Here is a 108,858-nt window from a genome sequence, read left to right as displayed (position 1 = left end):
CTGGCGCGCGGCGTCACGCAGATCTTGTTCATCGGCACGATGCCGAGCACCAGGGTGCAGGCCGAGTTGCAGATGCCGTCGATGATGACGCGCTCGCCCTTCTCGCGGACGCGCTTGTACTTCGCCTTGTACTCCTCGACATAGCCGCCGTGGTCGCGGGTGATGTGCAGCTCGGCCCGCGCCGGCGTGGCGGCGACGACCGAGAGCAACAGCAGGCTCAGAAGCGTGATGCGCATGGCGAGGTGACGGCGAAAGCCTTCAGGAATGGACCGGCCTATGGACCCCAAGAAGCCGGCAACAGGAGTCTTGAGCTAATTCTGTTTGGTCACACTTGTGTGGGGAATTCGTTAAGCATCTCGAAAAGGCCAAAAATGGGCAACTCTGGACCACAGAACCGGCAATTCTGTCACACCCACCCGGGAATCTGCGGGATTGGCCCCGATTTCCGGGCTGCAGACGGGTGTTCCGGCGGGCCGAACTGGCTATAAACGGCTGACCTATTCGTGCGGGTTCCGGAGATTCGAGATGAGCAAGTTGAAGCTTGTAGCCGCGATTGCTGCCCTGTCGGCCGCCATCCTTGCCCCTGGCCTCGCAGAGGCGCGGGGACATCACCGGTACCACCGCCACTACACGAGCCCATTGCCCTACCCGATCAGCTATCTGCACAATTACGGGCCCGGCATCACGCCCGGAACGTTCGCCTTTTACGACGGCCCGTCGACCAACCATTGCTACCAGAGCGCAGCCGCCTATGTCGGCCAGGACCGCCGCCGGCACCCCTGCTTCTGAGTGGCGCAGGCGCGTCCTCTGCGGGGGCCGCTATTTGGCGGCGCCCGACAGCAGCAATTGCTTCTCGATCTCGTAGACCGGCAGTTTGACGAGGTCCTTGCCGACCTCGCCCTGGAGTGCCTTGCGCACCACATCCGAATAGTCGGCGCGGATCATCCCAAGCGCACGCGGCGAGGCCACCATGGTCAAGGCCGAGGTCTCGCCTGAGCTGACGGCGGCATCGAGCCGTCCGGCCAGGCTGCGCAGGAAGGCGCGCTCGGCCTCGTCGTGCCAATCAGTCTGCTCCACCGAGCTGCGCGCGCTGCCGGCCGCGCCATGGAGCCTGCCCGGCGCGTCGGTCCCTTGCGCAGCAGTCGCGGGATTGGGCTGTTCGTGCACCTCCCTGGTGTGGAGGTTCGGAAACATCTCGTCGCCGAGGTTTTCCAGAATGAGCGCCTTGCGCCCGTCGCACACGACCAGCCAGTCACCCTTGTCGATTCTCATTTTGTCCATTTGCACAGCTCCATAGCGACCTCGCGAGCCAGCGCTTCGAAATGCTCGAAAGGCTGGCCACGACGCCAAGCTTAGGGACGAAGCCGCACCGATGAATTGCGCGGGATCAAGGATGGCGGCAATGTCCTGCGGGGACGCAAACGCAAGCGCAGCATTGGTCAAGAGCCGAACCTGGGATAGTTTCCCGGAGCCAAAGGTCAGGCCTGCGGCGGGCTGGCTGAAGACCTGTTCATCAGCATTACATTTCGGTCCCGCCACAATTTGATCAGAACAAACTTCGATATCCCTGTATTGCGTAAGCGGAGAAAGACATCATGAAGCTTAGAATTGGCCTCCTCGCCGCGTCCCTGTTGGGTGCGTTGGTTGCATTATCGGCGGCGTCCGCCATGCCCATCGCGCCTGCTCCTGCGACGCCGCAGGTCTCGGACGTCGAGCAGGTCCGCATGGTCTGTGACGCCTGGGGACGCTGTTTCTGGCGCCCGAACTACTATGGATACTACGCGCCGCGGCCCTACTACGGTCCCCGATATGCACCGCGCTTCTATGGTGGGCCTCGCTACTACGGACCACGCTACCGCCGCTGGTGATTTTAAAGGGGCCCTCCGGGGCCCCTTCGCCTTTGCGAGATCAAGGATGGTGGTCTGGAGTCATTCCAAAACTGATCTAGATCAAAGACGAAATCCGCCACGCCGTCATTCTCCGAAGATGGTCGATTTGATCGTTTTTCGATGTCCCCAGACGGGCATGAATGTGCAGACCCATCTCGAGAAGCAACAGAAACAGGAGGCGCAGAGCTTTGCCTCCTTCGCCTGTCCCGCCTGCACGCGGCTGCATTTCATCGACCTCGCCACCGGCCAGCCGATGACTCGAGACCGTTGATGACATCGATCCGCCGGGCTTCATGCCATGATGTCCGCAATACTACGGCCCGGAATCCGGTTTACTGAAGCGCGATGTTTCGCCATTGATGGCGATGTACTGACGTTCATTTGATTGTCACATTGCGGCAGCCGGCCACACCCATGTTGTTCGACGCCCTCGCCCCATCCTCGGCGCTTCAATTGATCGGCTTTGCCGACGTCGATGCGTTTCGGCCGATCGAGTCGATGGAGGATGCCAGAAGCATTCCGCTCGACGTCCAGAATTTCGCGGCGGCTCGTGCCGTCGTCTCCCTGCCCGGCTGCCGCATCGTCATGATGCGCTCGTTCGCGCGCATCCTCGACGCGGCCTATCGGATGCCCGGCGGGATGGTGATCCTGCCCATGACAGACGACCTTCAGGTCAATTCCAAGGGCATTGATCTGGACGCGCGTTTCTTCATCGCGCTCCGCGGCAGCGATGAATGCCATTTCGTCGAGCGCCGGACCAATCATCATGCGATGATCATCTTCTCACCTGGCCTGAGTGACCGGGGCTGGTTCGATCAGGCGGACGATTTGCGGGCCTTTGGCGCGAACCGCCCCGCTTTGCTCCACATACGCCAGCTCCTGCTCGACATTCTGCGAACCGCGTCGGTGCAGCCGGCCCTGTTCGAAACGACCGAGGTCGCCGCCCATCTCCAGGAAGGCCTGCTGCTCGCGCTCGACGATCTGTTTCGCATCGATCCGCTCTCGGACCGGAGTGCCTCCGTCCAGGGCGAGCGGTCGATCAAACTCGTGCAGCGGATCGACGATTACGTCGCGGCACATCCGACTGCGCCGATCTATACAGCCGATCTCGCCGGCGAGTTCGGCGTCTCGATCCGGACGCTCGGCGGCGCCGTCAGCAAGGTGCGCGGCATGAGCTTGCACCAGTACATTCGCCTGAAAAAATTGTGGGCGACCCGGTCTCGCCTTCTCAAGGGCGGCGGCGCCACCGTCACCACATGCGCGCGCGCACAAGGCTTTCACCATTTGGGGGAGTTTGCCGCAGCTTACCGCGCGACCTTCCACGAAGCGCCGTCCGACACGCTGGCGCGGGGTCGGCAAGCCGGTCCGACGGCAGGCTGACCAGGCAGCCCCCTGCGGCGGTCATTGTTGTCAGCGCCCTCTTCGGAACATATCCGGAATTGGCGCGCTCGGAGAGATTCGAACTCCCGACCCTCGGAATCGAAATCCGATGCTCTATCCAGCTGAGCTACGAGCGCCCTGGCCCAGAGATTGGGCCGCAACCGAGACGCCTCAGATCGCTGCTGGCGAGCCAGCAGGCCGGACGACGTTCGGATGGGTTCGAATTAGCAGAGAGGCCGGCCAATAAAAAGCCCTTCCCGCCCCGATTCGGGTCAGACCCGCTCTTACCAGGTGCTGTTGAAGAAGCCGAAATGCGGCTGCTGGGCCATCACCATCATCGGCCGCCCTTGCTGCGGCACCGGATGCGTTCTGGCGACCTTGCGCTTGGGCTGCTGCGCTGGGGTCTGAAGTGGCTGGGCCTGAGGAAGCTGCGCCTGCGCCTGAATTTGCGGCTGAATCTGCGTCTTGGCTTCGGACTTCTTGGCCGTAGCGGTACCGGCCTTCGCGGCCGGCGTGAATTGGGCGAAAGTCTCGCGGACCCGCGCCTTGGCTGTAATTTCGGCGAAGGCCGGTGACATGCCCTCCACGGGCGGCTGGGGAGCCGCGACGGCGGCGATCTTCACCGCAGGGGCGGCAAGAGTCGGCTGACTGGTGTCGAGTACGACACGCTCCGGCAGGTGGCGATCGGACCGGATCCGGATCAACGGCTGTTCGTTGCTTGCTGTTGCGATGGCCTGCGTCACAGCCGAAGTTGGCAGAGCGTAGTTCGCCGCGAACAGCAGTGCGAGCAAGGCTCCCCCGACAAAGAAGAAATACCGAAAGATGGGCATTGGCCACGCTCCGCCCGCCGCATCCCCGCGTGGGCTCTCCGCCTTAACAGGCGATCACTTAATTGGTTCCTGGCCCCAGCCGTTCGGTTCAAATGGCGACGCCAAGTTTTTCGGCCAAGCCCCCAAGACAGTAACTTTTCCGCTACCCGGCAATGCCGGCCTTATGTCCGACGTGCTGCCACAAGCGAGCACTTCGCCTGATCGGCATTCACGTTGACGAAACCGACAGGAATGCGCGCAAAAGTCTTGCGGCTCTTCATGCCGACAGGGTCCGTTAGAACGCGGCTGCGGTCGGTGAGATGACTCCCGTCGCGCCGCGCAAAAGCGCAGACGATCTCGACATCCTTTACGGCATAGTCGTTGTCGTTGCGCAGCGTGAGCGTCACCAACGCCTTCGAGCCAAGGCCGCCGCGGCGCCACGTCTGAGATGAAATCCTGATCCGACCGAGTTCGGCCATGGTCGGAATCTGAGCTTCGGAAGGCGACGACGCGGCGGCTGCATCGCCCGAAGACGCAGTCTCGACCGCCGCCACCTCAGACCTCACCGGTTCGGCGCTGTTGCCTTTGGCAAGAGGGAGCAGCATCCAGATGCCGCAACCGACGATGATGGCCGCCAACAGCCACAGCAGGCCTCGCGCAAATGAAACGCTCGCGATCGTCACCGCCCGCGCCAGTCGCTCGCCGGTTCCGGCGAGACGCCCTATCCCGATGCGGTCAAACCCAGCGTTCATGGTTGCCTCACCGATCGCGGCGGAAGCACGTTCGACAACGGATTCGGCCACTGCTTACCTTAATCCGGAAGACGAACTAAGGTTCCCGCGCAGCTGTCGAGTCGGCAAGGGCGGTGGCGGTCACCGGCCGAGGCCGCTAACATGCGCTGCAACATCAAGACCCGTCGGGAGAACATGAAATGCCAATCGTCAGTTGGGATCACGTCCATCTGCGCAGCCCTGATCCGGAGGCCACGGCGGCCTGGCTGCGGGACATCCTTGGTGGCGAGATCATGCAAGCGCCCGGACGGATTGACGTGAACCTCGGCGGCGCAAGGATCTTCATTGCGCCACTCGAGGGCGACAACGCGGTCAACCCGCCGCCGCCGCACCCGCATCAGGGCCTCGACCATTTCGGTCTCACGGTGAAGGACATCGACGCCGTCGCCGCCGAGATCAAGGCCAAGGGCGTCACCTTCACGCGCGAACCGACCACGATCCGCCCCGGCGTGCGCATCTGCTTCATCCGCGGCCCCGAAGGCATCTCCATCGAGCTGCTCGAGCGCGACAAGAAATACACCTGACACGGCGCGCGCCGCATCGGCTCACCGGGCGACGTTGCCGGCCCGCGTGCCTAAGTCATGCTGCCGGGCATGAAGCAGCGGACCGCGACGCCCATGTAGCCGTAGATCGGCCAGACCATGGTGCGCCCCACCCGGTTCGGCTCCGAGATCACGGCCTCCTCGGGTACGTCGACCCAGACGAGCTCCTGCGGTCGGCCGTCAATCACGTAGCCATAACGCGGGACGCGGACCCGATAGTGCCCGTCCTTGCTGTCCCAGTCGGTGTCCGAGAGCGCCGAGCCGTCGGCATCGGAGCAACAAGGCCCCTTGCCGCTTCGCAGTCCGTCGAACCAGGCTTTCAATTCGGCATTGGTGTTGACGAACTGGCCGCGGTCGCGCGCGTGCCCGAAGGGGGCTGCGAGTGCGATCAGCGCCAGGGCGCAAGCGAGGCTCGCCACGCTTCGCCAGCGTGCCGCGCCGCCAATCCGCCGTTGTCGTGTTTCGCAAATCGTGGGACGCACACTGTACAGACGCGGCTTCTCGCCGCCGGAATCGATCCAGTTGCACACGTTTGTCTTGCTCCAGCACCCCGCGGCCAGTGCAACAATGGTTATGCATTTCGCGGGCCAACTTGATTCGCAACGACTGGCCTCGCTTCTTGATCAGACCGTCATGGCGGTGTCATAGACAAGCCAGGACAACTACGGCTCACGGGCAGGCTCGCAACGCCGGCGGCCAAACTCCCGCGTTGCGTGGCCGCATCCCCTTTGGCATAAATGCCCTACCGGTTACGCCATTGGGCGATGGCGGCCGGCCTCGGGACGTTATGAAGAACGGCCTCTATTCGATTCACGTGAACCTGCTCGATGGTCGGGTCGGCAAGGGCAGCGGCGTGATTCTTTTTCGCGACGGCAAGATTCTTGGCGGCGATGCCTACCTCTATTACACCGGCAGCTACACGGTGAAGGACAACACCTTCAAGGGCGAGGTGCTGGTCCAGCGTCACACCTCGCCGCGGGGTGACGACAATCCGCTGTTCGGCGGCCCTGCCGCGGTCGGCATCGGCGTCAGCGGCACCTTCACGGAGACGCGCGGGGACATGATGGGCACCGCGCTGGTCGGCAAGGCCAGCCAGATTTTCGGCGCGACGCTGCACAAGCTTGCGGAGGCCGACTAGAGCTTCGGTTCTGATCGAATCAACCAAAGCTCTCAATTGTTGTTTCGACGCGTTTTCTTCACACGGACCGGCATCCAATCCGCTCGAGAACGCTCGAGCTATTCCGCGGCCTGCTCGAGGGGCGCCACGCGCGGCAGGATGATCTGGATACGCGTGCCGCTGCCCGGTTCGGAATCCAGATCGAGCCGTCCGCCGAGCCTGTTTGTGACGATGCTGTAGACGATGTGCAGCCCGAGGCCGGTGCCGCCTTGGTCGCGGCGCGTCGTGAAGAACGGATCGAAGGCACGACGGCGGACGTCGAGCGACATGCCGCAGCCATTGTCGGAGAAGATGATCTCGACATTGTCCTTGCCGGACTCGCGCACCTGGATGTCGATGGTCCCCGGCCGGCCGTCCGGGAAGGCGTGCGCCACCGCATTGAGAAACAGATTTGTCAGCACCTGGCCGTACGGTCCCGGATAGCTGTTCATGGTCAGATCAGGCTGGCACTCGACATTGAGCGTCAGATTGTGCTTGCGAAGGCCCGGCCGCAGACTCATCACCACCTGCTCGGTGAGGTCACCGAGATCGAAGCTGCGCTGGTCCGAATAGTTGCGGTCGGCGGCGACCTGCTTGAACGACTGGATCAGCTCGGCGGCGCGATTGAGATTGGAGACGAGCTGCGAGGACGCGTCGCGGCTGGTGTGGAGAAAGTCGTTGAGCGTGGAGCGGCGCAGCTCGCCCCGCTCGACCTCGGCGGTGAACATCGCGGTCTTGCGCTCCAGCGCGGAAGCGACCGTGAGGCTGATGCCGACGGGATTGTTGACTTCGTGTGCGACGCCGGCGACGAGGCGCCCGAGCGCCGCCAGTTTCTCCGCCTCGATCAGCGAGGCCTGGGTCTCGCGCAGATTGCGCAGCGCGGTCTCGGCGGATTCCTTGGCTTTCCGCATCTCCTGCTCGCCGCGCTTGCGCTCGCCGATGTCGAGCGCCACGGTGACGATCCGCTCGATCTCGCCTTCTGCATCGAGCAGCGGCAGCTTGTTGACGAGCCATTGCCGCATGTGGCCGGAAGAATCAATGTACTCCTCTTCGTAGAAGCCGAGACCTTTTCGCAGCGTCAGCACGCGCTTGTCGCTCTCGTCCGACTTGGCCGCGCCGTAGCGAGACATCAGGTCGGCCGTTGTGCGGCCGAGCGCATCGCCGGGCTCGATGCCGAAGATGCCGGCCATGTAACGGTTCATCAGCACGTAGCGCAGGTCGCGGTCCTTGACGTTGATGACCGCGGGCACGGTGTCGATGACCTGCTGGAGCAGGCGCCGTCCTTCGGCGATGGCGTCTTCCGCGCGCTTCTGGTCGGTGATGTCGCGCAGCGTGCCCTCGTAACGGACGATGTTGCCGGCCTCGTCGCGGACGCCGGTGGCACTGTCGGACAGCCACAGGATGTCGCCGCCGCGCTGGCGCACCTGGTATTCGAACTCGCGCACCATGCCGTCGCGTGCCATCAGCCGCTGATATTCGACGCGCGCCTCGGGATTGACGTAGATGGTATGGGCGATGTCGTTGATGCTGTCGATCAGCTGCTGCGGGCTATCGTAGCCCATCATCCGCGCCAGCGCCGGATTGGCGTTGAGGAGGTCGCCGGCCGGCGTCGTGACGTAGATGCCGTCGACCGAGCCCTCGAACAGTTTCCGGTAGCTCTCTTCCGCGAGGCGCTGCTCGGTCAGTGCGCGCACCGCCGCCTCGCGCGCCGTGTCGGCCTCTTCCAGCGCGCGGCGGAACACTTCGGCCGCGCGTGCGATGTCGCCGATCTCATTGTCGAGATCGGCGGACGGGATCGAGGTGTTCTTCTCGCCGGCTGCGAGCGCGCGGATCGAGCGCGCGATCTGGGCGAGCGGACGGACTGTCCGCCGCACCACGAAGCCGGCCGCGAGAATGCCGATCAGCACGCCGATGGTACCGAGCACGATGCTCTGCCAGCGCGCCTCCGTCAGCGTGCGGGCAAAGTCGCGCGACAGCACGTGACCGCGCCGGGCGCTGACCTCGCGCAGCAATTCGGTGACGCGGCCGATCAGCCGGCCCTCCGTTCCCAGCACCTCGCGATCGATGTCGGCGATCTGCCGTTCACGGACAGCGACCGCAATGATGGCCTCGGCGTAGTCGTTGACGGCCGATCTGAGCTTGGGATCAGTGACGCCCATCGCCCGCATGCTTTGGGCCGCCTGCTCGGCCGCGGACGGGTTGCGCGCAAGCAACCCGAGCGCAATCCGGCTCTGCGCTTCCGACAGGCGGGACGCCAGCTCTCGGTCCGCGGTGCCGGAGACAGCCGCGTCGAACTGGTCCCGGAGCGGCGGCAGGCCGGCAAGCAGCTGGGCGCGGCGATCGATCAAGGTCGAGATCCGCTCCAGGCCGCTGCGATAGGTCGCAAGCCGCTCGCTGACCCCGTCGATCATATCCTGCTGCTCGGGCACGAGCTCGATGCGGGTCTTCTTCAGGATGTCGCTGAGCGTCGAGGCCGCCTCGCCTACCTGCTTGAACTGGATGCCGGCGCCGGGGTCGGTGACGAAGTCGCGCGCGGCGAGCCGCAGCTCGTTCATGCGGCGGTCGATGTCCTCGGCGAGATCGCCGACGCTCTGCAGCCGCTGCAGCTCGGCGAAGGTCGTGTCGATGTGCCGGATTGCGATCACGCTCGCGGTCGAGGTGACGATGATCACCGCCAGCACCAGAAGGAAGCTGCCGAAGGTGAGCTGGCCGATGGAGAGCGAGAATGTTCGCTTTTTCTCAGGGGTCGGCGTCAATTCAGCGGACATTGGTGATGTGAGGACCCGGCTATTTGAGCTCCAATATACGACGTATTGCGGTCCCGGGGGAACATGCCTCTCGCCGCCGAATATCCTTAATATTGAAGCCCTGCCGCCCTCCTTGGCCCCGGTTCTATGACGTTTTGACGCCGGCCGGCCGCCGGGCCGGGATGGTCATGGCGGCGACGCCGAGGACGACGCAGGCAAGGCCGATCCAGGCGGTCCGGCTTAGGGTCTCGCCGAGGAAGGCGACGCTGATGGCGACCCCGATCGGCACGCGGAGATAGGCCTGCGCGGTGGTGCCGACCGAGCCCAGGGTCTGGATCAGGCGGAAATAGATCACGAAGGCCGCGGCGGTCGAGAAGGTTGCCAGCGCGAGCAGTGCCAGCACGGAACTCAGCGAAGGCGACAGTGTCCAGGGCTGCTCGACGATAACCGAGGCCGGGATCAGCGCCGCTGCCCCCGCCAGCAAGGAGCCGGCCGCGGGCGCCATGGGATCGAGGCCCTTGAAGCTGCGACCGAAGATCGCGGCGCAGGCGTAGCAGATGGTGGCGGCAACGATGGCGGCCTCCGCGACGAGGCCGCTTCCGACATCATGGATGGCATCGACGCCGACGATCAGCAGGATGCCGGCCATGCCGGCGACCACGCCGACCAGCTTGCGCGGTGTCGTCGCCTCGTGACGCGTCACGAGGGCCGTGAGCAGGAAGGTGAAGATCGGGCCGGCCGAGTTGAGGATGGTCGCGAGCGCGGCATCGACGTGGCGCTCGCCCCAGGCGATCAACGTCCAGGGGATCACGCTGTTGAGCACGGCCTGGAAGGCGAAGCGTTGCCAGGTCGCGGCATCCGTCGGCATCCTGATGCCCCGCGCCCACATGATCGCGAGCAGCGGCAGGCCCGCAATCGTGGTGCGCGCCGCGATCAGCGTGATCGGCGGAATGGTGGCGACGCCGAGCTTGATGAAGGTGTAGGAGCCGCCCCAGAGCGTCGCGAGCGCGAGCAGCAGCGCCAGCTCGACGGCGATGTTGTTGTCCTGCCGATTGTCCTGCCGGTTGGCCATATCGCGCGCCCCGTCCCGTTGTCAGGGACGGAACCTAGCGCGTCTGCCCTCGCCAATACTTCGTTTTGTATCGAAGTGTCCTAGCCGATCGCACCGACCTCGAACACCTCGCCGTCATAGCCGGCCTCGCGGGGAATGCGGAGCTGACGGCCGGTTTCGGTCTTGGTCATGACAGGCATCACCGTCACGACGGACATCCCGCGGGCGTGGTCGAGCGCGGCGCTCACGCTACCCTGCTTGGCAAGCCGGATCAGATTGCGCGTGGTCGGGAACGGCAGCTTGAAGCGGCCGCTCTCGCCGCCCTCCACCGCCTCGCGCGGCGAGACCCAGATCGAGTCGGTGGACTCCCTGCCGTCATGGGCGCCGAGCTGGTCAGGCGGTGCCGCCGCAAGGAAGAACCAGGTGTCGAAACGTTTTGGCATGCCCTCGGGCGTAATCCAGTGCGCGTAAGGCACGAGCGTATCGAGCGCGAGCTGAAGTCCGTTGTCGGCCAGAATGCTCAGGAAGCTGATCTTGTGCTCGTTGAGCGCGACGCGATGCGCGTCCGCAATCTCGCCGGCGCGCCTGGCATCGACCGGCGTGCCCGAATCCTTCGACCGCGCCAGCAGGATGCCGCTTTCCTCAAAGGTCTCGCGGATCGCGGCGATCCGAAACCCGCGGTCCGCTTCGCTCAGGCCCTCGCCGCCCGAATACAAGTCGGAGCGCTTGACGATCTCCTGATCACCGGCATCGACGCTGCCGCCGGGAAACACCAGCGCGCCCGAATTGAACTCGATCTGATGATGGCGGACCATCATGAATACTTCAATTTCCTTCGCTGCCGCGCCGTCGCGCAGCAGGAGGATCGTCGACGCAGGGCGTGATGCTGATGCCTCGGCCATTCGATTAACCTGCGGCGCTGGATTGCGGGCTGAGATTGGCGCGCTTGTCGACGCGGGCGACGCGCGACAGCAGGTACTCGACCTCTGCCTTCGCCGCCGGCGTGATGGTGGCGCCGGGCCTGCGCTGGGCGCTGGAGGCGATGATGCCGCGCTTCTGCAGCACGTATTTGCGCACGGCAAGACCAGCGCCGGGCTGCTGCTCGTAGCGGATCAGCGGCAGATGTGCATCGAACAGATCATGGGCGGCGTCGCGCTTGCCTTCCTTCGAAAGGCGCACGACGTCGATCAGAAGCTCGGGGAAGGCATAGCCGGTCATGGCGCCGTCGGCGCCGCGCTCCATCTCGAAGTCGAGAAAGAGCCCGCCATTGCCGCAGAGGATTGAGAGCGGCCGCAGCGAGCCGTCCTTCTGGAAATTGCGCAGCGCCGAGATCTTCTCCAGCCCCGGCCAGTCCTCGTGCTTGAGCATCACGCAGTTCGGATTGTCGGTGACGATCTTGCGGATCACGGCAGGGGTGAACACCACCGACAAGGTCAGCGGATAATCCTGGAGCACCCAGGGCACGTCGGGGCCGATCGCCTCGGCCGCCTGCTTGTAATAACCGATGATCTGGTCGTCGGTCCTCAACGACGGCGGCGGCGCGATCATCACACCGGCTGCACCGGCCTCCATCGAGGCCTTCGCCAGCGAGCGCATGGTGGCAAAACCCGGCGCGGAGACGCCGACGATCACCTGCATCTTCTTGGCGCGCTTGATGAAGCGTACCGCCACCTGCTCGGCCTCGGCGGCATCGAGCTTCGGCGCCTCACCGAGGATCCCCAGCACCGTGACGCCGTCGCAGCCGACCTCCTCGTAGAAATCGGTTAGGCGGTCGATCGAGCGCTCGTCGATCCGGCCGTCATCGTGGAACGGCGTCGGCGCGATTGCGAAGGTGCCCTTGGCGTCGGCGGTGAGTTTCATTGGGTCTCTCTTCCTCGGTCATTCCGGGGCGTGCGAAGCATGAGCCCGGAATCCATTTATCTGCTGCGCGTGCTTTACCATGGATCCCGGGCTCACGCTTCGCGTGCCCCGGGATGACGGCCTGTCAAAACCGCCGCGCTCCCATCTTGATCTGCTCTTCGGAGAAGAAGATCTCCTCGGCATGATCGGCGATGTCGCGGGCGTTCCAGCCCGTGTGCGGCGGCTTCCAGCCATCCATTTCCATCATCCGCATTTCGCGCACGCCGCGGGGCCCGGACACGCCCAGCACCTTGCCGGTCTGGTCGCCGGACAAGTCGCTCACCATGTATAGCACGGCCGGCGCGATGCCGTCCGGCCCCAGCGCCGCACCGGGGTTCTCCTTATAGCGGGGCAGGTCTGCGGTCATGCGGGTCAGCGCACCCGGCGCCAGCGTCCAGATCCGGATGTTGTATTTGCGGCCCTCGATCGCCAGCACGTTGGACAGGCCCCAGATGCCGCCCTTGGCCGCGCCGTAATTGCTCTGGCCGAAATTGCCGATCAGGCCGGAGGTCGAGGAGGTGTTGACGATGACGCCGCCGCCGTTTTCCCGCATCCAGCGAAACACCGGCATGGTGCAACAAAAGGTGCCCTTCAGATGCACCTTGATGACCTTGTCCCAGTCGGACTCAGAGGCCTTGGCGAAGGTCTGGTCGCGCAGAATGCCGGCATTGTTGACGAGGATGTCGGCACGGCCGAAATGCTTGATGGCGTCGTCGAACACCGACTGGCCGCCTTCTATTGTGGAGATGTCGGCCCCGTTGGCGACCGCCTTGCCGCCCTCGGCCTTGATCGCATCCACCACGAGCTGCGCCATCGATGTGTCGGCCCCGGAGCCGTCACGGGGACCGCCGAGGTCGTTGACGACGACGGAGGCCCCTTCCCGAGCGAACAGCTTTGCGTAGGCCTCACCGAGCCCCCCACCCGCGCCGGTGATCAGCGCAACCTTGCCGTCGAGTAGTCCCATGGTGGCGTCTCCCTGGTTTCTATTGTCATTCCGGGGCAGCGCGCAGCGCTGAACCCGGAATCCGGAGGTTGTAGCGCGAGATTCCGGGTTCGCGCTTCGCGCGCCCCGGAATGACAGCGGAGGCTACCCCAACACCGTCTTGCCGTTCTTGATCACGGTGACGCCGCGCGACTTCACCTTGGCTTCGAACGAGATCACGCTGCCGTCCTTCCAGAGGTCCATGGTCACGGTCTCACCGGGATACACCGGCGAGGAGAACCGCGCGACGTGCTGACGGAAGGCGGAGGCGTCGTAGTCGGCATAGGTCTGGAGCACGCCGCGGCAGGTGATGCCGTAGGTGCACATGCCGTGCAGGATCGGGCGCGGGAAGCCGGCCTTCTTCGCGAATTCAGGATCGGAGTGCAGCGGGTTGCGGTCGCCGCAGAGGCGATAGACCAGCGCCTGGTCAGGACGCGTGACGATGTCGATGGTCCTATCGGGGCTGCGCGAGGGGATCTTGTGCGGATCGGGCTGGGTCAGGTTCGGCCCACCAAAGCCGCCATCGCCGCGGGCGAAGCGTGAGGCGACCAGAGTTGCCAGCTTCTCGCCCTTCTCGTTCTTGAGCACGGTCTGGTGGCTGATGACGACGCCCTTGTCCTTGCCCTTGTCGTAGACTTCGACAACGGAGGAATCGGCGGTGATGTGCGCGGCGACCGGCAGCGGCTGGTGGAAGGTGATGTCGCGCTCACCGTCGACCACCATCACGCGGTTGAGGTTCATCTCGCCGGGACCCGCACCCCACGCCGCGACGGATGCAAAGGTCGGCACCACCTTGAGCGGCCGCGGCGTCAACGTGCCCTCGTTGACGAAGGCGAGCTCGTTCTCGTCCATCGGATCGGCGCCGAGCCCGATGCCGTAGGCATAGAGCATCACTTCGCGGTCGGTGTAGGCATATTTCTGGCCGAGGTTCTTGAGGCCTTTGAGTTCGTCGTATCTGGCGGACATTTTTGTTGCTTCCTCCCCGTGGTGCTCATCATCATGGTGAGGAGGCGCTCTTGCGCCGTCTCGAACCATGAGGATGCCCGAAACGCTTTCCTTGTCGTGGCCATCCTTCGAGACGCTTGCTTCGCAAGCCCTCAGGATGAGGACCGCCCTACGCCGGCGTAAAGAACGGCAGCGGCGCGCCGTCGGTCGGCTTGAACACCACCTTCACCTTCTGGCCGATCTTCAACGTCGTCAGATCGCAATCGACGAAATTGGTCTGGAGCGACGGCCCCTCCTTCAGCGTAACGTAGCCGATCGCGTAAGGACCGGTCGGCGACTTCCGCATCAAGCTGTAAGTGTAGATCGTGCCTTCGCCCGAAGACTCTTCCCACACCGTCTTGTCGGAGTAGCAGAACGGGCAGATCGCGCGTGGGAAGTAGTGCGCCTCGCCGCAGGCGGTGCAGCGCTTGATCATGAACTTGCCCTGCTTGGCGGCGTCCCAGAACGCGGCAGTTTCGGGGTTCGTCACCGGCGCCGGATATTTCTTGGCTTCGCTCATCACACGCGCTCCAGAATGGCAGTCGAGGCGGCGTGGCGGACGCCGAGCAGGCCGCCGGTGCCGTGGGCGATGGCGAGATCGCAATTCTTGACCTGCACCTTCGGATGGGCCTCGCCGCGCAGTTGCCGCACGGCCTCGAGAATCTTGGTCATGCCGCCGCGGTTGACAGGATGGTTGCTGCAGAGGCCACCGCCATCGGTGTTGAACGGCAGCTTGCCCACCCCCGAGATCAAATTGCCGTCGGCGACGAACTTGCCGCCCTCGCCTTTCTTGCAGAAGCCGAGATCCTCGAGCTGCATCAGCACCGTGATGGTGAAGCTGTCGTAGATCGAGGCGTATTTGATGTCCTTCGGCGTGATGCCGGCTTCCTCGAAGGCGCGCGGGCCGGACCAGATGCCGGCGGAGTAAGTGAGGTCGAGATCCTTGCCGCCGCGCGGGCCCTTCATCGCCTCGCCGTGGCCGATCAGTCTGACGAGCGGCTTCTTCAGGCTCTTGGCGATCTCGGGCGTCGTCACGATCAGCGCGCCGCCGCCGTCGGAGACGACGCAGCAATCCATGCGGTGCAAGGGATCGGAGATCATCGGGGAGTTCAGGACGTCCTCGACGGTGACGACGTCCTTCAGCATCGCATGCGGATTGTATTGCGCGTGGTGCGAGGCCGCGACCTTGATCCAGGCGAGCTGCTCGCTGGTGGTGCCATAGTCGTGCATGTGGCGCATGGCACACATGCCGTAGGCATTGTGCGTGGTCGCACCGTAAGCCGTCTCGAAATCGGCCTCGGCGCCGGCCGCGCGCGGCGGCATCGCCCCGGTGCGCGGCTTGCCGGCCAGCGTGATCAGCGCGATCGAGCACTTGCCCGCGGCGATCGCTTCAGCGGCGTGGCCGAGATGGATGATGTAAGAACAGCCGCCGGTCTCGGTGGAATCGACATGGCGGAGTTTCTTGGTGTTCAGGCCGAGATAATCGACCATCGGCCAGGCGCCGCCCGGGGCGTCGCCCGCGCAGAAATAGCCGTCGACATCGTCCTTGCTGAGCCCGGCATCCTCAATCGCGCCTTTGGCGACCTCGGCATGGAGCTGCGCGGTGGATTTGTCCGGTGCATGCCGGGTCGGGTGTTCAAAAATCCCGGCAATGTAGGCCTTGCCCTTGATGGTCAAATAAGGTCTCCGCTGGCGTGTCTCACTTCCGGTTTTTTCTGAACCGCTGCTGCCCTGTTGGCAAGCGCGGAAATATTCCGCCGGGCGAGAGGGCAGCGGGTCCGCGCAAGTGGACGGTAGGTCGGAGCGCCTCTGCTTCCGGAGCAGTCATTGCGAGCGCAGCGAAGCAATCCAGGAATCTTTCCGCGGACGCATTCCTGGATTGCTTCGCTGCGCTCGCAATGACGGGAACGACGGGCAGAACCTTAAAGGTGTTTTGCCCGACGGCACAAGTAATTTCGTTTTATCGAAAAACCCTTTTTCGCGAAAACAACCCCATGCACAGTAGAAGGGTGGTTGATTTCCAACAGGAATTTGGTGGGTGGATTAGCGACCCCCACCCCACAAATTCTACTCCGCCGCGATCTGCCTCGGCGCGGGCGGCGGGTTGGCCAAATCGGCGGCGAGCTGAGCGTAGCGGGCCTTGGCGTCCGCGACGGCCTTCTCCTTCACTGGGCCGTAGCCGCGGATGCGGTCGGGCAACGACAGCAGCTCCACCGCGGTGTCGATCGTGAGCGGCGACAGCAGGCCGAGCACGGTGGCGACGTCCTTCTCGTAACCTACGATCAGGTCGCGTTCGAGCTTGCGGTCGGCGCTACGACCGAAGATGTCGAGCGGCGTACCGCGCAGGAACTTGAATTTTGCCAGCACGCGGAACACCGGAAGCATCCACGGGCCGAACGCGCGCTTCTTCGGGCGGCCGAGCGCATCGACGCCCCTGCTGAGAATCGGCGGCGCCAGATTGAAGTTGAACTTGAAGTCGCCTTCGAACTGATCGCGGAGCTGCTTTTCGAACGCACCGTCGGAGTAAAGGCGCGCGACTTCGTATTCGTCCTTGTAGGCCAGCAGTTTTGCGTAGTTGACCGCAACGGCGCGCGTCAACGCCTCGTCATAGCCGCCCTGCCTGGCGGCGTCGCTGACCTGGTCCACCAGCTTGCGGTAGCGCTTGGCCAGCCGGCCGTTCTGATAGGCGGTGAGATGCCTGGCGCGATGCTCGACGAGCTCGTCGAGCATCATGGCGTCCAGGGTCCTGGGCGCAACGGCCTCATCAGTTCCCTTCAGCATGTCGGCAAGTCGTGCGGGATCGGCGACGGCGAGCCGGCCGAGCCTGAACGCTTCCTTGTTCATCTTGATCGAGACGCCGTTGACCTCGATCGCCTGCTCGATCGCCTCCGCCGATAACGGCAAGAGGCCCTTCTGATAGGCATACCCCATCATCATCATGTTGGTGGCGATGCTGTCGCCGAGGAGCTGCTCTGCCGGCTTGGTGAAGTCGAAGAACACCGAGTCCTTGTGCAGCGCGGTTTCCAGCAACCCATTCAGCTTGCGGGTCTGGAAGTTGAAATCGCGATTGAGGACGAAGTCGGCGGTCGGGATGACGTGGCTGTTGATGATGCCGCGGGTGCGGCTGCTGTCGCAAAGCGAGATGGTGTCCTTGGCAACCGCGACCACCTCATCGGCGGCGAGCACGACATCGGCCGTGCCGGTGACGATGCGCGAGCAGGTCACCTCGGCCGGATGATCGGACAGACGGACGTGGCTCAGCACCGCCCCACCCTTTTGCGCCAGGCCCGACATGTCGAGGATCATCGAGGCCTTGCCCTCGATATGGGCGGCCATGCCGAGCAGCGCGCCGATAGTCAGCACGCCGGTCCCGCCGACACCGCCGACCGCGATGTTATAGGGCTTATCCAGGTTCGGGCGCGATGCCGGCTCGGGCAGCGCGCCGATATCGCCGACGCCCGCAGGCGCGCGCTTGCGCATCTTGCCGCCGTCGACGGTGACGAAGGACGGGCAAAAGCCTTTGACGCAGGAGTAATCCTTGTTGCAGGTCGACTGGTTGATGGCGCGCTTGCGGCCGAACTCGGTCTCCAGCGGCTCGACCGAAATGCAGTTCGATTGCACCGAGCAATCGCCGCAGCCTTCACACACCGCGGGATTGATCAGCACACGGCGCGCCGGATCCTCCATCGTGCCGCGCTTGCGGCGGCGGCGCTTCTCGGCGGCGCAAGTCTGCACGAACACGATCGCGGACGCGCCCTTGACCTTGCGCAGCGTTTTCTGGACCGCGTCGAGCTCGTCACGATGCGCTGTCTTGACGCCGGGCGCGATCTCGTTCGCCGGATAGGCGTCGGGATTTTCGGAGACCAGATAGATCTCGCGGATGCCTTCGCTGTGGAGTTGGAAGGTGATCTGCTGCGGCGACAATTCGCCGTCGACATGCTGGCCGCCGGTCATCGCGGTCGCGTCGTTATAGAGGATCTTGTAGGTGATGTTGGCGCCGGAGGCGATCGCCTGGCGGATCGCGAGGCTGCCGGAGTGGAAATACGTGCCGTCGCCGAGATTGGCGAACACGTGCTCTTCCTTGGTGAAGGGGGCAACGCCGACCCACGGCACACCCTCGCCCCCCATGTGTGTGAAGGTCTCGGTGGAGCGATCCATCCACAGCGCCATGAAGTGGCAACCGATGCCGGCAAAGGCGCGACTGCCTTCGGGCACCTTGGTCGATGTGTTGTGCGGGCAGCCGGAGCAGAAATACGGGGTGCGGGCGACAGGCGCGGTCGCCTGCATTTGCGACGCCTGGCGGCCGTTGAACCAATCGGCCTTGGCGCGCAGCATCGTTGCAATTTCGGGATTGAGATCAAGTCGAAGCAGACGCTCTGTGAGCGAACTCGCCAGCGAGGCGACGCTGAGTTCTTCGGCGAAAGGGAGGAAGCGCTTGTCGTGGTCGTCCATCTTGCCGATGATCCGAGGACGGACGTCGTCGCGCCAGTTGAACAGCTCCTGCTTCACTTGGTTCTCGACGATCTCGCGGCGCTCTTCGATGATGAAGATTTCCTCGAGACCCACGGCGAACTGCCTGACGCCTTCCGGCTCCAGAGGCCAGGGCATGCCGATCTTGTACAATCGAAGCCCGATCTTGGCGGCGACCTCGGGCGTGATGCCGAGCTCGCGCAGTGCTTGCCGGATATCCTCGTAGCTCTTGCCGGACGCCATGATGCCGTAGCGGGCGTTCGGCGAGTCCATGGTGATGCGATTGACCTTGTTGGCGCGCGCAAAGGCGATCGCGGCAAAGCCCTTGTAGTCCTGCAGGCGGCGGTCCTGGGCGAAGCGGTCGTCGGGCCAGCGCAGATTGAGGCCGCCTTCGGGCATCTCGAAATCGGTCGGGATCACGAACGGCGTCATCTCGTCGGTAAGGTCGATCTCGGCGGTGGTCTCCACCGTCTCGGTGATCACCTTCATGCCGACCCAGCAGCCCGAATAGCGCGACATCGCGATACCCAGAAGGCCCATCTCGATCATTTCGTGGACGCTCGACGGGTAGAGATAGGGCATGAGCGCCGACATGAAGGCGTGGTCGGATTGATGCGGGACCGTTGAGGATTTTGCGCCGTGGTCGTCGCCGGCCAGACACAGGACGCCGCCGTTCTTGGCGGAGCCCGCGGCATTGCCGTGGCGGAAGACGTCGCCGCAGCGATCGACGCCGGGGCCCTTGCCGTACCAGATGCCGACCACACCGTCATACTGCGCGCCGGGCGAGAGGTTGAGCTGCTGCGAGCCCCAGACCGCGGTCGCGGCCAGGTCCTCGTTCACGCCGGGCTGGAACTTGATGTTGTACTGCTCGAGATGCTTGCGCGCAGCGAACAGCTGCTGGTCATAGCCGCCGAGCGGCGAGCCGCGATAGCCGGAGATGAAGCCCGCGGTGTTCAGCCCCGCGGCACGGTCGCGCCGGATCTGGGCCATCGGCAGGCGGACCAGGGCCTGAATGCCGGTCGTGAAAATATGTCCGGTGTCCTGGGTGTATTTCTGATCGAGACTGATCGGACCCTGGTTGATGCCCATTATGTCCTCTTCCGCCCTTTTGAGCGCTTGGCTGCTTAAGCCGTTGCCTGCCCGTTGTTTTTAGCTAGGGCGCGCCGACCATTTCCGCCACTCTATGTCGGATATTTCACGCTCCGCATCACAATTCTGGACCAAAGGCAGCGCCGGGTAAAAATCGCAATTTCGTGGCTGCATTGGCATCCGCGATTTTCATTTTGTGTCACCATACCCCCGCCGTCGCGCAACGAATTGACGCCCAGTCATCCCGGACGGCGTCGATGGGTCGCAGGAGAGGCTTTCGATGCGGACGATTCTGGCTGGCTTGGCTGTCGTGGGTCTGGCGTTGTGCAGTGCGGTTGCGAGCGCGGCCGTCGCTGCCGAGCCGTCACCGGAGCTGATCGCCACCGGCAAGGCGCTGGTGGAGGCCGGCGGCTGTGCGGGCTGCCACACCGCCGATCCCGCCAAACCGTTCGCGGGCGGAAAGCGCATCGCCACTCCCTTCGGCGCGATCTACGCGCCGAACCTGACGCCGGATCGCGACACCGGGATCGGCACCTGGACCGACGCCGACTTCACCCGCGCCGTGCGCACCGGCGTCGCGCCCGACGGCTCCGACTATTACCCGGCGTTCCCCTACCCCTATTTCACGCGGATGACGAAGGACGACACACTGGCGATCCGGGCGTATCTCGGAACGCTCGCGGCCGTCACGAGCCGCAACAAGCCGCCGGAGCTGCGCTGGCCGTTTGGCTATCGCGGCCTGATGCGGATCTGGAACATGATGTATTTCAAACCCGGCCTGTTCGAGCCGGACCAAAGCCAGAGCGCGGCCTGGAATCGAGGCGGCTATCTCGTCATCGGGCTCGGTCATTGCGGCGCCTGCCATACGCCGAAGAACTATTTCGGCGCGGACAAGCAGGCGCAGGCCCTCGCGGGCAACGAGGTCGGCGGCTGGTACGCACCACGGCTCGATGGCGCGGCCCGTAGCGGGCTGAAATCGTGGAGTGTCGAGGACGTCACGGAATATCTTCAGAGCGGGCGCAACGCCAGGAGCCATGCCAGCGGGCTGATGGCAGAGGTGGTCGCCAACTCGACCTCAAAGATGAGCGATGCCGACGTGCGCGCGATCGCGGTTTACCTGAAGAGCCTGCCGCCGGCGCGGCGCGAGGCGATCGTGACGCCGCCCGACGATGCCGAGATGAAAGCCGGCCAGGCCGTCTACGCCAAGCTCTGCATCGCCTGCCATGAGGCCGACGGCACAGGCGCACCGCGCATCTATCCGCCGCTGCCTGCCAACGCGCTGCTGCAATCGGTCAATCCGTCCTCGACCTTGCGCATCATCCTCGACGGCGCCCACACCGTGACCACGCCGCGCGCGCCCAACGCCGGCGAGATGCCGGCCTATTCCAGCCAGCTCTCCGACGAAGAAGTCGCGGCGGTGACGAACTACATCCGCAATTCCTGGGGCAACGCCGCGCCGCTGGTGACGCCGGCGCAGGTGGCGAGGGCGCGGAAGCAGGAGCCCTAGCTCAAGGCTCCCGCTCCTCCTCTTCCGTGAACACGAATTTCGGCATCTCCCATTTGTAGCGCACCGCGAGGAGACGGAAGCTGATGCCGAGGGCGAACGTCAAAATGGTCCAGAGCTCGGCGTTCAGCTTGAGACCGAACGCGGTGGCATAGAACAGCCCCGTCACCACCGAGACGCTGGCATAGAGCTCGGAGCGGAACAGCAGCGGCACGTCGTTGCAGAGCACGTCGCGCAACACCCCGCCGGCGCAACCGGTCACCATGCCGGAGACGATGACGATCGGCAGCGTGGCATCCATCTGCCAGGCGATGTCGCAGCCGGTCATGGTGAAGACGACGAGGCCGATGGCATCGAGCACGATGAAGGCCAGTTTGAGCCGGTGGACCAGCCGCGCCATCAGGATCGTGAGGAAGGCGGCGCCTCCGGCCATTGCGAGGTAGATGGGGTTTTGCACCCAAGCCAGGGGATAATGACCGAGAAAGAGATCGCGCAAGGTGCCGCCGCCGAGCGCCGTGATGCAGCCGAGGAAGCAGACGCCGAGCCAATCCATGCTGCGGCGGCCGGCAGCGAGCGCGGCAGTCATGCCTTGCGCCGCCACCGCGACCAGCGACAACAGATGCAGCACGCTATCGCTCGGCGGCAAGCTCCACATCGTTTGGTTCCTTCCCGCCAGCGGAACTTACGCTTCAGGTACCCAGCGAACAGGTTCCCGATTCCCGCCGCGGGCGCAACATACGACGAAAGCACTAAGGAGGGCGGAACAGAAGCTCGCATCTAAGGGTTGTCCAGCCGCAATAATCGAGGAGAACCAATCGATGGCTGACGACCGTTTTACCAACGATCCGTACCGCCCGAATCTCGCCGATGATGAGTATCCCAATGCGGCGCGACGGGATGCCCAGCTTCAGGTCGACCCCGAGCTTGGCGAAGGCCCCGCCTCCAGCGGCAAGATAGCCCTGTTCGCAGTGGCCATCGCCTTGGTGCTGGGCGCCGTGTTCTATGGCCTGAACAACACCGGCACCAGCAACCAGGCGAGCACCACGCCGGCAACGCAGACAGCCCAGCAGGCGCCGGCTACCAATCCGGCTGCACCGCCCGGCATGCGTGACGTGACGCCCCGCACCAACACCGCGCCGGGCGTGACCACGGGCGCCGCGCCGAGCAAGCCGGCCCCGGATACGCCGGCACCGGCTGGCGCCGCGAAGTAACGATTTGCAACAATATGCGAAAGCGGCGGGACTCACATCCCGCCGCTTTCGTCTGTCTCTAGCTGAATATCTTGTTGAGCTCGCCGCCGGGATATCCGCTCGCGAGTTCCGCGAAGGTGCCCTTCTCTGCCATTTCTTTCGCGGCCCGCATGAAGCCGCCCCAGGCGGCACGAGCGAGTGAACCGCCGACGCTGATCCGGCGCACGCCAAGATCGGCAGCTTCCTGCAATGACAGCCCAGAGCCGCCGATCAGCAGGTTGAATGGTTTGGGTGCGACAGCCTTCACCACCGCGGCGATGTCCTCGCGGCTCTTCAGGCCCGGCGCGTAAAGGCAATCGGCGCCGGCATCGGCGTAAGCGGTGAGCCGGTCGATGACGAGCTTGAGGTCGGTCACGCCCCACAGGTACGCCTCGCAGCGCCCGACCAGCAGCACGCCGCTATCGCCGATCGCCTTGCGCGACGCCTGGATGCGCTCGACTGCGAGCGTGCGCTCGTAGATCGGCTTGTCCTTGTCGCCGGTGGAATCCTCGATCGACAGGCCGGCAACGCCGGTGCGCGCACAGCGCTCGACATTGTCCGCGACCTGGTGCGGCTCGACCGCAAAGCCGCCCTCGAAATCCGCGTTCACGGGGATGTCGACCGACGTGCTCAGCGCTGCCAGATGCTGACAGACCTCCTCGACGCTGACATGGTTGTCGGCCTTGCCGATGGTCCAGGCAAAGCCGGCACTCGACGACGCGAGCGCCTTGAAACCGAGATGCTGCAACGCTTTCGCGCTGCCGACATCGACCGGATTGGGCAGGATGAAGCAGCCGCTCTCGTGCATCTTCCTGAAGATCGCGCGCTTGTCAGCAGTTGTCACATGCATGTTTCTCTCCCTTGGTGGCCGCGCAGAGATGGGGACGTGCCGCCGCGAGCGCTAGTGCGCGTCGTGCACCGCGCGGCTGTCCTTCGGCGCCTGCTCGCGATCATTCATGCTGTAGTCACGGATGACGCTGGCGATACGCAGATGATAATCGGCGAAGATTTTCGCGCGGCCCTTGGCCTGGGTGCGGCGATGCTCCATCGTGTTGCGCCAGGCTTGCACGGCCGCCTCGTCCCGCCAGAACGACACCGACAAGATCTTGCCCTTGTCGGTCAGGCTCTCGAAACGCTCGACCGAGATGAAGCCGTCGATGGTTTGCAGGATCGGCTTGAGGTCGGCCGCGAGGTCGAAATAATCCTGGCGGTGTTCCGGCTTCGGCCAGACCTCGAAGATCACGGCGATCATGGGCGTCTCTCCTTGAGTTGATGGCCTACGATACCACTTACAAAACCACTTGGCGCAGAAACGTGCGCTCTTCCGCGAGGATGAATTTGTGCTCCTCGGCGAAGTGGAAGTTCGCCATGCCTTCCGTATCCTGACGCAGCCGGGCGCGATAGGCCTCATACGCAGCGAGACTCTCGAAGGTGATCAGCGCAAACGCGATGTTGTTGGTGCCCTCGTGCGGCATGAAATAGCCGATCAGATCGCCGCCGCATTTCGGGATGATGGTGAGCCAGCGTTTTGAGTATTCCTCGAACTGCGCGCGCTTGAAGGGATCGAGCTGGTAGCGGATGAAGACGGTGATAGACATCTAAGTTTCCTCTTCCTTGTTTGCGCGAGCGAAGCGCCAGCTCCTCATCCTGAGGAGCTTGGCGCGAGCCAAGCGTCTCGAAGGATGAAGGCCCCGCCGGTGACCTCGCCCTTCGAGACGCGCGCAAGAGCGCGCTCCTCAGGGTGAGGATCGAGATTTCAGTCGTGCTACGCCGTTCGCTCGCAATGACGAGCAACACAACGCTACGCGCTTGCCCGACCGCAATGCTTCGGCTACCATCGAAGCATGAAATCAGGTCCCGACATCGCCATGATCGCCTCGCTCGTCGGCGATCCCGCACGCGCCAACATGCTCACGGCGCTGATGAACGGCCGCGCGCTCACCGCGAGCGAGCTGGCGCAGGAGGCCGGCATCACACCGCAGACCGCAAGCTCGCATCTTTCCAAGCTCGAGGCCGGTGGCCTGATCGAACCGGAGAAGCAGGGCCGCCACCGCTACTACCGCCTCACCGACGACGATGTCGCCGGTGTGCTGGAGGGCCTTGCGGGCCTTGCCGCGCGGACAGGCCATATGCGCGTGCGCACCGGGCCGAAGGATCCGGCGCTGCGGCGTGCGCGGATCTGTTACGACCATCTCGCCGGCGATCTCGGCGTGCAGATGCTCGACACCCTGCGTGCGAAAAACCTGGTCAGGCAGAAGAAGCAGGAGATCGAGCTGACGGCGGAGGGCGAGCGCTTCCTGGCGAAGCATTTGCAGATCTCGCCCGACATGCTCACCCATCCGCGCCGGCCGGTCTGCAAGGCCTGCCTCGACTGGAGCGAGCGGCGCCACCATCTCGCCGGCACGCTGGGCGCCGCCATGATGCAGCGTTTCGCCGAACTGAAATGGGCCGCCCGCGACGCCACGCCCGGCAGCCGCGTGGTGAATTTCACCCGCACCGGCGAGAAGCAGTTTGCCGCGTTGTTCGGTGATGGGAAGGACTGAACACAAGTCCGTGTGAACGACGTCTCTCGTCATGGCCGGGCTTGACCCACGGCCGTCCGCGTCTTTATGCGAACGATCGTTCCGTGGCCCTCAGAGACCCCATGATCCGCTTCGCTTCGGCCGCGCTCGTCGCCGCCCTGATCGCCTGTCCGCTCACCTCCACTCGCGCCGCCGACACCGCCCCGCGCGAGCCCTACGGCATCGCGCTCGAAGGCTTTGCCTATCCCTATCCCGTGCACCTGCTGCCTGTTGTCAATGACGGCGAGCAGCTCAGCATGGCCTATATGGACGTGTCGCCTGCGCAGCCCAACGGCCGCGCCGTCGTGCTGCTGCACGGGCGCAACTTCCCGTCGAGCTACTGGGCGCCTGTTATCAAGATGCTGAGCGAGGCCGGCTTCCGCGTCGTGGTGCCGGACCAGATCGGCTTCGGCAAATCCTCCAAGCCGACGGGCGAGCTGCATTTCGACAATCTGGCGCGCAACACCATCGCGCTGCTCGATCATCTGAAGATCGACAAGGCCGAGATCATCGCCCATTCGCTCGGCGGCATGCTGGGCGTCCGCATCGCCCGCGCCTTTCCCGACCGCGTCGCGCACCTTGTTCTGACGGCCCCGATCGGGCTGGAAGATTACCGCCTGTATGTGCCGCCGACGCCGACCGAAAAGATCATCGATACCGAGGACAAGCTCACGGCCGATGGCTATCGCAAGCAGCTCCAGACCAATTACGCGATCAAGCTGCCGGCTGAGGCGATCACGCCGTTCATCGACGCCCGCTTCAACATCAAGGGCAGCCCGGATTATCCGCGCTGGCTGCGCGCCTTCGTCAGTTCGGGCCAGATGATCTATCGTGAGCCGGTGGCGCACGAGATCGCACTGATCACCGAGCCGACGCTGTTCATCATGGGCGCCGACGACCACAACGCACCGGGCCGACTGAGCGCGCCGGAGGCGCTGCGCGCGAAAATGGGCGAGAACGCCGAGCTGGCGAAGGCACTCGCCGCGAAGATGCCGAATGCGCGCGCCGAGGTGATCCCGGACACCGGCCATCTCGTCTTCCTGGAGGCGCCTGAGAAGTACAACGAGCTGGTCCTGAACTTTCTCGGCCGCTAGCGACATTGCTGTCGTCCGGAGCCGCGTGCGGGGAATGTTCATGCCGCATTCAGGTCATGATTGGCAGATTTGGCTCGCGTCGTGTCGGCATGTTGCGATTTTAACGTGTCGAATCGTGTCTTTTGATTCATGGTGCGCCGAAAGCGCCAAGCCCTATAGAACCTGCCCCAAGCACGAGAAGGAAGATCAAATGAAATACCTGTTTGCCGCCGTGATGCTCGCCAGCGCTATCGTTGGTTTCAGCGAGGCGGCCAGCGCCGCCGGCGGTTGCGGCCCCGGCTGGTATCGCGGCGCCTATGGCGGCTGCCGCCCGATGCGCGGTCCGGTCGTTGTCCGCCCGGGTCCGATCGTGGTTGCGCCGGCCCCTGTCGTGGTCGTGCCGCGCGCGCGCGTGTGCCCCTACGGCTTCCGCTGGTACGCCGGCCGCTGCCGTCCGTTCTGATCTCGTTTTTTGCATAGCTAAATGGCCGCGCGGCGAAGGCCTGCGCGGCCATTTATTTTGGACGTTTGACGTCGCACCGGGATGTTTCGAATCAAAACGGGGACCGCGATCGCGGTCCCCGTTCAAGCCTGGCTTACCGCGAAGCTTACCAATGGCGGCGGTGCCATCGCCAGCGATGCCAGCCCCAGTGACGGCGGCGCCAACCCCAATGACGGTGACGCCAGCCCCAATGGTGGTGGTGGCCGTGCCAGTGCACCTGCTCCGGCTTCAACTGCGCGGCTTCATCGCTGCTGGTGACCGCGGGATGAGCGTCGGGATTGCCTTGCAGCGTGCTGGGGTCACCGAGCGGCTGCGGCGCCAGCGGCGCAGCCTTTGCGGCGGCCGTGAACGCGGCAGCTCCGGCCGCGACACCGATTGCAAATTTCAAAAAATTCCGGCGCTCCATGACTTCTTTCCTCTTGGATGGTCGTGCCAGTGATGCAGAGGAAGTGTCGCGGTGATGACATGAACCGAAGCTGAATCGCGCGTTCAGCTTCGTTGCGCAGGTGACAGGAGGATTCGCAGCGCCGTAGCCCGGTGCTCTATTTGCCGAACTCCTGCGCCAGCACCAGCAACTCGCGCGTGCGCGTCACGTCGGGCCAATCGCGGTTGAAATCGGCCACCAACTGCGTCAGCGCATCGCCCTTCAGCATGGCCTGCAGCGCAGCCTCGCTCTCGAACTGATACATCGCCTGATGCAGTGACGGATCGTCGAGGCTCCAGAACCGCCAGGCCTTAGCTACACCGAATACCTTCACCGCGTCGGGCAGATGTTCCGTCTCGTACCATCTATCGAAGGCGGCGCGCTTGCCCGCATCGGTGACGACGGCGCGGACGACGAAAAAGGCTGACGGCACCGGATTTCCTCCTGTTGTTTGGGATAAGACTAGCCGGTTACGTCGGCGACGACAAAAAGAGTTGGCAACGGTGTCGGACCGCGCGCCCCTCGTCCGTCCTATGCGCAAGACAGCACGGAGACGACCTATGGCCGACCTCACCCTGACCACCTTCAACTGGGTTCCCGAACTCCCGCGCGGCTTTGTGCGCGACCTTCGCGTACGCTGGGCCCTTGAGGAGGCGGCGCTCCCCTACCGCGTCGCAAGCGTGCCGTTCGACGGCCGCGGCGCCGCGCATCTCGCGCACCAGCCGTTCGGCCAAGTGCCGTGGCTGACTGACGGCGACATCTCCATTTTCGAGAGCGGTGCGATTCTGCAGCATCTTGGCGAACTCAGCGCGAAGCTGATGCCGATCGATCCGCACGGCCGCGTTGAGGCAAAGGAATGGATATTCGCCGCGCTCAATTCCGTGGAGATGGCGAGCCTGCCCTGGGCGCTTTTCAGGTTCACCGGGAATGCCGACGGCTCACCGGCCGTGAAGTTTTTCGACGACTTCCTCAAGCTCCGCCTCAAGCACATGGAGCCGGTGCTGGCCGGCCGTGAATGGCTCGCGGGCTCCTTCTCCGCCGCCGACATCCTGATGGCCGACGTGCTGCGCCTCGTCGATCATTTTGACGGGCTCACGGAGCATCCGGCCTGCCGCAACTACGTCGCGCGCGCCACCGCTCGCCCGGCCTTCGCCAAGGCCCACGCCGACCAGATGGCGCATTTCGCCGCGGCGGACGCGGCGCGCTGACGCGGCGTGGGGTATGATGTGCCTCACACAATGAATCCGGCGATGGCCGTAGGCTCACGGCCATCAAATCATTCCCTGCGGAAGGTGACACATGGCCCGCATCGCATATCTCAGAGACCAGCTTGCCCGCGCCGAACGGCTGGCAAAGGCGATCCTCGACCGGCAAACCGCGGAGCAGCTTCAGGCGTTCGCAGCCGAATGCCGCGAGGAGCTGCAGGTGCTGTCGCGCAGGGCTGCGGCGTAAGGCTGCTCGGTTACACGAGCTTCATCGGCGTATCGGCGACCACGCGAAGGTCGATTCGGCTGATCAGTTGAGACCGAAGCGCCTCCGCATCACCGATCGCGCTCTCCGTCTGCCGCAACGTGCTGACGTTCGAGCCGAGCGAGACGATCCCGCCGAGCACCAGAGCGATCGATCCGAGCGCGGCGGTCTGACCTGTCCCCAACAAGCCGAGGATCGTACTCAACAGCAGCGCGCCTCCGCCGCCAAGGGCGATCTTGGACGCCAGGATGTACTTCCGGCATCGCTCCGCAATCTCGGCGAGCCGCTCGATCCGCGCTTCGATGTCTGAAATCTCGTCGGTCGGATCGCTGTCGGTCATTGGATTTGGGATCGAGGATGCCAACTCAGAAACAGAATCGGTAGCCCGCATGAGCGAAGCGACATGCGGGACTTGGAAGGAAAACCCGGATGTCGCTACGCTCATCCGGGCTACAAGTCCGCTCTACAACGGCAAATTGTCGTGCTTCTTCGCCGGCGTTTCCACCTTCTTGTCCTTCAGCATCGACAGCGCCCGCGCGATCCGCTTGCGGGTCGAGTGCGGCATGATGACGTCGTCGATGTAGCCGCGCTCGGCGGCGATGAAGGGGGAGAGGAAGCGGTCTTCGTATTCCTTGGTGCGCGCGGCAATCTTGTCGGGGTCGCCGATGTCGGCGCGGAAGATGATCTCGACCGCGCCCTTGGCGCCCATCACGGCGATCTGGGCGGTCGGCCAGGCGTAGTTCATGTCGGCGCCGATCTCCTTGGAGGCCATGACGTCGAAGGCGCCGCCATAGGCCTTGCGGGTGATGATGGTGACCAGCGGCACGGTGCACTGCGAATACGCAAACAGCAGCTTGGCGCCGTGCTTGATCAGACCGCCATATTCCTGCGCGGTGCCGGGCAGGAAGCCCGGTACGTCGACGAAGGTCACGATCGGGATGTTGAAGGCATCACAGAAACGAACGAAGCGCGCGGCCTTGCGTGAGGCGTCAGAGTCGAGCACGCCCGCCAGCACCATCGGCTGGTTGGCGACGAAGCCCACGGTGCGGCCGGCGATGCGACCGAATCCGGTGACGATGTTCTTGGCAAAAGCGTCCGCGATCTCGAAGAAATCGCCCTCGTCCACGACCTTCAGGATCAGCTCCTTCATGTCGTAGGGCTTGTTCGGATTGTCGGGGATCAGCGTGTCGAGCGACATGTCGACGCGGCCGATGTCGTCGAAGCTCGGCCATTCCGGCACGCCGTCGCTGTTGTTGGACGGCAGGAAGTCGATCAGGCGCCGCATTTGCAAGAGCGTCTCGACGTCGTTCTCGAACGCGCCGTCGGCAATCGAGGAGCGCGTGGCATGCACCGAGGCGCCGCCGAGTTCTTCCGCCGTCACGACCTCGTTGGTGACAGTCTTCACCACGTCGGGGCCGGTGACGAACATGTAGCTGGTGTTCTTCACCATGAAGATGAAGTCGGTCATCGCAGGCGAATAGACGTCGCCGCCGGCGCAGGGGCCCATGATGACGGAGATCTGCGGGATCACGCCGGAGGCGAGCACGTTGCGGCGGAACACGTAGGAATAGCCGGCCAAGGCAGCTACGCCCTCCTGGATGCGGGCGCCGCCCGCGTCATAGAGGCCGATGATGGGCGCCCTCGCCTTCATCGCCATGTCCTGGAGCTTTGTAATTTTCAGCGCGTGCGTTTCCGAGAGCGAGCCGCCGAACACGGTGAAGTCCTTGGCGAAGACAAAGGTCTTGCGGCCGTTGACCGTGCCCCAGCCGGTGACGACGCCGTCGCCGGGCACCTTGTTCTTCTCCATGCCGAACTCGGTGGAGCGGTGCTCGACGAACATGTCGAATTCCTCGAACGATCCCTTGTCGAGCAAGAGCTCGATGCGCTCACGTGCGGTCAGCTTGCCGCGGGCGTGCTGCGCCTCGATGCGCTTCTCCCCGCCGCCGAGCTTTGCGCCGGCGCGACGGTCTTCAAGGGCGTCCAGGATATTCTTCATTTGCTCCCGCCAGTTCTTAGCCTAAATGCGATTGCCGGGGGTTCTAACACGGCATTTTGCAGGCCGGGAAGCGGCTTTCGGCCCCGCAGGGCTGCCTTGCCGCAGCGGGAAAGCGCAAGGAATTTCAAAGTTTTGCCTGGGAGACGACCATGACCGAAGGAACGGCCGAGACCGGCGCGGCGACGGGCGGCGTCAACATCCTGCTGCGGCTGGAGGGCCTGACCCTGTTCGTGGGCATGGTGATGCTCTACTGGGCCTGGGACGGCTCATGGCTCGTGTTCGCCCTGCTGTTCTTCGTCCCCGATCTGAGCTTCCTGGCATATCTGTCGGACGCCAAATTCGGCGCGCTGGTCTACAACGCCGCGCACAGCTACATGGCACCGGTCGCGCTGCTGACCGTCGGTTTCGGCCTTGCCTCGCCGCTCACCCTGTCCATCGCCTTGATCTGGCTCGCCCATATCGGCCTCGACCGGGCGCTCGGCTATGGCCTGAAATATTCGGCCGGGTTCGGCTTCACCCATCTCGGCCGGATCGGCCGGCAGAAGGATACCTGATGGCCGCGCGCTGCCCCTAAATTTGGCGGCCCGGCCCGGTTGACCGGGCCTGCCGATTCAGGCTTGCTCAAGGCTTACGATCAGGCGCCGAATGTTGCGTGAGCTCAGTCGGTACGGCGGCGGTCATCATTTCCGGCTGCAAGCATCACCCCATGTCCGCGACGGTCGTTCCCCTGCCGCCGAACTCGTCGTCCGAAACCACCGACTTCCTGCGGCGCATGGCCAGCATGGTGTCGGGGCGGAACGGCGAAATGTTGCTGCGCGCGGCCGCGCTGATCGAGTCGCTGACGCAGCGGGCGATGTCGGCGGAACGCCTCTATCATCGGGAGCACGAAGAGAACACGCGCAACAGCGAGCTGCGCGAGGCCGGTGAGATGGCGTCGGACGCCATGGTCAAGCAAATCGACGGGCTGCGTAGCCAGCTTGCCGAAATCACCGCGGCCGCGGCGGCCGAGCGCGCGGCATTCGATGCCGAGCGCGGCAAGCTGCTCGGCCTGATGCAGCACGCGGAGAGCCATATCGGCCAGCTCACAAGCGAGCTGGAGACGCTGCACGCCTCGATCGACAGATTCAACGAGACCGCCATCTCCGTGCCGATCGAGGTGCTGCGGCTGGCGCGCACCCAGTTCGATGTCCTCTCCGCGGGCTTTGCCCGCAAGGGCGACGTCATCTCGCAGGCGATGAGCGAGATTGGCGGCTTTGCGATCGACCAGGCGCTGACGGTGAAGAAGGCCGATCCCGCCTGAGGCGAACCGCCGGCCTGCGTCAAATTGACAGCGCACGGGCGTGTTGTTCTACTCACTGAAAATCGCGAGGGAGGATCACGATGCTGACGGCATTCCGCGTCGCCATGGCGCTCTGCATTTCAACGCTGTTCGTCGGCATGGGCGCCAACGCGCAATCGCTTCCCAGGGAAGTCGCTACCCGCGCCGAGATCTACCCGATCCCCTCGCTCACCCTCTCCGATCAGCAATTCCTCAGCGGTGACGCCGCGGCCGCCAAGCCGGTGACGGTCGCCGGCGAACTGCGCGTGGCGCAAGGCAGCGGAAAACTCCCCGTCGTGGTGCTGATGCACGGCTCGAGCGGTGTCGGCGCCACGACCGAAGCCTGGGTGCACGCGTTCAACGCCATGGGCATCTCGACCTTCGTGATCGACGGCTTTACCGGCCGCGGGCTGACGGTGGTCGGGCCGAACCAGGCCCTGCTCGGCCGGCTCAACTTCGTCATCGACATCTATCGCTCGCTGGAAATCCTCGCAAAACATCCCCGCGTCGATCCTGATCGCATCGTGCTGATGGGCTTTTCACGCGGGGGACAGGCGACGCTCTATGCGAGCCTCGACCGCTTCCACAAGCTCTGGAACAAGTCCGGCATCCAGTTTGCCGCCTATATTCCGTTCTACCCCGACTGCTCGACGACCTATCAGAACGACACGGACATCGCCGCGCGCCCGATCCGCATCTTCCACGGCACGCCCGACGACTACAATCCCGTCAAGAGCTGCAAGGCTTTCGTCGAGCGGCTCAAGACGGCCGGCCGCGACGTGGTGCTGACCGAGTACCCCGACAGCGCGCACGGCTTCGACAGTGGGCTGCTCGGCGTCAATAGGGTTGCCGTGTCCTCAGGCGCGCAGACCGTGCGCAACTGCCAGATCCGCGAAGGCGATGGCGGCGTGCTGATGAACGCCAATACGAAGGCGCCGTTCACGTACCAGGATTCCTGTGTCGAGCTCAATCCGCATGTCGGCGGCAATCCGGCCACTGCCGCCGAGTCGCGCAAGGCTGTGGAGGAGTTTTTGCAGGCGCTGTTCAAGCTGGGGTAGCGCTAGGAGGCAGCTCGGTCTTGGGAGCCGGCGTCGGCGCCACATACTCCGTCATTGCGAGCGAAGCGAAGCAATCCAGAATCTCGTCGCGGAGGCAGTCTGGATTGCTTCGTCGCTTCGCTCCTCGCAATGACGGAGGCTACGGCTCGTCAGGCCTGAACGGCTCCTGCTTGTCCGGCGGCACGGTCTCCTCCGCCATTGCCAGCAACATCGCGACCATCACGTAATCGCCGGACACCGCCGTGAGGTCCACGATCTGCTGATCGTTAAACACCTTCTTCGCGCGCGCATAGGTTTCGTCGCCGACCTTCCTGGTCGCGGTGAGCTCGGTGACGAAGTCGTACACGGCGCCAGCGCGGCAGCGCTAAACGGCGCCGATCTCGGCAAGGCAGGCTTGCGTCAGCGGCATGCGCTCGCCGACCAGACGCGGCTCCTTGCAGTCCATATTGAGCGCGAACACGGTGTGCGCTTCGCCCTTCTCGGCCCAGCCCACCATCCAGCCCAGCGACGGCTCGCCGCGCTCGGCGCCGAGCAGCCCGGACTTGGCGCGAATGACGCTATCGCCGACCTTGGTCACCGGCAGGATGTCAGCGACGAGATCCTGACTGCGCTTCGAAATCGGCAGCACACGGCGGCGCAGCCTGTCGATGAAATCGACCTGCTCGACCGGATCGATGCGCAAGGCGCCGGTGAGCCAGAACTGGTCGATGCCGCCGCCGATGTCGCGATTGCCGTAGTCGAACATATCGACGTACTTTTGCATCCGCTCTTGCCCGATGCGGCGCGCGATCTCCTGATAGACCGGCACCGCGCTCACGAGAATCGCGCTACGCAGCGTGTGATCCTTGTTCCAGGCCTCGATCGGACACTTCACGCCATCCCAGGGAAATACGTCCTTGTCGGGGTCAGTGACGACGCCAATTTCGAGCGCGATCAGCGAGTTCGGAATCTTGAAGGTCGAAGCCGGCAGCTTCGCCTCGCCCGAACGTTGCTTGTCGCTCGCAACGATCAGGTAGTCCTCGACCTTGTAGCCGACGAACGTCCCTGATGTGCCGAGGTCGGTGAAGCGCTTTGCAAGGCTGTCACGGATCTCGTTGCGCGGCGGCGCGACATGGGCGAATGCACGCGATGGCAAAGCGGCAGCTGCGGCGAGAAGGCCGACGGTGGAACGGCGGGTGAGCACTGGCGGTGTCCGTTGCGGGAAGAAGATGGCCGCGACCATGCAGCCGCTATCGTGGTGAAACGATGACACGTTATTTGCTTCAGCATGATCTCTTCGGAAAACCGCTGCACACTTTGCGCTAACGCGGCCCTTCGGGTCCGGATCATGCTCTACCGCCTGCCCGACAGCCGCAGCACGAACACGAGCACTTCGGCGACGGCCTTGTAGAGGTCGGGCGGGATCTCCTCGCCGAGTTCGACCTTGGACAGCGCACCGGCCAAAATCTCGTTCTCCTCGATCGGAATGTCGTTGGCCTTGGCGATCTCGACGATCTTTTCGCCGATCGTGCCCTTGCCCTTGGCGACGACGACAGGCGCGTTGCTGCCCTTCTCGTAATGGAGCGCAATCGCAAGCTTCGACGGGTCGCTCATGTGGCCCGATCCAGGAAGTGGCCGGCGCGGGCCGTTGCGGGCTGTGGCGGGATGCCATCGCGGACCAGGATGTCGCCGGGCTTGAGCTCGGCCCTGATCAGGGCCTGGTTGAGCTCACCGATTCCGGCGCGAAGCTGCTGTGCGGTCGCCGGCCGCTCCGCCCACATCCGCACGAAGGTCTTCTCGCCGTTGAGTGTAATCAACGCGTGCACGGGGCCGGCCGGCTCGACGTTGAGTGTGAACCGCGCGCGCCAGGCGCGTTTGGTGGGATCGGCGGATTCATTGCCGCCGTCGCGTGATATCTCGAACTGCGCCATTGCCGTGCCCTGCGGCGTTGCGAACGGAATCTCGAAATTCCACTGCGGCACGGTCGGATCGATCCTGTGACCGCTGGCGTCGGTGCGATCAGGGAGCGAAGCAACCTGGAGCAAAGTCTGGCGCGCGATCGCGGCATCGGTGTCGTCGAGCAGGCGATGCACGGTCGCAGCGAGCGGTGTATCCGGTACGAGTGACGGCGAGGCAATGAATTGCGCCGACGGCAATGCGCCGCGAACCGGTGGTGGCGTTGCGCGCGCGGCAGCTTCGAAAACATGTCCGTCAGGCACGGCCTTGTTCGAGCCCGGCACATTCCCCGTCATGCGCGGCAGGTTTTGCGTGATCTCTTGCAGGAGGCTCGCGGCAAGGCCTGCTGTCATGGTCCGCGGCATCGCGGCCTGCGGCGCACCGCTAGCGATGTCCGCCAGCACAGAGGCCGCGAGATTGGCGCTGCGCGGCATTTGCGGCGGTTGTGCAATTTCGGGGTCGGTTGCCGGCAATGCGGCCTGTGCAGCCTGCGTCTGCACGGCAGCGACCTGCGGTGTCGTCACGGTACCAGCTGTAAGGGCGGCACCTTGCGCCTGTGGCGCGATCGGCTCGAGCGTCGTCAGCGCTTGGCGCAGCACCAGCAATGCCGCCTTCAGGTCCGGCATCGTGCCGGAGGACGGCGGCGCGCCCGCGGCGAGCGAGGCCTCGAGGAATAGGCCGGATTTCTGGAAGGCGGACTCGATGTGGCCGCCTTCGAGTCCGGTGTTGAGCGGCGTCTGCTGCGCCAGCACGCCCAGCATCGCCTGCTTCAGCCCCGCCGGAAGATCGCTGCCGGTGACGACCGCGGCCAGATTGGCGAACAGCGGCGCCTGGCTGCCCTGCTTTGTGACCGCCTCGGCCGAAGCTGCGGTAACGGCGACCTGCTCCGATGGCGTCAGCACGTTGCGTCCCGCGCTCGCCGACGGAGCAAGCGAGGGGCTGTCAACCAGCGAGGCGGCAGCCGGCGTCAGCGTGACCTGATCGGCGGCCGCCTCGCCTGCCCCGGCCATAACGGCGAGCCGGATGGTGCCGCCGTTCTGCGACACCGCAAGCTGGAGATTTTGTCCTGGTGTCAGCGCCACCTCGGACATCACATCCATCGAGAGGTTGGCGATCGCGATCCGCACCAAATTATCGGCGAGCACGCTGACGACTCTTGCGTCGACCACGCTGCCGGCCTGCAGCACAAGATCCGGCGTCGCTGCGTCAGCAACGGGGCTGGCAGCACTGACGGGAAGGATCGAGTTTATCGGCGTCGGCATCGCGAGGGGCCCAGGGAACGCTGGCCCCACCCTAAGGCCGCCCTCGTAAACCTCTCGTTAAGGACCTTCAGTCACGGACGGCTTCACCGCAGTCAAAACCGCCACGGCAGCCTCGAAATCCCGCAGGCGGGCGGCGCGGCGGCCGGCCGCCTCCTCGTCCACGCCCCACTTCTCGGCGTTCCAGTCCTCGTCGACATAAGCCGCTGCCCAGACCTGATTGGCATCGCGGACGCCATGGGCCAGCGCCAGCGCCAGCAGGGCCGAGCCGGTCAGGGTGGTGATCACGTGGAGGGCGGCGATCGACCAGGCATCCCCCGGCAGCGCCGCACGCGCGGCCTGGACGGCCTCCTCCGGCTGCGTCACATGCATGACGCCTTCGGACAGGATGAAATGCGCGCCCAGCGTCTCCGCGGCCCAGAACAGCACGGGGTCCCAATGCGCGGCCTCGCGGGCGACCAGCCCCTCTGGATGACCGGCGCGATAGAACAGCAGATCGGACTGGAGGTATTTTGCGAGGTCATCCGTGACGAGGTCGACGCGGTCGACGACGCCCTCGACCACGCTATTGGCGATCCGCGTCAACGGCATGGTCATGGGCTTGATCGTCTCGTTCTGATCCGCCCACTCGGCAGCCACTGCGTCGGCTAGCGCGCGCGATGGGATCACCACCTGGCGGCCGGACGGCGTGCGGATCGCCTTGCCGTCAAGCGTGATGGCAAAGCCGTCCTCAGCCTCGGTTACCCCCACCCCCTTGTAGAAGCGCTTGCGCAAAGGCACGCGCGCGGCCTGGCGGACTAACTCCTGCGGATCAAGCGGGGATCGCCCCGCAGCTTCATCGAACAATTCGCGCATCTTGTTTTCGGCCCTGATCACTCAATGCTAGGCTTGTAAGGTAAGAGCGGCGACCGATAAAGCGAGCGGCAGGTATGAGGGAACTTGCGGGCATTGTGGCTCTTCTCGCCGGGGTTTGGCCGGCCGCGGCGCAGGCCGGCTTTCGGAGTCCGGAATCGGTGGTCCGCAACGTCTATGCTCATTACGGCCAGGGCGCGCCGGAGCTCTCAAAAGGCCTGCCGCGGGATGCCGCCACCGCCCGGCAATTCTTCGACCCCTCCTTGCGCAAGGTGTGGTCCGCGCCGCGGGTCGCGCCCTACGATTTCCTGGTGCAGAGCCCGAGCTGGAAGCTCGGCCCCGTCGCGATCGCGGTCATTCGCAGGCAATACGACAAGACCTATGTCGCGGCGAATTTCGACAACCGCAGCCGGCCGGTGACCTTAAATTTCATCCTGGTCAGCGGGCCCGAGGGCTGGTTGATCACGGATGTCGAGAGCCCGCACGATAGCCTGCGTATGTTTCTGGAGCAGTTTCGGAATTGAGGGTGTGGCTGGGGGCTACGGCCCCACCCACCGCTGTCATGCCCCGGCTTGACCGGGGCATCCAGTACGCTGCGGCTTCTCCGTATCCATTACCGCCTCTGGAATACTGGATCGCCCGATCAAGTCGGGCGATGACAGCGGAGAATGTGGCTAGCCGCGCGCCTTACTGGTTCGCGCCTCTACTTACTCCTCCGGCGCGTTCTCGATCGGATCAAACCGGCTCGCATCGAGCCCGAGCAGGTTCCATGACTGCTGCATGTGCTGCGGCAATGGCGCGGTGGCGTCGATCACGCCGCCGCGGGGATGCGGGATGACGATGCGGCGCGCGAGCAGATGCAGCCGGTTTTGCAGGCCGCCCGGCAGTTGCCAGTTCTCGATGTTGAAATATTTGGGATCGCCGACGATGGGGTGGCCGATATGTTCCATGTGGGCGCGCAGCTGGTGGGTGCGCCCGGTCACCGGCTTCAGCGACACCCAGGTCAGCTTGTTGCCGGCGGTTTCGACCACCGCATAGTACGTGACCGCGTGGCTTGCGCCCTCGTCGCCATGCTGGGCGATGCGCATGATGGTGTCGTCCTCGCTCTCCTCCTTGGCAAGGAAGGTCGAGATGCGGCCCTGCTTCGGCTTCGGTAGCCCCGGCACCAGCGCCCAATATGTCTTTCGCGCCGACCGCGAACGGAACGCGCCGGTCAGATGCGAGGCGGCAAAGCGGGTCTTGGCGACCACGAGACACCCCGACGTCTCCCTGTCGATGCGGTGCACGAGGCGCGGCTTCTGGCCCTTGGAATCGCGCATCACCTCCAGCATCTGGTCGATGTGTCGCGTCATGCCCGAGCCGCCCTGCACGGCAAGTCCGGCCGGCTTGTTCAGCACGAGAACGTCGTCGTCCTCGTAAATCGTCATCTCCTTCAGCGCGGCAAGCGTCTTTTGCGCCGCCTCCGACTGCGGGTTGGGTGCCTTCGGCGTGTCGAGCTTCAGCGGCGGAATGCGGACGCTCTGGCCCTCCTCCAGGCGGTCCTTGCTGTCGACGCGCTTGCCGTCGACGCGCAGCTCGCCTTTACGAACGACGCGCTGGATATGGGAGAACGACAGGCCGGGAAAGTGCGCTTCGAGGAAGCGGTCGACGCGCATGTTGTTCTCGTCGGCCGTTACCTTGACGGTCTGCACCTTGGTCGGCAGCAATGCCTCGACCGGCTTTGCCGGTGCAGCCTTTTCCGGTTCGGCTTTGGGCGCGCGCCGCTCGACGCGCTCGCTCGCAAAGCGCGGCGGCTTCGCGCCCGGCTTGCCGCCCGGCCGCAGCCCAGCAGGCTTCGCGCTACGCGCCTTGAACGGGCGCGCCTCCTTGCGTTCATCGCGCTCGCGAGGTTTTGGGTTCATTCTCTTGATGCGGCGGCTCATGCGGTTTTTCCAAGCTTTCGTGTCGACTGCACCGTCGCGCGGCGCGGCAGCGACGCAACCTGCGCCCCCACCTCTTCTTCCGCGAGGCGCAGCTCATATTGCTGTTGCAGGTTCATCCAGAACTGGGGGCTGGTGTCGAACCAGTGACCAAGACGCAACGCCGTATCGGCCGTGATGCCCCGCTGCCCATTGATGATGCCGGTGATCCGGTTCACGGGTACATCGATCTGGCGCGCGAGTTCTGCGGCGGGGATGCCGAGCTGTCGCAGTTCTCCGGCAAGGTGTTCGCCGGGATGTATGGGCGTGCGGGGCATGGCGATTTCTTGGCCGGATTAGCGTGAGTTACGCGTTACGTAAACCGTAAATCGAACCCTACAGCAAGCCCGAAAGGGTTAGGCCCCACCCCGCTCCTTCCGCAACTTGGCCCAATAATCCAGCCGCTTCCTGATCTCCCGCTCGAACCCGCGGTCGGGCGGGTCGTAGAAGGTCTGGCGGCCCAGGGCTTCCGGGAAGTAATCCTGGCCGGAGAAGGCGTCGGGGGCGTCGTGGTCGTATTCGTAAGATGCGCCGTAGCCTTCCGACTTCATCAGCTTGGTCGGCGAGTTGAGGATGTGTTTCGGCGGCAGCAGCGAGCCGGCCTGCTTTGCGGCCTGCATCGCCTTGCCGAAGGCAGTGTAGACGGCGTTCGATTTCGGCGCGGTAGCGAGATAGACCACAGCCTGCGCGATCGCGAGCTCGCCCTCGGGATGGCCGAGAAAGTCGAAGGCGTCCTTGGCCGCGTTGGCAATGACCAGCGCCTGCGGATCGGCAAGCCCGATATCCTCGACCGCCATGCGCACGACGCGGCGGGCCAGAAACAGCGGGTCCTCGCCGGCATCGAGCATGCGCGCGAGATAATACAGCGCGGCGTCGGGATCGGAGCCCCGCACCGACTTATGCAGCGCCGAGATCAAATTGTAATGGCCGTCGGCCGACTTGTCGTATATGGGCGCGCGGCGCTGCAAAATCTCCTGCAACTGCGCGGCGTCGAAAATCTCGTCCTTGCGCGCGGCGCGCCAGACTTCCTCGACGAGCGTCAGCGACGCGCGGCCGTCGCCATCGGCCATGCGCACCAGCACGGCGCGCGCTTCCTCGTCGAGCGGTAGCTTGCGGCCCTCGACCTCCTCGGCATGCGCAAACAGCTTTTCGATCGCGGCCGCGTCGAGCGAGCGAAACACCAGCACGCGCGCCCGGGACAGAAGCGCCGCGTTGAGCTCGAAGGACGGGTTTTCGGTGGTAGCGCCGACCATCACCACCGTGCCGTCTTCCATGACGGGCAGAAACGAATCTTGCTGGGCGCGGTTGAAGCGATGCACCTCGTCGACGAATAGCAGCGTGCCCTTGCCCATCTCGCGGCGTGCACGCGCGGCCTCAAAGGCCTTCTTCAAATCGGCGACCCCTGAGAACACCGCGGAGATCTGCTCGAAATGCAGATCGGTGGCGTCCGCAAGCAGCCGCGCGACCGTGGTCTTGCCCGTGCCGGGCGGGCCCCAGAACACCAGCGAGCCTAGCGTGCGCGTCTCCAGCATGCGCGTCAGCGCGCCGTCGGGACCCAGGATGTGATCCTGGCCGACGACCTCCGAGAGCGCCCGCGGTCGCAGCCGATCCGGCAGCGGATGCGGAGCCTCGTGATCGAGCCCCGCCGCGGCGAAGAGGGTTGGCATCTCCTGTGGTCGCTTCGGACTCATCCGCCCAGCGTGACGTTGATCTGCTGGCCGCCGCGCACCAGCGTGATGCGCCAGATGCGCTGGCGCTCGGCCGCCGCCTTTTCGAGATCGCTGGTCTTGCTGATCTTTTGGTTGTTGACCGCCAGGATGACGTCGCCCTTCTGGAAGCCGACATTCGCGGCCGCACTGTCGCCGCCGAGATCGGTGACCACGACGCCTTCCGTATCGGCGTCCAGATGCAGCTCGTCGGCGAGCGCCGGGGTGATGGTCGAGACCTTCGCGCCTTGGAGCGGCGAGCGCGCGGTGATGACGAGCTCGTTGCGGCCGGCATCGGGCGCGGCGTCCAGTGCCACCGTCAGCTTGACCGGCTTGCCGCCGCGCTGCACGTCGATCTGCGCCGTGCCGCCGAGCGGCCGCGTGGCGAAACGATAGTCGAAGGCGTTGGGATCATCCACGGTCTGGCCGTCGATCGAGACGATCAGGTCGGAGGATTTCAGCCCGGCCTTGGCCGCCGGCCCGTTCGGAACGACGCTTGCGACCAGCGCACCGGTCGGCGAACGCAGGCCGAGACTCTCGGCGATCTCCGGCGTCACCGCCTGCAACTTCGCACCGAGCCAGGGCCGCTTCACCGCCTTGCCGCCGCCCTTGGCGGAGGCGACGACGACGCGCACCATGTTGGCGGGGATCGCGAAGCCGATGCCCTGCGAGCCGCCGGAGCGCGAATAGATCGCGGTGTTGATGCCCGCGAGCCTGCCGTTCATGTCGACCAACGCGCCGCCGGAATTGCCGGGATTGATCGCCGCGTCGGTCTGGATGAAAAACTGGTAGTCGGTGATACCGACCTGCGTACGCGCCAAGGCCGAGATGATGCCGTGGGTCACGGTCTGGCCGACGCCGAAGGGATTGCCGATCGCCATCACGACGTCGCCGACCATCAGCTCGTCCGAATTGGTGAATTCGAGAGCCGGAAACTTCTCCTTGGTGTCCTTCAGACGCAGCACCGCGAGATCGCTGCGAGAGTCCTTCAGCACGATCTCGGCCTCGAACTCACGCTTGTCCGACAGCGACACCTTGACCTGGTCGGCGCCTTCGATGACATGGACGTTGGTGACGACGAGCCCGGACGCATCGACGATCACGCCCGAACCAAGCGAGCGCTGCACCTGCTCCTGCTGCTGGCCGGGCACGCCGAAGAAGCGGCGGAAGATCGGGTCGTCGAGCAGCGGGTTGCGGTTCTGCACCACCTTGGCGGCATAGACGTTGACAACCGCCGGCTGCACCCGCTGCACGATCGGCGCATAGGACAACCGCAGTTCGGCGGGCGAGGACGGCACACGGCGGTCCTGCGCGGCGGCCGGATTGAAGTTGGCCGAAAAGGCCATGCACAGTGCCGTGACAACGGCGGTCCAGGTCGATCGAAACATTCCTACCTCTTGGAAAAGACGCCGGAATATAGGCGCGTTCGCCCCCCAATAGAAGGGCGCCCGGCGGCATATTCGCCCCCCTTTTTGGTGTGTCCGGCCTGCAAGCTCTGCGTGCGAAATAGCAATTTGCCGGGGCTGTGGATTGGCATGATGTGCGTCATCTTGCATGGTGGTGCAAGGCGGATTCGGTTGCGGCGAATTTACACCAGTGGGAACCGCGCAACCGGGCCGCGCCGTCGCGGGGCAGTCATCGATCGATCCTAGGCTCTCCGCCAGTGACTTGGGGAAGTTCGTCAAACGAAGGAGTCATGACGTGAGAAGGACAGGGATTGCAGCCACCGCGATTGGTCTCGCCGGCGCACTGGCAGCCTCGCAGGCCCAGGCCCAATCGGCCAGCAGCAGCGACCAGGAGATCGCGCTCCTGAAGCAGCAGTTGAAGATGCTGGAGCAGAAACTCGACAAGCTCCAGAGCCAGACCGCCGCGAATACCGCGGCCACGGCGAAGGCCAGGCTTGAGGCGAAGGCGGAGGCGAAAGCCGAAGCGCGTTCCGAGGCGAAGGCCGTGGTCGCCAACGCCAACGCGGCGATCCCGCTCAAGGGACCGGCGCCCGCCTCCGGCGTCGTCGTGACGATGCCGAATAACCGGCCGACCATCTGCACCGCCGATGGGGCAAACTGCGTCGGGATCACAGGCCGCGTGCATTGGGATGTCGGCGGCTATGACTATCGGCCCAACACGGCGGCGACCGCGCCGCAAAAGCTCGACAGCGGCGAGAACGTCCGCCGCGCGCGCATCGGTCTCGCCGGCAAGTTCTTCAACGACTGGAATTTCGCGCTGATCTACGACTTCGGCGGCTCCTCCGACGGGTTTGGCGGCGCAGCTCCGGGTTCGCTGCCCGGCGGCGGCGTCTCCGGCATCGAGAACGCCTATCTCAGCTATACCGGCCTGAAACCGTTCGGCGGCAAGATGGCCATCGAAGGCGGCATCATGGACCTGCCCTACACTCTCGATGAGGCCACGAGCTCCAACGACATCATGTTCATGGAGCGCGCTTCGGCCGGCGTCGTCGCCACCAGCATCGCCGCGGGCGACTTCCGTTCGGCGATCGGCACGCGCTGGTACAACGACCAGCTCTGGATCGGCGGCTATGTCACGGGACCCTCGACCGGCGCGATCCATTCGGCGTCGAGCGCAGCACCGAACGGTGCCTCCGAGCAGTATGGCGCCGTCGCCCGCGTTGCCGGCCAGGTCGTCAGCGGCAAGGATTACTCGCTGCATCTTGGCGGAAACGCCGAATGGCTGATCCAGCCGTCGCGCAACATGGTGACGGGTGCGCAGGCGGTCACGCTCAGCGAGCGTCCGGAACTGCGCATCGATCCCACGGCGCTGGCTACGACCGGCGCAATCGCCAATGCCTCCGGCGCGCAGGTCTACAGCGTCGAAGCGGCCGCCACCTATGGGCCGTTGATCCTGCAAGGCGAGTATTTCTGGTACAACATCGATCGCAGCGCCAATACCGGCCTGCCGCCGCTGGGTGCGCCGAGCCGCAAGTTCCAGGGCGGCTACGCGCAGGCCGGCTACGTGCTGACGGGCGAGGGTCGGAGCTACAATGCGGCGAATGCGGCCTATGGCGGCGTCAAGCCAGCGCACCCGTTCTCGCTCGAGGGCGGCGGCTGGGGCGCATGGGAAATCGCAGGACGCTTCTCCACGATCGACCTCAACGATCAGCTCGGGACCGCCACCGGCATCGCGGGCGGCCGGCAGACCGTCTACACGGCAGCGCTGAACTGGTACGTCAACGGCAACGTCCGTTTCATGCTGGACTATTTGCATGGCACGGTGTCGAGGCAGGCCTCGCCGATTTCGACCGCCGATGTCGGCTCGAAGTTCGATGCGGTCGCGATGCGGACGCAGTTCGCGTTCTAATTCTCGCTTGTCGTCCCGGGGGCGCGAAAACGCGAACCCGGGACCCAGCATCTGCAATGCTATCCGAGGAGACAAGCCATGAAGGCCGTCGGCTACAAGAAGTCGCTTCCGATCGAGGATCAGGACGCGCTGTTCGATTTCGAGACAGCCAAGCCCGAACCAAAGGGCCGCGACATCCGCGTCGCCGTGAAGGCGATCTCGGCCAATCCGGTCGATTACAAGGTGCGCAAGCGAGCCGCTCCGCCCGAGGGCGAGACGAAGATTTTGGGCTATGACGCGGCCGGCGTCGTCGACGCCGTTGGGCCCGACGTCACGCTGTTCAAGCCAGGCGACGAGGTGTTCTATGCCGGTTCGATCCTGCGCCAGGGTACCAATTCCGAATTCCATCTGGTCGACGAGCGCATCGTCGGCAACAAGCCGAAGAGCCTGTCGTTCGCGCAAGCCGCCGCCCTTCCCCTCACCTCCATCACCGCCTGGGAGCTGTTGTTCGACCGGCTTGGTGCAGTGCCCGGCAAGAGTGTCGATCCGCGTACCCTCTTGATCACCGGCGGCGCCGGCGGCGTTGGCTCGATCCTGATCCAGCTCGCCCGCCGTCTCACCGGGCTGACGGTGCTCGCGACCGCGACGCGGCCGGAGTCGCAAAAATGGTGCCTCGATCTCGGCGCGCATGCGGTGATCGACCACGGCCAACCGATGAAGGAGCAGATCGAGAAGCTCAAGCTGCCGCCCGTCGCGCTGGTGGCGAGCCTCACCTTCACCGACCAGCACTACAAGAGCATCGCCGATTTGATGGCGCCGCAGGGAAAGTTCGGCCTGATCGACGATCCCCCGGAGTTCACCATGAGCACGTTCAAGGGCAAGGCGATCTCGGTGCACTGGGAATCGATGTTCACGCGCTCTTCGTTCCAGACCGCCGACATGATCGCGCAGCATCATCTGCTCAACGATGTCGCCGACCTCATCGACAAGGGCGTGCTGCGCACCACGCTCGACCAGACCTTTGGCACGATCAACGCGGCCAATCTCAAGCGCGCGCACGCGCTGCTCGAGAGCGGCAAGTCGCGCGGCAAGATCGTGCTGGAGGGGTGGTAGGTCTTAGCTCGAAGCGGGCGCCGCATTCGTCTCAGGCGGGCGCGTGGCCCGCTTGATAAAGCCCTTGGCGAGCGCGTGGTAGATCCCTTCCTCGCAGATCAGCCGTGAGGTGGCGTGTGCAATCAGGGCGGCGGCCATCAACGGCACCACCATGGCGTGGTTGTCGGTCATCTCGGTCACGATGACGAAAGCGGTGATCGGCGCCTGCACCACACCGGCAAAATAGGAGACCATGCCGAGCAACATGATCGCACCGAGCGGAGCGTCGTGGAAGAAGGACGCGATATTGCTGCCGAGGCCGGCTCCAACGGCGAGTGACGGCGAAAAAATTCCGCCGGGTATGCCGCTGATTGCCGCGAAGGTGGTGGCGAGAAGCTTGAGGATGCCGAAGTCCTGCGGCAGCGGTGCGCCCTGCTCCAGGGCCGTCTTTACCTGCTGGTAGCCCGTGCCATAGATCGTATCGCCGGAGACGAGGCCGCAGATCGCGACCGCCAATCCGCACGCGAGCGCAAACCACAACGGGTGGCGCTTGACCGTACGCCCGAGCGGATGGGCGAAGCCGCGCGCCATCACGATGACGATACGGCTGAAGATGCCGCCAGCCAAACCGCCGACCACGCCGCACACCGGCACCGCCAGCCAGTCGGTGCCGCGGGCAAGAGACGTCGCACTGCTGCCGAAATAGGCGTAATTGCCCATCAGCGCGAGCGAGGTCAGGCCGGCCGCGATCACCGCCGCAATGATGAGGCTGCTGGTACGCGTCTCGAAAGCCCGGCTCATCTCCTCGATACCGAAGACGATCCCCGCCAGGGGCGTGTTGAAGGCGGCCGCGACGCCGGCGGCCGCGCCGGCCAGGATCAATCCGGGCTGGCGGCGTGGCGAGACGCGTCCAAGCGCAAACATGATGGAAGCGCCGACTTGAACGCTCGGTCCTTCCCGGCCGACGGAGCCACCGCACAGCAGACCGAACAAGGTGAGGATCACCTTCCCGATCGCGATTCGGATCGAGACCAGGCTCTCGCGCGCCGTCTGGTCGGTCAGATGCCGTGCGGCGATCGCCTGAGGAATGCCGCTGCCCTGTGCGTTCGGGAACAGCCGGGTGGTCAGAAAGGCCGAGAGCATGAAGCCGAGAGGTGTCAGTGCGAGCACGGCGTAGCGCGACTTGGCCAGCAGCAGCGTAAAGGCGTACTGGGCGAGATCAGCGAGTTGGGCCAGCGCCACCGCCGCGGCGCCTACCCCGATCCCACCAAGCACGAAGATTGCTCGCCGCTGCCATCGCGCGGATGTCAGCCTGAACAGGCGTTTATGGCGGGTCGACAGGGGCCAGAGCATGAGCCGGAGTTTTAGCCTGTCAGGTCCCGAATTGAAGGGGGCTATCGAGCAGACCAGCTAGACTGGAACCACGCCCTCGACGAACAGTAACCGCCGCTCCAGCGCCGTCTGCCGCAGCTTCAGCGCCTCCGCATATTCCGGGGACGCGTACCATTCGCGCGCGCATTCCATTGAGGGAAACTCCACGATGATGATGGTCTTGGGCGGCGGGCCGCCCTCCACCACTTCAGCGGCACCGCCGCGCGCGAGGTAGCGGCCGCCATATCGCGCGATGGTTGCTGCGGCCAGCGCGCGATAGGCCTCCATCGCGGCCCGATCGCGCGCCTCGACCTCCGAGATCACATAGGCCGGCATGAGCGGTCCTTTGTCTTGAGCATGATCTTTTCGGAAAACCGCGTCACACTTTTCCGGATCATGCTCAGGCAATCGTATTGACGATGCCGCCTTCCGCGCGCAGCGCCGCACCGTTGGTCGCGGAGGCTTCCTTGGAAGCCGCATAAACCACCATGTTGGCGATCTCGTCGACGCTGGCGAAGCGCTGGAGCAGCGAGCTTGGGCGATGCTGCTTGACGAAATTGGCCGCAGCCTCATCGACCGACTGACCGTTCTGCTTGGCGAGATCCTTCACGAACGTCTCGACGCCCTCCGACATCGTCGGGCCCGGCAGCACGGAATTGACGGTGACGCCGGTGCCGCGGGTGAGCTGCGCCAGGCCGCGTGCGACCGAGAGCTGGGCCGTCTTGCTCATTCCATAGTGGATCATCTCCACGGGAATGTTGAGTCCGGACTCCGACGAGATGAAGACGATTCGGCCCCAGTTGCGCTTGAGCATGCCCTTCATGTACGCGCGAGAGAGACGCACGCCGCTCATGACGTTGACCTCGAAGAAGCGGCTCCAGTCCTCGTCCGGAATGTCGAAAAAGTCTTTCGGCTCGAAGATGCCGGCATTGTTGATGAGGATGTCGACATCTGGCAGCGCCGCGGCCAGCGCCATGCAGCCCGCAGCGGTCGACACATCGGCGGCGATGCCGCGGACCTTGGCCCCCGCCCCTTCCAGCCTGCGTACGGCCGCATCGACCTTGTCCTGGCCGCGTCCGTTAATCACGACGCTCGCACCCGAGCCGGCAAGGCCTTTTGCAATAGCGTGGCCGATTCCGGCGGTCGAGCCGGTCACGAGGGCGGTCTTTCCGGAAAGGTCGATGTTCATGCGTGATCTCCGTTGATGCTGGCGGAGATATTGGGCGCTACCGGCACGATAACAATCGCCACTCACTGACGCGTGAGGAGCGGGACGCAACCAACGAGGACGGCCAATAAAAAAGTGGCGCCCGAAGGCGCCGCTTTCTGAAAACTCTCTGCCGGTCGGCTTACGCCGCCTCGGCTTCCTTTTCCTGCACCGGGCCGGAGTCCTGACCCTTGGCATCGACGTCGCGGTCGACGAACTCGATCACGGCCATCGGCGCATTGTCGCCGTAGCGGAAGCCCGCCTTGATGATGCGGGTGTAGCCACCCTGGCGATCCTTGTAGCGGGGCGCCAATACGTCGAACAGCTTCCTGACCTGATCCTTGTCGCGCATCTCGGAGATGGCCTGGCGACGCATGGACAGGCCGCCCTTCTTGCCGAGGGTGATCAGCTTCTCGACGATCGGACGCAATTCCTTCGCCTTCGGCAGCGTGGTGACGATCTGCTCGTGCTTGATCAGCGCGGCGCACATGTTTGCGAACATCGCGCGGCGATGCTCGGCGGTGCGGTTGAGCTTGCGATGAACCTTGCCGTGACGCATTTTTTGATTCCTTGAATTTCAGTCGTCGCGACGGTTCGTCGGACCAGTTGCTCAGGTGGGCTGCCTGCGTTCGCCCGCTAAGGCGCGATGAATTCGCGCCTCAGCCTGTTGTCATTCGGATCAGTAGTGATCCTCGAAGCGCTTGGCGAGCTCGTCGATGTTCTCCGGCGGCCAGCCCGGCACTTCCATGCCGAGGTGCAGACCCATCTGGGCCAGCACTTCCTTGATCTCATTGAGCGACTTGCGGCCGAAGTTCGGAGTGCGGAGCATTTCCGCTTCGCTCTTCTGCACGAGGTCGCCGATGTAGACGATGTTGTCGTTCTTCAAGCAGTTGGCCGAACGCACGGAGAGCTCGAGCTCGTCCACCTTCTTGAGGAAGGCCGGGTTGAAGGCGAGGTCCGGGATGATCTCCTGGGCGACTTCCTTGCGCGGCTCTTCGAAGTTGACGAACACATTGAGCTGATCCTGCAGGATGCGCGCGGCGTAGGCCACGGAATCATCCGGCGTCAGCGCGCCGTTGGTCTCGATCGTCATGGTCAGCTTGTCGTAGTCGAGGATCTGGCCCTCGCGGGTGTTCTCGACCTTGTAGGAGACCTTGCGGACCGGCGAGTACAGGCTGTCAACCGGGATCAGACCGATCGGCGCGTCCTCGGGGCGGTTGCGCTCGGCGGGCACGTAGCCCTTGCCGGTTGCGACCGTGAACTCCATGCGGATCTCGGCGCCCTCGTCGAGCGTGCAGATCTGCAGGTCGGGATTGAGCACGACGACATCGCCCACGGTCTGGATGTCGCCGGCGGTGACGACGCCCGGGCCGGACTTCTTGACGACCATGCGCTTGGGGCCTTCGCCCTGCATCTTGATCGAGATGTCCTTGATGTTGAGCACGATGTCGGTGACGTCCTCACGGACGCCCGCGATCGAGGAGAACTCGTGCAGCACGCCGTCGATGTGCACCGACTGCACCGCGGCGCCCTGGAGCGAGGACAGCAGGATGCGGCGCAGCGCGTTGCCGAGCGTCTGGCCGAAGCCGCGCTCGAGCGGCTCGGCGACGATGGTCGCGAAACGGGTCGGATCGCTGCCGGGCTGTACCTGCAGCTTGTTCGGCCGAATCAGTTCTTGCCAATTTTTCTGGATCGTCACTGTTTCACCCATACAGGCCAGTCAGACTGCTGTCGCAGGCACTGGCGTTGGAGAAAGGCCGCAGATCATTTCCACGGCTTTGCAAAAAGTCATCGCGGGCGCCAATGCGCCCGCAATCTGGTATCAAACGCGCCGACGCTTGCGGGGACGGCAACCGTTGTGCGGGATCGTGGTCACGTCGCGGATCGAGGTGACGGTGAAGCCCGCGGCCTGAAGCGCGCGGAGCGCCGATTCGCGGCCCGAACCGGGACCGGCGACTTCGACTTCCAGCGTGCGCATGCCGTGCTCCTGCGCCTTCTTCGACACGTCCTCGGCGGCGACCTGTGCGGCATAGGGGGTCGACTTGCGCGAGCCCTTGAAGCCCATCGTGCCGGCGGAGGACCATGCAATCGTGTTGCCCTGCGCGTCGGTGATGGTGATGGTCGTGTTGTTGAACGACGAGTTCACATGCGCGACGCCGGAGGCGATGTTCTTGCGCTCACGACGACGAACGCGGGTGGCTTCCTTGCCCATAGACTACCTTTCCTGAAGATCTCAACGCCGCCGTAATGCCAGCGGCTACACCTGTGGAACGAAAGGCGCGTGGCGAACGGGTCATCCCCGGGTCGCCACACGCCGTGATTGGATGCGAAAACTTACTTCTTCTTGCCGGCGATGGCCTTGGCCGGACCCTTGCGCGTGCGCGCATTGGTGTGGGTACGCTGGCCACGTACCGGCAGGCCGCGACGATGGCGCAGGCCGCGGTAGCAGCCGAGGTCCATCAGACGCTTGATGTTGATGCCGACCTCACGACGCAAATCGCCCTCGACGAGATAGTCGCGGTCGATCACTTCGCGGATCTGAAGCACTTCGGCGTCGCTGAGCTGATTGACCCGACGATCGTCTGGGATCTTGACCTTCTCCATGATCTCACCGGCGATCTTCTGGCCGATGCCATGGATGTACTGGAGCGCGATCAGCACGCGCTTGTTGGTCGGGATGTTCACGCCGGCAATACGGGCCACGGCCTTCTCTCCTGTCGCCGATCCCTCGTCAGGAATCGCGCTTTAAGTGCTTGGTTTCTCGGGCAGGTGTTCACAAACGCGAACACGACGCCCACCCCTGGTCTTCCTGGGGCCCGGCATCGTTTGAAACTATCCGACTTGGATGCGGGGCTTATTAGGGGATTCAGGGGGCTTTCGTCAACCGCTGCTAGCGCTTAGCTCGCTTTTTCGTGACCTTTTTTGCGGCCTTTTTGGCACCTTTTTTGACGGCCTTCTTGGCGGTCTTTTTGGCTGCCTTCTTCTTCCCCGCCTTCTTGACGACTTTCTTGACGATTCTCTTGCCTGCCTTCTTGGCCGCCTTCTTGGATTTGGCAGCCTTTTTGGCAGCTTTCGCGGGCCTTTTGACCGATTTTTTTGCCGTCTTGGCCTTTTTAGCCGGGGCCGCCTTGGTCGCGCTCCGGGCGCGGGACTTGCCATGAGTCTTGGGCTCGACCGCCCCGAGCGCCAGGAGCTGGCGATGGATGGCGCGGGTGACCTCGTCGATGGCCATCATGCCGTCGATAGTCGAGAGCTTCCGCCGCTCGGAATAGTAGTGAATCAGCGGTTCCGTCTGGTTGCGGTAGCTGGCTAACCGCTTGGTCAGGACCTCCGGGGTGTCGTCGAGCCGGACCTCCTCCCCGCGCTCGCGCATCTGGGCGACGCGGGTCTCGACACGGTTCAGGAGCGCACTCTCGTTGACGCGGAGCTCGATCACGGCGTCGAGCTTGAGGTGCTTGTGCTTGAGCAGCTCATCCAGCGCCTCGGCCTGCGGCACGGTCCGCGGGAAACCGTCGAGGATGAAACCGTTTTTGGCATCCGGCTGATCGATCCGATCGGAGATGATTCCCACCACGACATCGTCCGGCACGAGACCGCCGCTGGCCATGATCTCCTTGGCCTTGAGACCGACCGGCGTTCCGGCCGCCACCGCTGCACGCAACATCTCGCCGGTCGAGAGCTGGACGATGCCATAGCGCTGCACCAGTAGCTGCGCCTGGGTGCCCTTGCCCGATCCCGGTGGCCCCAGAAGTATAATTCTCATCGGCGTACGCCCCCCGATTGGTGCGCGATACGTCGCGCACCTGTGCTTTGAAGTCCAGTTACAGTGCAAATCATAATCAGCGCCGCACCGCTACCCATATCATAGGGGAGCAAATGGCCGGACGCCAAGAAGCCTTTCAGATCAGTGCTTGGAGATCAGTGCTTGCACGACAGTAAGAGCGGCTCTGCCGAGGCGACCGAATGCCAGCTCGCCGTCCGCGCGTTGCACGCGCGGCGAATCGGCAGCGCAATTGCGCCGCCCGAGAGGACGCCGCGCTTAACGGCGGCGGCCGCGCAGCTTCGACTTCCGGATCAGACCTTCGTACTGATGCGCCAGGAGATAACCCTGCACCTGCGCCACCGTGTCCATGGTGACGCTGACGACGATCAGCAGCGAAGTACCGCCAAAGTAGAACGGTACCGACGCGTAGGAGATCAGGATTTCCGGGATCAAGCAGACGATCGCCAGATAGACCGCGCCGAGCACGGTGATCCGCGACAGCACGTAGTCGATATATTCCGCGGTACGCTCGCCCGGACGGATACCCGGAATGAACCCGCCGTGCTTCTTCAGGTTGTCCGCAGTCTCGGTCGGATTGAACACGATCGCGGTGTAGAAGAAGGCGAAGAACACGATCAGCGCCAGATACATGATCAGGAACAGCGGACGGCCGTGGCCGAGCTGGGTGTTGATCCACTGGAACCATTCCGGCCCGCTGCCCGCGTTGAAGTTCGCAACCGTGGTCGGCAGCAGCAGCAACGAAGACGCGAAGATCGGCGGGATCACGCCCGAGGTGTTGAGCTTGAGCGGCAGATGCGAGGACTGCCCCTCGAACATCTTGTTGCCGACCTGGCGCTTCGGATACTGGATCAAGAGCCGGCGCTGGGCGCGCTCCACGAACACGATGAAGGCGATCACGGCCACCGCCATAATGATGACGACCAGAATCAGGCCGGTCGACATCGCACCCTGACGGCCGAGCTCGAGCATGTTGGCGAGCGCCGCAGGCAACTCGGCGACGATGCCGGAGAGAATGATCAGGGAAATGCCGTTGCCGATGCCGCGCGAGGTGATCTGCTCGCCTAGCCACATCAGGAACATGGTGCCGCCGGTCAGCGTGATCGCCGTAGACAGGCGGAAGAACATGCCGGGGTCGCTGACGACGTTGCCGGCGCCTTCGAGGCCCACCGCGATGCCGTAGGACTGGAACGCGGCCAGGATCACCGTGAGATAGCGGGTGTACTGGTTCAGCAGCTTGCGGCCAGACTCGCCTTCCTTCTTCAACGCCTCGAGCTGCGGCGAGACGGTGGTCAGGAGCTGGATGATGATGGAGGCCGAGATGTACGGCATAATGTTCAGCGCAAAGATCGCCATGCGGTGAATGCCGCCGCCGGCGAACATGTTGAACATGCCGAGGATGCCGCCCGCCTGGGAGCGGAACACCTGCTCCCAGATGTTGGGATCGATGCCGGGCAGCGGGATGTAGGTCCCGAGCCGATAAACGAGCAGCGCACCCAAGGTGAACCAGATGCGCTTCTTCAGTTCGTCGGCCTTGGCAAACGCACCGAAATTGAGATTGGCTGCCAGTTGTTCCGCTGCAGAGGCCATCTTGGACTTTCTCCCGCCGCTTATTGCGCCGTCATGCCCGCGGCCGGGCTACATTATACCGGACACCGGACATTATCTGGGGCTACGGCTTCGATAAGTCCATCGTCCCGCATGCGTAAAGGCCCGCGAGCTGCGGGCAGATGACGCAGTTGTTACGCCGCCTCGCCTTCTTCCTTGGCAGGCGCGAGGATCTTCACCGAGCCGCCGGCCTTCTCGACTGCCGCGATCGCGGTCTTCGAGGCGCCGTGCACTTCGATGTTGAGCTTGGCCTTGAACTCGCCGCGGCCGAGCAGCCGCAGGCCGCCCTTGGCGCGGCGCAGCACGCCGGCCTTGACCAGGGATTCGACGTTCACGACGCTGCCGGCGTCGATCTTCTTGGCATCCACCGCGTCCTGGAGCCGGTCGAGATTGATCTCGGCGAACTCGATGCGGAAGATGTTGTTGAAGCCGCGCTTGGGCAGACGGCGATGCAAGGGCATCTGGCCGCCTTCGAAACCCTTGATGCGCACGCCCGAACGCGCGGTCTGGCCCTTGCCACCGCGGCCGGCCTGCTTGCCCTTGCCCGAACCAATGCCGCGGCCGACGCGCATACGCTTCTTGCGCGAGCCGGCATTGTCGGCGATATCGCTGAGCTTCATCGCCCTGCTCCTTGTTTCTTGCGCATGACCTTCACCGAAAACGGGTCCCGCTTCGGGATCGTGCGCCTTTGCTTACTTCTCGTCGACGATGCGAACGAGATGGTGAACCTTCAAGATCATGCCGCGGACCGCCGGGGTGTCCGGCAGTTCGCTGGTGCGGCCGATCTTGTTGAGCTTGAGCCCGATCAGCGTCGAGCGCTGCGAGTGATGGCGGCGGATCGCGCTACCGGTCTGCTCGATCTTGATCGTCTTTGCGGTCGTAACGGCACTCTTGGCCATGGGCGTCTACTCCGAAAAGCTTCCGTTATTCGGCAACCGCCTCGGCGTCGCCACCGATACGGCGGGACTGGAGGGTGGACACCTTGATGTTGCGGCGGGCAGCGACCGAGCGCGGCGAATCCTGATGCTTCAGCGCATCGAAGGTCGCGCGAACCATGTTGTACGGGTTCGACGAGCCGATCGACTTCGCAACCACGTCCTGTACGCCGAGCGTCTCGAACACGGCGCGCATCGGACCGCCGGCGATGATGCCGGTACCGGCCGGAGCTGCGCGCAGATAAACACGGCCCGCGCCATGACGGCCGGCGATGTCGTGGTGCAGCGTGCGGCCCTCGCGCAACGACACGCGGGTCAGGTTGCGCTTGGCGGATTCGGTTGCCTTGCGGATCGCCTCGGGCACTTCGCGCGCCTTGCCGTGACCGAAGCCGGCGCGGCCCTTCTGGTCGCCGATCACGACCAGCGCTGCGAAACCGAAGCGCTTGCCGCCCTTGACGACCTTGGCGACGCGATTGATGTGGACGAGCTTGTCGACGAACTCGCTGTCGCGCTCTTCCCTCCGTTCACGTCCGCCGCCGCGTTGATCGCGTCCACCACGTTGTTCGCGTTCTGCCATGGTTTTTCCAGTCCTTCAGAGGCTTACGCCTCAATCCTCAAATTCTGTTAGAAGCTCAGCCCGCTCTCACGCGCCGCGTCGGCAAGAGCCTTGACGCGCCCGTGATAGAGATAGCTGCCGCGATCGAACACGACTTCCTTGACACCCTTCTCGGCGGCGCGCTCGGCCAGCAGCTTGCCGACCGCCTTCGCCGCATCGATGTCGGCGCCGGTCTTGCCGCCATCGCGCATCGACTTCTCGAGCGACGAGGCAGAGGCCAGCGTCTCGCCCTTCAGGTCGTCGATGACCTGGGCGTAGATGTGCTTGGACGAGCGGAACACCGACAGGCGCGGACGGCCGCCACCCGAGCGGCGCAGCTTCAGACGTACACTGCGCTTGCGCCGGGCATTCGTAACCTTGGCTTTCGACATGACCGGCTCCGTTACTTCTTCTTGCCTTCCTTGCGGAAGATGAATTCGCCAACATACTTCACGCCCTTGCCCTTGTAAGGCTCCGGCGGACGATAGGAGCGAATCTCGGCGGCGACCTGGCCGACGCGCTGGATGTCGCTGCCGGTCACCGTGATCTCGGTCGGCTTCGGCACGGTGATCGTGATCCCTTCCGGGATCGCGTAGACCACATCGTGGCTGTAGCCGAGTGCGAGCTGCAGGTTCTTGCCCTGCAGCGCAGCGCGGTAACCGACGCCGGTGATTTCGAGCTTCTTCTCGAAACCCTTGGTGACGCCTTCGACCAGATTCGCGACCTGGGCGCGAGCGGTCCCGTACAGGGCCCGCGCGCGGTTGGTCTCGACCCGGGGGTTCACCTTGACCTGGCCGTTGTCGAGCTTCACCTCGACGTCGCTATGGACGACGAACTGAAGCTGGCCCTTCGGCCCCTTCATCTTGACGGTCTGCCCGTCGACGGTCGCGGTCACACCCGACGGCACCGCTACCGGCCTTTTGCCAACACGTGACATGGATCAAAAATCCTTCTCAGAACACCGTGAAGAGAACTTCGCCGCCCACGTTCGCTTCACGCGCACTGTGGTCAGCCATGATTCCCTTCGGCGTCGACAACACCGAAATGCCGAGTCCGTTATTGACCCGCGGCAGGTTCTTCACCGAGGCGTAAACGCGACGCCCGGGCTTGGAGACACGCTCGATCTCGCGGATAACGGGCTCGCCGTCGAAATACTTCAGCTCGATCTCGATCTCGCTGCGGCCCGAGGAGTGCTCGAGCGTGGCGTAACCGCGGATGTAGCCTTCGCTCTTCAGCACCTCGAGCACGTTCTCGCGCATCTTCGAGCCAGGCGTGGAGACCTTGTTCTTGGAGCGCATCTGCGCGTTGCGGATGCGGGTGATCAGATCGCTGATTGGATCGTGCGTAGACATCTAAACGACCCTCCTTACCAGCTGGACTTCACGAGGCCCGGGACCATGCCCTTGGAGCCAAGGTCCCGCATTGCGATGCGGGACAGTTTGGTCAAGCGATAGTTCGAGCGCGAACGGCCCGACAGCTCGCAACGCAGACGGATGCGGGTCGCCGAGGAGTTGCGCGGCATTTCCGCCAGCTTCAGGGTCGCGGCGAACCGCTCCTCCATCGGCAACGTCTTGTCGGCGATGATCGCCTTCAACCGCTCGCGCTTCGGGGCGGCGTTCTTCGTCATCCGCTTGCGCCGGTTGTTCTTCTCGATTGAACTCTTCTTTGCCATGCTTGGCTCCTGGGTATCCGCGTTTGAGAGGCTTTAGGTCAGCGTCTCACTGCCGGAACGGGAAATTGAAAGCGGTCAACAAGGCCCTCGCCTCGTCGTCGGTCTTGGCCGTGGTGCAGACGGTGATGTCCATGCCGCGGGATTCCGTGACCTTGTCGAAGTCGATCTCGGGGAAAATGATGTGTTCCTTGAGGCCGAGCGAGTAGTTGCCGCGGCCGTCGAAGCTCTTCGGGTTCAAGCCGCGGAAGTCGCGGACGCGCGGCAGCGCGACCGTCACAAGGCGATCGATGAACTCGTACATGCGGGCCTTGCGCAGCGTGACCTTGCAGCCGATCGGCTGGTTCTCACGCAACTTGAAGGTCGCGATCGCGACGCGCGAATAGGTCACGATCGCCTTCTGGCCGGCGATCTGGGTCAATTCCGCAGCGGCGTTCTCGGCCTTCTTGCGGTCGTTGACGGAATCGCCAACGCCCATGTTCAGCACGACCTTGTCCAGGCGCGGAACCTGCATGACGTTCTCATAACCGAACTTCTCGGTCATTTCCGTCCGGATCTTCGCGTCGTATTCCGCGCGCAGGCGCGGTGTGTAAGCGGCCTCAGCCATCGATCTCAGCTCCCGAGCTCTTGGCGATGCGGACCTTCTTGCCGTCCGCCAGAATCTTGAATCCGACGCGGGTCGGCTTCCCGTCCTTGCCGACATACGCGATGTTGGACAGTTGGATCGGCGACTCTTTCGAGATGATGCCGCCCTCCTGCGCCTGCGTCTGCTTCTGGTGACGCTTGACCATGTTGATACCGCGCACCAGCGCCGTACCGGCGTCGGGACGCACTTCGAACACCTCGCCGGTGCGGCCCTTGTCGCGGCCGGTCAGCACGACGACCTTGTCGCCCTTGCGGATCTTCGCAGCCATCACAGCACCTCCGGCGCGAGCGAGATGATCTTCATGTGGTTCTTGGCGCGCAGCTCGCGCGGCACGGGCCCGAAGATACGGGTACCGACCGGCTCGGACTGATTGTTGATCAGAACGGCGGCGTTGCGGTCGAAGCGGATGACCGAACCGTCGGCGCGGCGGATGTCCTTGCGGACGCGCACCACGACGGCCTTCATCACGTCGCCCTTCTTCACCTTGCCACGCGGAATCGCTTCCTTGATCGAGACAACGATGATGTCGCCGATCGTGGCGTAGCGGCGCTTGGAGCCCCCGAGCACCTTGATACACATGACACGGCGTGCGCCAGAATTATCGGCCACGTCGAGGTTGGTCTGCATCTGAATCATTGATGCACCTCGTCCTCTTCTCTTTGCGCCAGCCCAGCCGGCGCTCAACATTTACCTGAAGTCAGTCGGCTAAAGCCAACAGATCAGGCGCTTTTCTTGTGTTCGCCCCGGATCACGATCCAGCGCTTCAACTTCGAAATCGGCTTCGATTCCTCGATCCACACCATGTCGCCCGGCTTGAACTCGTTGCTCTCGTCGTGCGCGTGGTAGTTCTTCGAACGGCGGATCGTCTTCTTGTAGATCGGGTGCGTAAAGCGGCGATCGACGCGCACCACGATGGTCTTGGCTTGCTTGTCGCTGACGACCACGCCCTGCAAAGTACGTTTCGGCATCTTCGTAAGCCTCTTACTTCTTCTTCGCGCGCGTCTGCGCGGCGACGGTCTTGATCCGGGCGATGTCACGGCGGGCCTCGCGCAGGCGCGAGGTGTTCTCGAGCTGCCCGGTGGCGCGCTGGAAGCGCAGGTTAAAGCGCTCCTTCTTCAGGTTCAGGATGGCGTCATCCTGCTGATCGGGGCTCAACGCGCGGATGTCTTCGATTTTCATCTGGGCCATGGCCATTACTCCGCAATACGCTCGACGAAGCGCGTCTTGATCGGCAGCTTGGCTGCCGCCAGGGTCAGCGCTTCACGCGCCGTCTGGGTGTTGACGCCGTCGATCTCGAACAGCACCCGGCCCGGCTTGACGCGCGCGACCCACAATTCCGGTGCGCCCTTGCCGGAGCCCATGCGGACTTCGGCAGGCTTCTTCGACACGGGAACGTCGGGGAATATGCGGATCCAGACGCGGCCGGCGCGCTTCATGTGGCGGGTCAGCGCGCGGCGAGCGGCTTCGATCTGGCGCGCGGTGACGCGCTCAGGCTCGGTCGCCTTCAGACCAAATTGGCCGAACGCCAACGTCGCGCCCGAAGACGCAACGCCGTGGATACGGCCCTTATGCGCCTTCCGGAACTTCGTTTTCTTAGGTTGCATCATGGCTTCAAGCCCTCAAATTCTCTGTGCTGGCGTCAGGCCGCAGCGTTGTCACGGCGCTGCCGGCCGCCGCGATCGCCGCCGCCACCAGTCTCACCTTCGGCCATTCTCTTGTCCTGGGCCATCGGATCGTGCTCGAGGATCTCGCCCTTGAAGATCCAGACCTTGACACCGCAGGTGCCGAAGGTCGTGAACGCGGTCGCAACGCCGTAGTCGATGTCTGCGCGCAGCGTGTGCAGCGGCACGCGACCTTCGCGGTACCACTCCATGCGCGCGATTTCCGCACCGCCCAGACGTCCCGAGCAGTTGATCCGGATGCCTTCCGCGCCGAGACGCATCGCCGACTGGACGGCGCGCTTCATGGCGCGGCGGAACGCCACGCGGCGCTCCAGCTGCTGCGCGATCGACTCGGCCACCAGCGTCGCATCGAGCTCCGGCTTGCGGATCTCGACGATGTTGATGACGACGTCGGACGAGGTGATGTCCGCGACCTTCTTGCGCAGCTTGTCGATGTCGGCGCCCTTCTTGCCGATCACCACGCCCGGACGAGCCGAGTGGATGGTGACGCGGCACTTCTTGTGCGGGCGCTCGATCACGATGCGGGCAACGGCCGCCTGCTTGAGCTCCTTGTGCAGGATCTCACGGATCTTGACGTCCTCATGCAACAGCTTGCCGTATTCCTGCTTGCCGGCGTACCAGCGGGAATCCCAGGTCCGGTTGATGCCGAGACGCAGACCGATCGGATTGATCTTTTGACCCATCGTGTTCTCCTGCGTCCCTTAAGCCGCTGCTGCGGCTTCGACCTGACGAACGATGATCGTCAGCTGTGAAAATGGTTTGTAGACACGGCCCGAACGGCCACGGCCGCGGGCGGCAAAGCGCTTCATCACGAGGCCGTTGCCGACGAAGGCCTGTGCCACGACGAGATCGTCGACGTCGAGGTCGTGGTTGTTCTCGGCGTTGGCAATAGCCGATTCCAGGCACTTCTTCACGTCAACCGCGATCCGCTTGCGCGAAAACTGCAGGTCGGCGAGCGCAGCAGCCGCCTTCCGGCCGCGAATGAGCTGGGCGACCAGGTTGAGCTTCTGCGGGCTCACCCGCAGCATCCGGGCGACCGCCTTGGCCTCGTTCTCGGCGAGGCTCCGTTCGCGCTTAGGTTTGCTCATCGTTTAATCCTCAAGCCTTCTTGGCTTTCTTGTCCCCGGAGTGGCCATGGAAGGTACGGGTCGGCGAGAACTCGCCGAACTTGTGACCGACCATTTCCTCGTTGACGGCCACCGGCACGTGCTTCTGACCGTTGTAGACGCCGAAGGTCAGGCCGACGAATTGCGGCAGGATCGTCGAGCGACGGCTCCAGATCTTGATGACGTCATGACGGCCGGACGAGCGCGCGGCATCTGCCTTCTTGAGCAGAGAACCCTCGACGAACGGGCCTTTCCAGACTGAACGAACCATGTCCGGCGTTCCTTACTTCTTCCGCTTGTGGCGGCTTAGGAGAATGAATTTGTTGGTCGACTTGTTCGAGCGGGTCTTCTTGCCCTTGGTCGGCTTGCCCCACGGAGTAACCGGGTGGCGACCGCCCGAGGTACGACCTTCACCACCGCCGTGCGGATGGTCGATCGGGTTCATCGAAACGCCGCGGTTGTGCGGCTTGCGGCCCAGCCAACGGTTGCGGCCGGCCTTGCCGATCGACGTGTTCATGTGATCCGGGTTCGACACCGCGCCGATCGTGCCGCGGCAACGGCCGTGCACCAGGCGCTGTTCGCCCGAGTTCAGACGGATGATCACGTAGTCCTGGTCGCGACCGACGAGCTGGGCGTAGGTGCCCGCGGAACGGGCGAGCTGGCCGCCCTTCCCGATCTTGACCTCGATGTTGTGGATGATCGTGCCGACCGGCATGTTGCCGAGCGGCATGACGTTGCCCGGCTTCACGTCGACATAATTGCCGGCAACGACGGAATCACCGACGGCCAAACGCTGCGGCGCCAGGATATAGGCCTGGGTGCCGTCTTCGTACTTGACCAACGCGATGAACGCGGTGCGGTTCGGATCGTACTCCAGCCGCTCGACCGTCGCGGGCGCATCGACCTTGTCACGCTTGAAATCGACCGTACGCAGTGTCCGCTTATGACCGCCGCCGCGGAAGCGCACCGTGATGCGACCGGTGTTGTTGCGGCCGCCAGAGGAGTGCTTGCCTTCGGTGAGCGCCTTGACCGGCTTGCCCTTGTAGAGGGCCGAACGATCGACCATGACCAGCTGGCGCTGGCCCGGCGTCGTGGGATTGAATGTCTTCAGTGCCATCGTCGTACGACCTTACAGACCGGTGGTCACGTCGATCCGGTGACCCTCTTCGAGAGTCACGATCGCGCGCTTGGAGTTCGACTGCGAGCCGAGATTGCCGCGGAAGATCTTGGTCTTGCCCTTGCGGACCAGCGTGTTGACGCTCTTGACCTTGACGTCGAACAACTTCTCGATCGCTTCCTTGATCTGCGGCTTGGTCGCCTTCGCGGCCACCTTGAACAGCACCTTGTTGTGCTCCGAGGCGATCGTGGCCTTTTCGGTCACGACCGGCGACAGGATCACGTCGTAATGGCGAGGCTCGATGTTCTTCGTCATTTGAAGCGCGCCTCCAGCGCATCGATGGCGGCCTTGGTCAGAACAAGCTTCCGACGGCGCAGGATGTCATAGACGTTGATGCCCTGGATCGGCAGCACGTCCATGTTCGGGATGTTGCGGGCCGCAGCGGCGAAGCCGTTGTTGAGCTCGGCACCGTCGATGATCAGCGCGTTGGTCAAGCCGAGACCGGAGAAATGACCGAGCAGCGCCTTGGTCTTGGCAGCTTCCAGGGCGGCCTTGTCGATCACGATGAGATCGCCGTCCTTGGCCTTGGCCGAGAGCGCATGCTTGAGGGCGAGCGCACGGACCTTCTTCGGCAGGTCGGTGGCGTGCGAACGCACCACCGGACCGAAGGCACGGCCACCGCCGCGGAACTGCGGCACGCGAGCCGAGCCGTGACGAGCACCGCCGGTGCCCTTCTGCTTGTACATCTTCTTGCCGGTGCGCCAGATCTCGGCGCGGCCCTTGGCCTTGTGCGTACCGGCCTGGCGCTTGTTGAGCTGCCACTGCACGCAACGTGCAATGATGTCCTGGCGCGGCTCGAGGCCGAAAATGGTGTCGGAAAGCTGGACCGAACCGGCTTCCTTACCTTCGAGGGTCGTGACCTTCAATTCCATCTCACGCCTCCTGCGCAGCCGGAGCAGCGTCCGCTTCGCCAGCAACCTTGAACTTGCCGGGCTTCGGAGCTTCCTTCGGCAGCGGCTTCTTGACGGCGTCGCGCACGCGGATCCAGCCGCCCTTGGAGCCGGGAACGGCGCCTTCGACGAGGATCAGACCGCGCTCGACATCGAGCTGGACGACCCGAAGGTTGAGCGTGGTGATGCGGTCGACGCCCATGTGACCGGGCATCTTCTTGTTCTTCCAGGTCTTGCCCGGGTCCTGACGGCCACCGGTCGAACCGATCGAACGGTGCGAGACCGAGACGCCGTGAGTGGCGCGCAGACCGCCGAAGTTCCAGCGCTTCATACCGCCGGCAAAACCCTTGCCGACGGAAGTGCCGGTGACGTCGACGAACTGACCGACGACAAAGTGGTCGGCCAGGATCTCGGCACCGACGGGGATCATCTGATCCGCGGAGACGCGGAATTCCTCGACCTGCCGCTTCGGCTCGACCTTGGCGACCGCGAACTGGCCGCGCTCCGCCTTGGGCATGTACACGGTCTTGCGGCTGCCAGAACCAAGCTGGAGCGCGACATAACCGTTTTTCTCTTCGGTGCGGTGGCCTACGACCTGGCAATTGCCGAGCTTCAGCACGGTCACGGGGATATGTTCGCCGGCCTCTGTAAAGACCCGCGTCATCCCGACCTTTTGTGCGATCACTCCGGAGCGCATCGGCGTGCTTCCTGTTCTTTCTGTCCGCTAGTGGCGAACGTGATCCAAAAATCTTAGAGCTTGATCTCGACGTCGACACCGGCGGCCAGGTCGAGCTTCATCAAAGCATCGACGGTCTGCGGGGTCGGATCGACGATGTCGAGCAGGCGCTTGTGAGTGCGCATCTCGAACTGCTCGCGGCTCTTCTTGTCGACGTGCGGCGAACGGTTGACGGTGAACTTCTCGATGCGGGTGGGCAGCGGAATGGGTCCGCGGACCTGCGCGCCGGTGCGCTTCGCCGTGTTCACGATCTCGCGGGTCGACGTATCGAGGATACGATGGTCGAACGCCTTGAGACGGATGCGAATGTTTTGGCCGTTCATTGCCGTGGTCTTTCTTCAGTGGGGTGGCGAATAGCGAATAGCGAATGTCACATTCGCTATTCGCCGATCCCTATTCTCGTAATTACTCGATGATCGAGGCGACGACGCCGGCGCCGACGGTGCGGCCACCTTCGCGGATCGCGAAGCGGAGCTTCTCTTCCATCGCGATCGGCACGATCAGGTGCACTTCCATCGCGATGTTGTCGCCCGGCATCACCATCTCGGTACCTTCCGGCAGATGCACGACACCGGTCACGTCGGTGGTGCGGAAGTAGAACTGCGGACGGTAGTTGGTGAAGAACGGGGTGTGGCGGCCGCCCTCTTCCTTGGTGAGGATGTAGGCCTCAGCCTTGAACTTGGTGTGCGGCTTGACCGAACCCGGCTTGCACAGCACCTGGCCGCGCTCGACGTCCTCACGCTTGGTACCGCGAAGCAGCGCACCGATGTTGTCGCCGGCTTGGCCCTGATCGAGCAGCTTGCGGAACATTTCGACGCCGGTAACCGTGGTCTTCTGCGTGGCGCGCAGACCGACGATCTCGATTTCCTCGCCGACCTTGACGATACCGCGCTCGACACGGCCGGTCACGACGGTGCCACGGCCCGAGATCGAGAACACGTCTTCAACCGGCATCAGGAACGGAAGGTCGACCGGACGCTCCGGCTGCGGAATGTAAGCGTCGACCTGCTTCATCAGCTCGAGGATGGCATCATGGCCGAGCGTCTTGTCGGAATCTTCGAGAGCGGCGAGCGCCGAACCCTTGATGATCGGGATGGTGTCGCCCGGGAATTCGTACTTCGAGAGCAGCTCGCGGACCTCGAGCTCGACGAGTTCGAGCAGTTCCGGGTCGTCGACCATGTCGCACTTGTTGAGGAACACGACGAGCGCGGGAACGCCAACCTGGCGGGCGAGCAGGATGTGCTCGCGGGTCTGCGGCATCGGACCGTCAGCGGCCGACACGACCAGGATCGCACCGTCCATCTGGGCAGCGCCGGTGATCATGTTCTTCACGTAGTCGGCATGGCCGGGGCAGTCGACGTGCGCGTAGTGGCGGTTCTTGGTTTCGTATTCGACGTGCGCCGTCGAGATCGTGATGCCGCGCGCCTTCTCTTCCGGCGCCTTGTCGATCTGGTCGTACGCCGTGAACGTCGCGCCGCCGGCTTCGGCGAGGACCTTGGTGATCGCCGCGGTCAGCGACGTCTTGCCATGGTCGACGTGACCGATGGTGCCGATGTTGCAGTGCGGCTTGTTACGTTCAAACTTTGCTTTGGCCATTTGACTCTCCGTTCAATCGTCAGTTCGAGACCGACGACAATCAGGCAAACTTCTTCTGGACTTCTGCCGACACGTTGGCCGGCGCTTCTGCGTAGTGGTCGAACTGCATGGTAAAGGTCGCGCGACCCTGGCTCATCGAGCGCAGGTTGTTCACGTAACCGAACATGTTCATGAGCGGCACCATCGCGTTGATGACGTTGGCATTGCCGCGCATGTCCTGACCCTGGATCTGACCGCGCCGGGAATTCAGGTCGCCGATGACCGAGCCGGTGTAATCTTCCGGGGTCACCACTTCGACCTTCATGATCGGCTCGAGCAGGACGGACTTGCCCTTCTGCAAGGCTTCGCGGAATGCAGCACGCGATGCGATTTCGAAGGCGAGCGCCGACGAGTCGACGTCGTGATACTTGCCGTCGACGAGCTGAACCTTGACGTCGACCACGGGGAAGCCCGCAACGACACCAGAGCCCATCACGCTGTTGAGGCCCTTTTCGACGCCGGGGATGTAGTCCTTCGGAACCGCACCGCCGACGATCTTGGATTCGAACTCGTAACCCTTGCCGGGCTCGTTCGGCTCGACCACGATCGACACTTCCGCGAACTGACCGGTACCGCCGGTCTGCTTCTTGTGAGTGTACTTGACCTCTGCCCTCTTGGTGACGCGCTCACGGAACGCCACCTGCGGCGCGCCGATGTTGGCATCCACCTTGTAGGTGCGGCGAAGAATGTCGACCTTGATGTCGAGATGGAGTTCGCCCATTCCCTTGAGGATGGTCTGGCCGGACTCCTGGTCGGTCGACACGCGGAAAGACGGATCCTCCGCGGCCAGCTTCGCCAGAGCCACGCCGAGCTTTTCCTGGTCGGCCTTGGACTTCGGCTCGATCGCGATCTCGATGACCGGCTCGGGGAATTCCATCTTTTCGAGGATCACCGCCTTGTCGGGATCGCACAGCGTGTCACCGGTGCGCGCTTCCTTCAGGCCAGCCAATGCGACGATGTCGCCGGCATAGGCTTCCTTGATGTCTTCGCGGTTGTTCGCATGCATCAGCAACATGCGGCCGATGCGCTCCTTGCGGTCGCGCGTCGAATTGATGACGCCGGTACCCGACATCAGCGTGCCGGAATAGATGCGGCAGAAGGTGATGGTGCCGACGAACGGGTCATCCATGATCTTGAAGGCCAACAGAGCCAGCGGCTCCTTGTCGTCCGGCAGGCGAACGACCTCGTTGCCGTCTTCGTCGACGCCCTTGATGGCGGGCACGTCAACCGGCGACGGCAGATAATCCACGACCGCGTCGAGCAGAGGCTGCACGCCCTTGTTCTTGAAGGCCGAGCCGCACAATACCGGGAAGAACGCGCCAGTCAGCACGGCCTTGCGGATCAAGCGCTTCAGCGTCGCCTGATCGGGCTCATTGCCGTCGAGGTATGCGGCGAGAACGTCGTCGTCGAGCTCGACGGCGGCTTCCAACAGCTTCTCGCGATATTCCTTGGCCTTCTCGACCATGTCCTCGGGAATATCGATGTCCACGAACTTGGCGTCGAGCTTCTCTTCTTCCCAGACCACGCCCTTCATACGAACGAGATCGACCAAGCCCTTGAAGTTATTCTCGGAGCCGATCGGAAGCTGGATCGCGATCGGCTTCGCGCCGAGGCGGTCGACGATGTCCTGCATGCACTTGTAGAAGTCAGCGCCGGTCTTATCCATCTTGTTGGCGAAGACGATGCGCGGAACCTTGTACTTGTCACCCTGGCGCCAGACCGTCTCGGTCTGGGGCTCGACGCCCTGGTTCGAGTCGAGCACGCACACGGCGCCATCGAGCACGCGCAGGCTGCGTTCGACTTCGATGGTGAAGTCGACGTGGCCGGGAGTGTCGATGATGTTGAGACGCTTGCCTTCCCAGAACGCGGTGGTCGCGGCCGACGTGATCGTAATGCCGCGCTCCTGCTCCTGCTCCATCCAGTCCATCGTCGCGGCACCTTCGTGCACTTCGCCGATCTTGTGGCTCTTGCCGGTGTAATAGAGGATGCGCTCGGTGGTCGTGGTCTTGCCGGCATCGATATGCGCCATGATACCGAAGTTACGGTAGTTCTCTATGGCATGAACGCGGGGCATGGAGTGTTCCTTAGATTCCGTGTGTCGCCGTTACCAGCGATAGTGCGAGAAGGCGCGGTTGGCTTCCGCCATCCGGTGCACGTCTTCGCGCTTCTTGACGGCGTTACCCCGGTTGTTCGACGCGTCCAGGAGCTCCGCAGAGAGCCGCTCGGTCATCGTCTTCTCGTTGCGATCGCGCGCAGCCGAGATCAGCCAGCGAATGCCCAGCGCCTGACGGCGCACCGAGCGAACTTCGACCGGAACCTGATAGGTCGCGCCGCCGACGCGGCGGGAGCGCACTTCGATCGTCGGCATGACGTTCTCGAGTGCCTGCTCGAACACGCCGAGCGGGTTCTGCTTGGTCTTGCTTTCGATGAGGCCGAACGCGCCGTAGACGATGCCTTCGGCGACCGACTTCTTTCCGGCGTACATCACCGAATTCATGAACTTCGTGACGATGATGTTCCCGAACTTCGGATCGGGAAGGACTTCGCGCTTTTCGGCAGAATGGCGACGAGACATGGACCTGGTTCCCGCTTACTTCGGACGCTTGGCGCCGTACTTCGAACGGCGCTGCTTACGGTTCTTGACGCCCTGGGTATCCAGAACGCCGCGGAGGATGTGGTAGCGCACGCCGGGCAAGTCCTTGACGCGACCGCCGCGGATCATGACCACCGAGTGCTCCTGGAGGTTATGGCCCTCACCGGGGATGTAGCCGATCACCTCGAAGCCATTGGTCAGGCGCACCTTGGCAACCTTACGAAGCGCCGAGTTCGGCTTCTTCGGGGTCGTGGTGTAAACGCGCGTGCAAACACCGCGCTTCTGCGGCGACTGCTGCAGTGCCGGCACCTTCTTGCGCGACTTCTGCACTTCCCGCGGTTGAGCGATCAGCTGGTTGATCGTCGGCATCCTGGCATTACCCTTTGTGTTCTGCCGCGGCCCGTCGCCGGGTCCGCAAATTCTTTCGAGCTACCCGCCCGACGAGGCCGCCTTGCGCGGAACAATCCGCACAAAGCGAAATCGCGCCAACCACCCATCAACGGGCGGAAAGCGCTTCGACGCCACAGAGGACCGCAGTAGTTGGACCGGTCAGCTTGAGGCTGCGGTCCGCGCACCGAGGTCATGCATCCGAATTCGATCTCAAGAGAACATGCTCACGAGACCTAAAATCGCACTGGCATTGCCTAGCTATGATCGACAGCGTTTGAGCGGCATTCGTCGAGGTTGGTGCCCGTCCTGGCGATCCCCAGGGGGATCAAACGGGTGGCCCGTTCCGACGTTGGCGATGCTCACCGCCTGTCGTTAAGTGAGGGGGTTCTATAAGTGGGAGTCGGTCAAGTCAAGGCGAAACGTCAGTCAGAAGCGCTTCCCGCGCCTGTCGAATTCGCTCCCTGGGTCGCTCGCTGCGCCTTCGCGAGGTGGAAACGAAGAGCGCGTTCCGACACCTCGAATCCAATTTATACCCGGGTTAAATATACTTTTATGACCGTTGGCTAAGGCTTTCTTTCCGGTTGGAGCGCCAATGTACCGCCTTGGGCAGAGATTGGCGCCATGCGGTACACCGACATTGCCATTATCGGCGGGGGATTGTCCGGCTCGACCGCCGCCGCGATGCTCGGCCGTAGCGGCATTTCGACCATCCTGATCGATCCGCATGAGAGCTATTCTGCGGACTTTCGAGTCGAAAAACTCAGTGGTCACGTGCAGGTCGGGCGATTCCTGCAGACGGGAATCGCCGAATCGGTGCTGCGCCGCGCGACCTTTGTGGGTGAGAACTGGATCGCGCGCTTCGGCCGCCTTCTCGACAAGGCGCCGAGCCGGCAGTTCAACATCCTCTACGATTCCCTCGTCAACGCTGTCCGCGACGAAATTCCTGCCGGCGTCGAGCGCATCTGCGCCAAGGCCGTCTCGGTCGAAACAAGTGCGGAGCGGCAGAAGGTCACTCTCTCCAACGACGAGATGGTCTCCGCCCGGCTGGTCGTGCTCGCCAACGGCCTCAATGTCGGCCTGCGCCATCAGCTGGGAATCACGCGAAAGATCGTCAGTGCCTGCCATTCGATTTCGATCGGGTTCGACGTGGTGCCCGCGGGACGGGACTCGTTCGACTTCCCGGCGCTGACCTATTTCTCGGAACGGCCGAGCGACCGCATCCCCTACCTGACGCTTTTTCCGATCGGGACGCGGATGCGCGCCAATCTGTTCGTCTACCGCAGCTTCGACGATCCCTGGCTGCTTGAGCTGCGCCGCGCGCCCGCCGAGACGCTGAACGCCGCGCTGCCACGGCTCAAGCGCATCACCGGACCATTCGACATTCCGGGTGAGCTGAAAATCCGCCCGGTCGATCTCTATGTGAACGATGCCAGCGGCCAGCCGGGTCTCGTGCTGGTGGGCGATGCCTTCTCGACCTCCTGCCCGGCCGCCGGCACCGGATGCGACAAGGTCTTCACCGACGTCGAGCGGCTCTGCAACCTCTACATCCTGCAGTGGCTGGCCTCCGACGGGATGGATACCAGCAAGATCGCCACCTTCTACGCAGATCCGGTCAAGCGGGCGTGCGACGATTGGTCGGCGGCGAAGGCGTTCGACTTCCGCTCAGTCTCGATTGCGACGAGCCCCTATTGGACGGCGCAGCGCTGGGCACGCTTCATTGCCTGGTCGGTTCAGGGGCTATTGCGACCGCTTGGAGGAGCCTTCGATCTGGAGCCGAACTTCCTCGGTCACTCCTCCTCATCGTCCTCGTCGAGATCGTCTTCATCCTCGTCGTCATCGTCGCTGTCTTCGTCGACGTGAGCCGGCGCGCCATGCGGTTGGTGGATCTGGTCGTTCCACAGCTTGCGATAGGTGCCGTTCTTGGCGAGCAGCTCGGCATGCGAGCCGCGCTCGATCGCCCTGCCCCCTGAAATCACGATGATCTCGTCCATCTCGACCACCGAGGTCAGGCGGTGGGTCGACCAGATCATGGTGCGGCCCTTGGCAACCTTCAGCAGCGTGCGGTTGATCGCGGCTTCCGTGGTCTGGTCGAGCGCCGAAGTGGCTTCGTCCAGCAGCAGTACGGAGGGATTACGGATGACCGCGCGCGCGATCGCGATGCGCTGGCGCTGGCCGCCCGACAAGGTATCGCCGCGCTCGCCCACCGGCGTGTCGTATCGCTGCGGCAGGCTCATGATGTAACGGTGGATCTCGGCCTTCTTGGCCGCCTCCTCCACCTCCTCGTCGGTCGCGCCCTCCTTGCCGAGCCGGATGTTCTCCCGGATCGACATGTTGAACAGCATGTTCTCCTGGAACACCACCGCCATGCTCCGGCGCAGGGAATCCAGCGTTACCTTGCGGACGTCGACGCCGTCGATGGTGACGCGCCCCTCATCCGGCACATAGAGCCGCAGGATCAGATTCAGCAGCGTGCTCTTGCCGGAGCCCGAGGGACCGACGATGGCAATGCGCTTGCCGACATTGAGCTTGAGGCTGAGATTGTCCAGCACCGGCGTCTGGCTGCCTTCGTACTGGAACGTCACGTGGTCGAAGGTGATGTCGTTGGTGATGCGGGGCAGATCGGGCGCGCCGGCACGATCGGCGCTGCGCGTGGGCTCGTCGAGCAGCTCCTGCATATGACGGATAGCGGCTGCCGCGGAGATCGACACGGGGATGAAATGCATCACATGGGCGATGTTGTAGGACACCTCCCAGAACGCGCTCTCGAAGGTGACGAAGGTGCCGATGGTGATCTGACCCTTGGTCGCCAGATATGCGCCGATCGCGAGCACGACGAGATGCAAGAGCAGCACCGAGATGGTGACCGTCCGCTCCACCATGGTCGAGAGGAACGCCGCCGAGGCCATCCTGTTTCGCGTCTCGTCGTTGCGAAAGGTGAAGAAGCCGAACATCCGGCGTTGCAGGCTGAACGCCTTGATCACGGCCTGCGCCGCGACGTTCTCCTGCACCATGCCGAGCAGCGCGGACTCATTGAGCTTCTGCTCGTAATTCGCCTGAACGGCCTTCGGTGTGAGCATGCGCGGACCGATCAGCGTGATCGGAAACACCAGCAGCGCAACCGCCGCGAGCTGCCAGTTCAGGAACACCATCAGGATGATGCCCGCGATCAACTCCAGGAACGGCAATGCCGCGCTGTTGGCGAAGGTCTTGACCGAGCCCTCGAAGGCCGCGAGGTCGACTGAGAAGCGCGACAGGATCTCGCCGCGCTTGGTTCGGCCGAAATAGGCCGCCGGCAGGTCCTGGACGTGCTCGAACAGCCGTTTGCGGACGTCGGAAATGATGCACGCCGCGAGCCGCGCATCCCAGCGCTCGTACCAGACCGCGACGATCGAGGTGAAGATGCCCGCGACCGCGAGCACGCCGAGGATCTTGTACAGCGCCTGGAAATCCTCCTCGCCGAGCGCGTCGTCGATCAGGTATTTCAGGCTGAGCGGCATGATGACGTTGAATAGCGTCTCGACGAAGACGCCGAACGCCACGAACGACAGCATCTGCTTGTAATTGACCAGGAAGGGTTTGACGAAGCCCAGGATGGTCGCGAGCGCGCCGGCGGCCTCGCGCGCGGTAAAGACGACAAGGTCCTCGTCCTCATCGTCGTCATCGAGCTCCAGCCCCCCATCCTCCTCGTCTTCATCGTCCTCGTCGTCTTCGAGGTCCGGCTTGGCGGTAGGGACAAGCTTGTCGTCGAGCTCGGCCGCCTGTTCCGCGGCGAGCTTCTGTTTGTCGGGCGGGAGGGGCTTGGACGCCATGAAACCAACCGATGCTGACGGCCGGCATGACCGCAGAGAAAGACGGAAATAGCGGAAACCGCTATTGCATCGATTCTATGCGATCAAGATGAATTCGGCAAAACAATTGGCGAAGGCGCCCGTTTCAGGCGGCTAGTCGTCTTCCTCGTCCTCGACCTTGTCGAAAAAGGAATAGCGCAAGGAATCGGCGTCGGCGTACCACTGACCCGGACCCTTGTTGGCGGCGAGCGTCGCCTCCCAGAGCGCGTCGGTGCAGTCCTTGCGGTGCATCGACAGCTCGAAGCCGTTGCCGAAGAACAATTCGGACCATTCCCACCAGGTACCGAGCTTCTTGACCCCACGCAGGAGGTCGTAGCGGTCGATCAGTGCCGGCGCCATGTCCGAGGTGACCGAGCCGAACACGAGCCCGGTCTTGACCACGCGGTTCAGCTCCCTGATCGCACGAACCACCTGCTTCGGGGAAACATGGCAGAGGCTGGTCTCGAACACGAAGTCGAACGCGCCGTCCTTGAACGGCATGTCGGTGATCGAACCGAGCTTGTTGTACTTCTTCAAGGCCTTCGGCGTTCTGGCGTGAATGGTGCGGTTGTTCTCGATGCCGAAGGCATCGATGCCGCGATCGCGCAGCGCGCCGACAAGCTCGCCGCTGGCCGAGCCCGCGATCAAGAGCTTCGTGCCTTTGGCCTTGCCCCAGACGATGCCGATCAGTTTTGTGAGATAGTCGGGATCCGTGAAGTGTTGCCACGCTTCGCTGTAGGGACCCTGGCCGCGATAATTGTCAAAATAGTCGCGATCGATCTTGTCCGAGAGCGGCTTGTCGTCCTGCGAACGCTCGCGGCGCAGGCGCATCATCTCGGTCAAGATGATGTCGGTCGCCGCGTCCGAGGAATCGAGCAGGCCGTTCAGCGTCGAGTCGAACAGATAGTCGCCGACCACCACGATTCCGGGATGTTCCTTCGGCTCGGGCCGGTGATTGGTCATGACGTCGCGCACGGGCAAGCCGCCTGGAATCGCGTTCACCGACGACAGCCAGCGGTGGATCTTGCCTTCCATGAAATGCGCGCGCGCATCGCCGAGCGATGTCGGCAGCGATTTCAGCACGGCATCGATCAGCTCCTGGTCGGAGAGATTCGCAAAGGCCAGCGCGTCGGAGCCCGGAATCAGCCAGTTCAGCACGCCGTGCTTGCCCACATCGTGGCGCGCGCCCTCGTTATAGACGCAGCAACCGCCAAAGGCTTCCGACATGAACCAGGCGCCGGCGATCTTGTCGCCCCAGAACGGCGTGTCGAACAGGATCGAGACACGCAAATAGTGCGCAGGGCGGTCGAAGTACGAGACGTGCTTGACCATCGACTTGCGAAGCTGTTCGCCCTCCCAGCCGACGGTCCCGAGCCAGGAATGCGGCAAGCAGACCAGCACAAGGTCGAAGTCGCGCGTCTCCGGCCCCTTGCCGTTCATCATCTTGAGTTGATAGCGGCCGGTCGGCGCCTTGCCGACCGTGAGGACGCGATGATTGAGCTGGATGTCGGCATTGACCTCCGACTGGAGGCACTCGATGAGCTGCTCGTTGCCGTTCTGGATGGAATAGAGGCCGATATAGCCGTCGACGTCCATCAGGTAATTCTTGAGCGCGTTGAGCCCGTTAGTGTTGTGGCTCTCGGTCGCGAGGTCCGAGCGCGCCATCACCTTGAAGAATCGCTTCGCGGTCTCGTCCTCGACCTCCTCGTCGAGCACCTGTTCGGCGGTCTTGTAGGCCCAGGGATTCTCGTTGTCGTGCGCGCCGACGCCCTCGTAATACTCGATCGGCGTCATCGCCTCGGCGCAGCGCTTACGGAACGCCTCGATTGCGGCCGCGGTCTTGGCGCCGTATTTGCGGCGCATGCCCGCGACGTCGTTGAGGAGTTCGCCGCCGAACTGCACCTGCTCGGCGTCCATCGGAATGGTCTGCAAGCCGAAATGCTGGATCAACTCGCGCAACGGATCCGGCCCGGTCATCGAGTAGTCGTAGATCTCGGCAACGCCGGCCTCGTACATCGCGGGCGCAGAATCGAATTTGCGCGTGACGATCTTGCCGCCGAGCCGGTCGGATGCCTCGTAGATGGTGACGCGGCAGAGGTCGCCGAGCTTGCGCTTCAGATACCAAGCGCTCATCAGCCCGCCGGGGCCGCCGCCTACGATTGCGAGATCAAGCATGAGAATTCCGTGGTCTCCGGCCCGCCCCCTTCACGGGACCACCGGTCTAAGGTCTCCCTAGCAGAAGCGCTTTTGCGCCTGAAGGAAAGATGAACGAAGGTTGATCCTGCACCGCAACAGGGAAACAAAGCAGCAAAAAGGCCGGCTTGCGCCGGCCTTTTCAGTGTCCTCGGTATTCCTACGGATGAACCATTATTCCGCAGGTGGCAGCGCCATCGGCTCCACTTCCGGCGCCGGCGGCACGACGGCCGCCTGCTTCTCGCGCTCGTCGAGGATCATCTTGTCGCGCTTCACGGCGACTTCGCGGATCTTCGCCATGGAGGCGCCGGTGCCTGCCGGAATCAGCCGGCCGACGATGACGTTCTCCTTGAGGCCTTCGAGCGGATCGACCTTGCCGTTGACCGCCGCTTCCGTGAGGACGCGGGTGGTCTCCTGGAACGAGGCTGCCGAGAAGAAGGAGCGGGTCTGAAGGCTCGCCTTGGTGATGCCGAGCAGAACCGGCGTTCCCGTGGCGATCTTCTTGCCCTCTTCCTTGGCCTTCGCGTTGATCTGGTCGAACTCGATCTTGTCGATCTGCTCGCCCGAGATCATGTCCGTGTCGCCCTGGTCGGTGACTTCCACCTTCTGGAGCATCTGACGGACGATCACCTCGATGTGCTTGTCGTTGATGAGCACGCCCTGGAGCCGGTAGACCTCCTGGATTTCGTTGACCAGATAGGCCGCGAGTTCCTCGATGCCCTTGACCGCCAGAATGTCGTGCGGCGCCGGGTTGCCTTCCACGATGAAGTCGCCCTTTTCGACGACGTCGCCGTCCTGAAGGTGGATGTGCTTGCCCTTCGGGATCAGGTACTCGCGCGGCTCGTCGGTCTTGTCCATCGGCTCGATCGAGATGCGACGCTTGTTCTTGTAGTCGCGCCCAAACCGGATGGTGCCCGCGATTTCGGCGATGATCGCCGCATCCTTCGGACGCCGAGCCTCGAACAGTTCCGCCACCCGCGGCAGACCGCCGGTGATGTCGCGCGTCTTGGCGCTTTCGGTCGAGACACGGGCGAGAATGTCGCCCGCCTGGACCTTGGCTCCGACGTCGACCGACAGAATGCCATCGACCGACAGCATGTAGCGGGCATCGCCGCCACGGGCGAGCTTGAGCACCTTGCCGTCCTTGCCCTTGATCACGATGGCGGGACGCAGGTCCCCGCCGCCGCGCATCGAGCGCCAGTCGATGACCACGCGCTTGGCAATACCGGTGGCCTCGTCGAGCGTTTCCGAGATCGACTGTCCCTCGACCAGATCCTCGAAGCCGATGGTGCCTTCGACCTCGGTGAGGAGCGGACGGGTGTAGGGATCCCATTCGACGATACGCTGGCCGCGCTTGACCATGTCGCCCTCGTCGACGTGCAGGCGCGAACCGTACTGAATACGGTGCGTCGCACGCTCGGTGCCGTCGGCATCGACGATCGCGATCACCATGTTGCGAACCATCGCGACCAGGTGGCCTTCGCTGTTGCGGGCGATGGCCTTGTTCCTGATCACGATCTTGCCGTCGAAGTTGGATTCGACGAAAGATTGCTCGTTCAGCTGCGCCGCACCGCCGATGTGGAAGGTGCGCATGGTGAGCTGGGTGCCCGGCTCGCCGATCGACTGGGCCGCGATGACCCCGACCGCTTCGCCATGGTTGACCGGCGTGCCGCGAGCGAGATCGCGGCCGTAGCACTTGCCGCAGATGCCGTTGACGAGCTCGCAGGTCAGCGCCGAGCGGATCTTCACCTCCTGGACGCCGCCCTGATGGATGGCATCCAGATGGCTCTCTTCCATCAGCGTACCGCGCTTGAAGATCACCTTGCCCGTGCTGTCACGCACGTCTTCGCAGGCCGTGCGTCCGAGAATGCGCGAGCCGAGGGAAGCGACCACGGTGCCGGCATCGACGATGGCGCGCATCTTGATGCCGAGCTTGGTGCCGCAATCGTCCTGCGTGATGATGCAATCCTGCGCGACGTCGACGAGACGACGGGTCAGGTAGCCGGAGTTCGCGGTCTTCAACGCGGTGTCCGCGAGGCCCTTGCGGGCGCCGTGGGTCGAGTTGAAGTACTCGAGCACCGAGAGGCCTTCCTTGAAGTTCGAGATGATCGGCGTCTCGATGATCTCGCCCGACGGCTTGGCCATCAGGCCGCGCATGCCGGCGAGCTGGCGCATCTGGGCCGGCGAACCGCGGGCACCGGAGTGAGCCATCATGTAGATCGAGTTGATGTCGGCATCCGCCCCGCTCGCCGTCTTCTTGGTCGAGGAGATCTCCTTCATCATCGCCTTGGCGATTTCTTCCGTGGCCTTCGACCATGCGTCGACGACCTTGTTGTACTTCTCGCCATGGGTGATCAGACCGTCGTTGTACTGCTGCTCGAAATCCTTCGCCAGCGTACGGGTGGTATCGACGATCTTCCACTTGGAGTGCGGCACGACCATGTCGTCCTTGCCGAACGAGATGCCGGCCTTGAACGCGTTGTAGAAGCCGAGCGCCATGATGCGGTCGCAGAAGATCACCGTCTCCTTCTGACCGCAGTGGCGGTAGACCTGGTCGATGACGCCGGAGATCTCGCGCTTGGTCATCAGCTTGTTGATGATCTCGTACGGAACACGCGGGTTCTTCGGCAGCAGATTGCCCAGCATGACGCGGCCGGCGGTGGTCTCGATCCAGCGCTTGGAGATCTTGCCGGTATCGTCGATGCCTTCCCACCGGTACTTGATCTTGGTGTGGAGGTGGATGACCTTCGCGTGCAGCGCGTGCTCGAGCTCCGCCATCTCGCCGAAGATCTTGCCCTCGCCGGGCAGGCCTTCGCGCATGATGGAGACGTAGTAGAGACCGAGCACGATGTCCTGCGACGGCACGATGATCGGCTGGCCGTTCGCCGGATGCAGGATGTTGTTGGTCGACATCATCAGGACGCGCGCTTCCAGCTGTGCTTCAAGCGACAGCGGAACGTGCACGGCCATCTGGTCGCCGTCGAAGTCGGCGTTGAACGCAGCGCAGACCAGCGGGTGGAGCTGGATCGCCTTGCCCTCGATCAGCACGGGCTCGAACGCCTGGATGCCGAGGCGATGCAGCGTCGGTGCGCGGTTGAGCAGCACGGGATGCTCGCGAATGACCTCGTCCAGGATGTCCCAGACCTCGGGCCGCTCCTTCTCGACCAGCTTCTTGGCCTGCTTCACGGTGGTGGACAGACCCTTGGCGTCAAGCCGCGAGTAGATGAACGGCTTGAACAGCTCGAGCGCCATCTTCTTCGGCAGGCCGCACTGATGCAGGCGCAGCTCGGGACCGACCACGATCACCGAACGGCCCGAATAGTCGACGCGCTTGCCGAGCAGGTTCTGACGGAACCGGCCCTGCTTGCCCTTGAGCATGTCGGCGAGCGACTTCAGCGGACGCTTGTTGGCACCCGTGATGACGCGGCCGCGGCGGCCGTTGTCGAACAGCGCGTCGACGGCCTCCTGAAGCATGCGCTTCTCGTTGCGGATGATGATGTCCGGCGCGCGCAGCTCCATCAGCCGCTTCAAGCGGTTGTTGCGGTTGATGACGCGGCGGTAGAGGTCGTTGAGGTCCGAGGTCGCGAAGCGGCCGCCGTCCAGCGGCACCAGCGGACGCAGGTCCGGCGGAATCACCGGGACCACGGTCATGATCATCCATTCCGGCTTGTTGCCGGAGTGGCGGAACGCTTCCACGATCTTCAGGCGCTTGGCGAGCTTCTTGTGCTTGATGTCGGAGTCGGTCTCCTGCATCTCCGCGCGCAAGGTCAGCTCGAGCTTCTCGAGATCCATGCCCTTGAGCAGCTCGCGGATCGCTTCCGCGCCGATCATGGCGGTGAAGGAATCCTGGCCGTATTCGTCCTGCGCCTTCAGGTACTCGTCTTCCGACAAGAGCTGACGGTCCTTCAGCGCGGTGAGGCCCGGCTCGAGCACGACGTAATATTCGAAGTAGAGGATCCGCTCGAGATCCTTCAACGTCATGTCGAGCAGGAGGCCGATGCGCGAGGGCAGCGACTTCAGGAACCAGATGTGGGCGACGGGGGCGGCGAGCTCGATATGGCCCATGCGCTCGCGCCGGACGCGCGACAGCGTGACCTCGACCGAGCACTTCTCGCAGATGATGCCCTTGTACTTCATGCGCTTGTACTTGCCGCACAAGCACTCGTAGTCCTTGATCGGCCCGAAGATGCGGGCGCAGAACAGGCCGTCGCGCTCGGGCTTGAAGGTACGGTAGTTGATGGTTTCCGGCTTCTTGATCTCGCCGTACGACCAGGACAGAATCTTCTCGGGGCTCGCGATCGAGATCCGGATCTGGTCGAAGACCTGAGCCGGCGTCGTCGGATTAAAGAGATTCATAATTTCTTGGTTCATCGTCTTCTCCTCGCGTGCCGGTCGCCTCCGGCAGCAAATTCGAAAATCACTATGCGGGGCGCCCTGCCCTCGCGACTCCAGGACTGGGCGCCGATGCCCGGCCGTTCAGGCCGGGCATGAGGGTCGTATTACTCGGCCGCTTCCGCCGTTCCCGGTCCGACCTTGGAATTGTGCAGATCGACGTTGAGGCCGAGCGAACGCATTTCCTTGACCAGCACGTTGAACGATTCCGGAATACCGGCCTCGAAGGTGTCGTCGCCACGCACGATCGCCTCGTACACCTTGGTACGGCCGGCGACGTCATCCGACTTCACGGTCAGCATCTCCTGGAGCGTGTACGCCGCGCCGTAAGCCTCGAGCGCCCACACTTCCATTTCGCCGAAGCGCTGGCCGCCGAACTGCGCCTTGCCGCCCAGCGGCTGCTGGGTAACGAGCGAGTAGGGACCGATCGAACGCGCGTGGATCTTGTCGTCGACGAGATGGTGCAGCTTGAGCATGTAGATGTAGCCCACCGTCACCTTGCGATCGAAGGCATCGCCGGTGCGGCCGTCATAGACGGTCGACTGGCCCGAAGCGTCGAGACCGGCAAGCTTCAGCATCTCCTCGATGTCGGCTTCCTTGGCGCCGTCGAACACCGGCGTCGCGATCGGAACGCCGCGGCTCAGATTGTGGCCGAGCTCGATCAACTCGTTGTCGTTGAGCGACTTGATCGTCTCGTCCTCGCCGTAGACCTTCTTCAAGGTTTCCTTCAGCGGCCTGATGTCCTGCTTCGACAAATAGGCATCGACCGTCTGGCCGATACGCTTGCCGAGGCCGGCACAGGCCCAGCCGAGATGGGTCTCGAGGATCTGTCCGACGTTCATGCGCGAGGGCACGCCGAGCGGATTGAGCACGATGTCGGCATGCGTGCCGTCTTCGAGGAACGGCATGTCCTCGATCGGCACGATCTTCGACACCACGCCCTTGTTGCCGTGGCGGCCGGCCATCTTGTCGCCGGGCTGGATCTTGCGCTTCACCGCGACGAAGACCTTGACCATCTTCATCACGCCGGGCGGCAATTCGTCACCGCGCTGAAGCTTTTCGACCTTGTCGAGGAAGCGCTGTTCCAGCCCCTTCTTCGACTCGTCGTACTGCTTCCGCATGGCCTCGATCTCGGCCATCAGCTTGTCGTTCGGCGAAGCGAACAGCCACCACTGCGACTTCGGGTACTCCTCGAGCACCGCACGGGTGATCTTGGTGTCCTTCTTGAAGCCCTTCGGACCGGCGATGCCCTGCCGTCCTTCGAGCAGCTCGGCAAGACGGTTGTAGACGTTGCGGTCCAGGATCGCCTGCTCGTCGTCGCGGTCCTTGGCCAGACGCTCGATCTCTTCCCGCTCGATCGCCAGCGCACGCTCGTCCTTGTCGACGCCGTGCCGGTTGAACACGCGCACTTCGACGATGGTGCCCTGCACGCCCGGAGGAACGCGCAGCGAGGTGTCGCGGACGTCGGAAGCCTTCTCGCCGAAGATGGCGCGCAGGAGCTTTTCCTCCGGCGTCATCGGGCTTTCGCCCTTCGGCGTGATCTTGCCAACCAGGATGTCGCCGGCGCGCACTTCCGCGCCGATGTACACGATGCCGGCTTCGTCGAGGTTCTTCAGCGCTTCTTCCGACACGTTCGGAATGTCGCGGGTGATTTCCTCGGGTCCGAGCTTGGTGTCGCGGGCCATCACCTCGAATTCTTCGATATGAATCGAGGTGAACACGTCTTCCTTCACGATCCGCTCGGAGAGCAGGATCGAGTCTTCGAAGTTGTAGCCGTTCCACGGCATGAACGCGACCAGCACGTTCCGGCCGAGCGCGAGCTCGCCGAGATCGGTCGACGGACCGTCGGCGATGATGTCGCCCTTCTTGACGATGTCGCCGACCTTCACCAGCGGACGCTGGTTGATGCAGGTCGACTGGTTGGAGCGCTGGTACTTCATCAGCCGGTAGATATCGACGCCCGACTTGGTCGGATCGAGATCTTCCGTGGCGCGGATGACGACGCGGGTTGCGTCGATCTGGTCGATCACGCCCGAACGGCGCGCTGCGATCGCAGCACCCGAGTCACGCGCAACCACGCCTTCCATGCCGGTGCCGACGAACGGCGCTTCGGCGCGAACCAGCGGCACCGCCTGGCGCTGCATGTTCGAGCCCATCAGCGCGCGGTTGGCGTCGTCGTTCTCGAGGAACGGGATCAGCGCGGCTGCGACCGAAACGAGCTGCTTCGGCGATACGTCCATGTAGTCGACCTTGTCCGGGGTCACCGGCAAGACTTCGCCGGCGTGACGGCAGACCACGAGATCTTCGGTGAAGCGGCCCTTCGGATCGAGCGGCACGTTGGCCTGCGCGACCGTGTAGCGGCCCTCTTCCATCGCCGAGAGGTACACGACCTCGTCGGTGACGCGGCCGTCCTTGACCTTGCGGTAAGGGGTCTCGACGAAGCCGTACTTGTTCACGCGCGCGAAGGTCGCGAGCGAGTTGATCAGGCCGATGTTCGGACCTTCCGGCGTCTCGATCGGGCAGATGCGGCCGTAATGCGTCGGATGCACGTCGCGCACCTCGAAGCCGGCGCGCTCGCGGGTCAGACCGCCCGGTCCAAGCGCCGAGAGACGGCGCTTGTGGGTGATCTCCGACAGCGGGTTGGTCTGGTCCATGAACTGCGAGAGCTGCGAGGAGCCGAAGAACTCGCGCACGGCGGCGGCCGCCGGCTTGGCGTTGATCAGGTCCTGCGGCATGACCGTGTCGATGTCGACCGAAGACATGCGCTCCTTGATCGCGCGCTCCATGCGGAGCAACCCGATGCGGTACTGGTTCTCCATGAGCTCGCCGACCGAACGCACACGGCGGTTGCCGAGATGGTCGATGTCGTCGATCTCGCCCTTGCCGTCGCGCAGATCCACCAGTGTCTTGATGACGGAGAGGATGTCTTCCTTGCGCAGCGTGCGCTGGGTGTCGGGCGCATCGAGGTCGAGGCGCATGTTCATCTTGACGCGGCCGACCGCCGAGAGGTCGTAGCGCTCGGCGTCGAAGAACAGCGACTGGAACATTGCCTGCGCCGAATCCAGCGTCGGCGGCTCGCCGGGACGCATCACGCGGTAGATGTCGAACAGCGCGTCCTCGCGCGTCATGTTCTTGTCGGCCGAGAGCGTGTTGCGGATGTAGGCGCCGACATTGACATGGTCGATGTCGAGCAGCGGCAACTCCTTGTAGCCCTGCTCGTTGAGAGCCTTCATCGACTTGTCGGTGATCTCTTCACCGGCTTCCGCGTGGATCTCGCCGGTCTTGGGATTGACGAGGTCCTCGGCGATGTAGTTGCCGACCAGCTCCGCATCCGACAGGCGCAGCGCCTTCAGGCCCTTCTCCTGCATCTGACGCGCACCGCGCACGGTGAGCTTCTTGCCGGCTTCGAGCACGACCTTGCCGGTATCGGCGTCGATCAGGTCGTTGATGGTCGAGTAGCCGCGGAAACGATTGGCGTCGAACGGAACGCGCCAGCCTTCCTTGATCCGCTTGTACTGGATCTTCTTGTAGAAGGTGCTGAGGATCGCCTCGCCGTCGAGGCCGAGCGCGAACATCAGCGACGTCACCGGAAGCTTGCGGCGACGGTCGATACGCGCATAGACGATGTCCTTGGCATCGAACTCGATGTCGAGCCAGGAGCCGCGATACGGGATCACGCGGGCGGCGAACAGCAGCTTGCCCGACGAATGGGTCTTGCCCTTGTCGTGGTCGAAGAACACGCCCGGCGAGCGGTGCATCTGCGAGACGATGACGCGCTCGGTGCCGTTGACGATGAAGGTGCCGTTCATCGTCATGAGCGGGATATCGCCCATGTAGACGTCCTGCTCCTTGATGTCCTTGACCGACTTCGCGCCGGTTTCCTCGTCGATATCGAACACGATGAGGCGCAGCGTCACCTTGAGGGGGGCCGCGAAGGTCATGCCGCGCTGGCGGCACTCGTCGACGTCGTATTTCGGCGGCTCGAACTCGTAGCGGACGAATTCCAGCATCGAGGTGCCCGAGAAGTCGGAGATCGGGAACACCGAGCGGAACACCGCCTGCAAGCCCTCGTCCGACCGCCCGCCCTGGGGCTCGTCGACCATCAGGAACTGATCATAGGACGCCTTCTGAACCTCGATGAGGTTCGGCATCTCGGCCACTTCCTTGATGTGTCCGAAGAACTTGCGAACGCGTTTGCGACCGGTGAATGTCTGCTGCGCCATCGTGGCCTCTCATTTTCGTCGCCCGATTTGGGCGCGCCCTCCGGAACGCGGCGACCGCCGCTCCCCGGGTTGAATTTTTCGAACCCGTCTTGGGGGCCGGAGACTCAGTTTCAGGCAGGAATGTCCTGAATCTGTTCTTCAGACCTTCAAAACGCAAAACGACGCGCGGGGCGCAGGAGCGCGCCCGCCCGTCACAACCATCCTCTTCACGGACTGCAAAAGCCCGAAATAGCTTGCTCTCCCAACGGCTTGCAGGGAATGCGACATCCCTGCCCACCGCGCTTTCGTGCTGCCGACCCGATATGGGGCGACATTAGTGCAGATTCGAGGGACAAACCCTCAAATCCCCACACTTTTTCGTGTTCGACCTGCGTCGGCCGGTTCCGTCGCACGCCTTTTGCATCTGGCCCACCCCTTCCGGAGAGTGGACCGAGATCCCGGTTGCGCTGAAGCCGACCGGGATCTCGTGCCAGTAAGCGATGCTTACTTGAGCTCGACCTTCGCGCCAGCCTTCTCGAGCTGGGCCTTGAGCTTCTCGGCTTCGTCCTTGTTCACGCCTTCCTTGACAGGCTTCGGCGCGCCCTCAACGAGGTCCTTTGCTTCCTTGAGGCCCAGGCCGGTGATGGCGCGGACTTCCTTGATGACCTCGATCTTCTTGTCGCCGGCGGCGGCAAGAACGACCGTGAACTCGGTCTTCTCTTCGGCCGGAGCGGCGGCAGCGCCACCACCAGCCGGGCCGGCCACGGCGACAGCCGCGGCAGCCGAAACGCCCCACTTCTCTTCGAGGAGCTTCGCGAGTTCGGCAGCTTCGAGCACGGTGAGGCTCGAGAGGTCGTCAACGATCTTCTGCAGGTCAGCCATTGTTCAGTTTCCTTGAATGTAAGTCTGGTTCGGGTTTGAGTTTTGCGAAGGGCGTCAGGCCGCTTCGCCCTTTGAGGCATAAGCCTGGATGACGCGCGCGAGCTTGCCCGCGGGCGCGTTGGCGAGCTGAGCGATCTTGGTCGCCGGGGCCACAAGCAGGCCGACGATCTTGGCGCGCAGTTCGTCAAGCGACGGCAGCGAGGCAAGTGCCTTCACGCCGTCGACATTCAGGACGGTCTTTCCCATCGAGCCGCCAATGATGACGAACTTTTCGTTCGCCTTGGCGAATTCGACGGCGACCTTTGGCGCCGCTACCGGATCGTCCGAAGTGGCGATCACGGTCGGTCCCTTCAGCATGGGGCCGATGGCAACGACGTCAGTGCCTTCAAGAGCAATTTTGGCGAGACGGTTCTTCGAGACCTTCACCGAGGCGCCAGCCTGCTTCATCTGCGAGCGCAGCTTCTGCATCTGGGCAACGGTCAGGCCGGAATATTGGGCAACGACCGCGACGCTCGTGGTCTTGAAGACCCCATTGAGCTGTTCGACCGCTTCCTTTTTTGCCGCTCGTTCCACAGCAAGCTCTTTCCGGTTGGCGGTCATCGCGAAAGCGGGACCGCCGGGTTGCACCCATCGTCCCGCCCAAACCTGAACCTCAGGGCCAAACCCATCGGACACGCCGGGCAAGACGACAATTCAAAGCCTGCCCTCCGGGAGCCCACAGGGGCCCACGGCGTGTCGAGGTCCGAACCAAACCCATTCCGCAACCGACCCTAAGGTGGTCACGAAGTGAAATCCGGTCTTCACCCGTCTATGCAGGCCATGCGATTAAGCCGTTGAGAAATCGAAATTCCCCGCGGGCGCCTGCAGTCTTGGACAGGACAAGGTCAGCCGGCGAACCGTCCGACCTCTGCCCGCATCCCTCAACCGACGAATTTCCCTCCTTTTCCGGCAAATCCTCACGGACGGCCTGAAAAGGAATGATCTCCATCTCTTGTTTTCGGAATGCGTGCACGAACGCGCCAGCCGAGGCCGGCACGTCCGGAAGCGGTTCTTTAACCGCTCGGGGCCTGCTTGCCAAGAGCAAAATTCACACCAGTTCCAACCCCTTGCCGCTCGCGCTTGACCGTAGCCAAAAAGGGCCGGTTTCAGCTCATTTGACCCCGTAAGGCAGCTTCTTGCCCTCGAAAAATGCGGTCAGGTTCGCCAGCACGCAGTTCTGCATGGCGACGTGCGATTCTAGGGTGTGGCCGCCAATATGGGGAGCGAACACGACGTTGGGCAGCGCCGTCAGCGCGTCCGGAGCGTGCGGTTCCTTGTCGTAAACGTCAAGACCGGCTCCGGCGATGGTCTTGTCGGTGAGCGCCACCACCAGGGCTTTCTCGTCGATCACCGAGCCGCGGGAGATGTTGACGACATAACCGTCCGCCCCGAGGCGCTTGAGGATATCGGCGCTGACGGCATGCTGGGTCTCGGCTCCTGCCCGGACCGCGATCATCAGCACGCTGCACCAGTCGGCCAGCGCCTCCAGGGTCGGGAAATATTGATAGGGCAGATCGAATTTGCTGCGGCTGAAATAGCCGATTTCGCTCTCGAAGGATGCGCAGCGCGCTGCGATCTTGCGGCCGATCTCGCCCATGCCGTAGACGCCGATGCGGCGGCCCGGCATCCCGGCCTGCGGACGCATCATCGGCGAGGGCTTTGACGCCGCCCAATCGCCGCTTCGGACGTACTGGTCGGCCACCAGGATTCGCCGCGTGGCCGCGAGCATCAGGGTCATCGCGATGTCGGCGACCGAGGCCGCATTGGCACCCGGGCTATGGCCGACCGCAATGTTGCGGGCGGCAGCGGCCTTCAGGTCAACACCGTCATAGCCAGTGCCGTAGCAGACGATGGCGCCGAGCTTCGGAAACAGGTCCATCGCCTCCGCGCCCAGCGGCGTGCCGCCGGCGGTGAGCACTGCACGGATATCGCCGAGCGCGGCGGCCGAAAACATCTCCCGCGCCGACTTGCCGCCGGTGTCGAGCAGCTCGAACCGCTCGGCGAAGCGCGCCATCATCGTCTTGGGAAAGCGCGAGTAGATCAGGACCTTGTCAGTCATTGTTCTTGTTTCCGGTGAACGCCGTCACAAACGACGAGGGGCGGAATCGGTTGCCCAATTCCGCCCCTCGCCTCATACAATTTACAAACCTTAGCCGAGAATGGTGCCCGGCTCGACCTTCACGCCGGGGCCCATCGACGAAGACACCGCAACGCGCTGGATGTAGGTGCCCTTGGAACCGGCGGGCTTGGCCTTGGAGACAGCGTCAGCCAGAGCCTTGATGTTCTCGACCAGTTTTTCCTCGGTGAACGAGGCCTTGCCGACGCCAGCCTGCAGGATGCCGGCCTTCTCGACGCGGAACTCGACCGAGCCGCCCTTGGCGCCCTTTACGGCGCCGGTGACGTCCATGGTCACGGTGCCGATCTTCGGGTTCGGCATCAGGCCGCGCGGGCCGAGCACCTTACCGAGACGGCCGACCAGCGGCATCATGTCGGGGGTTGCGATACAGCGGTCGAAATCGATCGTGCCGTTCTGCACCTTCTCGACCAGGTCCTCAGCGCCGACGACATCGGCACCCGCAGCCTTGGCCTCGTCGGCCTTGGCGCCGCGGGCGAACACGCCCACGCGGAGCGTACGGCCGGTGCCGTTCGGCAGGGTCACAACGCCGCGGACCATCTGGTCGGCGTGACGCGGATCGACGCCGAGATTGATCGCGACCTCGATGGTTTCGTCGAACTTCGCTTTCGCGCGTTCCTTGACCATCTTGATGGCGTCCGCGAGCGGGTAAAGCTTTTCGCGATCAATACCTTCGCGGGCTTTGTTCAAACGTTTTCCGATTGCCATGAGCCCTTACCCCGCCACTTCCAGACCCATCGAACGGGCAGAGCCCTCGACCATCTTCATGGCCGACTCGATCGAGTCGCAATTGAGATCCTTCATCTTCTTCTCGGCGATCTCGCGCACCTGCGCCTTGGTCACCGCACCCGCCTTGTCACGGCCCGGCGCCTTGGAGCCGGACTGGATCTTGGCAGCCTGCTTGAGGAAGAAGGACATCGGCGGCGTCTTCATCTCGAACGTGAACGAACGATCGGCGTAGATCGTGATCACGACGGGAATCGGGGTATTCTTCTCTTCCTTCTGGGTCTGGGCGTTGAACGCCTTGCAGAACTCCATGATGTTGAGACCGCGCTGACCGAGCGCGGGACCGATCGGGGGCGAAGGATTCGCCGCACCGGCCGGGACCTGAAGCTTCAGGTATCCGGTCACTTTCTTTGCCATGTATCACTCCTGTTGGGCCGGCCTGGGCCGGCGGTTTCAGGTTCGTGGTCTGGGTCGGATGCGGCTGGCAACCGCCCTCTCCCTCCCACGGCCTCTTGTTGCGCGAGACCGAAGTCTCACGCCTACGCGATCAGACCTTCTCGACCTGACCGAATTCCAGTTCGACCGGCGTGGCGCGGCCGAAGATCGACACGGCGACCTTCACGCGCGAGCGCGCCTCGTCGATTTCCTCGACCACACCCGAGAACGAGGCAAACGGGCCATCGGCCACGCGCACGTTCTCGCCGATCTCGAACGACACCGACGCCTTCGGCCGCTCCACGCCCTCTTGTACCTGGTGCAGAATGCGCATGGCTTCGGCTTCCGAGATCGGCATCGGCTTGTTTTCCGCGCCGAGGAAGCCGGTCACCTTCGGCGTATTCTTGATCAGATGAAACGCCTCGTCGGTCAGCTTCATCTTCACCAGCACGTAGCCCGGGAAGAACTTGCGCTCGGCGTCGATCTTGCGGCCGCGGCGCACCTCCGTGACCTTCTCGGTCGGAACCAGCACCAGCTCGAACAGCTCCTCGAGCCCGCGCTGCTTGGCCTGCTCGCGGATCGATTCGGCGACCTTCTTCTCGAAATTCGAATAGGCGTGGACGATGTACCAGCGCTTGTCAGACAATTGAGCCGTTGCTGTTGCCATCAGTGAATGCCCAGAAGGAAGGTGATGAGGTAGCGGATGATCTGGTCGGCGGCGAAGAAGAAGATCGAGGCCACGGCGACCATGACGAACACCATGATGGTGGTGATCGTGGTCTCGCGGCGGGTCGGCCAGGTGACCTTGGCGGTCTCCGAGCGGACTTCCTGCAAGAACTTGAACGGGCTGACTGCCATCGTTTGATGTCCAACGTCCGTCGACAGACGCGAATGAATTTCAGGGATCCGAACAGCCGCCGTTGGCCCAGCCCTCTGTCTCGAAGGATGAGCCGGAAACCGGGCTCGATTGTTCGGGGATTTCAAAGCCGCGCCGGAGATCCGCGTCTAACGGGCCGGCTGCGAGTGCGGGGTATCTACTGCGGATGGGACCAAAGGTCAAGATAGAGAGGATCCGCCAGGGTAAACCGACTCCGCGGGCGACCGACCAGAGATCAGGCCGATCAAGGGCTTATCTGCCGCCTGCAAGGCCCCGTCCCAGGGCCTCAGCCCGTTCCTCGCAGGACGACACTACCTGGCCCCCTCAGCCGCCGCCCCCTCAAGGTCAATCGGCCCGATCGATCATCGAAATGCCCGGCAACGGCACAACGAACTTTCCGCCCTCGGCGAAATAGCCGGCATGCTTGGCCCGGATCGGATCCACATAGCGCCAGGCGAAGACGACGACGAACGCCGGCTTGCGCTCGTAAAGGGCGGCGGGCGGCAGGATCGGGATGTCATACCCCGGGCCGGCCATCACGTTCCCCTTCTTGGGGTCGTCGTCCACCAGGAAGTCGATCTTGTTCTCCAGGCCGAACTGCGGCAGCAGGGTCGTGGTCCCGACCGAGACGCCGTAGCCGGCCACGAGCTGGCCGCGCGCATGGGCGGCATCGGCCATCGCGACCAGCTCGTCGCGGATCGCGGCGATCCTCTTCGCATAGGGCACATAGTAGGCCGGCTGGTCGACGCCGAGCCGGTCTTCCTCGGCAATGAAGCGCGCGACCTCCGCGGACGGTGTCTTCGCGCCGCCAGCACGCTGCACCGTCACCCGGATCGAGCCGCCCTTGGTCTCGATGTGCTGGACGTCGATCAATTCCATGCCAAGCCGCGCGAAGAAGCGCGCCAGCGGCTTGATGTTAAAATACGACAGATGCTCGTGATAGACGGTGTCGAGAAGGTTTTTCTCGGTGACGTCGACGCCATATTGCGTTTCGAAAACGAACAGCCCGTCCGGCGCAAGCACGTCGCGAACGCCGATCACCAGCGGGTCGAGATTGTCGACATTGGCGATCATGTTGTTGGCGATCACGACGCTGGCCGCGCCATGGCTTTGCAGGATGCGGCGGCCGGTGGCATCGGTGAAGAAATCGCCGATGGTCTCGATTCCCGCTTCCGTCGCACGCCGCGCGATGTCGACGGCGGGATCGACACCCAGCACCCGCATGCCGCGCTCCCTGAAGAAACCGAGCAGCGATCCGTCGTTGCTGCCGAGCTCGACGACCAGCGCGCCCGGCGCGATGGCGAACCGGCTGACGACGTCGTTGGCATAACCTGCGAAGTGCTCCCGCAGACCAAGCGAGAGCGAGGTGGTATAAACGTAGTTTCGGTATTGGACCTCTGGATTGCCGACGTGGAGAATCTGCAGGTGACCGCAGTCCGCGCACAGGTGCAGCGCCATCGGCACCGCGGCCCGAAAGACGGGATCATCGACGCTTGCATCCGGCACCTGGAAGTTCGGCGTGCCGATGGGCATGCCTGCCATTGGGACGACAAGCTCTTGCTTGTCCGAATGACAGAGGCGGCAGGTATGACGGACGTAGAACAGGTTTTTCATCGTAGGACCGTAAGACGGAGACATGCGAACAGGTGAGGCAATCTCACCCCGTGGTGATCAGATCGACGGCACCGCCTCAGGACGCCGGATATTCCGCCCGACCGATGATGAGGTCGATCGCGGCCATCATCCAGAACTGATGCGTGGTCTCGACGATGTTGTAGCTGCGGCTGTCGACGTAATAATTGACGTCGCCGAGATTGCGCAGCGGATTCTCCGCGTTCATGCCCGACAGCGTGACCACATCGAGCTTCATCGTCCGCGCCTGCGCGACCGCATTGAGAATGTTCTTCGAGCGTCCCGACGAGCTGATCGCGACGAGGCAATCGCCGGCGCGGGCGCTCAGCCTCACAGCCTGCGCAAGCCAGTCCTCGAAACCGTAATCATTGGCGAGGCACGACATCATGCTGGCATCGCTGAAGCAGAGCGCGGGCACCGATGCGTTCTTCGCCAGATCGATCGCGAGATGCGAGGCGATGCCGGCCGAGCCCCCATTGCCGATAAAGATGACGCGGCCGCCTTGCTCGCGCGCACGCAACCAGGCCGTGCGGGTGGCGGAAATCCTGGCGAAAACCCCGTCGTCAATTGCCGTCGCACGATGGAGGCGCCCTACGTAGTCGACAAGGAAAGCCTTGTGATCGGGATCGACGGACTCGGCAGGCATGGGCTCGCGGCTCGACGGCGACATGACGCCCTGATACCGGCTATCACCAGCGATTGCAAAGGTATATTACCTTCGAAGTTGACCAGCAGCCGATTCGGTTTCCACCTTACACTCAACATTGGCGGGCCTGTTTCGCTGGGCATTCGCATCACGGATGTTCCTATGAAATGCATCGTTACCGGTGGCGCCGGCTTCATCGGCAGTCACCTCGTCGACCGCCTCCTCGACGATGGCCACGAGGTCATCGCGCTCGATAATTTCGTGATCGGACGCCCCGAAAATCTGGCCTCGCGCGTCGATTCGAGTCGACTCAAGATCGTACGGGCCGACGTCACCGAACTCGAATCGATCACGCCGCATTTCGACGGCATCGACTGGGTGTTCCATCTCGCCGCGCTAGCCGACATCGTTCCCTCGATCGAGTCCCCGATCCCGTATCACCGCGCCAATGTCGACGGCACGGTCAACGTTCTCGAGGCTGCACGGCAGGCCGGCGTCAGCCGCTTCGTTTATGCCGCGTCGTCCTCCTGCTACGGAATTCCCGACGTCTATCCGACGCCGGAGAGCGCCGAGATCCGGCCGATGTATCCCTATGCCCTCACCAAGAATCTGGGCGAGCAGTGCGTCATGCACTGGTGCCAGGTCTACAAGCTGCCCGCGGTCGCGCTGCGCCTGTTCAACGTGTACGGGCCGCGCCATCGCACCACGGGCACCTACGGTGCCGTGTTCGGCGTGTTCATGGCGCAGAAGTTCGCCGGCAAGCCCTTCACGGTGGTCGGCGACGGCGAGCAGACCCGCGACTTCACCTTCGTCAGCGATGTCGCCGATGCTTTCGTGACCGCCGCGCGCTCCGAGGTCTCGAACGAAGTTTTCAACGTCGGCTCCGACAACACCTACAGTGTCAACCGGCTGATCGAGCTTCTCGGCGGCGACAAGGTCCACATTCCCAAGCGTCCCGGCGAACCCGATTGCACCTATGCCGACATCACCAAGATCAAGCGGGTCCTGAAATGGACGCCGAAGGTAAAATTTGAGGGCGGGGTCGCGACGATGCTGAAGTGGATGGATCAGTACAAGGACGCCCCCCTGTGGACGGTGGACAAGATCGCGGACGCCACGAAGGGCTGGTTCAAATATCTGGGGGACAACAACGACGCCGCGTCCGGCGCGCCGCAGAAGGCAAGCCAGTGAACAGGTTCACCCGGTATCGTTGCCGCGAATCGATCAATTCCGGGCCGCCCGGCTGACGCCGGCTGGCGCTTTAGGTTATTCACATGGGCAATATTCCGACCGACAGACCCGCGTTGAACGACCAGCTGGCGGCGCACGAGAAGATCAAGACGATCGAGGAACTGGGCGAGATCGCGCGGTCCGCGCAAGCGCGGGGTCGGAAAGTTGCACTCTGCCACGGCGTCTTCGACCTCGTGCATCTCGGCCATATCAGGCACATCCAGGCGGCGCGCAACGAGGGCGACGTCGTCATGGTGACGATCACCGCCGACCGTTACGTCAACAAGGGACCGGGTCGGCCGATCTTCCCCGAAAACATGCGGGCCGAGATGCTGGCCTCGCTCGCGACGGTCGATTGGGTCGGCATCAATCACACCTCCAGCGCCGAGCCGATCCTGGATACGGTGCGGCCGGACATCTATGTGAAGGGGTCCGACTATGAAAACCCCGAGGACGATGTAACCGGCAAGATCCAGAGCGAGCGCGACGCCGTCGAGCGTCACGGCGGACGCATCGTGTTCACGCGCGACGTGACGTTCAGCTCCTCGTCGCTGGTGAACCGGTATTTCGACATCTACGACCCTCCACTCCGCGACTACCTGCAAAAGGTCCGCGAAGGTGGCGGCGCCGATCGCCTGCTGAAGCTGATCGACAAGGTGCAGGACATGCACGTCGTGCTGGTCGGCGACACCATCATCGACGAATACCAGTACGTCACGGCGCTCGGAAAGGCCTCGAAGGAAAATATCGTCGCCACGCTGTTCAAGAGCGGCGAGCAATTTGCCGGCGGCGTCATTGCCGCGGCGAACCATGTCGCGAGCTTCTGCAAGTCGGTGGAGGTCGTCACGACGCTGGGTGGCAACGACTACCCTGAGGAGTTCATTCGTGAGCATGTCCGCCCGAATGTCACGTTGACGCCGATCCGCCTTCAGGGCCGTCCGACGACCCGCAAATCGCGGTACGTCGAGCTCGGCTATCTGCACAAGCTCTTCGAAGTCTACACCATGGACGATACGCCGCTCGACGAGGCCGATCGGAAGGAGATCGACCGTATCACGACGGAGCGCGTCCGTGGCGCGGACGTGGTGATCGCCACCGATTTCGGTCACGGCATGATCGCGTCGAGCACGATCGACACCCTGATCGCCAACTCCAAGTTCCTGGCGGTCAATGCCCAGAGCAACAGCGGCAATCACGGCTACAATTTGATCACGAGGTATCCGCGGGCCGACTACATCTGCATCGATGCGCCGGAGGCGCGTCTGGCCGCAACCGACAAGTTCAGCGACATCGCGTCCGTGATCGAGGCCGGCCTGCATGGCAAGATCGACTGCGACAACATGATCATCACGCACGGCTCCTTCGGCTGTTACCCCTTCTCGTCGAAAACCGGCGTCACGCGCGTCCCCGCCTTCACCAAGACCGTCGTCGATACCGTCGGCGCGGGGGACGCCTTCCTGACGATCACCGCGCCGCTGGTCGCCGCCGGCGGCAATATCGAGGACGTCGCCTTCATCGGCAACGCGGCCGGCGCGATCAAGGTCGGGATCGTCGGCCACCGCAGTTCGGTCGAGAAGGTGCCGCTGGTCAAGTTCGTCACCGCGTTATTGAAGTAGCGCGACGGCAGATACTGGAGAACGACAGTGATTGGTCAAAAATGGAATGTGATGGTCACCGGTGGTGCCGGCTATGTCGGTAGCGTGCTGGTTCCCCAGTTGCTCGCTGCGGGCCACAAGGTCACCGTGCTCGATCTGTTCATGTATGGCGAGGACGTGTTCGATGGCGTCCGCAACAATCCCGATTTGCGCCTGATCAAGGGCGACATCCGTGACGAAGCCGCGATCAACGAGGCCCTGCGCGGCAACAACGCCGTGATTCACCTCGCCTGCATCTCCAACGACCCGTCGTTCGAGCTGGATCCGGGGCTCGGCAAGTCCATCAATTACGACTGCTTCCGGCCGATGGTGCGCGCCGCCAAGAAGGCGGGCATCAAGCGCTTCATCTACGCCTCATCGTCCAGCGTCTACGGCATCAAGGACGAAGCCGAGGTGACGGAGGACCTGTCCTGCGAGCCGCTCACGGACTACTCGAAATTCAAGGCGATGTGCGAGACCGACCTTGCCGACGAGGCCGCGCCCGGCTTCGTCACCTGCACGGTTCGCCCCGCCACCGTCTGCGGCTACGCACCGCGGCAACGGCTCGACGTCGTCGTCAACATCCTGACGAATCTCGCGGTCAACACCGGCCGCATCCGCGTGTTCGGTGGAACGCAGCGCCGGCCCAATCTGCACATCGAGGACATGTCAGCCGCCTATCTGTTCCTGCTCCAGCAGGATGACGCAAAGATCGACGGCAAGACCTACAATATCGGCTACGAGAACCATTCGCTGATGAAGATCGCCGACATCGTCAAGTCGGTGGTCGGCAGCAATGTCGACGTCGTCGTCGAGCCGACCGACGATCTCCGCTCCTACCACGTCTCTTCGGAGAAGATCCGCCGCGAGCTCGGCTTTGCGCCGACCCACACGATCGAGCAGGCCGTGTCCGGACTCGTGAACGCCTTCAAGGGGGGCCGCCTGCCGAACTCGCTCAACGACCCCCGGTACTTCAACATCAAGATGATGCAGAACATCAGCCTGAAGTGAGCGGCGTGCGGATCGGCATCGATTTCGACAACACGATCATCTGCTACGACAAGGTCTTTGCCGCCGTCGCACGTCAGCGTGGGCTGGTGCCGGAAGGATGGGAGGGGCTGAAGACCGACCTACGGGATCATCTCCGGTCCCGCGCGGGCGGCGAGCTCGCCTGGCAAGGACTGCAAGGCTTCGTCTACGGCAAGGGAATTGGCGGCGCCGAGATCTATCCCGGAGTGCGAGAATTCCTGGCGGCGTGCAGGCAGACCGGCGCGAAGGTCTCCATCGTCAGCCACAAGACCCGATTCGGTCATCAGGACCCCGACCGCATCGACCTGCGTGACGCCGCGCGCAGCTGGCTACGGGAAGCCAGCCTGATCGACGCTGCGGATGCGGCGCTGGCCATCGGCGACGTCTATTTCGAAGACACACTGGCCGCCAAAGTCGCGAGGCTCGCGCGCCTGGAGCTCGACGTCTTCATCGACGATCTCGTCGAGGTCTTCGAGCAACCGCATTTTCCGAAGACCACGCGATCGATCCTGTTCACGCAGGCGCAGCCTCCCCACCCCGAACACTGCAAGCCGATCGCGACATGGGCCGATATCCGCCGCGAGGTGTTTGCGGCATGAGCGAGACCGACATCACCGCGCCGGATGCGATAGCGATCGGCAGCCGCCTGGCCGGTGCGCGTGTCGCAACCGCCCAGCCGGCACGGTCCGGCGGCAACAACAGGGTGTTTCGGCTGGAGATGGCGGAGGGACCGCCCCTCGCCCTCAAGCAATATCCGTCCGACGGACGCGATCGCCTGGGACAGGAGTATGATGCACTCTCGTTCCTGGCGCGCCACGGCATCACGTCGACACCGCAGCCGGTCGCGAAGGACGCAGATGCGTTCTGCGCGCTGTACCAATGGTTCGACGGCGAGGCCGCGGTGCTGCGCCCCCAAGGCGACGATGCCGATCAGCTCGCCGATTTCCTCATCGAGCTGCAGAAGCTGCGCGAGGCCGAAGGCGCGCAAAATCTGCGCAACGCCTCAGCCAGCATCTTTTCGCCCGAAGCGGCCATCGCCCAGTACGAGCAGCGGCTGGACGGACTGAGGCGGGCTTCGGATGGTCATCCCGACCTGCGCGCGTTCATGGAAGGCAGCCTGGTTCCCAGCACTGGCGTCGCGATTCGGCAGCTCCGCCGGCGCTACGCGGAACTGGGCTGGGATCCAACGGCGGACCTCGCGCCGAGCCATCGCGCGCTGAGTCCGTCCGATTTCGGACTGCACAACGCGTTGCGCGCCGAAGACGGGCGCTTGCGATTCATCGACTTCGAATATTTCGGCTGGGACGATCCGGTCAAGCTCGTGTCCGACACCGCCATTCACCCCGGCAGCAACCTGCCTGAAGCGAGCGCGAATCGTTTGATCGAACGGCTGTCGCGCGCCTTCGAGGCGAGCGATGACGCGTTTGCGATCCGACGTGACGTACTGTATCCTGTGTTCAAGGGAATCTGGTGCCTGATTGTCCTGAACGCCTATTTGCCGGACAGCCGCTCCCGGCGCGCAATGGCTGCGCAAGGTGGCGATGTTAGGATCCGCCTCGCCGGTCAGCTCGACAAAGCCCGCCGGCTTCACCAGACGATTCGGCCAACCGATTTACCGAAGTGACCCAGATCTCACCTCACGCTGAAGCCGCCCTCACCTGCACGCTGGATGAGCGCAGCCTTTATCTGCGCCGCCTGGTGCTCGGTTCTGTCCGCTCCGCGGGGCGCGGACATGTCGGTCCGGCGTTGTCGCTGATCGAGATGGTCCGCGTGCTCTACGACGACGTGCTGCGGATCGATCCGGACAACCCGCGCGATCCGGCCCGCGACCGCGCGATCCTCAGCAAGGGACACGGCTGTCTGGCACTCTATGCGCTGTTGGCCGATCGCGGCTTCTTTCCTTTGTCGGAGCTGGACGGTTTCTGCGGCCCCGACAGCATTTTAGGCGGACATCCCGAGTACGGAATGGTGCCGGGTGTCGAGGCCTCGACCGGCGCGCTCGGACACGGCCTGTCGATCGGTGTCGGCCTCGCGCTCGCCGCGCGCATGCGCGAGCGCTCCTATCGCACCTTCGTCCTGCTCGGCGACGGCGAGATCAACGAGGGGTCTGTGTGGGAAGCCGCCATGGGCGCCGCCAAGCACGGGCTCGACAATCTGGTCGCGCTGATCGACTACAACAAGCTGCAGAGCTACGGGCCCACCGATTGCGTCCTGCCGCTGGAGCCGCTCGCGGACAAATGGCGCAGCTTCGGCTTTGCCGTCCAGGAGCTCAACGGCCACGACGTCGGCGCCCTGCGCGCCGTCCTGAAGCAGGTCCCGGCCGTTCCGGGAAAGCCCACCGCGATCATCTGCCATACCGTCAAGGGCAAGGGTCTGCCGGCCGCGGAATCCAACGCCGATTGGCATCACAAGAACAAGCTCACCGACGGCGAGCTCGACGCCATCCGCGTCGCCGTCGGCGATTTTTGATCGGCTCATCATGCGCAACACCGCGATGAACATGGTCCACAAGCTCGCCACGCGCGACGAGCGTGTGCTCTACATCGGCTCCGATCCCGGCGCGGGCACCTTGCGCGCGATGAGCAAGGAGTTTCCCAAGCGCCATCTGATCGAAGGCATTTCGGAAGCACACATCATCGGCATGTCGGCCGGTCTCGCGATGGAAGGCTTCGTGCCCTACGTCAACACCATCGCCACATTCCTCACCCGCCGCTGCTACGAGCAAGTCGCCGTCGATCTCTGCCTGCATAATCTGCCGGTGCGGCTGATCGCCAATGGCGGCGGGCTCGTCTACGCGCCGCTCGGCCCCACTCACCAGGCGATCGAGGACATCGCCATCATGCGGGCGCTGCCGAACATGACGGTGGTCTGCCCGTGCGACGCCGACGAGGCGGCGCGGCTGATGGAGCAAACGCTCGACTGGACCGGACCGATCTACATCCGGCTCGGCAAAGGCGGCGACGCCGTGGTCTCGAAGGCCGAGCACGGCTTCGAGATCGGCAAAGCCATCCTGATGCGGCCGCCCGGCGACGTCGTCATGGTCACGACAGGCATCATGCTCCAGCGCGCACTCGCTGCGGCGGATCTGCTGGCGGCGCAGGGCATTCGCGCCGGCATCCTGCACATGCACACCGTCAAGCCGCTCGACACCGAGGCGCTGCTGCAAGCGATCCGGGGCACCAGGCTGGTCGCGACGCTGGAGGAGCACGTGCCCTCCGGCGGCCTCGGCAGCGCGGTCGCCGAGGCGCTGATCGACAAGCTCGGCTCCGGCCTGCCCGCGATGCTGCGGTTGTCGCTGCCGGACCGGTTCATGCACAATTACGGATCGCAGGACTCGCTGCTGAAGAAGCACGGACTTTCCGCCGACGCCATTGCGACCTCGATCGCGCGCGCGCTCCCCGCCTCGCACACCTCCTCTCCGCAACTTCATTCCACCTGACGGGCCCCATGCAGGACGTTCGATATTCCTATCTGCTCGAGCAATTCTCCGACCCGGCACCGATCCTGGCCGAGATCGGCCGACTGGTGGCGACGGGTGACTTCACCCTGGGCAAGCCGGTCGCCGAATTCGAACGGCGCTTTGCCGAGCTGATCGGCGTGCGTCACGCCATCGGCGTCGGATCGGGCACCGATGCACTCAAGTTGCCGCTCAAGGCACTCGGCATCGGCCATGGCGACGAGGTCATCACGGCCGCCAACACTTTCATCGCCACCGTCGGCGCCATCGCCGAGACCGGCGCGACCCCGGTGCTGGTCGACTGCGACGACTCCTTCTGCATGAACGTCGATTACGTCGAAGCCGCGATCACGGAGAAGACCAAGGCGATCATGCCGGTTCAATTGACCGGCGAGGTCACCGACATGGGCAAGCTGATGGCGATCGCCCAGCGCCACAACATCCCCGTGGTCGAGGATTCCTGCCAGGGCATCCTGTCGGAGTTCGCGGGAAAACGGTCCGGCACCCACGGTATCGCGGCCGGCTTCTCCCTGCATCCGCTCAAGAACCTCAACGTCTGGGGCGATGCCGGTGTCGTCGTCACCAATGACGATGGGATGAACGAGCGGCTTCGTCTGATCCGCAACCACGGCATGAAGAATCGCGACGAGATCGCGATCCTCGGCTGCAATTCGCGGCTCGATTCCCTCCAGGCGGTCGTCGGCAACTGGCTGATCGGCCAGACAAGCGAGATCACGCGCCGTCGGATCGAGAACGCGGCCTATTACGATTCGGGCCTTGCCGGCCTGCCCGGCCTGCGCATTCCGCCGCGCAGGCCCAACGTGAAGCACGTCTACCATCTCTACATGGTGTTCGCCGAGCGTCGCGACGAGCTCTACAAATACTGCCTGGACAACGGCATCGAAGCGAAGATCCACTATCCCATCCCGCTGTATCAGCAGGAAGGTCTCAAGCACCTCGGCTACGCGCCGGGCACCTTCCCGGTCACCGACCGCCATGCCCAGGAAGTCATCAGCTTCCCCGTCGACCAGCATCTGACGCGCGCCCAGCAGGACCGCGTCATCGAGATCGTCCGGAAGTTCTGCCATGGACGGTGACACCGGCCGCCGACGCATAGGTTACGTCAATCTTCCCGCGCAATTCGAGGAAGAGCGCGTCGAGATCCTGCAGGCAGTCGAGGGCGTGTTCCAGCGCGGCGATTTCATCGGCGGCGCGGCCGTCGCGAAGCTTGAGGAAGAGCTCACCACCTATCTCGGCTCGCCGCATGTGGTGACGCTGAATTCCGGCACCGATGCGCTGATCCTGTCGTTGCGGGCGCTCAACATCGGTCCGGGGGACGAGGTGATCACCCCGCCGAATTCGTTCGTGGCATCGACCGCCGCCATCATCGCCGTCGGCGCCAGGCCCGTGTTTGCGGACGTGCTACCGGACCAGAATATCGATCCCGCCGCAGTCGAGGCCGCCGTCACCTCGCGGACCAGGGCCATCATGCCGGTGCACCTGACCGGGCGCATGGCCGACATGAACCCGCTGATGGCGATCGCCGCCAAGCATGCTCTCGCCGTGATCGAGGACAGCGCGCAGGCCGTCGGCTCGACCTATGACGGGCGGATGAGCGGGACCATCGGAACGTTCGGCTGCTTCTCCGCCCACCCGCTGAAGAACCTCAATGCGGCGGGCGACGCCGGCTTCGTCGTCACCGCCGACGCCGAGCTTGCCGCGAGAATTCGCCGCCTGCGCAATCACGGCCTGATCAATCGCAGTGACGTCCAGGAATGGGGCATCGTGTCACGCCTCGACACGGTCCAGGCCGAGGTGCTCCGGATTCGCTTGCGTCACCTGCCCTCTGTCATCGAACGCCGGCGCCGCAACGCCGCGCAATACCGCGCCGAGCTCGCCGGCCTTCCCCTGTTCATCCCTGTTTGCCGCAATATCGAGTTCAACACCTTCCACACCTTCGTCGTGCAGACGGACCGTCGCGAAGACTTCCAGAAATATCTTGCGGACAAGGGCATCGAGACCGCGATCCATTATCCGGTACCGATCCACCTCCAGGAGGCGGCGGCGCATCTGGGTCACGGTCGCGGCGCGTTCCCGGTGACCGAGCGGCAGGCGGATCAGATCCTCACGCTTCCCATCAACCAGTTCCTCTCGGCCTCGGATATCAGCTATGTTTGCGCGACCGCCCGGGAGTATTTTGCATGACGGACACGGCGTTCCTCGAGGCCGATGAGCAGGCACTGGCGCAACGCTTCATCGACGACGGCTTCGTCACCACGCCGGCCGACGATCGCGCCGGGCTCGACCGGATCCAGCGGCGCGCCGCCGAGCTCGCGGCGGACTATCTGAAGCTGCCAGACGGCAACGACCCCTACGCGATGCTCGACACCATCCACACGCGGGTGAGCGTAGATGATCTCAACGGCCTGCGGCTGCACGTCTTCAACGGCCTCAACGCCGAGCCATGGTTCCGGCCGACCTATTTCCGTCTGGCGCGCTCGACGATCGAGACCATCGTCGGCAACGAGCTCTGCATGCAACGCCGCGTCAATCTCAGCATCCAGCTTCCCGGAGACGATTCGTCGCTCCTCGCCACCCATTCCGACGTCTGGTCGGGCGACTCGCCGTTCGAGGTCGTGGTGTGGGTACCGCTGGTCGACGTCCACCGCACCAAATCGATGTATCTGCTGCCGCCATCCCTGAACGGCGAGATGCAGGACCGGATGGCCAGCCTGCGCAGCGCCGAGGAACTCTACCAGACCATCAAGCCGCACGCGACGTTCATCGAGATTCCCTACGGTCACGTGATGCTGTTCAACCAGACCCTGATGCACGGCAATCGCGTCAACGAGGAAGCCGGCTCGCGCTGGAGCATGAACTGCCGTTTCAAAAGCATCATGTCGCCCTACGCGGACAAGCGATTCGGCGAATTCTTCGAACCGATCCTGCTGCGTCCGGCGACACGTGTCGGCATGCAATACAAGCTCCCGGGAGGTTTCCATGGCTGAGCGAGCCGGCCATCGCGGCTATATCGGCGCCCGGCCGCTGAACGGCAGCCGTACTCCCCAGCACGTTCAGAACATCGTAATTCGCGACTATGCGCGGCGGAAGAATCTGCATTATCTGCTCAGCGCCGCCGAGCACACCATGCAAGGCAGCTACATGGTGCTCGAGGACATCCTCGACGAGCTGCCCCGGTTGCGCGGCCTGATTCTCTACAGCATCTTCATGCTGCCGCCCGACGAGGCACGGCGGCGGGAGATCTATGACCGCGTACTGAGCGAGGGCTGCGATCTGCACGCGGCCGTCGAGGAGATCACGCTGTCCTCGCGCGACAACATCCAGGCCGTCGAGGACGTCCTGCTCGTCAACAAATTCGCGACCATCCTGTGACGACGCCGCGGACCGGTTGAGGACAATGACCGAGATCAATCTGCTCCAGCCGATGCACGCATCGACCAAGCGGAACTACGTTCAGCGGGTTGTCGAGCACGACAAGGCGGAATCCGCCACTGTCGCGCGGCAATGGGGGCGCGACTACTGGGACGGCGACCGCCGCTATGGCTATGGCGGTTACCGCTACGACGGACGCTGGCGCCCGCTCGCTCAGACCCTGATCGATCGCTATGGCATCAAGCCCGGGATGAGCGTGCTCGATGTCGGCTGCGGCAAGGGCTATTTGCTCTACGAGTTCACCCAGCTCGTCCCCGGCCTCACCATCGCCGGCATCGACATCTCCGACTATGGCATTGGCAACGCCAAGGAAGAGGTGCAACCGCAATTGAAGGTCGGCAGCGCCGTCGAGCTCCCCTACCCCGACCACAGCTTCGATCTCGTGGTGTCGCTCGGCGTGCTCCACAATCTTCCGCTCGAAGACGTCTTCCGCGCCGTGTCCGAGATCGAGCGCGTTGGACGCGGCACCTCGAAATATCTGATGGTGGAGTCGTTCCGCGACGAGCGCGAGAAGGCGAACCTACTCTACTGGCAGCTCACCTGCCTGAGTTTTCATGGTCCGGAGACGTGGGCCTGGATCTACGACAAATGCGGCTACCGGGGCGACCATGGGTTCATCTTCTTCGAATGAAGCAACGGGCCTGCGCCGGCCGGCCTCGCTACGCGCGCAAAATCCCGAAGTGTATTATTCGGACGACGCCATCGTCACGGCGAACGACGCCACGATCGCGGAGCTGAAGCGCATCGCCGCAGGCAATCCGCGTCTGCGCAGCCGGCTGTGCACGCATCCTGATCCCTCGTCCGGCCTGCACGAGATGCTGATCGTGCATCATTGCGAGGCCTATGTGCGGCCTCACAAGCACTTTGGCAAACCTGAATCGTTTCACCTGATCGAGGGCACTGCGCAGGTCGTGATCTTCGAGGACGACGGCCGCATTCGCGACGTGCTCGAGATGGCGCCGTACGGCCGGGGCGCGCTCTGCTACTACCGGATGCCCGAGCAGTTGTTTCACTCGATCCTGATCACCTCGGAGTGGCTGGTGTTTCACGAAACCACCGCGGGTCCGTTCGACCCCTCCCGCACGGCATTTCCCGACTGGGCACCGGCTGGCAGCGATGCCGCGGCAGTGCAGAACTATGTCACATCGACCGGTGCGCTCGCCGCGGAGCATCTGGCCCATCGCCATACTTCACGAGCCATTCGAGCAGAGGTTCCTACCGATGACTGATCATTGCCGCCTCTGCCATTCGACCAATTTGCGCCCGGTCATCGACCTCGGACAGATGCCGATTGCGCATCGGCTTCGGCACAGCCGCGACGAACAGGACGAACGGTATCCGTTCGAGGTGCTGGCGTGTGGCGAGTGCGGCCTGCCCCAGATCGTCAAGCCGATCGATCCCGACATTCTGTACCGGCAGTTCAACTACAATTTCAGCAGCTGGAAGCCGGAGCCGCATCAGGTCGACGAGCTCGATACCATCGCCAAATTCTCGCCCCATCAATCCGTGTTCGAGATCGGATGCAACGACGGCCTGTTCATGGACAGGCTTCGCGAACGCGGTGCGAAGGTTTTGGTGGGCGTCGAGCCCAACCCGGTGTCGGGCAAGATCGCCCGCGAGCGCGGCATCAAGGTCTATGCCGACATGATCAGCCCGGCGCTGTGTCATGACGCGGTCGCCGAGGCCGGCAGGTTCGACCTCGTCGTCTCGCGCCAGGTGCTGGAGCACATCGTCGATTTCGAGAACTTTTTCGACTGCGTGAAAATCGCGCTGCGCGACGACGGGCTGCTGTTCATCGACGTGCCTGATTTCGCGCCCGGCTCGACGGCAGGTGATCTCTCGGTCCTGTGGGAGGAACACGTCAGCTACTTCACCGAGCCGACGCTGCTCGCGCTGCTGGCCCGTCACGGCTTCGAGGCGATTTCGGTGAAGAAATACAATTTCAGCGGCGGCAGCCTCGCGATCGCAGCCCGGCGCGCGACGCGCGACGTGAGGCCTCCGCCCGCTCCTGCCGGCGTCGGCGAAAGGTTCGGCCAGCGCGCCAGGGAGTACGGCGCGCGTCTTCGCCCGATCCTCGCCAAGGCCCGCGCCAACGGCGCCGAGATCGCCATCTATGGCGCCGGCTGCCGCGCCTGCACCTTCACCAATGCCCATGAACTCGCGGATCTCGTCGACCTCTCGGTCGACGACCAGAAGGAGCGCCAGGGCTTGTTCCTGCCCGGCACCGGCATTCCGATCCGCCCGCCGGAGAACCTCGCCGGCAAGTCGGATCCGCTTGTCTGTCTTCTGGCCGTGAACCAGGAGAACGAAGACAAGGTCGGCAGACGGCTGCGCGAAAACGTGAAGCGTCCGCTCCACATCGTATCGATCTTCGCGCCCTCGGACATCTGGAGCGAGCTCGATCGCCTCGAGGCCGCCGCAGGGTCGCGGCATGGCTGAGGACAAGCTCTTCAACTATTACGAACGTCAGGACGTCCTGCCGACGTTCGGGAATTTCAAATCCGCCGCCGAACTCGAAGCCTATGCCGGCCTGCGGCGCGAGTTGTTTTCTGACAAGCTGGTGCTGCCGCCGCGGTTGTTCCGCGACGCCGACGTGCTCGAATTCGGCCCCGATTCCGGTGAGAACGCGCTGGTGTTTGCCGGCTGGGGCGCAAACATGACGCTCGCCGAGCCGAACCGGCATGCGCACGCGAAAATCCAGGCTTACTTCGCACATTTCAACCAGGCTCAACGTCTGCGCGAACTCGTATCGTTCGATGTCGAAGGATTTCGCAGCGATCGTCGCTTCGACATCATCGATGCCGAAGGATTCATCTACACGGTGCAGCCGACTGAAAATTGGCTCGGCATCTTTCACCGGCTGCTCAACCCGGACGGCTACGCCGTCGTGTCCTACTACGAGCGCTATGGCGGCTTCTTCGAGCTCGCGCTCAAGGCGATTCATGCGGCGGGCAAGGTGCTGACGGGCCGTCCCGGGCTCGAAACCGCGAAGATGCTGTTCGACGCGAAATGGGACAGCATCCCGCATACGCGCAGCTTCGAATCCTGGCTGATGGACGTGCTCGAAAATCCTTTCGTCCGGCACCGCTACTTCCTCGACGCGGGAGCCTTGTGCAAGGCGGCGCATGAGCAGGGATTCGACATCCATTCGGGGTGGCCCGTCTATCGCGACAGCCTGGACGTCTACTGGCACAAGAAGGTCCTCTCCGACGACGAGAAGCTGCGCCGCGCGACGCGCCACCTCGGTCGCAGCCGTCTGAGCTTTCTCGGTGGACGGAAGCTCTATCTGGCCGGCAAGACCGAGATGGTCGAGGCGATCTCGGCTTCGATCGAGACACTGGTTGTCGATGTCGATGCGATGATCGACGATCCCTTCGGCGCCAGCCTGCCCCGTGTGATCGCGAGCCTTGCGTCGCTGCGCGAGACGATACCGGCGACGGACATTCTTGCCGACGATGCGTCCGACATCGATGCCATCATGGCGACCCTCGACAGCTTCCATCGTATCTTTGGCGCGATCGGGCGACGGGACGTGTCCACAGTCACGGCCCTCACCCAGTCCGACCAGGCGTTCATCAACACCTGGGGACAGCCGGCGCACTTTCTTGTTATCCGGAAACGCTTCGAGGGGTCCTAGCAAGTGAGGCCAGGCATTGGCATCATCGGAACGGGCATGGTCGGTCAGATGTGCCACCTCGCCAATTTCGTCGCCAACCCCGCCTGCCGCGTCGTCGCGATCGCGGATCTCCGGCCCGACCTCGCTGCCGCAGCGGCGCAAAAATTCGACATCGCGCGGGTCTACGGCACGCACCGGGAACTGCTGGCGGACAGCGAAGTGTCGGCCGTCGTCGTCGTGACGAAGCGTCGCGCCACCGGCCCGATCGTGCTGGATGCGTTGAGCAGTGGCCGCCATGTGCTGTCGGAAAAGCCGATGGCCTACACCGCGGCTCAGGCCGTTTCACTGACCGAGGCGGCGCTCCGGCACAAGCTCGTCTACAGCATCGGCTACATGAAGCGTCACGACGCCGGGGTGGCGCGCGCGATAGCCGAGTTGGCACGCCTACGAGCGGATCAGTCGCTTGGACGCGTTGTCGGCGCGCGAGGCTGGTGCTTCGGCGGCAGCACTGGCCGGTCCCAGGACAACTTTGTCATGACCGGCGAAGTGCGGCCGGACGGGCTCGAGCTCTGGCAGGACGGCCCCGACTGGATGCCGGGTGCGATGCGACCCGGCTACGACAGTTTTCTGAACGTGTTCAGCCATATCATCAACCTCGCGCGCTACATGCTCGGATCGTCACCGACGGTCGCGGAAAGCACCATCGAGAGCTCGGGCGCGGCGACCGTGACACTCGACTTCGACGGCGTCGCCTGCGCGCTGCAACTCGCAAATGGATCCGACGGCGTCTGGCGCGAGGGGCTGAGCATCGAATTCGAGCGGGGCGCGCTGACCATCGAATTGCCCCCACCGTTTGCCGAGCAGGAGGCGGAGGTCATCCTCGATCAGCAAGGACAACGCGCGCGATTGTCGCGCGACACGAGCTGGGCGTTTCGGCGTCAAGCCGATGCATTCGTCGCCGATATCGTGGAACAGCGGACGCCGCTGGCTTCCGGCGCAGATTCCGTGGCCGACATCGCCCTTGCGGAGGCGATCTGGAAACGGCAGGTCAGCGGTTAGGTTTCACGCCGTCCGGCGACAATATCCGGGTGATGGCTGATCGCCCACGCTCTAGCTAAGTGTTTGATTTCGCTGGCAGGAGTGGCAGGGCTCGAACCTGCGACCCCCGGTTTTGGAGACCGGTGCTCTACCAATTGAGCTACACTCCTACGGACCCTGCGTTGCCGCGCGGATCAGGCCGCTTTGAAGCACAGGGGGCGGCCGGATTGCAAGGCCGGATTGCAAGGGTGAAGCGCGCTGGCTTCGCTTGTTTGTGCCGCGCCTTCTGGGCCACAGTCCGCTCCGAACAATAATAAGCAACCGGGAGTGCCCATGACTGCCCAAGCCTTTGCGACTGCCCAAGCGTCCGCGACAGCCGCCCATCGCCCCTCCACCGCGCCGAAAACCCCGCCTCTGCCGGAATCCCGCCCCGAGACGCTCGGGCTGTCGCGCCCTCGCCTCCAGGCCATGTCGGACGCCTTCAAGCGCGAGATCGACAAGGGAACCGTGCCGGGCGTTACCGCGCTGGTGGCACGGCACGGTCAGGTCGGCTGGTTCGAGGCGCTCGGCAGGCAGAGCCCGGCGGGCGCGGCGCCGATGGCGCATGATTCGATCTTCCGCATCTTCTCGATGACCAAGCCGATCGTGTCGGTCGGCATCATGACGCTGGTCGAGGACGGGCACCTGATTCTTGCCGACCCCGTCGCGAAATTCATCCCGGAGTGCGCCGATCAGAAGGTCGGCGTGATCAGCGGCGGCAAGCTGGAACTGGTTCCGCCGAAGCGCCCGATGACGGTGCAGGACCTGCTCCGCCACACCTCCGGCCTGACCTACGAGCACCAGGGCGACGGCCCCGTGCACAAGATCTACCAGGAGTCGCGGGTGCGCAGCCGCAAGATCACCAACGCCGAGCACGCCGCCCTGGTGGCGAGCTTCCCGCTGGTCTGCCATCCCGGCGACGAGTTCAACTACAGCCGCTCCACCGACATCCTCGGTCGCATCATCGAGGTGGTCAGCGGCAAGTCGCTCGGCACGTACCTCACTGAACGCATTCTCACGCCCTTGCAGATGGCCGAGACCGGCTTTGCGACAGCTGAGGCCAATGCCGGCCGGCTTGCCGAGCCGTTCGCGGCCGATCCCTGGACCGGCGACAAGGTCGCGCTGTTCAACATGCTCGAGCAGCCCATCATGGAGTCCGGCGGCGGCGGCCTCGTCTCCACCACCATGGACTATGCCCGCTTCGCGCTGATGCTGCGCAATGGCGGCACGCTCGACGGCAACAGGATCATCGGCCGCAAGACGCTGGAACTGATGGCCTCCGATCATCTCGGACCTCACGTCGTGACCAACGGCACGCTGCTGTCGCCCGGCCATGGTTTCGGCCTCGGCTTCGCGGTGCGCCGCGAGGCCGGCATCGCGCCCTTCCCCGGCAGCGTCGGCCAGTATTTCTGGAGTGGCATTGCGGGGACGTTCTTCTGGATCGATCCCAAGGAGGATCTGTTCGTCGTGTTCATGAGCCAGGGCCCGGGGCAGCGCGATTATACGCGAACGCTGGTGCGGGATCTGGTGTACGCGGCGGTGGATTGAGATCCGGCTCTCGTGCCCCGGACGCGCTGCAACGCCCTTAGCGTTGCTGCGCAGAGCCGGGGCCTATGCCTCCGCGATCTCGACCCCCTCACCTCTGGCTCCCGGCTCTGCGGAGCGGCACTTCGCGCCGCACCGCGTCCGGGACACGAGACCGTCAACTGATCGTCGCGCCGCCGTCGATCACCATGGTCTGGCCGGTCATGAAGTCGCCGGCCCTCGAGCCCAGGAACACCGCGGCGCCCGCGATCTCGTCGGGCACGCCGATGCGCAGCAGCGGCGAACGCGCGGTCGAGGCTTTCAAATTCTCCGGATTGTCCCACAGCGCTTTCGCGAAGTCGGTCTTGATCAGGCCGGGCGCGATGCAGTTCACGCGGATGTTGTGCGGGCCATATTCGCAGGCCAAATTGCGCGCGAGCTGCATGTCGGCGGCTTTCGAGATCGCGTAGGCGCCGAGGATGGTCGAGCCCTTCAGGCCGCCGATCGAGGAGACGATGATGATCGAACCGTCCTTGCGCTCGATCATCTGCGGCACCACCATCGAGATCAGCCAGTTGTTGGCGACGATGTTGTTGTCCAGGATCTTCCTGAACTGATCGTCGGAGATGCCGGCGAGCGGACCGTAATACGGGTTCGACGCGGCGTTGCAGACCAGCACGTCGATCTTGCCGAAGGCGCGGTTGCTCTCGTCGATGAGGTTCTGCAGGTTTTCCTTCGACGAGATGTTGGCGGCGATCGCAACCGCCGTGTCCTTGCCGAACTTGTCGTTGATGCTCTTGGCGACCTGGTCGCAAACGTCGGCCTTGCGCGAGGAGATCACCACCTTGGCGCCGTGTTCGGCCATGCGCTCGGCGATCGCAAGCCCGATGCCGCGCGTCGAGCCGGTGATGACGGCGACTTTCCCCTTCATGTCGAACAAGGTCATGTTTCTCTCCCAGATTGATCTTCGTGTTCATTGTGATTCCGGGGCGGCGAAGCCGAACCCGGAATCTCGAGATTCCGGGTCCGGTCCTGCGGACCGTCCCGGAATGACAGCTCACTCAGGCGAGCTTCTTGACTTCCGGTCCCGCGGGTTGATGCATCGCCGCATGCGCATCGTCCGCGATCCACGGCTGCTGGTTCACCATCGGCAGCCGCCAGACATTGCGCTCGGGACTTGCGAAATAGTCGAGCCGCGTCACCGAGCAATTGTCGATATCGAACGCGAGCCCCCGCTCCGGCTGATTGTCGAGCGCCAGCCCCAGCGCCGCCTTGATGGTGCCGCCATGTGCGACCGCGATCACGTCCTGCCCGGCGGCCTCATTGTTGATCCGCTCGATGGTGCGGCGGGTGCGGTTGTAGAGGTCCATGAAGCTTTCGCCGCCGGGTGCAGGCTCGTTGATGTCGGCAAACCAGCTCGATCCGACGGGACGGCTGGCGATGAACTCGGCGCGGTTCATGCCCTGCCAGCGGCCGAGGTTTTGTTCGGCGAGGTCCGCTTCCCATGTCATCGATGCGGGCCTCGGAAAACCGGCCGCCCAGATCGCTTCGGCGGTCTGATGCGTGCGCATCAGATTGCTCGAATACCAGACCGCCTTGCGTGGCAGCACCTTGGCAACAGCATTGAAGACGTAGGTATCGCTGGTGTCGCAGGCGAGATCAGACTGACCGTAGATGTTGCCGCCGTCATTGCGCACGGGCGCATGACGGACCCACCACCAGCGCGTCGTCACCACTTTGGGCTTGTCTGCACCTGCCATCGAAACCCTTCCATCCCGTTTGATGTCGCTGTACGTCAGTAGCGAACGTGTCTCAAGACACTTTACCGTTTGAAATCTTGTTTGAAATTCCGTCGCGCGGCAAGCGTCGCGTGCGAACCAAAGGGAGACAACGCATGGGCCGTCTGCAAGGCAAATCCGTCATCATCACCGGTGCCGGCAGCGGCATCGGCCGCGCGGCCGCGCTGCTGTTCACGAGAGAAGGCGCCAAGCTGATCGCGGTCGATCGCACCGAGGCGGTGAAGGAGACGGTCGACGAGGTGAAGAAGGCCGGCGGTGTCGCGGAAGCGATGATAGCGGATGCGGGCTCCGAAAAGGACGTCATGGCCGTGATCGACAAGGCGGTGAAGACGCACGGCCGGCTCGACGTGATCTGGGCCAATGCCGGCGTCTCCGGCGGACTCGTCCCGCTCGGCGAGCAGACCGTCGAGCAATGGCAGGAGGTTTTGCGCATCAATCTGATCGGGCCGTTTCTCGCGGTGAAGCATGCGATGCCGCACATGGTGAAGCAGCAGTCCGGCGCGATCGTGCTGACCGCGTCCGTCGCCGGCCTCAAGGCCGGCGCCAGCGGACATCCCTATGCCGCGAGCAAGGCGGGCGTCATCTCCCTGGTGCAGACCACAGCCTACTCGCTCACCGGCACCGGTGTGCGCATCAACGCGGTGTGCCCGGGCCTGATCGAGACCGGCATGACCAAGCCGATCTTCGACCGCGCCAAGGAGCGCGGCACCCAAGACAAGATCGGCCAGCTCAATCCGCTCAAGCGTCCCGGCCAGCCGCACGAGCTCGCCGCGATGGGATTGTTCCTGGCCAGCGACGAGGCGTCGTATGTCAACGGCCAGGCCTTCCCGGTGGACGGCGGACTGACGGCGTCGATGCCGTATACGGGGAAGCCGGTTTAGTTCGCGAACTCCCCTGTCCCGGACGCGGTGCGGCACGCAGTGACGCTCCGCAGAGCCGGGATCCAGAAAGCCACAGCACGTGCTGCGGCATGGGCCCCGGCTCTGCAGCGCATCGTCGAAGAGACGCTGCGC

118 protein-coding genes and 2 tRNA genes (1 of these 120 only partly in view) are annotated in these 108,858 nt (G+C 63.8%); 38 read left to right on the top strand and 82 right to left on the bottom strand.

Going from position 1 to position 108,858, the window contains the following annotated elements; all coding sequences use genetic code 11:
* Positions 1-236, bottom strand: partial view of a hypothetical protein gene (locus AC0L2F_RS28175; RefSeq protein ID WP_007611508.1) — the 5' portion only. 211 nt of this gene lie to the left of the window's left edge; 236 of the gene's 447 nt are visible here — the first part of the coding sequence; its start codon is at positions 234-236; its stop codon lies off the left edge, out of view.
* A gap of 289 nt (positions 237-525) precedes the next feature.
* On the opposite strand from AC0L2F_RS28175, the gene AC0L2F_RS28170 reads away from it, so the two are divergent.
* Positions 526-789, top strand: coding sequence for a hypothetical protein (locus AC0L2F_RS28170; protein ID WP_007611510.1), 264 nt, complete (start codon positions 526-528; stop codon positions 787-789).
* Between the two features lie 30 nt (positions 790-819).
* Here AC0L2F_RS28170 and AC0L2F_RS28165 read toward each other — a convergent pair whose 3' ends face one another.
* Entirely contained in the window at positions 820-1,281 is a 462-nt protein-coding gene (locus tag AC0L2F_RS28165; protein WP_007611511.1) for a host attachment protein, read from the bottom strand.
* Positions 1,282-1,595: 314 nt separating this feature from the next.
* On the opposite strand from AC0L2F_RS28165, the gene AC0L2F_RS28160 reads away from it, so the two are divergent.
* The 3 genes from AC0L2F_RS28160 (at position 1,596) to AC0L2F_RS28150 (ending at position 3,269) form a co-directional block, all read left to right on the top strand.
* Entirely contained in the window at positions 1,596-1,868 is a 273-nt protein-coding gene (locus AC0L2F_RS28160) for a hypothetical protein (protein WP_473250648.1), read from the top strand.
* 157 nt (positions 1,869-2,025) lie between these two features.
* Entirely contained in the window at positions 2,026-2,160 is a 135-nt protein-coding gene (locus AC0L2F_RS28155; RefSeq protein WP_256375665.1) for a hypothetical protein, read from the top strand.
* 143 nt (positions 2,161-2,303) lie between these two features.
* On the top strand, positions 2,304-3,269 hold the full coding sequence (locus AC0L2F_RS28150; RefSeq protein ID WP_007611514.1) for an AraC family transcriptional regulator: 966 nt from the start codon (positions 2,304-2,306) through the stop codon (positions 3,267-3,269).
* Positions 3,270-3,329: 60 nt separating this feature from the next.
* On the opposite strand, the gene AC0L2F_RS28145 is transcribed toward AC0L2F_RS28150, so the two are convergent.
* The 3 genes from AC0L2F_RS28145 to AC0L2F_RS28135 form a co-directional block, all read right to left on the bottom strand.
* A tRNA-Arg gene (locus AC0L2F_RS28145) sits at positions 3,330-3,406 on the bottom strand.
* Positions 3,407-3,553: 147 nt separating this feature from the next.
* Positions 3,554-4,099, bottom strand: a complete 546-nt coding sequence (locus tag AC0L2F_RS28140; protein ID WP_473250647.1) for a hypothetical protein — start codon at positions 4,097-4,099, stop codon at positions 3,554-3,556.
* Between the two features lie 161 nt (positions 4,100-4,260).
* Positions 4,261-4,830, bottom strand: coding sequence for a hypothetical protein (locus tag AC0L2F_RS28135; RefSeq protein ID WP_473250658.1), 570 nt, complete (start codon positions 4,828-4,830; stop codon positions 4,261-4,263).
* Positions 4,831-5,009: 179 nt separating this feature from the next.
* Between AC0L2F_RS28135 and AC0L2F_RS28130 the strand changes: the two genes are divergently transcribed.
* On the top strand, positions 5,010-5,393 hold the full coding sequence (locus AC0L2F_RS28130) for a VOC family protein (protein ID WP_473250646.1): 384 nt from the start codon (positions 5,010-5,012) through the stop codon (positions 5,391-5,393).
* A 50-nt stretch (positions 5,394-5,443) separates the two neighbouring features.
* On the opposite strand, the gene AC0L2F_RS28125 is transcribed toward AC0L2F_RS28130, so the two are convergent.
* Entirely contained in the window at positions 5,444-5,941 is a 498-nt protein-coding gene (locus AC0L2F_RS28125; protein ID WP_473250645.1) for a hypothetical protein, read from the bottom strand.
* A 257-nt stretch (positions 5,942-6,198) separates the two neighbouring features.
* Here AC0L2F_RS28125 and AC0L2F_RS28120 point away from each other — a divergent pair, with 257 nt between their 5' ends.
* Complete coding sequence (locus AC0L2F_RS28120) at positions 6,199-6,549, top strand: GrlR family regulatory protein (RefSeq protein WP_007611523.1); 351 nt, start codon at positions 6,199-6,201, stop codon at positions 6,547-6,549.
* 98 nt (positions 6,550-6,647) lie between these two features.
* On the opposite strand, the gene AC0L2F_RS28115 is transcribed toward AC0L2F_RS28120, so the two are convergent.
* From AC0L2F_RS28115 to AC0L2F_RS28075, 9 genes are all read right to left on the bottom strand, one after another.
* Positions 6,648-9,335, bottom strand: a complete 2,688-nt coding sequence (locus AC0L2F_RS28115; RefSeq protein ID WP_473250644.1) for a PAS domain S-box protein — start codon at positions 9,333-9,335, stop codon at positions 6,648-6,650.
* Between the two features lie 124 nt (positions 9,336-9,459).
* Positions 9,460-10,386 carry a DMT family transporter gene (locus AC0L2F_RS28110; protein WP_473250643.1) on the bottom strand — a complete coding sequence of 309 codons (927 nt, stop codon included), beginning with the start codon at positions 10,384-10,386 and terminating at the stop codon, positions 9,460-9,462.
* Positions 10,387-10,466: 80 nt separating this feature from the next.
* Positions 10,467-11,267, bottom strand: a complete 801-nt coding sequence (locus AC0L2F_RS28105) for an NUDIX hydrolase (RefSeq protein WP_473250642.1) — start codon at positions 11,265-11,267, stop codon at positions 10,467-10,469.
* A 4-nt stretch (positions 11,268-11,271) separates the two neighbouring features.
* Complete coding sequence (locus AC0L2F_RS28100) at positions 11,272-12,225, bottom strand: dihydrodipicolinate synthase family protein (protein ID WP_473250641.1); 954 nt, start codon at positions 12,223-12,225, stop codon at positions 11,272-11,274.
* Between the two features lie 124 nt (positions 12,226-12,349).
* Entirely contained in the window at positions 12,350-13,228 is an 879-nt protein-coding gene (locus AC0L2F_RS28095; protein ID WP_473250640.1) for an SDR family oxidoreductase, read from the bottom strand.
* 123 nt (positions 13,229-13,351) lie between these two features.
* Positions 13,352-14,212 carry a MaoC family dehydratase gene (locus AC0L2F_RS28090; RefSeq protein ID WP_473250639.1) on the bottom strand — a complete coding sequence of 287 codons (861 nt, stop codon included), beginning with the start codon at positions 14,210-14,212 and terminating at the stop codon, positions 13,352-13,354.
* 148 nt (positions 14,213-14,360) lie between these two features.
* Positions 14,361-14,750, bottom strand: a complete 390-nt coding sequence (locus tag AC0L2F_RS28085) for a Zn-ribbon domain-containing OB-fold protein (protein WP_007611535.1) — start codon at positions 14,748-14,750, stop codon at positions 14,361-14,363.
* On the bottom strand, positions 14,750-15,907 hold the full coding sequence (locus AC0L2F_RS28080) for a thiolase domain-containing protein (RefSeq protein ID WP_473250638.1): 1,158 nt from the start codon (positions 15,905-15,907) through the stop codon (positions 14,750-14,752). The genes AC0L2F_RS28085 and AC0L2F_RS28080 overlap by 1 nt, the downstream gene beginning before the upstream one ends.
* Positions 15,908-16,297: 390 nt before the next feature.
* Positions 16,298-19,789 (bottom strand): indolepyruvate ferredoxin oxidoreductase family protein, encoded by a 3,492-nt coding sequence (locus tag AC0L2F_RS28075; protein WP_473250637.1) that lies wholly within the window; start codon positions 19,787-19,789, stop codon positions 16,298-16,300.
* 280 nt (positions 19,790-20,069) lie between these two features.
* Between AC0L2F_RS28075 and AC0L2F_RS28070 the strand changes: the two genes are divergently transcribed.
* The gene (locus tag AC0L2F_RS28070) at positions 20,070-21,296 is read left to right on the top strand and encodes a c-type cytochrome (protein WP_473250636.1); all 1,227 of its coding nucleotides are present in this window, start codon (positions 20,070-20,072) and stop codon (positions 21,294-21,296) included.
* Position 21,297: 1 nt separating this feature from the next.
* On the opposite strand, the gene AC0L2F_RS28065 is transcribed toward AC0L2F_RS28070, so the two are convergent.
* Entirely contained in the window at positions 21,298-21,948 is a 651-nt protein-coding gene (locus tag AC0L2F_RS28065) for a trimeric intracellular cation channel family protein (RefSeq protein WP_007611539.1), read from the bottom strand.
* 163 nt (positions 21,949-22,111) lie between these two features.
* On the opposite strand from AC0L2F_RS28065, the gene AC0L2F_RS28060 reads away from it, so the two are divergent.
* A complete protein-coding gene (locus tag AC0L2F_RS28060) occupies positions 22,112-22,504 on the top strand; it encodes a hypothetical protein (RefSeq protein WP_473250635.1) in 393 nt (130 codons plus the stop codon).
* A 58-nt stretch (positions 22,505-22,562) separates the two neighbouring features.
* Here the strand turns inward: AC0L2F_RS28060 and AC0L2F_RS28055 are convergent, their stop codons facing one another.
* Genes AC0L2F_RS28055 through AC0L2F_RS28045 form a run of 3 tightly spaced genes read right to left on the bottom strand, consistent with a single transcriptional unit; the run spans position 22,563 to position 24,120 of the window.
* On the bottom strand, positions 22,563-23,372 hold the full coding sequence (locus AC0L2F_RS28055; RefSeq protein ID WP_473250634.1) for an isocitrate lyase/PEP mutase family protein: 810 nt from the start codon (positions 23,370-23,372) through the stop codon (positions 22,563-22,565).
* 51 nt (positions 23,373-23,423) lie between these two features.
* Positions 23,424-23,774 (bottom strand): antibiotic biosynthesis monooxygenase family protein, encoded by a 351-nt coding sequence (locus tag AC0L2F_RS28050; protein WP_007603077.1) that lies wholly within the window; start codon positions 23,772-23,774, stop codon positions 23,424-23,426.
* Positions 23,775-23,811: 37 nt separating this feature from the next.
* Complete coding sequence (locus tag AC0L2F_RS28045) at positions 23,812-24,120, bottom strand: NIPSNAP family protein (protein WP_063995954.1); 309 nt, start codon at positions 24,118-24,120, stop codon at positions 23,812-23,814.
* 246 nt (positions 24,121-24,366) lie between these two features.
* Here AC0L2F_RS28045 and AC0L2F_RS28040 point away from each other — a divergent pair, with 246 nt between their 5' ends.
* From AC0L2F_RS28040 to AC0L2F_RS28030, 3 genes are all read left to right on the top strand, one after another.
* Complete coding sequence (locus AC0L2F_RS28040; RefSeq protein WP_473250633.1) at positions 24,367-25,065, top strand: ArsR/SmtB family transcription factor; 699 nt, start codon at positions 24,367-24,369, stop codon at positions 25,063-25,065.
* A gap of 101 nt (positions 25,066-25,166) precedes the next feature.
* Positions 25,167-26,177 (top strand): alpha/beta fold hydrolase, encoded by a 1,011-nt coding sequence (locus AC0L2F_RS28035; RefSeq protein ID WP_473250632.1) that lies wholly within the window; start codon positions 25,167-25,169, stop codon positions 26,175-26,177.
* Between the two features lie 190 nt (positions 26,178-26,367).
* On the top strand, positions 26,368-26,619 hold the full coding sequence (locus AC0L2F_RS28030) for a GCG_CRPN prefix-to-repeats domain-containing protein (RefSeq protein ID WP_063995951.1): 252 nt from the start codon (positions 26,368-26,370) through the stop codon (positions 26,617-26,619).
* Positions 26,620-26,764: 145 nt separating this feature from the next.
* On the opposite strand, the gene AC0L2F_RS28025 is transcribed toward AC0L2F_RS28030, so the two are convergent.
* Positions 26,765-27,064, bottom strand: a complete 300-nt coding sequence (locus AC0L2F_RS28025; RefSeq protein WP_473250631.1) for a twin-arginine translocation signal domain-containing protein — start codon at positions 27,062-27,064, stop codon at positions 26,765-26,767.
* Positions 27,065-27,200: 136 nt separating this feature from the next.
* On the bottom strand, positions 27,201-27,515 hold the full coding sequence (locus AC0L2F_RS28020; RefSeq protein WP_007611552.1) for a hypothetical protein: 315 nt from the start codon (positions 27,513-27,515) through the stop codon (positions 27,201-27,203).
* A gap of 127 nt (positions 27,516-27,642) precedes the next feature.
* On the opposite strand from AC0L2F_RS28020, the gene AC0L2F_RS28015 reads away from it, so the two are divergent.
* Together AC0L2F_RS28015 and AC0L2F_RS28010 are read left to right on the top strand one after the other, a co-directional pair.
* Entirely contained in the window at positions 27,643-28,290 is a 648-nt protein-coding gene (locus tag AC0L2F_RS28015; protein WP_473250630.1) for a glutathione S-transferase family protein, read from the top strand.
* A 91-nt stretch (positions 28,291-28,381) separates the two neighbouring features.
* Positions 28,382-28,534, top strand: coding sequence for a hypothetical protein (locus tag AC0L2F_RS28010; RefSeq protein WP_018456483.1), 153 nt, complete (start codon positions 28,382-28,384; stop codon positions 28,532-28,534).
* A 10-nt stretch (positions 28,535-28,544) separates the two neighbouring features.
* On the opposite strand, the gene AC0L2F_RS28005 is transcribed toward AC0L2F_RS28010, so the two are convergent.
* Together AC0L2F_RS28005 and AC0L2F_RS28000 are read right to left on the bottom strand one after the other, a co-directional pair.
* On the bottom strand, positions 28,545-28,892 hold the full coding sequence (locus AC0L2F_RS28005) for a hypothetical protein (RefSeq protein WP_473250629.1): 348 nt from the start codon (positions 28,890-28,892) through the stop codon (positions 28,545-28,547).
* 123 nt (positions 28,893-29,015) lie between these two features.
* Positions 29,016-30,548, bottom strand: coding sequence for an acyl-CoA carboxylase subunit beta (locus tag AC0L2F_RS28000; protein WP_007611560.1), 1,533 nt, complete (start codon positions 30,546-30,548; stop codon positions 29,016-29,018).
* Positions 30,549-30,697: 149 nt separating this feature from the next.
* Here AC0L2F_RS28000 and AC0L2F_RS27995 point away from each other — a divergent pair, with 149 nt between their 5' ends.
* From AC0L2F_RS27995 to AC0L2F_RS27985, 3 genes are all read left to right on the top strand, one after another.
* Positions 30,698-31,102 carry a DUF4260 domain-containing protein gene (locus AC0L2F_RS27995; protein ID WP_063996922.1) on the top strand — a complete coding sequence of 135 codons (405 nt, stop codon included), beginning with the start codon at positions 30,698-30,700 and terminating at the stop codon, positions 31,100-31,102.
* A gap of 152 nt (positions 31,103-31,254) precedes the next feature.
* A complete protein-coding gene (locus AC0L2F_RS27990) occupies positions 31,255-31,848 on the top strand; it encodes a hypothetical protein (protein ID WP_473250628.1) in 594 nt (197 codons plus the stop codon).
* Positions 31,849-31,928: 80 nt separating this feature from the next.
* Complete coding sequence (locus AC0L2F_RS27985; protein WP_473250627.1) at positions 31,929-32,924, top strand: dienelactone hydrolase family protein; 996 nt, start codon at positions 31,929-31,931, stop codon at positions 32,922-32,924.
* Positions 32,925-33,063: 139 nt separating this feature from the next.
* Here the strand turns inward: AC0L2F_RS27985 and AC0L2F_RS27980 are convergent, their stop codons facing one another.
* From AC0L2F_RS27980 to AC0L2F_RS27960, 5 genes are all read right to left on the bottom strand, one after another.
* Positions 33,064-33,270 carry a carboxymuconolactone decarboxylase family protein gene (locus AC0L2F_RS27980; protein ID WP_473250626.1) on the bottom strand — a complete coding sequence of 69 codons (207 nt, stop codon included), beginning with the start codon at positions 33,268-33,270 and terminating at the stop codon, positions 33,064-33,066.
* 18 nt (positions 33,271-33,288) lie between these two features.
* Positions 33,289-34,107, bottom strand: coding sequence for a penicillin-binding transpeptidase domain-containing protein (locus AC0L2F_RS27975; protein WP_473250657.1), 819 nt, complete (start codon positions 34,105-34,107; stop codon positions 33,289-33,291).
* A 149-nt stretch (positions 34,108-34,256) separates the two neighbouring features.
* Positions 34,257-34,517 carry an EscU/YscU/HrcU family type III secretion system export apparatus switch protein gene (locus tag AC0L2F_RS27970; protein ID WP_007603059.1) on the bottom strand — a complete coding sequence of 87 codons (261 nt, stop codon included), beginning with the start codon at positions 34,515-34,517 and terminating at the stop codon, positions 34,257-34,259.
* On the bottom strand, positions 34,514-36,121 hold the full coding sequence (gene fliK / locus AC0L2F_RS27965; RefSeq protein ID WP_473250625.1) for a flagellar hook-length control protein FliK: 1,608 nt from the start codon (positions 36,119-36,121) through the stop codon (positions 34,514-34,516). The genes AC0L2F_RS27970 and fliK overlap by 4 nt, the downstream gene beginning before the upstream one ends.
* A gap of 57 nt (positions 36,122-36,178) precedes the next feature.
* Positions 36,179-36,973 (bottom strand): ATP12 family chaperone protein, encoded by a 795-nt coding sequence (locus AC0L2F_RS27960; RefSeq protein WP_473250624.1) that lies wholly within the window; start codon positions 36,971-36,973, stop codon positions 36,179-36,181.
* Positions 36,974-37,047: 74 nt separating this feature from the next.
* Between AC0L2F_RS27960 and AC0L2F_RS27955 the strand changes: the two genes are divergently transcribed.
* Positions 37,048-37,494: a hypothetical protein gene (locus AC0L2F_RS27955; protein ID WP_473250623.1), complete on the top strand. Its 447-nt coding sequence runs from the start codon at positions 37,048-37,050 to the stop codon at positions 37,492-37,494.
* A gap of 183 nt (positions 37,495-37,677) precedes the next feature.
* On the opposite strand, the gene AC0L2F_RS27950 is transcribed toward AC0L2F_RS27955, so the two are convergent.
* From AC0L2F_RS27950 to AC0L2F_RS27935, 4 genes are all read right to left on the bottom strand, one after another.
* Entirely contained in the window at positions 37,678-38,892 is a 1,215-nt protein-coding gene (locus tag AC0L2F_RS27950) for an RluA family pseudouridine synthase (protein ID WP_473250622.1), read from the bottom strand.
* The gene (locus tag AC0L2F_RS27945) at positions 38,889-39,206 is read right to left on the bottom strand and encodes a HigA family addiction module antitoxin (protein WP_473250621.1); all 318 of its coding nucleotides are present in this window, start codon (positions 39,204-39,206) and stop codon (positions 38,889-38,891) included. The genes AC0L2F_RS27950 and AC0L2F_RS27945 overlap by 4 nt, the downstream gene beginning before the upstream one ends.
* Before the next feature lie 78 nt (positions 39,207-39,284).
* Entirely contained in the window at positions 39,285-40,619 is a 1,335-nt protein-coding gene (locus AC0L2F_RS27940; RefSeq protein WP_473250620.1) for a replication-associated recombination protein A, read from the bottom strand.
* Entirely contained in the window at positions 40,616-42,022 is a 1,407-nt protein-coding gene (locus AC0L2F_RS27935; protein WP_007611585.1) for a DegQ family serine endoprotease, read from the bottom strand. Before AC0L2F_RS27935 ends, AC0L2F_RS27940 begins: the two co-directional genes overlap by 4 nt.
* Positions 42,023-42,335: 313 nt before the next feature.
* Between AC0L2F_RS27935 and AC0L2F_RS27930 the strand changes: the two genes are divergently transcribed.
* Together AC0L2F_RS27930 and AC0L2F_RS27925 are read left to right on the top strand one after the other, a co-directional pair.
* Positions 42,336-43,949, top strand: a complete 1,614-nt coding sequence (locus AC0L2F_RS27930; RefSeq protein ID WP_473250619.1) for an OprO/OprP family phosphate-selective porin — start codon at positions 42,336-42,338, stop codon at positions 43,947-43,949.
* A gap of 78 nt (positions 43,950-44,027) precedes the next feature.
* The gene (locus AC0L2F_RS27925; RefSeq protein WP_473250618.1) at positions 44,028-45,041 is read left to right on the top strand and encodes a zinc-binding alcohol dehydrogenase family protein; all 1,014 of its coding nucleotides are present in this window, start codon (positions 44,028-44,030) and stop codon (positions 45,039-45,041) included.
* A gap of 3 nt (positions 45,042-45,044) precedes the next feature.
* Here the strand turns inward: AC0L2F_RS27925 and AC0L2F_RS27920 are convergent, their stop codons facing one another.
* The 34 genes from AC0L2F_RS27920 to rpsL form a co-directional block, all read right to left on the bottom strand.
* On the bottom strand, positions 45,045-46,373 hold the full coding sequence (locus AC0L2F_RS27920; protein ID WP_473250617.1) for a chloride channel protein: 1,329 nt from the start codon (positions 46,371-46,373) through the stop codon (positions 45,045-45,047).
* A 57-nt stretch (positions 46,374-46,430) separates the two neighbouring features.
* Positions 46,431-46,727: a DUF1330 domain-containing protein gene (locus tag AC0L2F_RS27915; RefSeq protein WP_473250616.1), complete on the bottom strand. Its 297-nt coding sequence runs from the start codon at positions 46,725-46,727 to the stop codon at positions 46,431-46,433.
* 64 nt (positions 46,728-46,791) lie between these two features.
* The gene (locus AC0L2F_RS27910; protein WP_473250615.1) at positions 46,792-47,580 is read right to left on the bottom strand and encodes an SDR family NAD(P)-dependent oxidoreductase; all 789 of its coding nucleotides are present in this window, start codon (positions 47,578-47,580) and stop codon (positions 46,792-46,794) included.
* Positions 47,581-47,740: 160 nt separating this feature from the next.
* A complete protein-coding gene (gene rplQ, locus AC0L2F_RS27905; protein ID WP_063995936.1) occupies positions 47,741-48,157 on the bottom strand; it encodes a 50S ribosomal protein L17 in 417 nt (138 codons plus the stop codon).
* Positions 48,158-48,277: 120 nt separating this feature from the next.
* Positions 48,278-49,309, bottom strand: coding sequence for a DNA-directed RNA polymerase subunit alpha (locus AC0L2F_RS27900; RefSeq protein ID WP_007603046.1), 1,032 nt, complete (start codon positions 49,307-49,309; stop codon positions 48,278-48,280).
* A gap of 111 nt (positions 49,310-49,420) precedes the next feature.
* Positions 49,421-49,810, bottom strand: coding sequence for a 30S ribosomal protein S11 (gene rpsK / locus AC0L2F_RS27895; protein WP_007603045.1), 390 nt, complete (start codon positions 49,808-49,810; stop codon positions 49,421-49,423).
* Between the two features lie 122 nt (positions 49,811-49,932).
* Complete coding sequence (gene rpsM / locus AC0L2F_RS27890; protein WP_007611599.1) at positions 49,933-50,301, bottom strand: 30S ribosomal protein S13; 369 nt, start codon at positions 50,299-50,301, stop codon at positions 49,933-49,935.
* Between the two features lie 187 nt (positions 50,302-50,488).
* Complete coding sequence (locus AC0L2F_RS27885) at positions 50,489-51,361, bottom strand: adenylate kinase (protein WP_473250614.1); 873 nt, start codon at positions 51,359-51,361, stop codon at positions 50,489-50,491.
* A gap of 276 nt (positions 51,362-51,637) precedes the next feature.
* Positions 51,638-52,969, bottom strand: coding sequence for a preprotein translocase subunit SecY (gene secY, locus AC0L2F_RS27880; protein WP_007611601.1), 1,332 nt, complete (start codon positions 52,967-52,969; stop codon positions 51,638-51,640).
* A 152-nt stretch (positions 52,970-53,121) separates the two neighbouring features.
* Complete coding sequence (gene rplO, locus AC0L2F_RS27875; RefSeq protein ID WP_007611602.1) at positions 53,122-53,607, bottom strand: 50S ribosomal protein L15; 486 nt, start codon at positions 53,605-53,607, stop codon at positions 53,122-53,124.
* 72 nt (positions 53,608-53,679) lie between these two features.
* On the bottom strand, positions 53,680-53,886 hold the full coding sequence (rpmD, locus tag AC0L2F_RS27870) for a 50S ribosomal protein L30 (RefSeq protein WP_007603038.1): 207 nt from the start codon (positions 53,884-53,886) through the stop codon (positions 53,680-53,682).
* 25 nt (positions 53,887-53,911) lie between these two features.
* On the bottom strand, positions 53,912-54,499 hold the full coding sequence (rpsE, locus tag AC0L2F_RS27865; RefSeq protein WP_007603037.1) for a 30S ribosomal protein S5: 588 nt from the start codon (positions 54,497-54,499) through the stop codon (positions 53,912-53,914).
* A gap of 47 nt (positions 54,500-54,546) precedes the next feature.
* The gene (gene rplR / locus AC0L2F_RS27860; RefSeq protein WP_007603036.1) at positions 54,547-54,909 is read right to left on the bottom strand and encodes a 50S ribosomal protein L18; all 363 of its coding nucleotides are present in this window, start codon (positions 54,907-54,909) and stop codon (positions 54,547-54,549) included.
* An 11-nt stretch (positions 54,910-54,920) separates the two neighbouring features.
* Positions 54,921-55,454, bottom strand: a complete 534-nt coding sequence (gene rplF, locus AC0L2F_RS27855) for a 50S ribosomal protein L6 (RefSeq protein WP_007611603.1) — start codon at positions 55,452-55,454, stop codon at positions 54,921-54,923.
* 16 nt (positions 55,455-55,470) lie between these two features.
* Positions 55,471-55,869, bottom strand: a complete 399-nt coding sequence (rpsH, locus tag AC0L2F_RS27850) for a 30S ribosomal protein S8 (RefSeq protein ID WP_007603034.1) — start codon at positions 55,867-55,869, stop codon at positions 55,471-55,473.
* A gap of 14 nt (positions 55,870-55,883) precedes the next feature.
* Positions 55,884-56,189 carry a 30S ribosomal protein S14 gene (gene rpsN / locus AC0L2F_RS27845; RefSeq protein ID WP_007611604.1) on the bottom strand — a complete coding sequence of 102 codons (306 nt, stop codon included), beginning with the start codon at positions 56,187-56,189 and terminating at the stop codon, positions 55,884-55,886.
* A 46-nt stretch (positions 56,190-56,235) separates the two neighbouring features.
* Complete coding sequence (gene rplE / locus AC0L2F_RS27840) at positions 56,236-56,793, bottom strand: 50S ribosomal protein L5 (protein WP_007611607.1); 558 nt, start codon at positions 56,791-56,793, stop codon at positions 56,236-56,238.
* Positions 56,786-57,100 (bottom strand): 50S ribosomal protein L24, encoded by a 315-nt coding sequence (gene rplX, locus AC0L2F_RS27835; RefSeq protein WP_007603031.1) that lies wholly within the window; start codon positions 57,098-57,100, stop codon positions 56,786-56,788. Before rplX ends, rplE begins: the two co-directional genes overlap by 8 nt.
* Positions 57,100-57,468 (bottom strand): 50S ribosomal protein L14, encoded by a 369-nt coding sequence (gene rplN, locus AC0L2F_RS27830; protein ID WP_007603030.1) that lies wholly within the window; start codon positions 57,466-57,468, stop codon positions 57,100-57,102. The genes rplX and rplN overlap by 1 nt, the downstream gene beginning before the upstream one ends.
* Positions 57,469-57,551: 83 nt before the next feature.
* Positions 57,552-57,800: a 30S ribosomal protein S17 gene (gene rpsQ, locus AC0L2F_RS27825; protein WP_473250613.1), complete on the bottom strand. Its 249-nt coding sequence runs from the start codon at positions 57,798-57,800 to the stop codon at positions 57,552-57,554.
* 13 nt (positions 57,801-57,813) lie between these two features.
* Entirely contained in the window at positions 57,814-58,020 is a 207-nt protein-coding gene (rpmC, locus tag AC0L2F_RS27820) for a 50S ribosomal protein L29 (protein ID WP_007603026.1), read from the bottom strand.
* 5 nt (positions 58,021-58,025) lie between these two features.
* On the bottom strand, positions 58,026-58,439 hold the full coding sequence (rplP, locus tag AC0L2F_RS27815) for a 50S ribosomal protein L16 (protein WP_007603024.1): 414 nt from the start codon (positions 58,437-58,439) through the stop codon (positions 58,026-58,028).
* Positions 58,440-58,471: 32 nt separating this feature from the next.
* Positions 58,472-59,197, bottom strand: a complete 726-nt coding sequence (rpsC, locus tag AC0L2F_RS27810) for a 30S ribosomal protein S3 (protein ID WP_007611608.1) — start codon at positions 59,195-59,197, stop codon at positions 58,472-58,474.
* Between the two features lie 18 nt (positions 59,198-59,215).
* Positions 59,216-59,602, bottom strand: coding sequence for a 50S ribosomal protein L22 (gene rplV, locus AC0L2F_RS27805; RefSeq protein WP_007603022.1), 387 nt, complete (start codon positions 59,600-59,602; stop codon positions 59,216-59,218).
* 10 nt (positions 59,603-59,612) lie between these two features.
* On the bottom strand, positions 59,613-59,891 hold the full coding sequence (gene rpsS, locus AC0L2F_RS27800) for a 30S ribosomal protein S19 (protein WP_007603021.1): 279 nt from the start codon (positions 59,889-59,891) through the stop codon (positions 59,613-59,615).
* Between the two features lie 12 nt (positions 59,892-59,903).
* Positions 59,904-60,737 carry a 50S ribosomal protein L2 gene (gene rplB, locus AC0L2F_RS27795; RefSeq protein ID WP_007611609.1) on the bottom strand — a complete coding sequence of 278 codons (834 nt, stop codon included), beginning with the start codon at positions 60,735-60,737 and terminating at the stop codon, positions 59,904-59,906.
* A gap of 12 nt (positions 60,738-60,749) precedes the next feature.
* Entirely contained in the window at positions 60,750-61,052 is a 303-nt protein-coding gene (locus AC0L2F_RS27790; RefSeq protein WP_007603019.1) for a 50S ribosomal protein L23, read from the bottom strand.
* The gene (rplD, locus tag AC0L2F_RS27785; RefSeq protein WP_007603018.1) at positions 61,049-61,669 is read right to left on the bottom strand and encodes a 50S ribosomal protein L4; all 621 of its coding nucleotides are present in this window, start codon (positions 61,667-61,669) and stop codon (positions 61,049-61,051) included. Before rplD ends, AC0L2F_RS27790 begins: the two co-directional genes overlap by 4 nt.
* Before the next feature lies 1 nt (position 61,670).
* Positions 61,671-62,384 (bottom strand): 50S ribosomal protein L3, encoded by a 714-nt coding sequence (rplC, locus tag AC0L2F_RS27780; protein WP_007603016.1) that lies wholly within the window; start codon positions 62,382-62,384, stop codon positions 61,671-61,673.
* Between the two features lie 53 nt (positions 62,385-62,437).
* Positions 62,438-62,746: a 30S ribosomal protein S10 gene (gene rpsJ / locus AC0L2F_RS27775; protein WP_002712302.1), complete on the bottom strand. Its 309-nt coding sequence runs from the start codon at positions 62,744-62,746 to the stop codon at positions 62,438-62,440.
* Positions 62,747-62,828: 82 nt separating this feature from the next.
* Complete coding sequence (gene tuf, locus AC0L2F_RS27770; RefSeq protein ID WP_018456453.1) at positions 62,829-64,019, bottom strand: elongation factor Tu; 1,191 nt, start codon at positions 64,017-64,019, stop codon at positions 62,829-62,831.
* A 40-nt stretch (positions 64,020-64,059) separates the two neighbouring features.
* Positions 64,060-66,132 carry an elongation factor G gene (fusA, locus tag AC0L2F_RS27765; RefSeq protein ID WP_473250612.1) on the bottom strand — a complete coding sequence of 691 codons (2,073 nt, stop codon included), beginning with the start codon at positions 66,130-66,132 and terminating at the stop codon, positions 64,060-64,062.
* A gap of 30 nt (positions 66,133-66,162) precedes the next feature.
* Positions 66,163-66,633: a 30S ribosomal protein S7 gene (gene rpsG, locus AC0L2F_RS27760; protein WP_007603009.1), complete on the bottom strand. Its 471-nt coding sequence runs from the start codon at positions 66,631-66,633 to the stop codon at positions 66,163-66,165.
* Between the two features lie 15 nt (positions 66,634-66,648).
* A complete protein-coding gene (gene rpsL / locus AC0L2F_RS27755) occupies positions 66,649-67,020 on the bottom strand; it encodes a 30S ribosomal protein S12 (RefSeq protein WP_007603006.1) in 372 nt (123 codons plus the stop codon).
* 642 nt (positions 67,021-67,662) lie between these two features.
* Between rpsL and AC0L2F_RS27750 the strand changes: the two genes are divergently transcribed.
* Positions 67,663-68,901 carry an FAD-dependent oxidoreductase gene (locus tag AC0L2F_RS27750; protein ID WP_473250611.1) on the top strand — a complete coding sequence of 413 codons (1,239 nt, stop codon included), beginning with the start codon at positions 67,663-67,665 and terminating at the stop codon, positions 68,899-68,901.
* On the opposite strand, the gene AC0L2F_RS27745 is transcribed toward AC0L2F_RS27750, so the two are convergent.
* The 13 genes from AC0L2F_RS27745 to AC0L2F_RS27685 all read right to left on the bottom strand — a co-directional run bounded on the left by AC0L2F_RS27745 (position 68,829) and on the right by AC0L2F_RS27685 (position 89,026).
* The gene (locus tag AC0L2F_RS27745) at positions 68,829-70,850 is read right to left on the bottom strand and encodes an ABC transporter ATP-binding protein (RefSeq protein WP_063995931.1); all 2,022 of its coding nucleotides are present in this window, start codon (positions 70,848-70,850) and stop codon (positions 68,829-68,831) included. The two genes, AC0L2F_RS27750 and AC0L2F_RS27745, sit on opposite strands and share 73 nt — an antisense overlap.
* 132 nt (positions 70,851-70,982) lie before the next feature.
* On the bottom strand, positions 70,983-73,043 hold the full coding sequence (locus AC0L2F_RS27740) for an FAD-dependent oxidoreductase (RefSeq protein ID WP_473250610.1): 2,061 nt from the start codon (positions 73,041-73,043) through the stop codon (positions 70,983-70,985).
* Between the two features lie 192 nt (positions 73,044-73,235).
* The gene (gene rpoC, locus AC0L2F_RS27735; RefSeq protein WP_007611616.1) at positions 73,236-77,432 is read right to left on the bottom strand and encodes a DNA-directed RNA polymerase subunit beta'; all 4,197 of its coding nucleotides are present in this window, start codon (positions 77,430-77,432) and stop codon (positions 73,236-73,238) included.
* Between the two features lie 128 nt (positions 77,433-77,560).
* A complete protein-coding gene (rpoB, locus tag AC0L2F_RS27730) occupies positions 77,561-81,676 on the bottom strand; it encodes a DNA-directed RNA polymerase subunit beta (protein WP_007602996.1) in 4,116 nt (1,371 codons plus the stop codon).
* Positions 81,677-82,159: 483 nt separating this feature from the next.
* On the bottom strand, positions 82,160-82,537 hold the full coding sequence (rplL, locus tag AC0L2F_RS27725; protein WP_007602994.1) for a 50S ribosomal protein L7/L12: 378 nt from the start codon (positions 82,535-82,537) through the stop codon (positions 82,160-82,162).
* Between the two features lie 54 nt (positions 82,538-82,591).
* Positions 82,592-83,110 carry a 50S ribosomal protein L10 gene (rplJ, locus tag AC0L2F_RS27720; protein ID WP_035975090.1) on the bottom strand — a complete coding sequence of 173 codons (519 nt, stop codon included), beginning with the start codon at positions 83,108-83,110 and terminating at the stop codon, positions 82,592-82,594.
* Positions 83,111-83,687: 577 nt separating this feature from the next.
* Positions 83,688-84,635 (bottom strand): 2-hydroxyacid dehydrogenase, encoded by a 948-nt coding sequence (locus AC0L2F_RS27715; protein WP_473250609.1) that lies wholly within the window; start codon positions 84,633-84,635, stop codon positions 83,688-83,690.
* A 90-nt stretch (positions 84,636-84,725) separates the two neighbouring features.
* On the bottom strand, positions 84,726-85,418 hold the full coding sequence (rplA, locus tag AC0L2F_RS27710; RefSeq protein ID WP_007602988.1) for a 50S ribosomal protein L1: 693 nt from the start codon (positions 85,416-85,418) through the stop codon (positions 84,726-84,728).
* 6 nt (positions 85,419-85,424) lie between these two features.
* Complete coding sequence (gene rplK / locus AC0L2F_RS27705; protein ID WP_007602986.1) at positions 85,425-85,853, bottom strand: 50S ribosomal protein L11; 429 nt, start codon at positions 85,851-85,853, stop codon at positions 85,425-85,427.
* A 130-nt stretch (positions 85,854-85,983) separates the two neighbouring features.
* Positions 85,984-86,538, bottom strand: a complete 555-nt coding sequence (nusG, locus tag AC0L2F_RS27700) for a transcription termination/antitermination protein NusG (protein WP_007602985.1) — start codon at positions 86,536-86,538, stop codon at positions 85,984-85,986.
* Positions 86,538-86,729: a preprotein translocase subunit SecE gene (gene secE, locus AC0L2F_RS27695; protein WP_007611620.1), complete on the bottom strand. Its 192-nt coding sequence runs from the start codon at positions 86,727-86,729 to the stop codon at positions 86,538-86,540. The genes nusG and secE overlap by 1 nt, the downstream gene beginning before the upstream one ends.
* Before the next feature lie 364 nt (positions 86,730-87,093).
* Positions 87,094-88,362 (bottom strand): methyltransferase domain-containing protein, encoded by a 1,269-nt coding sequence (locus tag AC0L2F_RS27690; RefSeq protein WP_473250608.1) that lies wholly within the window; start codon positions 88,360-88,362, stop codon positions 87,094-87,096.
* 76 nt (positions 88,363-88,438) lie between these two features.
* A complete protein-coding gene (locus tag AC0L2F_RS27685; protein WP_473250607.1) occupies positions 88,439-89,026 on the bottom strand; it encodes an SIS domain-containing protein in 588 nt (195 codons plus the stop codon).
* A gap of 162 nt (positions 89,027-89,188) precedes the next feature.
* Between AC0L2F_RS27685 and AC0L2F_RS27680 the strand changes: the two genes are divergently transcribed.
* From AC0L2F_RS27680 to AC0L2F_RS27605, 16 genes are all read left to right on the top strand, one after another.
* On the top strand, positions 89,189-90,217 hold the full coding sequence (locus AC0L2F_RS27680; RefSeq protein WP_473250606.1) for an SDR family oxidoreductase: 1,029 nt from the start codon (positions 89,189-89,191) through the stop codon (positions 90,215-90,217).
* Between the two features lie 83 nt (positions 90,218-90,300).
* Positions 90,301-91,872: a PfkB family carbohydrate kinase gene (locus tag AC0L2F_RS27675; RefSeq protein ID WP_473250605.1), complete on the top strand. Its 1,572-nt coding sequence runs from the start codon at positions 90,301-90,303 to the stop codon at positions 91,870-91,872.
* A 27-nt stretch (positions 91,873-91,899) separates the two neighbouring features.
* Positions 91,900-92,901: an NAD-dependent epimerase/dehydratase family protein gene (locus AC0L2F_RS27670; protein WP_063995924.1), complete on the top strand. Its 1,002-nt coding sequence runs from the start codon at positions 91,900-91,902 to the stop codon at positions 92,899-92,901.
* Between the two features lie 5 nt (positions 92,902-92,906).
* Complete coding sequence (locus AC0L2F_RS27665) at positions 92,907-93,518, top strand: HAD family hydrolase (RefSeq protein WP_231170958.1); 612 nt, start codon at positions 92,907-92,909, stop codon at positions 93,516-93,518.
* The gene (locus AC0L2F_RS27660; protein ID WP_473250604.1) at positions 93,515-94,543 is read left to right on the top strand and encodes an aminoglycoside phosphotransferase family protein; all 1,029 of its coding nucleotides are present in this window, start codon (positions 93,515-93,517) and stop codon (positions 94,541-94,543) included. The genes AC0L2F_RS27665 and AC0L2F_RS27660 overlap by 4 nt, the downstream gene beginning before the upstream one ends.
* Positions 94,540-95,388 (top strand): transketolase, encoded by an 849-nt coding sequence (locus AC0L2F_RS27655; protein ID WP_473250603.1) that lies wholly within the window; start codon positions 94,540-94,542, stop codon positions 95,386-95,388. Before AC0L2F_RS27660 ends, AC0L2F_RS27655 begins: the two co-directional genes overlap by 4 nt.
* A 10-nt stretch (positions 95,389-95,398) precedes the next feature.
* On the top strand, positions 95,399-96,358 hold the full coding sequence (locus tag AC0L2F_RS27650; RefSeq protein WP_473250602.1) for a transketolase family protein: 960 nt from the start codon (positions 95,399-95,401) through the stop codon (positions 96,356-96,358).
* Between the two features lie 8 nt (positions 96,359-96,366).
* Positions 96,367-97,473, top strand: a complete 1,107-nt coding sequence (locus AC0L2F_RS27645) for a DegT/DnrJ/EryC1/StrS family aminotransferase (RefSeq protein WP_473250601.1) — start codon at positions 96,367-96,369, stop codon at positions 97,471-97,473.
* On the top strand, positions 97,463-98,581 hold the full coding sequence (locus AC0L2F_RS27640) for a DegT/DnrJ/EryC1/StrS family aminotransferase (RefSeq protein ID WP_473250600.1): 1,119 nt from the start codon (positions 97,463-97,465) through the stop codon (positions 98,579-98,581). The genes AC0L2F_RS27645 and AC0L2F_RS27640 overlap by 11 nt, the downstream gene beginning before the upstream one ends.
* Complete coding sequence (locus tag AC0L2F_RS27635; RefSeq protein ID WP_473250599.1) at positions 98,578-99,384, top strand: sporadic carbohydrate cluster 2OG-Fe(II) oxygenase; 807 nt, start codon at positions 98,578-98,580, stop codon at positions 99,382-99,384. The genes AC0L2F_RS27640 and AC0L2F_RS27635 overlap by 4 nt, the downstream gene beginning before the upstream one ends.
* Positions 99,377-99,769 (top strand): LIC12192 family sporadic carbohydrate cluster protein, encoded by a 393-nt coding sequence (locus AC0L2F_RS27630; RefSeq protein WP_473250598.1) that lies wholly within the window; start codon positions 99,377-99,379, stop codon positions 99,767-99,769. Before AC0L2F_RS27635 ends, AC0L2F_RS27630 begins: the two co-directional genes overlap by 8 nt.
* 25 nt (positions 99,770-99,794) lie before the next feature.
* Positions 99,795-100,460 carry a class I SAM-dependent methyltransferase gene (locus AC0L2F_RS27625; RefSeq protein WP_473250597.1) on the top strand — a complete coding sequence of 222 codons (666 nt, stop codon included), beginning with the start codon at positions 99,795-99,797 and terminating at the stop codon, positions 100,458-100,460.
* Positions 100,438-101,058, top strand: coding sequence for a WbuC family cupin fold metalloprotein (locus AC0L2F_RS27620; RefSeq protein WP_473250595.1), 621 nt, complete (start codon positions 100,438-100,440; stop codon positions 101,056-101,058). The genes AC0L2F_RS27625 and AC0L2F_RS27620 overlap by 23 nt, the downstream gene beginning before the upstream one ends.
* Complete coding sequence (locus AC0L2F_RS27615) at positions 101,051-102,268, top strand: class I SAM-dependent methyltransferase (protein WP_473250594.1); 1,218 nt, start codon at positions 101,051-101,053, stop codon at positions 102,266-102,268. Before AC0L2F_RS27620 ends, AC0L2F_RS27615 begins: the two co-directional genes overlap by 8 nt.
* Entirely contained in the window at positions 102,261-103,466 is a 1,206-nt protein-coding gene (locus AC0L2F_RS27610; RefSeq protein ID WP_473250592.1) for a class I SAM-dependent methyltransferase, read from the top strand. The genes AC0L2F_RS27615 and AC0L2F_RS27610 overlap by 8 nt, the downstream gene beginning before the upstream one ends.
* A gap of 3 nt (positions 103,467-103,469) precedes the next feature.
* Positions 103,470-104,504, top strand: coding sequence for a Gfo/Idh/MocA family protein (locus AC0L2F_RS27605; RefSeq protein WP_473250591.1), 1,035 nt, complete (start codon positions 103,470-103,472; stop codon positions 104,502-104,504).
* A 73-nt stretch (positions 104,505-104,577) separates the two neighbouring features.
* On the opposite strand, the gene AC0L2F_RS27600 is transcribed toward AC0L2F_RS27605, so the two are convergent.
* Positions 104,578-104,653, bottom strand: a tRNA-Trp gene (locus AC0L2F_RS27600).
* 163 nt (positions 104,654-104,816) lie between these two features.
* Between AC0L2F_RS27600 and AC0L2F_RS27595 the strand changes: the two genes are divergently transcribed.
* Positions 104,817-106,070, top strand: coding sequence for a serine hydrolase domain-containing protein (locus tag AC0L2F_RS27595; RefSeq protein ID WP_473250590.1), 1,254 nt, complete (start codon positions 104,817-104,819; stop codon positions 106,068-106,070).
* 154 nt (positions 106,071-106,224) lie between these two features.
* Here the strand turns inward: AC0L2F_RS27595 and AC0L2F_RS27590 are convergent, their stop codons facing one another.
* Both AC0L2F_RS27590 and AC0L2F_RS27585 read right to left on the bottom strand, forming a co-directional pair.
* On the bottom strand, positions 106,225-106,992 hold the full coding sequence (locus AC0L2F_RS27590) for an SDR family NAD(P)-dependent oxidoreductase (protein WP_007611644.1): 768 nt from the start codon (positions 106,990-106,992) through the stop codon (positions 106,225-106,227).
* Positions 106,993-107,107: 115 nt separating this feature from the next.
* Positions 107,108-107,806, bottom strand: coding sequence for a histidine phosphatase family protein (locus tag AC0L2F_RS27585; protein ID WP_473250589.1), 699 nt, complete (start codon positions 107,804-107,806; stop codon positions 107,108-107,110).
* 134 nt (positions 107,807-107,940) lie between these two features.
* On the opposite strand from AC0L2F_RS27585, the gene AC0L2F_RS27580 reads away from it, so the two are divergent.
* A complete protein-coding gene (locus AC0L2F_RS27580) occupies positions 107,941-108,726 on the top strand; it encodes an SDR family NAD(P)-dependent oxidoreductase (RefSeq protein ID WP_473250587.1) in 786 nt (261 codons plus the stop codon).
* The last annotated feature ends 132 nt before the right edge of the window (positions 108,727-108,858 follow it).

Source organism: Bradyrhizobium sp. Ken64, assembly GCF_055807555.1.
This window is presented reverse-complemented; position numbering and strand designations above follow the sequence as displayed.

Excerpts from the sequence above, each read along its gene's own strand:
- AC0L2F_RS27910 (WP_473250615.1), bottom strand. The coding sequence starts at position 47,580 with ATGAACATCGACCTTTCCGGAAAGACCGCCCTCGTGACCGGCTCGACC.
- AC0L2F_RS28025 (WP_473250631.1), bottom strand. The coding sequence starts at position 27,064 with ATGGAGCGCCGGAATTTTTTGAAATTTGCAATCGGTGTCGCGGCCGGA.
- nusG (WP_007602985.1), bottom strand. The coding sequence starts at position 86,538 with ATGGCAACAGCAACGGCTCAATTGTCTGACAAGCGCTGGTACATCGTC.
- AC0L2F_RS27615 (WP_473250594.1), top strand. The coding sequence starts at position 101,051 with ATGACTGATCATTGCCGCCTCTGCCATTCGACCAATTTGCGCCCGGTC.
- AC0L2F_RS28060 (WP_473250635.1), top strand. The coding sequence starts at position 22,112 with ATGGCTGACGACCGTTTTACCAACGATCCGTACCGCCCGAATCTCGCC.
- AC0L2F_RS28005 (WP_473250629.1), bottom strand. The coding sequence starts at position 28,892 with ATGACCGACAGCGATCCGACCGACGAGATTTCAGACATCGAAGCGCGG.
- rplK (WP_007602986.1), bottom strand. The coding sequence starts at position 85,853 with ATGGCAAAGAAAGTGACCGGATACCTGAAGCTTCAGGTCCCGGCCGGT.
- rpsE (WP_007603037.1), bottom strand. The coding sequence starts at position 54,499 with ATGGCAGAACGCGAACAACGTGGTGGACGCGATCAACGCGGCGGCGGA.
- AC0L2F_RS28100 (WP_473250641.1), bottom strand. The coding sequence starts at position 12,225 with ATGAAACTCACCGCCGACGCCAAGGGCACCTTCGCAATCGCGCCGACG.
- AC0L2F_RS27985 (WP_473250627.1), top strand. The coding sequence starts at position 31,929 with ATGCTGACGGCATTCCGCGTCGCCATGGCGCTCTGCATTTCAACGCTG.
- AC0L2F_RS28150 (WP_007611514.1), top strand. The coding sequence starts at position 2,304 with ATGTTGTTCGACGCCCTCGCCCCATCCTCGGCGCTTCAATTGATCGGC.
- AC0L2F_RS27580 (WP_473250587.1), top strand. The coding sequence starts at position 107,941 with ATGGGCCGTCTGCAAGGCAAATCCGTCATCATCACCGGTGCCGGCAGC.
- AC0L2F_RS28105 (WP_473250642.1), bottom strand. The coding sequence starts at position 11,267 with ATGGCCGAGGCATCAGCATCACGCCCTGCGTCGACGATCCTCCTGCTG.
- AC0L2F_RS28040 (WP_473250633.1), top strand. The coding sequence starts at position 24,367 with ATGAAATCAGGTCCCGACATCGCCATGATCGCCTCGCTCGTCGGCGAT.
- AC0L2F_RS27660 (WP_473250604.1), top strand. The coding sequence starts at position 93,515 with ATGAGCGAGACCGACATCACCGCGCCGGATGCGATAGCGATCGGCAGC.
- AC0L2F_RS28055 (WP_473250634.1), bottom strand. The coding sequence starts at position 23,372 with ATGCATGTGACAACTGCTGACAAGCGCGCGATCTTCAGGAAGATGCAC.
- AC0L2F_RS27940 (WP_473250620.1), bottom strand. The coding sequence starts at position 40,619 with ATGAGTCCGAAGCGACCACAGGAGATGCCAACCCTCTTCGCCGCGGCG.
- rpoB (WP_007602996.1), bottom strand. The coding sequence starts at position 81,676 with ATGGCGCAGCAGACATTCACCGGTCGCAAACGCGTTCGCAAGTTCTTC.
- AC0L2F_RS27630 (WP_473250598.1), top strand. The coding sequence starts at position 99,377 with ATGGCTGAGCGAGCCGGCCATCGCGGCTATATCGGCGCCCGGCCGCTG.
- rpsQ (WP_473250613.1), bottom strand. The coding sequence starts at position 57,800 with ATGCCGAAACGTACTTTGCAGGGCGTGGTCGTCAGCGACAAGCAAGCC.
- AC0L2F_RS27640 (WP_473250600.1), top strand. The coding sequence starts at position 97,463 with ATGGACGGTGACACCGGCCGCCGACGCATAGGTTACGTCAATCTTCCC.
- AC0L2F_RS27925 (WP_473250618.1), top strand. The coding sequence starts at position 44,028 with ATGAAGGCCGTCGGCTACAAGAAGTCGCTTCCGATCGAGGATCAGGAC.
- AC0L2F_RS27590 (WP_007611644.1), bottom strand. The coding sequence starts at position 106,992 with ATGACCTTGTTCGACATGAAGGGGAAAGTCGCCGTCATCACCGGCTCG.
- rplC (WP_007603016.1), bottom strand. The coding sequence starts at position 62,384 with ATGCGCTCCGGAGTGATCGCACAAAAGGTCGGGATGACGCGGGTCTTT.
- AC0L2F_RS27990 (WP_473250628.1), top strand. The coding sequence starts at position 31,255 with ATGTCCGCGACGGTCGTTCCCCTGCCGCCGAACTCGTCGTCCGAAACC.
- rpmC (WP_007603026.1), bottom strand. The coding sequence starts at position 58,020 with ATGGCCCAGATGAAAATCGAAGACATCCGCGCGTTGAGCCCCGATCAG.
- rpsN (WP_007611604.1), bottom strand. The coding sequence starts at position 56,189 with ATGGCAAAGAAGAGTTCAATCGAGAAGAACAACCGGCGCAAGCGGATG.
- AC0L2F_RS27935 (WP_007611585.1), bottom strand. The coding sequence starts at position 42,022 with ATGTTTCGATCGACCTGGACCGCCGTTGTCACGGCACTGTGCATGGCC.
- AC0L2F_RS27745 (WP_063995931.1), bottom strand. The coding sequence starts at position 70,850 with ATGGCGTCCAAGCCCCTCCCGCCCGACAAACAGAAGCTCGCCGCGGAA.
- secE (WP_007611620.1), bottom strand. The coding sequence starts at position 86,729 with ATGGCAGTCAGCCCGTTCAAGTTCTTGCAGGAAGTCCGCTCGGAGACC.
- AC0L2F_RS27620 (WP_473250595.1), top strand. The coding sequence starts at position 100,438 with ATGGGTTCATCTTCTTCGAATGAAGCAACGGGCCTGCGCCGGCCGGCC.
- rplF (WP_007611603.1), bottom strand. The coding sequence starts at position 55,454 with ATGTCACGTGTTGGCAAAAGGCCGGTAGCGGTGCCGTCGGGTGTGACC.
- AC0L2F_RS28165 (WP_007611511.1), bottom strand. The coding sequence starts at position 1,281 with ATGGACAAAATGAGAATCGACAAGGGTGACTGGCTGGTCGTGTGCGAC.
- AC0L2F_RS28090 (WP_473250639.1), bottom strand. The coding sequence starts at position 14,212 with ATGTCCGCCAGATACGACGAACTCAAAGGCCTCAAGAACCTCGGCCAG.
- rplR (WP_007603036.1), bottom strand. The coding sequence starts at position 54,909 with ATGTCGAAAGCCAAGGTTACGAATGCCCGGCGCAAGCGCAGTGTACGT.
- AC0L2F_RS27970 (WP_007603059.1), bottom strand. The coding sequence starts at position 34,517 with ATGAGCGACCCGTCGAAGCTTGCGATTGCGCTCCATTACGAGAAGGGC.
- rplQ (WP_063995936.1), bottom strand. The coding sequence starts at position 48,157 with ATGCGTCACGGCAAGGTTCATCGCAAGCTCAACCGCACCGCCGAGCAT.
- AC0L2F_RS27900 (WP_007603046.1), bottom strand. The coding sequence starts at position 49,309 with ATGGGTGAAACAGTGACGATCCAGAAAAATTGGCAAGAACTGATTCGG.
- AC0L2F_RS27715 (WP_473250609.1), bottom strand. The coding sequence starts at position 84,635 with ATGACTGACAAGGTCCTGATCTACTCGCGCTTTCCCAAGACGATGATG.
- AC0L2F_RS27915 (WP_473250616.1), bottom strand. The coding sequence starts at position 46,727 with ATGCCGGCCTATGTGATCTCGGAGGTCGAGGCGCGCGATCGGGCCGCG.
- AC0L2F_RS27740 (WP_473250610.1), bottom strand. The coding sequence starts at position 73,043 with ATGCTTGATCTCGCAATCGTAGGCGGCGGCCCCGGCGGGCTGATGAGC.
- AC0L2F_RS28010 (WP_018456483.1), top strand. The coding sequence starts at position 28,382 with ATGGCCCGCATCGCATATCTCAGAGACCAGCTTGCCCGCGCCGAACGG.
- AC0L2F_RS28160 (WP_473250648.1), top strand. The coding sequence starts at position 1,596 with ATGAAGCTTAGAATTGGCCTCCTCGCCGCGTCCCTGTTGGGTGCGTTG.
- AC0L2F_RS27595 (WP_473250590.1), top strand. The coding sequence starts at position 104,817 with ATGACTGCCCAAGCCTTTGCGACTGCCCAAGCGTCCGCGACAGCCGCC.
- AC0L2F_RS27685 (WP_473250607.1), bottom strand. The coding sequence starts at position 89,026 with ATGCCTGCCGAGTCCGTCGATCCCGATCACAAGGCTTTCCTTGTCGAC.
- AC0L2F_RS28085 (WP_007611535.1), bottom strand. The coding sequence starts at position 14,750 with ATGAGCGAAGCCAAGAAATATCCGGCGCCGGTGACGAACCCCGAAACT.
- rplA (WP_007602988.1), bottom strand. The coding sequence starts at position 85,418 with ATGGCAATCGGAAAACGTTTGAACAAAGCCCGCGAAGGTATTGATCGC.
- fusA (WP_473250612.1), bottom strand. The coding sequence starts at position 66,132 with ATGCCCCGCGTTCATGCCATAGAGAACTACCGTAACTTCGGTATCATG.
- AC0L2F_RS27645 (WP_473250601.1), top strand. The coding sequence starts at position 96,367 with ATGCAGGACGTTCGATATTCCTATCTGCTCGAGCAATTCTCCGACCCG.
- AC0L2F_RS28030 (WP_063995951.1), top strand. The coding sequence starts at position 26,368 with ATGAAATACCTGTTTGCCGCCGTGATGCTCGCCAGCGCTATCGTTGGT.
- rplD (WP_007603018.1), bottom strand. The coding sequence starts at position 61,669 with ATGGAATTGAAGGTCACGACCCTCGAAGGTAAGGAAGCCGGTTCGGTC.
- rplO (WP_007611602.1), bottom strand. The coding sequence starts at position 53,607 with ATGAAGCTCAGCGATATCGCCGACAATGCCGGCTCGCGCAAGAAGCGT.
- rplV (WP_007603022.1), bottom strand. The coding sequence starts at position 59,602 with ATGAGCAAACCTAAGCGCGAACGGAGCCTCGCCGAGAACGAGGCCAAG.
- tuf (WP_018456453.1), bottom strand. The coding sequence starts at position 64,019 with ATGGCCAAAGCAAAGTTTGAACGTAACAAGCCGCACTGCAACATCGGC.
- rpsL (WP_007603006.1), bottom strand. The coding sequence starts at position 67,020 with ATGCCGACGATCAACCAGCTGATCGCTCAACCGCGGGAAGTGCAGAAG.
- AC0L2F_RS28170 (WP_007611510.1), top strand. The coding sequence starts at position 526 with ATGAGCAAGTTGAAGCTTGTAGCCGCGATTGCTGCCCTGTCGGCCGCC.
- rplL (WP_007602994.1), bottom strand. The coding sequence starts at position 82,537 with ATGGCTGACCTGCAGAAGATCGTTGACGACCTCTCGAGCCTCACCGTG.
- AC0L2F_RS28000 (WP_007611560.1), bottom strand. The coding sequence starts at position 30,548 with ATGAAGAATATCCTGGACGCCCTTGAAGACCGTCGCGCCGGCGCAAAG.
- AC0L2F_RS28045 (WP_063995954.1), bottom strand. The coding sequence starts at position 24,120 with ATGTCTATCACCGTCTTCATCCGCTACCAGCTCGATCCCTTCAAGCGC.
- rplN (WP_007603030.1), bottom strand. The coding sequence starts at position 57,468 with ATGATTCAGATGCAGACCAACCTCGACGTGGCCGATAATTCTGGCGCA.
- AC0L2F_RS28110 (WP_473250643.1), bottom strand. The coding sequence starts at position 10,386 with ATGGCCAACCGGCAGGACAATCGGCAGGACAACAACATCGCCGTCGAG.
- AC0L2F_RS27690 (WP_473250608.1), bottom strand. The coding sequence starts at position 88,362 with ATGAAAAACCTGTTCTACGTCCGTCATACCTGCCGCCTCTGTCATTCG.
- AC0L2F_RS28130 (WP_473250646.1), top strand. The coding sequence starts at position 5,010 with ATGCCAATCGTCAGTTGGGATCACGTCCATCTGCGCAGCCCTGATCCG.
- rplP (WP_007603024.1), bottom strand. The coding sequence starts at position 58,439 with ATGATGCAACCTAAGAAAACGAAGTTCCGGAAGGCGCATAAGGGCCGT.
- AC0L2F_RS28035 (WP_473250632.1), top strand. The coding sequence starts at position 25,167 with ATGATCCGCTTCGCTTCGGCCGCGCTCGTCGCCGCCCTGATCGCCTGT.
- AC0L2F_RS28070 (WP_473250636.1), top strand. The coding sequence starts at position 20,070 with ATGCGGACGATTCTGGCTGGCTTGGCTGTCGTGGGTCTGGCGTTGTGC.
- AC0L2F_RS28095 (WP_473250640.1), bottom strand. The coding sequence starts at position 13,228 with ATGGGACTACTCGACGGCAAGGTTGCGCTGATCACCGGCGCGGGTGGG.
- fliK (WP_473250625.1), bottom strand. The coding sequence starts at position 36,121 with ATGCCGACGCCGATAAACTCGATCCTTCCCGTCAGTGCTGCCAGCCCC.
- AC0L2F_RS27790 (WP_007603019.1), bottom strand. The coding sequence starts at position 61,052 with ATGACGAAGAACATCGAGCCTCGCCATTACGACGTGATCCTGTCGCCG.
- rpsK (WP_007603045.1), bottom strand. The coding sequence starts at position 49,810 with ATGGGCAAGGAAGCCACCCGCGTTCGTCGTCGTGAGCGCAAGAACATC.
- AC0L2F_RS28120 (WP_007611523.1), top strand. The coding sequence starts at position 6,199 with ATGAAGAACGGCCTCTATTCGATTCACGTGAACCTGCTCGATGGTCGG.
- rplE (WP_007611607.1), bottom strand. The coding sequence starts at position 56,793 with ATGGCTGAGGCCGCTTACACACCGCGCCTGCGCGCGGAATACGACGCG.
- rpsG (WP_007603009.1), bottom strand. The coding sequence starts at position 66,633 with ATGTCTCGTCGCCATTCTGCCGAAAAGCGCGAAGTCCTTCCCGATCCG.
- rpsS (WP_007603021.1), bottom strand. The coding sequence starts at position 59,891 with ATGGTTCGTTCAGTCTGGAAAGGCCCGTTCGTCGAGGGTTCTCTGCTC.
- AC0L2F_RS28140 (WP_473250647.1), bottom strand. The coding sequence starts at position 4,099 with ATGCCCATCTTTCGGTATTTCTTCTTTGTCGGGGGAGCCTTGCTCGCA.
- AC0L2F_RS27995 (WP_063996922.1), top strand. The coding sequence starts at position 30,698 with ATGACCGAAGGAACGGCCGAGACCGGCGCGGCGACGGGCGGCGTCAAC.
- rpsJ (WP_002712302.1), bottom strand. The coding sequence starts at position 62,746 with ATGAACGGCCAAAACATTCGCATCCGTCTCAAGGCGTTCGACCATCGT.
- AC0L2F_RS27635 (WP_473250599.1), top strand. The coding sequence starts at position 98,578 with ATGACGGACACGGCGTTCCTCGAGGCCGATGAGCAGGCACTGGCGCAA.
- AC0L2F_RS28075 (WP_473250637.1), bottom strand. The coding sequence starts at position 19,789 with ATGGGCATCAACCAGGGTCCGATCAGTCTCGATCAGAAATACACCCAG.
- AC0L2F_RS27625 (WP_473250597.1), top strand. The coding sequence starts at position 99,795 with ATGACCGAGATCAATCTGCTCCAGCCGATGCACGCATCGACCAAGCGG.
- rpoC (WP_007611616.1), bottom strand. The coding sequence starts at position 77,432 with ATGAACCAAGAAATTATGAATCTCTTTAATCCGACGACGCCGGCTCAG.
- AC0L2F_RS28155 (WP_256375665.1), top strand. The coding sequence starts at position 2,026 with ATGAATGTGCAGACCCATCTCGAGAAGCAACAGAAACAGGAGGCGCAG.
- AC0L2F_RS28065 (WP_007611539.1), bottom strand. The coding sequence starts at position 21,948 with ATGTGGAGCTTGCCGCCGAGCGATAGCGTGCTGCATCTGTTGTCGCTG.
- AC0L2F_RS27885 (WP_473250614.1), bottom strand. The coding sequence starts at position 51,361 with ATGAGAATTATACTTCTGGGGCCACCGGGATCGGGCAAGGGCACCCAG.
- AC0L2F_RS27675 (WP_473250605.1), top strand. The coding sequence starts at position 90,301 with ATGGGCAATATTCCGACCGACAGACCCGCGTTGAACGACCAGCTGGCG.
- AC0L2F_RS27680 (WP_473250606.1), top strand. The coding sequence starts at position 89,189 with ATGAAATGCATCGTTACCGGTGGCGCCGGCTTCATCGGCAGTCACCTC.
- AC0L2F_RS28015 (WP_473250630.1), top strand. The coding sequence starts at position 27,643 with ATGGCCGACCTCACCCTGACCACCTTCAACTGGGTTCCCGAACTCCCG.
- AC0L2F_RS28135 (WP_473250658.1), bottom strand. The coding sequence starts at position 4,830 with ATGAACGCTGGGTTTGACCGCATCGGGATAGGGCGTCTCGCCGGAACC.
- rplX (WP_007603031.1), bottom strand. The coding sequence starts at position 57,100 with ATGGCTGCGAAGATCCGCAAGGGCGACAAGGTCGTCGTGCTGACCGGC.
- rpsC (WP_007611608.1), bottom strand. The coding sequence starts at position 59,197 with ATGGGTCAAAAGATCAATCCGATCGGTCTGCGTCTCGGCATCAACCGG.
- AC0L2F_RS27960 (WP_473250624.1), bottom strand. The coding sequence starts at position 36,973 with ATGCGCGAATTGTTCGATGAAGCTGCGGGGCGATCCCCGCTTGATCCG.
- AC0L2F_RS27945 (WP_473250621.1), bottom strand. The coding sequence starts at position 39,206 with ATGCCCCGCACGCCCATACATCCCGGCGAACACCTTGCCGGAGAACTG.
- AC0L2F_RS27585 (WP_473250589.1), bottom strand. The coding sequence starts at position 107,806 with ATGGCAGGTGCAGACAAGCCCAAAGTGGTGACGACGCGCTGGTGGTGG.
- rpsH (WP_007603034.1), bottom strand. The coding sequence starts at position 55,869 with ATGTCTACGCACGATCCAATCAGCGATCTGATCACCCGCATCCGCAAC.
- secY (WP_007611601.1), bottom strand. The coding sequence starts at position 52,969 with ATGGCCTCTGCAGCGGAACAACTGGCAGCCAATCTCAATTTCGGTGCG.
- AC0L2F_RS27950 (WP_473250622.1), bottom strand. The coding sequence starts at position 38,892 with ATGAGCCGCCGCATCAAGAGAATGAACCCAAAACCTCGCGAGCGCGAT.
- AC0L2F_RS28050 (WP_007603077.1), bottom strand. The coding sequence starts at position 23,774 with ATGATCGCCGTGATCTTCGAGGTCTGGCCGAAGCCGGAACACCGCCAG.
- rpmD (WP_007603038.1), bottom strand. The coding sequence starts at position 53,886 with ATGGCCAAGAGTGCCGTTACGACCGCAAAGACGATCAAGATCGAGCAG.
- rplB (WP_007611609.1), bottom strand. The coding sequence starts at position 60,737 with ATGGCACTGAAGACATTCAATCCCACGACGCCGGGCCAGCGCCAGCTG.
- AC0L2F_RS27955 (WP_473250623.1), top strand. The coding sequence starts at position 37,048 with ATGAGGGAACTTGCGGGCATTGTGGCTCTTCTCGCCGGGGTTTGGCCG.
- AC0L2F_RS27920 (WP_473250617.1), bottom strand. The coding sequence starts at position 46,373 with ATGCTCTGGCCCCTGTCGACCCGCCATAAACGCCTGTTCAGGCTGACA.
- AC0L2F_RS27750 (WP_473250611.1), top strand. The coding sequence starts at position 67,663 with ATGCGGTACACCGACATTGCCATTATCGGCGGGGGATTGTCCGGCTCG.
- AC0L2F_RS27650 (WP_473250602.1), top strand. The coding sequence starts at position 95,399 with ATGCGCAACACCGCGATGAACATGGTCCACAAGCTCGCCACGCGCGAC.
- AC0L2F_RS27610 (WP_473250592.1), top strand. The coding sequence starts at position 102,261 with ATGGCTGAGGACAAGCTCTTCAACTATTACGAACGTCAGGACGTCCTG.
- AC0L2F_RS28115 (WP_473250644.1), bottom strand. The coding sequence starts at position 9,335 with ATGTCCGCTGAATTGACGCCGACCCCTGAGAAAAAGCGAACATTCTCG.